Consider the following 113867-nt stretch of genomic DNA (forward strand, 5'->3'; position numbering starts at 1 on the left):
TGCCGCAGTCGCAGCCAGGCCAGACCGAGCTGGCTGTCGCGCGTGACCAGATCGGCCGGCAACCAGTCGTCGCTGCCGGGCAAACGCACGCGGAAATCGCTGGACTTGGCGACCGGCGCCGCGCCCTGCCCGCCGCCGCTGGGCATGAACGCACCGAAATCCATGCTGACCGCGCGATCGGGCACGAGCAGCAGGCCGTTCGCGCCGACCAGCAAGGCCTGCGTGCGATCCTCGATGCGCTCTTCCTTGCCGGAGCTGTTGACCGACATCACGAACTTCACGGTGACCACGGACTGCGCATGGCGCGCGGTGAGGTCCTTGTAGATCTGCCGGTAGTCCTCGACCTCGGCAGCGGAAACGCGCAGCGGCGAAAGCACGGACAACGCGAGCAACACGAACAGCGAAACGGATTTCATCGGGACTCCGGAGCGTCGGCCTTGAGCCAGTAGCGTTCGAGATAGAGGATGCGCGTCTGGCTGCCGCGAATCACCTGCAAGGGAATGAGACCGCCGTCGACGGCCGCGAGCGAATGATCGAGTGCTTTCGACAGTTCATCGGGCGTGCTGACCAGACGGTCGCCGAGCTGGATGATGACATCGCCGCGCTTGAGATGCGCCAGACCCGCGGCGCCACCGCTTTCGACGCCATCGATGATCACGCCACTGCGATCCATCGGCAGCTTGAGCGCGACGCGATCGTAGAAACCCAGTTCGCGCAGCTGCGCGCGCAAGCCGGCAACCGCGAGCGTGCGCAGGCCGGAGGTATCGACCGGCGACGGCAACAACCCGACGTCGAATTCGATCGTCTTGCCGTCGCGCAGCGCCGAGAAACGCGAGCGACTGTCGAGCGACAGATCGTGCACGCGCTGGTCGAAGCCTTCCGACGAAGTTTCGTTGTTGGGCTTGAGCGGCTCGCCGTCGACCGACACCAGCAGGTCGCCGACTTTCGCGCCGGCCTTCGCCAGCGGACTGCCCGGATACAAGCGGGAAATGCGGTAGCCCGGCCCGGGCAGGCCGATTTCGCGCGCCAGGGAGGTGGTGAACGGCTGCACTTCCACGCCGACCCAGGCTTTCGGCAACTCGGGCAATGGCGTGCGCGCCTGGTCGCCGAACACGGGCGTGAGCAGACTCAGACGCTGCGCGCCGTCACGCTCGCTTTGCACGATGAGCGGTTTGACTTCGGCGCCGGGGCGCAGCGCGCTGGAGAGATCGGCCAGCGAATTGACCGGTTTGCCATCGATGCGCCGGATCACGTCGCCAGCCGCCAATTCCGGGCGCGCCACGGCGGCCGGTCCGCCTGGACGCACGCCGGTGACGAGCAGGCCGGCAGCATCGTCGAGATTACGTCGGCGGCCCATCGCTGCCGTGAGTTCGGACGCGGAAATGCCCAACGGCGGCACCGCGTTTTCGTCGCCGCGTTCGCGCGTCTGCGCGGTGGCCTTGAGTTCGATGTCGCGGCGCTTGCCGTCGCGTTCGACTTCGATGCGCACGGCCGAATTCACCGGCAGTTCGGCGATGTGCTTTTGCAGGGCCGGCAAGTCGATCGGCTGCGGTGCGTCGATCGCTTCGCCGTTGAGCTTGAGAATGCGGTCGCCGGCACGAAGGCCGGCTTTCTCCGGCGGCGAATCGCGTTCGACCGCATTGACCAGCACGCCATGGCTGAAGCCGGTGCCCTTGAGCGAACGCAGGCGAAACCCGAGCGAAACGCGGCTGACGCTGCCTTTGTCGATGAGCGCGCGAACCACACTGCCCGCCTCCGGACCAGGAATCGCGAACGCGAGGTCGCCGCCGACGATCATGCCGCGCGTATTGACGCCGACTATGCGGCCGCTCAGATCCACCAGCGGGCCGCCGGAATTGCCCGGCGCGATCGCCGCGTCGTGCTGGATCCAGGCGTAATAGCGACCGGTCGGCTCGTCTTCACCCAGGCTGTCTTCGTACTCGGCCTCATCGTCGAACAGGGAAACCAGCAGGCGGCGCGGATTGTTGACGACGCCGGCACTCATCGAATTGGACAGGCCCCAGGGCGCGCCCATCGCCAGCACGGTATCGCCGGGCTTGATGTCGAGCGAGGTCGCGAATTCGGCGTAGGCGAAGGTCTCCGGACGCGGCGACTGCACCTGCAACACGGCCAGATCCGACAATGTGTCGGTGCCGACGAGTTTCGCCGGCAGCTCGCGACCGTCGGCGAACACGACGCGGAAGGATTTGCCGTTCTGGGTGACGTGCGCATTGGTAGCGATGTGGCCCTGCGCACTGACCACGGTGCCGCTGCCGCTGGACACGCTCAGCGAGGGTTCGCCCTGGCGATAGTCCTGACGCACCGTGAGGATGCTCACGACGACGGGCAGCACCTTGTCGCGCGCAGCGGAAATGCGGTTGCTGTCGGCCGTCGCGGGCAGCGACTGGTCGGCATGGGAAAGGGTCGGGGCGAGAAACAGCAGCCCCAGCAAGATCATCGCCGGGCGCAGGAAGAATCGGATGTCGTGCATGGGAACCCCGGGAGACTTGCCGCAAGCTTAGGCGCAAGCCGCGTGAAAAATCCATGCGCCTTGCGGGCAGTTACCGGGAAGCAGGTGGTCCAACCGCGACCGCGATCGCGCCGGGCGGGCGCGATTGCGGGTCACGAACGGGAGGCGCAGGTCAGACGGCGTCGCCGGCCTGGGTCTCGTCGACGACGGCATCCGGGGCGGCATCGTCGACATCGACGATGAGGTCCAGACTCTCCACCGCGATCAGCTTTTCGCCCTCGGCCACACGCATCAGGGTGACGCCCTGGGTGTTGCGGCCGACCTGCGAGACTTCCGACGCGCGCGTACGCACCAGGGTTCCCTGGTCGGAGATCAGCAGGATTTCGTTCTGCTCGGTCAGCTGGATCGCGCCGACCAGGGAACCGTTGCGCTCGCTGGTCGCGATCGCGATGACGCCCTGGGTGCCGCGGCCCTTGCGTGGGTACTCGGACACCGGGGTGCGCTTGCCAAAGCCGTTCTGCGAGGCGGTGAGGATGTCGCCCTCGCCGTCGACGACGATCAGGCTGACGACCTTCGGTACCGGCACGCCCTCGGTTTCGACCAGGCGCATGCCGCGCACGCCGGTGGCGGTGCGACCCATCGAGCGCACTTCGGTTTCATCGAAGCGCACGGCCTTGCCGTTCGAGGCGAACAGCATGATGTCGCGTTCGCCATTGGTCAGCTGCACATCGACCAGACCATCGCCGTCGTCGAGATTGATCGCCCAGATACCGCTCGCGCGCGGACGCGAGTATTCCGACAGGGGCGTCTTCTTGACCGTGCCGTCGCGCGTGGCGAAGAACACGAACTGATCGGCGCTGAATTCGCGTACCGGCAGCACCGCCTGCACCTTCTCGCCTTCCTGCAGCGGAATCCAGTTGATGATCGGACGGCCGCGCGAGTTCGGACCCGCATCCGGCAACTGGTAGACCTTGAGCCAGAACACGCGACCGGCGCTGGTGAAGGTCAGCAGCGTGTCATGCGTATTGACCACCCACAGGCGGTCGATGAAATCCTCTTCCTTCATCGCCGTCGCCGAACGACCCTTGCCGCCGCGCTTCTGCGCGCGATAGGCCGAGGTCGGCTGACGCTTGGCATAGCCCGAATGCGAGAGCGTCACCACGACGTCTTCCGAAGCGATCAGGTCGAGGATGTCCAGATCCTCTTCGCCCGGACGGATCTCGGTGCGGCGATCGTCGCCGAATTCTTCCTTGAGGCTGCGCAGCTCGGTGCGGATCACGTCGAGCAACACGTCGGGATTCTCGAGGATGCGGATCAGGCCGGCGATCGTCTCCAGCAGCTGCTTGTATTCGTCGGTGAGCTTTTCCTGTTCCAGCCCGGTGAGGCGGTTCAGGCGCATTTCCAGGATTTCCTTGGCCTGCACTTCCGAGAGACGGTAGCCGTCGCTCTGCAGACCGAAGTCGCGCAGCAGGTCTTCTGGACGCGAGGCGTCGGCACCGGCGGCGCCGAGCAATGCGCGCACCAGACCGGGTTCCCAGTTCTTGGCGAGCATGCGGTCCTTGGCGACCTGCGGGCTCTCGGACGTCTTGATCAGCTCGATCATTTCGTCGATGTTGGCCAGCGCGACCGTCAGGCCTTCGAGGATATGCGCGCGCGCACGGGCCTTGCGCAGCTCGAAGATAGTGCGGCGGGTGACCACTTCACGGCGGTGGCGGATGAAGGCTTCGAGGATCTGCTTGAGGTTGAGCACCTGCGGGCGACCGTCGACCAGCGCGACCATATTGATGCCGAACACCGATTCCATCGGCGTCTGCAGGTACAGGTTGTTGAGCACGACCTCGGCCGACTCGTTGCGCTTGACCTCGATGTAGATGCGCATGCCGTCCTTGTCGGACTCGTCGCGCAGCTCGGTGATGCCCTCGATCTTCTTTTCCTTGACCAGCTCGGCGATCTTCTCGATCAGACGTGCCTTGTTCACCTGGTACGGCAGCTCGGTAACGATGATCGACTCGCGGCCGTTGTCCTCGTTGACCTCGATGTCGGCGCGCGCCTTCATGCGCACGCGGCCGCGGCCGGTGTGATACGCCGCATGGATGCCGGCGGAGCCGTTGATGATGCCCGCGGTCGGGAAATCCGGACCCGGGATATGCAGCATCAGGTCGCCGATGGTGGCGTCCGGATCGTCGATGAGCGCGATGGTCGCGCTGATGACTTCGCTGAGATTGTGCGGCGGGATGTTGGTCGCCATGCCGACCGCGATGCCGGCGGAACCGTTGATGAGCAGGTTCGGCACGCGCGTCGGCATGACCGTCGGCTCGAGTTCCTTCTCGTCGTAGTTGGGCTGGAAATCGACGGTCTCCTTGTCGATGTCGGCCATCAGCTGGTGCGTGAGGCGCGCCATACGCGCTTCGGTGTAACGCATCGCGGCGGCGGAGTCGCCGTCGACGGAACCGAAGTTGCCCTGTCCGTCGACGAGCATGTAGCGCAGCGAGAACGGCTGCGCCATGCGCACCAGGGTGTCGTACACTGACTGGTCGCCGTGCGGGTGGTACTTACCGATGACGTCGCCGACGATACGCGCGGACTTGTAATACGGTTTGTTGGAGTGCGCGCCGAGTTCGTGCATCGCGAAAAGCACGCGACGATGGACCGGCTTGAGGCCGTCGCGGACATCCGGGAGGGCGCGGCCGACGATCACGCTCATGGCGTAATCGAGGTAACTCCTGCGCATCTCATCTTCGAGGTTTACCGGGATGATTTCCTTCGCGAGCTCTGCCATTCGACCTTCCGTATTCGACGATTTCCAGGCCCGTTCCGGGGTTCGGAACGGGGTACTTCATGCGACAGGAAATCATAGCAGAATCCGGCCTCGGGAAGGGTCGGATTGGCCCGAAAAATCAGGGCTTTAGGCGCTTGACATGGGCATCGGAAACCCGGTCTTTTCCGGGTCGGAAAAACAGGAGCGCCGGCGTGCTCAGCCGGTGCCGAAAACGGCGGCCATCCGGGCCGCGTCCGGGGCCAGGATCACGCCCCGCTCGGTGACGATGGCATCGATCAGGCCGGCCGGCGTCACGTCGAAAACCGGATTGAACGCGGTGATGCCTTCGGCGACCGTGCGCGTTCCGGCAACGGCCAGCAGCTCGGCGCCGTCGCGCTCCTCGATGTGGATGTCCGCGCCGGTCGCGGTGGCCATGTCGACCGTGGACGAGGGCGCGACCACCATGACCTTGACGCCATGGTGGCGTGCGGCGATGGCGTGATGGTAGGTACCGATCTTGTTGGCGGTATCGCCATTGGCGCAGATGCGATCGGCGCCGACGACGAGCCACTGCACAGCGCCGGTTTTCATGAGATGGGCGCCGGCGGCGTCGGCGATCAGGGTCGCAGGAATCCCGTCCTGCAGCAGCTCCCAGACGGTCAGGCGCGCCCCTTGCAGCCAGGGACGGGTCTCGCTCGCGTAGACCCGGTCGATGCGTTCAAGTGCCACCCCGGCGCGGATCACGCCCAGTGCCGTGCCGAATCCCGCCGTCGCCAGCGAACCGGTATTGCAATGGGTCAGCACGCCGGAACCTGGCGCGATCAGTTCGGCGCCGAGGCGACCCATGTGCCGATTCGCGGCGAGGTCTTCGCGCTCGATCGCCAGCGCCTCGCGCTCGATCACCTCCCGCCAGTCGCCGCCGGCGGCAGCGAGCGCCGCACGCATGCGCGCGATCGCCCACATCAGGTTGACGGCGGTCGGACGCGAGGCGTTGAGTTCGGCGATCGCCGGATCCATCGCCACCAGTGCCTGCGCCCCGTTGGCGGCCGCGATGCCCTCGCCAGCCAGGACCACGCCGAACGCGGCGGAAATGCCGATCGCCGGTGCGCCGCGAACCACCAGATCGCGGATCGCCTGCGCGACCGCATGGCTGTCGGCGCAGTCGAGATATTCGACGACGAACGGCAGCTTGCGCTGATCGAGCAAGGACAGGCGTCGGTCCTGCCAGCGGATCGGACGAATGCGGTCGTAACGGTCGAAGTCCATGCGGGTTCCTTGTCTGCTGCCTCCAGTTTATCAAGCACGCGGGTTATGCTCGGCTCATGGCCACACGAAAAGCCGCAAGCCCGCGCCGAGCGCGCGTCAAAGCCGATCTGCCGGACACCGGTATCGAAACCGCGCTGCACACCGCCTGCGTCAAGGCCGGTGCGGCGGCGGCGCTGCAGGTCTCGCTCGAGCGCCTGCCCCTGCTCAAGCCCTTCCTGCCCCGCCCGGTCACCAATGCCGCCCGCGGCGATGCACCCGAACGCCTGCAACGCCTGCTGATCAAGGAAATCTACAGCCGCTATCGCCTCAAGCCGGCCGGCTGGGAGATCGAGGGCATCCTGGCCGTCGCGCAGACGCAAAGCGTGCTGACGCCGCTGGCGACGCAGGAAGGTCTGCGTTCGGTGCTGCGGACCTGGCTGCCCGACCGTCTGAGCAGTCCGCTGGTGCGCTATACGCCGCTGGAACCACTGGTCACCGCCACGGCCAAGGCGGTCGCGGCGACCTGGGCAGCGGGACGCTACGCCGACAGCGTCTGTCGTCTGCGCAAGGCCGGCGCCGACTGGCTGCCGGCACCGCTGGCCGAGGCCCTGAGCCTGGCGCCGGCAAAACTTCGCCGCTGGAGCGCCGAGGCCCTCGCGCTCGCCCTGCCCCCGCTGCGTTTCGCGACCGCCTGGAGTCCGGTGGCAGTGGCGAAAACCACGACCGTGCGCAAAGCCCGCGCCAAGCGCAGCGCAAAATGAAAAATCCGCCGGCGCAGCACGCCGACGGATTTTCCTGAGCGACGGATTGCCGGCAAATCAGTACACGACGAATTCCGCGCGGCAGCCGCGATCCACCCAGACGCCGTCGTTGCGATAGCCCCAGCTCTCGTTGACCGTGCAGGCACCGCGGCTCAGTTGCCGGGAAATCTGCGCCTGCCGCAGATAGCCGCCGGCGCGACAAAAGACATAGCGACCATCGCGCGACTCACAGGTCAGGCGGCGGGCATTGCCATAGCCGTTTCCATAGCCGTTACCGCCGTAGCCACCGTTGTTGCCATAGCCATTGCCGTAACCGTTTCCATAACCGCTATAGCCCGAACGGCTGCCAATCACGAACTCGGCGCGACAGCCTTGCGAAACCCAGATGCCGCGACGATCCCAACCCCAGGTACGGCCCTCAAGGCATTGGCCGCGCGAGAGCTGGTTGGCCAATCGCACGCCGTAACGCGTGTCGACATCGCAGTAGACGGTGCGTGCATTCGACGACTCGCAGCGCACCACCTGACCGCGATTGCGGCCATTGCCGTAGCCGTTGCCGTAGCCGTTGCCGTAGCCGTTGTCGTTGTCGTTCCAGCCGCGATCGTCGTCGCCGCGACCATAGCCGTAGCCGTAGCGGCTACTCAATTCGAACTCCGCCCGGCAGCCGCCGCTGACCCAGAGACCGCGACCATCCCAGCCCCAGGTCTGTCCCTGGATGCAGGCGGCGCGCGAGGTCTGGCGCAGAAACCGTACGTCGTAGCCGTTGTCGACACGGCAGTAGACCGTGCGCTGATCCTGCGACTCGCAGCGCAGGGTCTGTGTCCCACGGTCCGCGCGGGAATACTGGTCGTCGTGACGCGAATTCCAGTCGTCGGCCGAGGCGGTTTGCGCGAGGCCGAGCACGAGCAGGACTAGCAGGGAAAGCGGGGTGTTCATGGTGGCTCCAGGCTGGCTCCGAGGTGGACCAGGCTCGGTTCGAAACATAGGCACGTCTTTGTGAACCGTCATCCAACCTTCACGGCGAACCCGCGTGAGGCTTAGCGCCGATTCACTTTTCCAGGACGCACATCCCGGCTTGTGACGGACATCATTGTCAGCAGCGGCCCTAGCCCCTAAGGTTGGCGCCATGAACGCCCCTCCGCCGCGTCCCCCTCTGCAGTGGCCGTTCCTCGCCTGCGGTCTGGGCGTGGTCGGCCTGCTGGTGTGGTTCGGCTCGGTGCAGATGAGCGTGCTGCATTCGTGGCTGGGGCTGCTGGCCGGCGTCGGCCTGCTGATCCTGATGCTTCGTCAGTTCCGGGGTCTGCACCGTCAGGCCACGCAGGACGCACAGGCGATCCAGGTCGTGCGTCGCGAACTGGCGATCGAACAGGCGCGACAGGAAAGCCATTCCGCCGATCTCGGCCTGCTCAGCCGCTTCGGCAATCTGCTGCTGGCCTGTACCGACGAAGCCGAAGCCTTGCAGACCAGCCAGCAGATGCTGTCCCTGTTGCTGCCCGGCAGCGCGGGCTCGATCTACCCGCTCATCGATGGCGAAGGTCTCGCCGAAGCGACGCACCTGTGGGGCATCCATGTCTGTGGCACCCGCCCCCAGGCTAGTGCGCAGGATTGCTGGGCCATGCATCGCAAGCGCCAGCATGTCGCCAGCAACCAGTCGCCGGAGAGCCTGTGTCCGCACGTGCAGCCGAACGGATCGGCGGCGTTTTTCACCTCGTGCATTCCACTGGTCGCGCAGAACGAATCCCTGGGCTGGATCTATCTCAGCTCTCCGGGCGCGGAGGCCTATCCGAAACTGCAGATGGCGGTCGCCGCCGCCGAACAGCTCGCCCTGGCCCTGGCGAACCTGAAACTGCGCGAAAGCCTGCGCGACCAGTCGGTCCGCGATCCGCTGACCACGCTGTTTAACCGCCGCTACCTCACCGAGTCGCTGGGTCGCGAAATGGCGCGCAGTGGTCGGCGCAAGCAAACGCTGGCGGTGATGACTTTCGACATCGACCACTTCAAGGCCTTCAACGACACCTACGGCCACGCTGCCGGTGATGCCGTGCTGGTCGCGTTCGCACGACTGCTGCAGACCTCGTCGCGCAGCGAAGACATCGCCTGCCGCATGGGCGGCGAAGAGTTCGTGCTGATCATGCCGGAAATGGAACTGACGGTCGCCGAACGCCGCGCCCACGAATTGCTCGCCGGCATCACCCAGCTGCAGATCATGCACGAGGGTCAACTGCTGCCCGCGGTCACCACGTCGATCGGGCTCGCGTTGTTCCCCGACCACGGCCGCCAGCCGGATCGCCTGCTGGCCGCCTCCGATCAGGCGGTGTATCGCGCAAAGAGCGCCGGCCGCAACCAGCTCGTCGTCGCCGACGCCGTCGACATCACGTCGAGCTAGGCCACCGTCAGGCGCGATCGAACGGAAACGCGATCACGTCGGCGATGCGCTCGGTGCCAAGCATCGCCATCAGCAAGCGATCCACGCCCAGCGCCACGCCCGCGCTCGAGGGCAGTTTCGGCAGCGCCGCCAGCAGGCGTTCGTCGACCGGCGGCTGCACCGCTGCCCGCTTCTGCCGCGTCGCCAGATCGCGCCCGAAGCGCTCGCGCTGTTCGGTGGGGTCAGTGAGTTCGTGATAGCCGTTGGCGACTTCCAGCGGGCCGACATAAACCTCGAACCGCTCCGCCACCGGCACGTCGCCGGGACGGATCTTCGCGAGTGCGCATTGGCTCGCCGGATAATCGAAGATCAGCAGGATGCGGTTGGCCGGAATCGACGGCTGGATCAGGTGCGTCATCAGCAGATCTAGCCAATCGTCGCGACCCAGCCCATCGGGATCGATATCGAAAACGGCCAGCGGGCCGCGCAGTTCCGCTTCGGTCGCGGTGAGCGCGTCGAATCCGAAGCTATCCTGATAGAGCTGGCGGAAACTGACATCGCGCACGGTCGCGCGCCGGCCGGCGAGGTGCAACGCGTCCTTCACCAGCTCGGCGCATTCGTCCATGAGCTTGTGATGGGTCCAGCCCGCGCGATACCACTCGAGCATGCTGAATTCGGGATTGTGGCGCTTGCCGGCTTCGCCGTTGCGGAACACGCGCCCGAGTTCGTAACAATCGCCGATACCGGACGCGAGCAGACGCTTGAGAGGAAATTCCGGCGAGGTGCGCAGCCAGCGCTGACCGACGCCCGCGCTCTTGGGGCCGATGAATTGCAACTGGAAACTCTCGATGTTGGCATCGGTATTGCCGGCCATCGAGAGGATCGGCGTCTCGACTTCGAGCACGCCGCGATCGGCGAAGAACTTCCGGATCAAGGCGTACAACTGCGCGCGCAGCCGCAGTGCCTTGATATTGGCGGTGGGCTTCCAGTCCTTCATGTCGCGTTCCTCCCTGCGGTCGCCGGAATTACTGTACTCGGGTGCAGGAAAATCGGAAGCCCGCGGACTTATTCCGGCGCGTGCCGATTCAGGAAGTCGATCAGGGCGGCTTCGTCCCAGACCTCCACGCCGAGCTCGCGGGCCTTGTCGAGCTTGGAGCCGGCGGCCTCACCCGCGACGACGAAACTGGTCTTCTTCGATACGCTGCCCGACACCTTGGCGCCCAGTGCTTCCAGCCGATCGCCGGCCTGGTCGCGGCTCATCGACGCCAGACCGCCGGTCAACACGACGGTCTTGCCAGCGAGCGGACCTTCCGCACTCGCGGTCATTGGGGTGATCGCGAGCAGGCGAGCCAGCGCTTCGCCGCTGCGCTGCAACAGAACCGCATGCGCGGCCTCCGCGCGCCAGGCGAGCAAGGCCGACAAGGTTTCGGGCGGCAGACCGCTCTGCGCCAATGCCGCTTCGGACGCCGCGACGATCTGCGCGGCATCGGCGAACGACTTCGCCAGCTGTTCGGCGCGTGTGCGCGTGATCTTCGGAATTTCCGTGTCGGTCAGCAACGTGGCCAGATCGAGGCTTTCGCGCAGCTTCGGCGACGGCGGATGCGTATCGGCAATCACGACGCCGCGCGCGAGCAGTGCACTGATCGCGTCCTGGTTGCCGGGCTGGTCGAGAAAATGCCCGATGGCGCGCGCCACTTCGCCGCCGACATCGGGCACGCGCTTGAACAAGGGCCAGGGCAGGTACCGGATCAGCTCGAGATCGCCGAACCAGGCCGCCAGCGCTTTTGCCGTGCTTTCGCCGACATGCTCGATGCCCAGTGCAAACAGGAAACGCTCGAGCGTCGTGCGCCGGCTGCGATCGATCGCCTCGATGAGGTTCTCTGCCCACTTGCTCGCGACCTTGCCGGCCTTCACCGTCTCCGGCGTCGTGCCGTCGCGCTCATCGACGCGACGCTTCATCTCCAGCAGATCGTCCAGCGTGAGCTTGTACAGATCGGCGACCGATTCGAGATAGCCCAGATCGGACAGGTCTTCGATGTAGCGGTCGCCCAGGCCTTCGATATCCATCGCGCGACGCGAAGCGAAATGCCGGATCGCTTCCTTGCGCTGCGCCGGGCAGGACAGTTCGCCCGAGCAGCGCCAGGCGGCTTCGCCTTCCTCGCGCACGATTTCCGCGCCGCAGACAGGGCACGTCAGTGGCATCGTCCAGGGCACGGTTCCCGCGGGACGCCGCTCCGGCACCACGCGCGCGATTTCCGGGATGACATCGCCGGCGCGGCGCACGATCACCGTGTCGCCGACGCGCACGTCGAGGCGCGCGATCTGGTCGGCATTGTGCAAGGTCGCGTTGGTGACCACGACGCCCGCGACCTGCACCGGGCGCAGGCGCGCGACCGGGGTCGCCGCGCCGGTGCGGCCGATCTGGATTTCGATCGCCTCGAGCACCGTCGTCTGCTCCTGCGCCGGAAACTTGTGTGCGATCGCCCAGCGCGGCGCGCGCGAGACGAAGCCCATTTCGCGCTGACCGGCGTAGTCGTCGAGTTTGTAGACGACGCCGTCGATGTCGAACGGCAGACCCTCGCGCTTCTCGCCCATGCGCCGGTAATAACCGAGCACGCCGTCGGCGCCCGCGACCACATCGCTTTCGGCGCTGACCGGGAATCCCCAGTCGCGCAGGCGTCGCAAGGTTTCCGAATGCGTGTTCGCCAGCTCGCCGCCGTCGACCGCTCCCACGGCATAGGCGTAGAACGCCAGCGGCCGCTGCGCGGTGATGCGCGGATCGAGCTGACGCAGGGACCCGGCCGCGCCATTGCGCGGATTGGCTAGCACCTTTCCGCCTTCCTTCAGGGCACGCTGGTTGTAGCGATTGAATTCGGCCAGCGGCATGTAGACCTCGCCGCGCACCTCCAGCGTCTTCGGCCAGTCCTTGCCGCGCAAACGCAGCGGGATTGCCTTGATCGTGCGCAGATTCGCCGTCACGTCCTCGCCAGTGGCACCGTCGCCGCGCGTCGCGCCCTGCACGAAGCGGCCCTGCTCGTAGCGCAGACTGATCGCCAGGCCGTCGAGCTTGGGTTCGACGGAAAACGAGGGCGAGGTCCGCTCCAGCCGCTCTTCGATCCGGCGGACGAAGTCGACGACTTCCTCGTCGCTGAAGGCGTTGCCCAGCGACAGCATCGGAATCGCATGGGTGACTTCGGCGAAGCCGCCGGCCGGCGCGAGGCCTACGCGCTGCGTCGGCGAATCGGCATCGGCAAGTTCAGGGTGTTCGGTTTCCAGCGCTTCGAGCTCGCGCAGCAACTGGTCGTATTCCGCGTCCGACAAGGTCGGATCGTCGAGCACGTAGTAGCGGTGGTTCGCGTCCTCGAGCAGGCGACGCAGATCGCGGACACGGTCACGTGCCTGGACCATGACTCAACGCCCCGGCTTGATGTTCAACTTTTCGCGCGCGCGGTCGTAGGCGCGCACGTCGTCGCGGATATTGGCGATGCGCTGGCGGCCGAGGGCATTGCGCTCTTCGTCGAGCAGGACGGCGTCGAGCAATTCGGCCATGCGCTGCGCGGTCGGCAGCAGGGTGTCCCAGGCATCGAGCGCCGACAGCGGGCCCGGCAAGGTCATGAAGAAACTGATGCCCGGCGTCTTCAAGTCCTTGATGGTGCGCAGATCGAAGGACCCGGGTTTGATCAGGTTGGCGACGCTGAAGATCGGCCCCTGCTCCGGATGCTTGTCGACCATGCGATGGAAAATGCTCATGTGCCCGTAGATCAGTCCGGCTTTTTCGGCGGCCACGACCAGATCCGGACCGGTCAGGGCATGACCGGCGCGCGCGGCGACATACAGGCTGACGATCTTGTCGAAATCGGCACTGGGCCGCGCGCCGATCTGCATGCCGCGGTTCTGCGTGGCAGGATCCGGCGTCGCCGGCGTGCGCGTCGCGCCGCCGTCGGCAAGCGAGGCTTCCAGCAGGTCGAATTCGGCCTGCGCGACTTCGCCGTCGCCCAGATGGATGTCGGCATCGGATTCGAGAATTTCGCGCAGCGTGGGTTCCTGGCGTCGATCCGGATCGGAAGGCTTGCCGCCGGGAACGCGCTTGCCCTGCTCGGGCTTCTTGCGACTGCTGAAGAAGATGACGGCCATCAGAATCAGCGCCGCGATGGCAATGCCGATGCGCAGCAGGGCGGTATCGCTGATTCCTTCGAACATCCTCAATCTCCCGATTCGCGATGGAGCAAGTCTAACCGCGCCGCCGTGCCGCCGTGACCGGCGCGGAGGTCATCAGCGCCGATCGGTCCGCCGGCGATTATGCCGCACCGACCAGGCGTGCTGCCTCGGCCAGATCCACCGAGACCAGACGACTGCAGCCCGGCTCGCGCATGGTTACGCCGGAGAGCTGCTTGGCCGCTTCCATCGTCGCCTTGTTGTGGGTGACGAACAGGAACTGCACCTTCTCGCTCATCTCGGTCACCATCGACGAGAAACGGCCGACGTTGGCTTCGTCCAGCGGCGCATCGACTTCGTCGAGCAGGCAGAACGGCGCCGGATTCAGGCGGAAGATCGCGAACACCAGGGCGACCGCGGTCAGCGCTTTTTCACCGCCGGAAAGCAGCGAAATATTCGACACGCGCTTGCCCGGCGGGCGCGCCATGATCGACACGCCGGTGTCGAGCAGGTCTTCGCCGGTCAACTCCAGATACGCATGACCGCCGCCGAACAGGCGCGGGTACAGCTCCTGGATGCCGGTGTTGACGCGGTCGAAGGTTTCCTTGAAGCGGCCGCGGGTTTCGCGGTCGATCTTCTTGATGGCGCCTTCGAGGGTTTCCAGTGCCGAGGTGAGATCGGCGTTTTGCGCATCCAGATAGGTCTTGCGCTCGCTCTGTTCGCCGTACTCCTGGATCGCAGCGAGATTCACCGGCTCGAGGCGGCGCATCTTGGCGTCGATGTCGCCGAGCGTCTTGGTCCAGCCGTCGAAGTCGGCCTTCTCGGGCAAGGCAGCGATGACCGCCTCAAGCTCGAGACCGGCGCCGACGATGGCTTCGGAAAGCTGCTCGGACTTCAACGTGAGCGCCTGTGCTTCCAGGCGGCGCGTGGAAATCGCTTCGCGCTGCGCCAGCGACTGCTGATCGCGCTGCTGGCGGGTCTGTTCGTATTTGCGCAGCTCGTTCTCGATGCCGTCGAGCGTGGAGCGCGCGGCTGCCAGATCCTTCTCGACCACGATGCGCTGATCGAGCACGGCCTGCCGGTCGGACTGCAGTTTCACGATCGGCGCATCGCCTTCGGCGAGCTGCGCGACGAGCTCGTTCAAGCGCAATTCTAGTTGCGCCCGTTGGCTGCCCATGCGCGCCAGCGACTGCGTGAGCGCCAACACGCGGGCGCGCTGCGACTCGAGCGCCAGTGCGAGCTGATGCGCGGACTCGCGCGCCTCGCGCGCCGAATTGCGGGCCAGGTCGCGCTGCTCGCTGAGCGTGCGGCGCTGGCTGTCGAGCTGCTGGCGTTCGGTTTCGAGGTCGCCCATTTTCGCAACGGCCTGCTCCAGCCGCGCGCGCGCCTCGCGGATCTGCGTCTGCGATTCGTCCAGTGTCTGGGCCAGCGTCGCCAGCTCGGTGTCGATGTGGGTGATGCGCGACTGCGCCGATTCCAGGCGGCTCTTGTGCCCCTGCATCTGGCCAGCCAGCTCGGACACGCCGCGATGCGTCAGATACATCGTGCGCTGCGCGTCCTCGCGGTGCTGCTCGGCTTCGAGCAGCTTGTCGCGCATCAGGGTCAGCGATTCGTTGATCGACTGTTCCTTCTTGCCGAGCGCTTCGATTTCGGCACGCAAGGCCTTGATCTCGTTCTCGCGTGCGAGCGAACCCTGCTGCGCCTCGCCGCTGCGCACCACGCGCAACCAGCCGGCACCGAGCCATTCGCCGCGACGGGTGATGACTGCCTCGCCTTCGCCCAGGCGATCGGCGAGCGCGCGCGCGGAACCCGCGTCATCGGCGACACGGATTTTCGCGAGCAGCTGGCGCACGGCCGTCGGGCCCTGCACTTTCGCAGCCAGCGAATCGGTCGGCACCGACGCGTTGTCGCGTGCGGAAGACACCAGCGCGACGCGGCCCTGGCCGAGACTGGTCAGCGCGTCCAGCCACTCGCCGGGTGCGTCCACGGTGACGGCTTCGAGCAGGCTGCCGAGCACGGTTTCGACGGCGGTTTCCCAGCCGGCTTCCACATCCAGCGACTCGCCCAGACGGGTATTGCCGTCAATGCCCTGGCTCTTGAGCCAGTCGAGCGCGACGTTCTTTTCCTGGCCAAGCGCCGCGTGCTGCAGCGCTTCGAGCGACGCGAGACGACCCCGTGCCGCCTGGATCTGTTTGCGCGCTTCGGACAATTCGTTCTGCTGCTGGCGCTGTTGTTCCTGCAAGGCGGTGAGATTGGCCTTGCGCTGCTCCAGATCGCCGGCCAGCGCGTCGAGGCCGGCTTTTTTCTGGTCGTGGTCCTCAGTCATCGCCGCGAGGGCGGTCAGCAAGGCGCCCGTGTCGAGTCCGCCACGCTCGCCCGAGAGGGTTTCGCGACGGCGACCGGCATCGAGCGACTGCTTTTCGAGGTATTCGATCTTGGTGCGTTCGACTTCGGCCCAGCGCGCGGCTTCGGCCTGCGCCTTGGCGTAGGTGTCCCAGCGCTGCTGCCAGTCGTTCAGGGCCGTTTCGGCGGCACGCAGGGCTTCCTGACGCGACGTATCGTCGCCGCTGAGCGCAGCGAGCTTGGGCTCGGCATCGGCGATCGTGCTGCGCAGGTCGCCCAACTGTTTTTCGTCGCCGGTAATGTGTTCGCCGATCTGCGCGAACGCCGCATCCGCTTCGGCGCGTGCCGTTTCCAGACGCTGCTTGAGCTCGCGCTGGTGGCTGATCTGCTGCTCGATGCGCGCCAGCTCACCGCTGATGCGATAGCCCTCGGCCTGCACCTTGCCCAGGGCTTCGCTGGCTTCGGTGTGCTGCACGCGGCAGGTCTCGATCTGCGCCTCGGCCGAACGCTGCTCGGCCTGGAACTGCTGCAGCTTGAGTTCGTCCTGGGTCATCGCCTCGCGCATGCCGCTCAATTCGCCATCGAGCTTGCGGTATTCGAGACCCTTGAGCTGGGCATCCTTCTCGCGACGTTCGGCCTGCAGTGCCTGGTACTGCTCGGCGGCGCGCGCCTGGCGCTTGAGGTGGTCGATCTGCTTGTCGACTTCTTCGCGCAGGTCGTTGAGGCGATCGAGATTCTCGCGCGTGTGCTTGATGCGCGTTTCGGTTTCCTTGCGGCGTTCCTTGTACTTGGAGATGCCGGCGGCCTCTTCGAGGTAGACGCGCAGATCCTCGGGCTTGGCCTCGATGATCTGGCTGATCATGCCCTGCTCGATGATCGAGTAGCTGCGCGCGCCCAGACCAGTGCCGAGGAACAGGTCGGTGATGTCGCGACGACGGCAACGCGCACCGTTCAAGTAGTAGTTGGACTGGCCGTCGCGGCTGACGGAACGCTTCACGGAAATTTCCGCGTAACGCGCGTACTCGCCGCCGACCGTGCCTTCGGAGTTGTCGAAGATCAGCTCGACCATCGCCTGACTGACCGGCTTGCGCGTCGAGGAACCCGAGAAGATCACGTCGGTCAACGAATCGCCGCGCAACCGGCTCGCCGAACTCTCGCCCATGACCCAGCGCACGGCGTCGATGATGTTGGACTTGCCGCAACCGTTCGGACCGACGACGCCGGTCATGTTGGTCGGCAGGTGCAGGACCGTGGGGTCAACGAAGGATTTGAAGCCGGACAGCTTGATCGTCGAAAGGCGCATGGGCAGCAATATTTGGTGCGGAACCGGACTCAGGCCGGCTGTCGGGGCGCGAGGCTCCGCCGCGGGGTTTGCAGGGGTCCGAAATCAGGCCGTCTGTCCGTCCAGGTTATTGATTTATATGGAAGACAGACGCGCGAGAAAGACGGTCGAGGGTCAGTATACCGTGCCCCGGGCACCCGGGTAGGCGCCATGTGAAGCCATGTGAACACCGGGACCGCGGGTGGCCGCAGCCACCCCTACAGGCCGGCTTCTGCGGGGGTCCGGGCCTTGATGGACAGGGCGTGGATATCGGTCTGCATGAGGCTGCCGACGGCCGCGAAGACCCGGCGATGGCGCGCCAGCGGCGCCAGACCGGCGAAGACCTCGCTGACGATGTCGACGGCGAAATGCCCGCGACCGTCCCGGGCCCCCTCATGCCCCGCGTGCTTGTGGCTCTCGTCGACGACGTCCAGGGAGACCGGCGCAAGGCCCTGTAGTGCCGCCTGGATCAGCGCAACACGCGGATTCGGGGCGGAGCTCATGGCAAGACGTGGCGGAACGGGCGGACGTCGACCCGGTCGTAGACGCCCGCGGCCATGTACGGATCGGCACCAGCCCAGGCGCGCGCCTCTTCGAGCGAGGGAAACTCGGCGACGATCAGACTGCCGGAAAAGCCGGCCGGGCCCGGATCTTCGGCATCGATGGCCGGAAACGGGCCGGCCAGACGCAGGCGGCCGGCATCGCGCAGCGCTTCAAGCCGGGCCAGATGCGCCGGTCGCGCGGCCTTGCGGGCTGCCAGGGAGTTTTCGGTGTCGCTGCCGATGATCGCGTACCACATGCCGTGTCTGTCCCCGTCGTCGTTTTCCAGGCGCGCATCGTAGCCCGCCGCCCGCATGCCTGCTGCCCTGGCTAACCGCGCTCGCAATCGGCCAGGATCGCCGCCAGCGCTTCCGGCGAACGCCAATGCCAGCCGCAGACATAGCGCGGCAGATGCCAGGGATCCGAGGCGAGCGTGACCGGCTCGCCCTGCACGCCCAGCGCCGCCGACAGTCCCAGGCGAGCCCCCTCGCCCGGCAGATACCGCGTCACCAGGAAAGGATTCGCCTGTCCGTAGGGATAGGCGAAGAATCGGCACCGCGAAGGCGCCAGGCGCGCGTTGAGGTAATCCACAGCCTGGTCGATCTCGAACGCGGCGCGTGCCGGTGAATTCACTTCGGAAAAATCGCCGCGTGGCATCGCTTCCGGACCCGGACCGGGCATCACCGGATGATTGTGGTCCCAGCTATGGCATTCGATCGCCATGAGGCCGCTGCCGACAGCCGACGCCCACCAGTCCTCGCGCATCCAGTCCAGGCCATGCAGGCATTCGCGATCCATGCGCGCGCGCGCCTTGGGATCGGCGATCACGAACACACTCATGTGCAGGTCCGGCTGCTGCGATCCGGCGGCATCCTGCAGGCAACCGAGAAAGCCGCGCTGGCGGCCCTGCCCGGGATAGTCGACGTCGCGAAAATCCAGATCGGTGCCGTCGTCGCAGGTCAGCACCAGGCAACGGGAGAGATCGCGCTTCGCTTGGCCCGCCAGTTGCTCGGTGACCCACGCGAGCGGCACCACGCGCCAGCCGAGGCGCGAAAACATCGCCAGGTCTTCGGCGAGCGCGCGGTGATCGTTGTCGGCGTAACCGGGGCCGGCCACGTTGCCGGCGTGATATGTCAGTATCGGCAGTCGCATCGTCGGGAGTGTCGTGGTCCGTGGGCCGTCACTTTCAACAGCCCGGGACCGGGTGCCAGCAACCGCACGCCATCATAACGACATGAGCCAACGCCTCAGCATTCATCCCGTCACGCCGCAGGAGCGCCTGATCCAGAAAGCCGCCGAGATCCTCAAGGCTGGCGGGCTGGGCCTGTGCCCGACGGATGCGGGCTATGCCCTGGTCTGGGCGCTGAACGGGACCGAGGCCGAAAACCGGGTCCAGCGGCTGCGGCAACTGGACAGCAAGCATCCTTTCACCTTACTCTGTCGACAGATTAGTGAGGCCGGCCGTCTGGCCCGGCTCGACGATCCGGCCTTCCGGCTCCTGCGATCGCTGACCCCCGGTCCCTGTACTTTCATCCTTCCGGCCTCACCGGAATTGCCCAAACGTCTCAAGAACAGCGGCCGCAGCAAACGCCGCGATATCGGCATTCGCCTGCCCGACCACGTGGTCGCGAAGGCCTTGCTGGAGGCGATGGGAGAACCGCTGCTTTCCACCAGCCTGGTGCTGCCGGACGAGGATGAGCTCGCCAGCCACGAGGCCGAATCGGTGGCAGAGCGGTGCATGCGCTGGGTCGATGTCATGCTGGACGCGGAAGACTGCGAACCGGGACCGACCAGCGTGGTGGACTGCACGGGCGATGAGCCCACCGTCGTGCGCCAGGGCTTCCACCCGGTGACGCTGTAACCCGCAGAACAGCAATGACCAGAACCACCCGGCCCGGACGGCCCGCTCTCCAGAGCCCATTCCTGAACCAGTGACTTGATGACCACCGAACCCGCGCCCGTCGCGCCCGAATCCGCTTTCCCGGTCCCGCCGCAGCAGCAGGAAATGCCGCTCGCCGTGTTCAAGGGCCAGCCGGTCCTGCAAATGCCCCAGGACCTGTACATCCCGCCGGATGCGCTGGAAGTGATCCTGGAGGCCTTCGAAGGCCCGCTGGACCTGCTGCTGTACCTGATCCGCCGCCAGAACCTCGACATCCTCGACATCCCGGTCGCGGAAATCACCAAGCAGTACGTCGACTACATCGACGTGATGCAGGACTTGCGCTTCGAACTCGCCGCCGAATACCTGGTCATGGCCGCGATCCTGGCCGAGATCAAATCGCGGATGCTGCTGCCGCGGCCGCCGTCGGAGGAAGGCCTGGAAGCCGACCCGCGCGCCGAACTCGTGCGCCGTCTGCAGGAATACGAGCGCTTCAAGAAAGCCGCCGAGGATATCGACCAGCTCGATCGCCTCGACCGCGACACCAGCATCGCCTCGGCGCACGTGCCCGAGCGCACGGTGCACCGCGACCCGCCGCCGGTGGACCTGCGCGAAATGCTGCTGGCGCTGCGCGACGTGCTCAAGCGCGCCGAGCTGTTCACCCATCACGCGATCAAGCGCGAAGCCCTGTCGGTGCGCCAGCGCATGGGCGAAGTGCTCAACCGCCTCGCCGACGGCAGCTTCCACGGCTTCGAGACGCTGTTCAACGCCGAAGAAGGCAGGCTGGGCGTCGTCGTGACGTTCCTGTCGGTGCTGGAACTGGCCAAGGAACAGCTGCTCGAAATCGTGCAGGAAGCGCCGCTCGCGCCGATCTACGTCAAGTCACTGGCCGCGTCCGATCGCGATGCCGCCAACGATGCCGACTTGCCCGAACCCACTTCAGATGGCGGCTACGCCTGAACCCCCGGAACATCAAAGCACAATGGATCAAGATCCCGATTTCCTAGCTCTCGTCAAACGCGTCGTCGAAGCCGCGCTGCTCGCCGCACCGCAACCGCAGACGCTGACCCAGCTCGCCGCCCTCTTCCCCGAAGACCAGCCGGTCACGCCGGCCGAAATCGGCCAGGCCATCGCCTCGCTGCAGACGGACTGCGAACACCGCGGCGTCGAACTGGTCGAGGTCGCGTCCGGTTATCGCTTCCAGGTGCAGGCCGACGTGCATTCCTACGTCACCCGCATGTGGACCGAGCGCCAGACCAAGTACACGCGCGCCACGCTCGAGACGCTGGCGCTCATCGCGTATCGCCAGCCGATCACCCGCGGCGAGATCGAACAGATCCGCGGCGTCGGCGTGAACGCGAACATGATCAAGATGCTTGAGGAGCGCGAGTGGATCCGCTCGGTCGGCCACCGCGACGTGCCGGGACGGCCGGAGCTGTTTGGCACCACCAAAGCCTTCCTCGACTATTTCGGCCTCAAGAGCCTGGACGAACTGCCGCCGCTGGCCGAGCTCAAAGACATTCCCGAACTCGAGCCGCAGCTGCCGTTCGATCTCTCCCCCGCCGTCGTCGCCAATGCCGCCATGGCCGATGCCGACGACGAACACCCCGAGCAAGACCCCGACGCAGCCGACGAATCCGATGACGATTCCGAGGCTTTCAACGACACCCACCCTACGGATCAGAGCATCGTCGAGACGACGACCGCGGAAACGAACGAACAGGCCGGCGACAACGCCGAGCCGGAGCTAGAGAAATGAGCGACACCAAAATCAAGAAAGTCCTGTCCCTGAAAGCGAAAGGCGACGAGTCCAGCCCGAAGATCGAAGAGCGCCTGCACAAAGTGCTCGCGCAGGCCGGCCTCGGTTCGCGCCGCGCGCTCGAAGAGCGCATCGCCCAGGGGCTGGTCAAGGTCAATGGCGAAGTTGCCCAGACCGGCCAGTCGGTCAGCAGCGGCGACCGCATCGACATCGACGGCAAGACCTTCGTCGCCAGCGCACTGTCGGAACCGGCGAGCGTGCTGATCTACAACAAGCCCGAAGGCGAAGTCACCACCCGCGAAGATCCGGAAGGCCGCCCGACCATTTTCGATTCGCTGCCGCGCCTGAAGGGCGCGCGCTGGATCGCCGTCGGCCGCCTCGATATCAATACCACCGGTCTCCTGCTGCTGACCACCGACGGCGAACTCGCGAACGCGCTGATGCACCCGTCGAACGCGATCGAACGCGAATATGTCTGCCGCATCCACGGCGAAGTGCCCGACAACATCGTCGACCGGCTCGCGCGAGGCGTCGCGCTGGAAGACGGCCCGGCGAAATTCGACAGCATCGAACGCATCGGCTCGAGTGATTCGCACGCCTGGTTCCAGGTCGTTGTCGCCGAAGGCCGCAATCGCGAAGTGCGTCGCCTGTGGGAATCGCAGGGCTACCAGGTCAGCCGCCTCAAGCGCGTGCGCTATGGCGACGTCAGCCTGCCGCGTCTGCTCAAGCGCGGCCACGCGGTCGAGATGGAACAGGAAAAAGTCGAAACCCTGCGCAAGATTTTCGGCCTCGAGAACAACGCGCCGGTACTGACCCTGCAGCCGGTGATCGGCCAGCGCAAATCGCGCCCGACCGAAATCCGCGTCGGCAAGGACCGTGCGCAGGCTGGCTACGTCAATGGCCACGTCAACGATGAAGCGCGCGAACTGCGCCGCTTCGACCACGTGCGCGAAGACAAGCCGCGCGGTCGCGGTCGTCCGGGCGCCGGTCCGGGCCGCGGCAAACCCGGCGGCGGTTACAAGGGCAAGCCCGGTGGCAAGCCGTTCTCCGGTCCGATGGGTTCGGATGCACCGGTGCGTACGCATGGCCCACGCGCTCCCGGCGGCGGCAAGCCGGGTTTCAAACCGAAGAAGCCGTTCGGCGCCGCCGGTCCGCGCGACGACAACTTCGGCAATCGCATCGATGATCGCGGTCCGCGTCCGCCCAAGCCGTTCGGCGATCGTCCGCCGCGTCCGCAGGGCGACCGTCCGTTCAACGATCGTGGTCCGCGTCCGAACGCTGGCCCCGGTGGCTTCAAGGGCAAGCCGCGTGGCCCGAAGCCGGGCATGCCCGGTCAGGATCACAACCACAATCCGGCCGAGTTCAAGAGCTGGTACGTGCCCGATGGCGTGGAGACCGGTTCGAAGGTCGCGCCGCCGCGAGGCGCGCGTCCGCCCAAGCCGTTCGCGACGGAGCGGGGTCCGCGTCCGCAAGGCGATCGCGCGTATGCCGCACGCGGTCCGCGTCCGCAGGGCGACCAGGCGCGCGGCCCCAAAGGCCCGCGTCCGCAGGGTGATGGTCCCTACCAGAACCGTGGCCCGCGTCCGCAGGGCAATGGCCCGAATGCGCGTGGTCCGCGTCCACAGGGCGACAGCCCGTACGGCGCTCCCCGCGGTCCGCGTCCGCAGGGCGACCGCCCGGCCGGCGGCCCGCGCAAACCGGCAGGCCCGCGTCCGCCGTTCCGCAAACGTCCCGAAGGCCTGCCCTCGGACGACTGAGGCATCGCGGCGTTCGACGATGCGACACACGAACAACCCGCCGAAAGGCGGGTTTTTCGTGACTGCGCACGCATGCGATGATCGCCCCTCTCCATCGCGATGCCGCCCATGTCCGATCTTGAAGCCCAGTGCCTGGCCCGGCCGTGGTTCTATCCCTTCGTATTGCCGTCGGGCCAGCGCGTGGCCAGCGATCACGACGGCCTGCTCGACGGCATCCATCACACGCGTTCGTCGATGTTGCGTGCGGCCGTCGCGGCGCAGTTCGGTGCGACGCTACCGCCGGGACTTCAGGCCATCGACCTGGCCAGCCATCAGGGCTGGTTTTCGGCGCAGTTGCTCGATCTCGGCTTCGCCGGCGTGCTCGGCATCGATGCGCGCCAACAACACGTCGACGATGCTCGTCTGATGCTGCACACGCTCGGTCGCACGCAGGCGCGCTTCGAACAAGCGGACGTGCATGCGCTTGCGACGGACGTCATGGGCGAATTCGACCTCGTGCTGTGCCTGGGCCTGATCTATCACCTGGAAAATCCCGTCGGCGCCCTACGCCAGGCACGCCGACTGTGCCGCGGCATGTGCCTGATCGAAACCCAGATCGCGCCCGGACAGAACGGCTGGATGGATTTCGGGCATCACCAGTACGTCCGGCCGATCCAGGGCAGCTTCGCGATCATCGACGAGACCGAAGAAACCCATGGCCCGGAAACTTCGACCCTGGGCATTTGCCTGGTGCCGAGCCTGGATGCGCTGCTGTGGATCCTGCGCAAGGTCGGCTTCGCGCGCGTGGAAGTACTACCAGTGCCGGAAGACGGTTACGAACAGCTCGTGCATCACAAGCGGGTCATGGTCGCGGCCTACGTCTGAGCGCCGCCACGCGAATGTGACGGTGTTCGCGGGATCGCTTGAGCCCTAGCTCTAGGGAAGTTTGTGAAGGTCGTCGTGGACCCACCACGGAGATCTGCCATGCGCCCCACCCCACTGCTGTTCATCGCGATCGCACTGCTCTCCCTGACCGGCTGCGCCCAGCAGACCGCCATCGCCAACCACGACAGCGCCGCTCTGGTGCAAGCCATCCGCGCCGCCAACCAGACCCCGGGCAAAGACGTGATCCGCCTGGCCCATCGCGGCCTGTACGTCATCGGTGGACCCGCCGAACCCGGCTTGCTGCTACCGGCGATCCGCGGTGAACTGCAGATCATCGGCGACGGTGCCGAGATTCGCGGCTACACCGGCGACAAGCTTGCCCTGCTGCAGATCGACAAAGGCAGCACGCTTGCGCTCGACAACCTCAGTCTCGCCGAAGGCAGCGAAGGCGCGGTACGCAATTTCGGCGCACTCAGGATGACCGCCGTACGCATCATCGACAGCACCGGCTCGCGCAGTTCGGCGATCGTACTCAACCATGGCGACATCGACGCCGTCGACAGCGAAATCGCCTACAACACGCTGGCCGGTGCGCATCGTGATGCCGGCACGGTGCTCAACTTCGGGCGCATCGTGCTGGACCGCACGACGATCCACGACAACCGTGCGATCGGCGGCTCGCCCAATCTCGCCGTCGCCGGCGGCGTGCTGAACTACGGCAGCCTGCGCGTCGACGGCTTGGTCATGCAGGACAACGATGCCGAACAAGGCGCGGCCGCGCTGCAGGCCGACGGCATCCTCAATCTGGGCAATGGCGAAGTCGAAGGCGCCACCGCACGCGGTGCGATCCGCAACGGCGGTGGTCTGGCGATCCTCAATCCCTGATTCGCCGGCGGCGGGTCGGTTCGACGCGGAACCTCGCAAAAAGAAAAGCCGGCGCAAGCCGGCTTTTCCATAGACGAAGACGCCGAACGATCAGTCCAGATCGATCGAGCCGCTGGTGCGTTCGCGGCGACGCTGTTCCTGCGCGTCGAACTTCGCCTTGCAGCTGTTCTGCTGGACCATCACGCAGTCCAGGTAGTCGCTGATCAGCACGACAGCGGCGCGGATCGCCTTGCCGGCCGGTTTGTTTTCCTGGTTGGCGAGGTTGCCGCCGACGCCGCCGCGATAGAAGTCGAGCTTCATGCCGCCGCCCTTGGACGTGCCCTCGATCGTGCGCGAATAGGCGATCTCGCCGGTGGTCGTGTCGACCACGCGCAGATCCACAGCGATGTAGGCATTCTGCGAATTGCCGCCGAGCGACACGCCACCGAAGCTCAGGCCGCTGTTGGACTTCTTGGTTTCCTCTTCGTACGAGGTCACGGTACCCATGACCAGGTACTGCGCGCCCGCGAGCTTGCCCATCTGCGCGGCCGTGCTGGCCTTGGCGCGGCCGGAGGCCATCAGGTTCTGCTCTTCGAGCACGGCCTTGAGTTTGGTGCGTTCGACAACGCGGAAGGAACCGGTGTTGGACAGTTCGTTGCTGAGCAGGCCGGCGAGGTCCCAGCCGACGCTGCTGCTCCACCAGCCGGCGCTGGTTTCGTTCTTGAATTCGGCGACGGCCACGACGGGCTTGCCTTCGGGTTCCTTGGCCTGCGCCGCGATCGGCAGCAACAGGGACACGAGGAAGAAACTGGCGAGGATGGAACGGGTCTTCATGGGGGTCTCCAGCAGAATCGTGCTTGATACGGGATAGCTTCGAGAACGCCACGGGAGGCGCAATCAGGCCATTCCGGAGCCGATCATACCCCGATCCCCGGACGGCGGAACCGTGCCGGAAGGCGCGTGAACGCTAGTCCAACAGCTGGAACCGATCGGCGTCGCGCTGCGCCGGAAAGCGCTCGCGGTAGTGCGCCAGGGCGCTGGCCGAAAACGCCGAAGTGACCACTTGCGGGCGGTCGTCGCATTCGACCAAGGGCTCGCCGATGAAATCCAGCAGCACGCTGTCGCCGGCATAGTCGTGCTCGTTGCCGTCGCGTCCCACGCGGTTGACCGCCGCCACGCAGGCCAGGTTTTCCATCGCGCGCGCACGCAACAGGGTGCGCCAGGCGTTGCGCCGCGCGCTCGGCCAGTTGGCGACAAATACCAGCAGGTCGTAGTCGAACCGGCCCGGCGCATCGACGTCGAAACGGTTGCGGATGAACACCGGAAAACGCAGGTCGTAGCAGACCAGCGGGCAGATCCGCCAGCCTTTCCATTCGAAGATCCGGCGCTCACTGCCCGCGGCATAACGCTCGTGTTCGTTGGCCATGCGGAACAGGTGGCGCTTGTCGTAATGCGCCAGCTGCCCGTCGGGCGTCGCCCACAGCAACCGGTTGTAGACGCCGCCGGCGTCGCGGATCTGCACGCTGCCGGTGACCACGGCACCGAGCTTTCCGGCCTGCTCGCGGATCCAGGCGACGGTCGGCCCGTCCATGTCTTCGGCGCGGTGGATCGCCTCGTTGCTGAAGCCGGAGGTGAAGGTTTCCGGCAATACGACCAGGTCGGTCGCCCCAGCGAGCGGCGCGAGCAAGCCCTCGTACATCGCGCGGTTGCCGGCCGGGTCGTGCCAGCGCGTGTCGCCCTGGACCAGGCTGACGCGCAGATCGTGCGCGTTCATGCTTTTTGCAGCCGCTCGATCGCCGCGTCGAGCGTCGCCTGGTTCTTGGCGAAGCACAGACGGGCCAGACGCTGGCCCGGCGGCGGCGTTTCGTAGAACGGCGACAGCGGAATCGCCGCCACGCCCTTCTCCGTAGTCAGCCAGCGGCAGAATTCGGTATCGGGCAAGTCGCTGATCGCGGAGTAGTCGACCAGCTGGAAGTAGCCGCCCGGCACCGGCAGGGTGCGCAGGCGCGTGCTGGCGAGCTGGCGGGCGAAGTGGTCGCGTTTTTCCTGGTAGAACGCGCCGAGCTCGTCGTAGTGCGCCGGCTGCGCGTCAATCATCGCCGCGAACGCCCACTGCGCCGGCGCGAAGCTGCAGAACGTGTTGTATTGATGGACCTTGCGCAATTCGGCGGTCAGGGCTGCCGGCGCGATGCAGTAGCCGATCTTCCAACCCGTGCAGTGGTAGGTCTTGCCGAACGAGGACACCACGAAGCTGCGCTCGGCGAGTTCGGGATAGCGCAACACGCTTTCGTGGCGGCGGCCGTCGAACACGATGTGCTCGTAGACCTCGTCGGCGAGCACGAGAATGCGCGTATCGCGCACGATGTCGGCCAGCGCGGCCAGGTCGGACGCATCGAGCATCGCACCCGACGGGTTGTGCGGCGTGTTGATGAAAATCATGCGCGTGCGCGGGCTGACCGCGTCGCGCACCTTCTGCCAGTCGACCGAGAAATCGACCGGATCGAGCGCGACATGCACCGCGCGCGCGCCGGCGAGGTTGATCGCGGGCTCGTAGCAGTCGTAGCACGGGTCGAGGACGATGACCTCCTCGTCCGCGCGCACCACCGCCAGCACCGCGTCGAAGATCGCCTCGCTGGCACCGCTGGTGACGGTGATCTCGGCATCGGCGTCGACCTTGCGGCCATAGCAGCGCTGCGTTTTCGCCGCGATCGCCTGGCGCAGCGCCGGGATGCCGGTCATCGGGGCGTACTGGTTCTTGCCGTCGCGCATCGCGCGAGAAAGTTCGTCGACGAGAAAATCGGGCACCGGAAAATCCGGAAAGCCCTGCCCCAGGTTGACCGCGCCGTGTTCGACGGCCAGTTGCGACATGACGGTGAAAATCGTGGTGCCGACATTCGGCAACTTGCTGGGCGGATACATTTCGGCAACCTGGGCGGACTGCGCCGATTATGCAATGCGGGTCCGACGAGCACAAAAAAACCGGCCCCACGAGGGGGCCGGTTTCGTCTAGCAGTGACGCGTCGCTTACTGGCAGTTCTTGCGCGAGGTCAGCAGGGCCGTCGGACGGTTCTGCGACCAGGTGCCCGGCACGCCGTTGATGAAGGTCACATTGGTGCTCATGTTGGTCACGTCGTTCGTGGCCAGCGTGCGCGTACCCGTACCGATGACCGTGCTGCTCGGCGCCGCGTAGGTGCAGGTCGGGCAGAAGCCGGTGTACTGCTCCATGTTGAAGGTGTTCACGCCGCTGTTGAACGCCTTCTCACCGTACAGCCAGCGCGGGAAGCCCTGGCCGTCGTAGGTGTAGGCCGCCATCACTTCGACCGTCGGTTCCGTGATCAGGCTGTAGCCGAAGCCGGACAGGTCGGGCGAGTACCACAGGCCCGAGGTGTCGAGCGGCTGCGCGTTGAACACCGGGCAACCACCGCCGCCGAGGCGGTCCATGTGCTCGGAACCAGTATCGCCGTCGATGTTGTAGCTCACCGTCATTGTGCTCACGCCGGTCGGCGTGATCATCACGTCACCGACCTTGGTCTGCGACGGCGCGCTGCCGTTCCAGACCGTGCGCAGCAGGTCCGCGTGCCAGGTGCCGTTCGCGCCGATGACCGGAGCGTCGGTGTAGAGCCAGGTCGGCTTGTTGTCCTGACCGTAGGTGTACCAGACCAAGGTCCACTGGTCGGTCGGACCGGCGACCGGGCCAGCGAAGTCCACGAACATGCCGTGGCCGCTGCGCGAGGTGTTGTAGTAGGCACCCGAGCGGAAGGCCGGCGCCGCGCCGACCGAGTTGACGGTCGCCGTGACGTTCACCACCGCCGTCGTGCCGCCGGTGTTCTGCGGCTTGAGGTACCAGCGTCCCGGGCTCAGCGTGGCGCCGGCCGTGGTCAGCGTGATCGACTGGTTTGCACCGGCCACTGCCGCGCTGGCGTTGTTGGCCACCGGGGCGGCGATGATCGCCGACACGGTTTCATCGAACGTGGTCTGGCGCGAGAGATCCAGACGCACCGAGCCCGACGCACCCGCCGTGGTGAAGGTCACCGACGTCGCCTGGTTCGGAATGTCGATGTAGAGCTTGTTGTGCGTCGCACCGGCCGGCAGCGTGACGCTGCGCGGCACGCCGGAAGCCAGGGCATACGGCGCGAAGCCGGCCGCCGTGCGGATCAGGCGGACCGGAACGGTGCCGATGGTGTTGCCGGCCACGCTCTGCACCATGAGGTAGGCGACGCGAATCTCGCCGTTGATCATGGTGGCGTCATCCCAGCCGACGCGCGTCTTGAACGCTTCCAGCGCGGCGGTGTGGCCCGGGCCGGTGGCGACCAGGCTGCCGTCGGTGGCGGCCGTCAACGGAACCGCGGAGGTTTCGATGTTGATGATCGCATTCGTCGTCGGGCTACTGTCGCCCGCGTAACGATCGACCAGCACCCACAGCGTCTGCGCCGCGGCCGTGGTCTGGATGTCGAACAGGCAGGTTTCGAACGCGCTGCCGGTCGCACCCTGGCAGACCAGTTCCGCAGACTCGGGAACGCCGTCGCCGTCATCGAGACCGATGTAGATGTCAACGTCGTTGGACTGCGCCGAACCCGTGGTCGCCTTGACGCGATACGAGACCGGGCCGCCGACCGGGCTGGCCGGGATCACGATATTGGACTGCACTTTGCAAACGCCGACGCCGCAGGCGTTGAACGGATCCGCATCGTTGTCCTTGCGCAGCAAGGGAGCACTGATGACGGGCTTGACCAGGCCGGTAGCGACGAAGCGCGCATCCGGCAGGGCCACGAGACCGCTCATCGACACGTCAACGAAACCGCGTTCCAGCGGCAGTGCTTCGTCGTCTCCGAGGATCACCGGGTTCGGCAGCGTGCCGGGGGTCGAGAAGATCGCGACCGGCAGGGTGAGGCTCGGGCGGCCGGCACCGGTGGTATCGGTCAGCGTGACGCTGCCGTACACCCAGTTGCTGACCAGGCTCGGCGCACCGGTGAGGTCGATGTTGAAGGTAATCGCCTGGCTCGCCGCATTGCCGACCGTGAAGCTGGCGAGCGACGGGGTGATGGTGACGCCGGCCGGCAGGCTCGAGCTGATCGCCCAGGTACCGCCGCCGACCATGTCGGTGAAGGTGCGGGTCAGCGCGCAGGTCTGGAAGCACTTGTCGTAGCCGAGGCTCGGCAGATTCAGCGTGTGCGCGTTGGTGGCGTTTGCCGCGCGGAACTGCGCGTCGGTCGCGTTGAGGAACAGACCGGCCTTGACCGCACGCGACAGGTCGATGGTGCCGGCGCCGCGATCGTGCGGGGTGGCGGCGGAACCGTCGTAGTCGAGGATCGTGCTGCTGCGCGCGGTGAGCATCAGCGCAGAGATGATCTGGCTCGGCGTCCACGTGGTCTTGACCGACTTGAGCAGTGCCGCCGCACCGGCGACATGCGGCGTCGCCATCGAGGTGCCGCTCATGTACTGGTAGCAGTTGGTCGGGTTCGTGGTGCAGCTCGGATTGACCTTGTTCGCCGCGATGATCGCCACGCCCGGGGCGGTGACGTCGGGCTTGACCACGCCGTACGGAATGACCGGACCGCGACCGCTGAAGTCGGCCATGATGTCGGCCACGCCAGCATTGGCACCGATCGCGGTGCCTTCCAGGCGCGCCACATGACCGCTACCCGCGCTCAGCCAGGCCATCAGCGCCTGGCCGTCGGTGTAGTTGAGGTGCGTGCTCGGAATCGGATGGTTGTCGTTGACCACGCTCGGGCCTTCGGCGGCCGAGTTGATCAGCACCATGCCGCTGCCGCCGGCGAGGCTGACGTTCGTGCTCTTGGCGACGCGCGCATAGGTGCCGCGCAGACAGGTCACGATCTTGCCGCTGAACGTGGAGGCATTCCAGGTCGCGGGCTTGCTCTGGCCGGTCGGCGGATTCGCCGCGTCGACGGGGCCGTCGCCGCAAAGCGGGTAGTCGGTCGCGGCCACGATCGGCAGCAGGCCGGTCGAGGTCGGCGCGCTGGTGTCGCCGGCGCCGATCAGGATGCCGCCCCCCGGGGGTGCCGTGGCACCGCCGGCCATGTCGACGAGACGGTTGGAAATCGCGCGGTCGTGGGTGACGGCGCCAACGCCCAGAACCCACGGCGAGTTCGCCGGGTTGCCGTGCGTGCCCGGCGCCGGGCCGTCATTGCCAGCCGCCGCTGCGACGGTGACGCCGGCGTTGCGCGCCGCGAGGAAAGCCTCGGAGTCGTCGTCGGTGCCGGCGCTGACGTTGAAATTCGCCCACGGGTCGGTCGGACCGCCGCCGATGGAGTAGTTGATGACGTCGACGCCATCGGCCGTGGCCTGCTGGATCGCCGCAAGGATCCAGGAGCCCTGGCAGCTCGCGGTCGCTTCGCAGGCCTTGTACGTGATGATGTTGGCGTGCGGAGCGACGCCGGACATCTGCACGTTGCTGGTCAGCGCGCCGGAGGTGATGGTGATGTTGAGCGTATTGCCCGCCGTGGTGCTGGCCGTGTGCGTGCCGTGGCCGGTACCGGCCGGGTTGTCGAGGCCGTTGTTGGCTTCGCCATCATTGGCGCCGGTGGTGAGATCCCAAACGCCGATGAGCTTGGTGGTGCACAGGCCCGGCGTGGTCGGGCACAGACCGTACGTGGTCGCGCCGCGCGGATTGATGTGGGTGTAGCCGTCGACGGGGCCGACGCTCTTGAACGAGTCATGCGCCGCATGCACGCCGGTGTCGATGACGCCGACGATCATGCCCTCGCCCTTCTTGGAGATGCCGCCGGTGGCGGTGCCGTCCCAGATGGTGGTGGCCTTGATCCAGCGCGGACCGCGATCGGTCAGCGGATGACGGACGAAGTCGAGGCGGACGCGGCGGACGCCGTCGACCGTCTTGAGTTTTTCGGCTTCGGCCGCGGTCAGGTCGATTGCGATGCCGTTGTTGACGACGTCGTAGACGAAGTTCGGCGTCAGCGGACGACCGAGCAGCACGGCCGCGTCACCGAGGCGCTTGTTGCGCAGCTCGGCGAGATAGGAGCGATAGGCGCGGGCTTCGAGGCTCGCGACATTGAGTTTGTGCGCACCGGTGGCTTCCGGGCTGGTCGCGGCGAGGCGACGCGGCGCGGACGTGCCGCGCGTCATGCCACCTTTGAAGGTCGCCAACGGATCTTCGTTGAACATGACCAGGTAGGTCTGACGCTGGTCGGGACTGACGGCGCGGGTACCCGCCGTGGCGGAAGCCGCTTCTGCTACATGGTTCGCCGGCAGGCCGAGGCCCAGGGCGATGGCGATCATCAAGGGTGAAACACGCATTGGGTGAGTTTCCGCAGATGAATAACGCCTTAATTCTCATCCACGGCCGCGGGAAGCACAAGCACCACGTTTCGTCGCGTTCGCTGTAAAGAATATGACACGGCAAAAATGCGCCAAACCCGCGCCGTTGCTGCTTTGCAGCAAGTTGCCGGCACCTGCGCCAGGCATCGCTTTGCGTGGTGTCGACACGATTGTGAGCGGTCGTTCATGGACAGCAATTCACGCAAGTCGGTAGCATGCGGCCGGCATGAACACCCCCTCCTCCGCTTCGTTCCCGCTGCTTGAATGCCGGGGGCTGTGCTTTTCGCGCAACGAGGAGGCGATTTTCGGTCCGTTGGACTTCCGACTCGAGCCCGGACTCGCCCTGCAGGTGCTCGGCGGCAACGGCGCGGGCAAGACCACCCTGCTGCGCGTTCTCGCCGGCCTGCTGTCGGCAAGCCAGGGCGAAGTGTGGTTCGAAGGGCAGGCCGTCGACCAGGCGCATCTGGCGCGCGGCTGTGCTTTCCTCGGTCATCTGCCCGGCCACAAGGCCGATTTGACGGCGTTGGAAAATCTGGCGTTCACGGCGGCGACGCATGCCTCGTCGCTGCGCCCGGAAGCGGCGCTGGCCGAAGTGGGACTCGCGGGCTTCGACGACAGTCTTGCGCGGCGTTTGTCGGCCGGACAGAACAAGCGCCTGGCCCTCGCCCGCCTGCGCCTGTCGGCGGCGCGGCTGTGGCTGCTCGACGAGCCGTACGCCAATCTCGATCTGGATGGCATCGCCCTGGTCAATCGCCTGATCGCGGCGCATGTCGGCGGCGGCGGCGCGGTCCTGCTGACCACGCACGGCGCCTATGCCGCCCCTCCCGTGCCTCTGCAGACGCTGGAGCTGCGCGCGTGACCGGCCCGGGCCTGATCGCGGCGGCGCGCGCGCAAATCACACGCGACCTGCGCCTGGTCTGGCGTCGACGCGGCGATGCGGCGCAGCCGGTGCTGTTCGCGCTGATGGTGCTCGCCCTGTTCCCGCTGGCCCTGGGCGCGAATCCGGCCGCGCTGGCGAAAATCGCGCCCGGCGTGCTCTGGGTCGCTGTGCTTCTGGCGGGACTGCTCACGCTCGATGCGCTGTTTCGCAGCGATGTCGAAGACGGCAGCATCGAACAACTCCTGCTCAGCCCCGTGCCGCTGGCCTGGCTGATCGCGATGCGGGTGCTGGTGCACTGGGTCGTCACCGGGCTGCCGTTGTTGCTGCTGACGCCGTTTTTCGCGGAACTGCTGTTCCTGCCGCGCGCCCTGCTGATGCCGCTGATGTTGTCGCTGGCCCTGGGCACGCCACTGCTGAGCCTGATCGGCGCGACCGTGGCCGCGCTGACCGTCGGGATACGCCGGTCTGGTATGCTTTTGGCGGTGTTGGCGTTGCCGCTTTATGTCCCGGTGCTGGTGTTCGGCGCGGGCGCGGTGATCGCCGCAGCTCAAGGCCTTCCCTGGATCGGCGCGATCTATCTGCTCGCCGCCGGGCTGGTTCTGGCTCTCGTGCTGGCTCCCCTCGCCGCCGCCACCGCCCTTCGCATTGCCCTGAGCTGATCGTCCCCGTGAATCGCCTGCTCCTGTGGTTCCACCAAACCGGCTCGCCGCCGAATTTCGACCGCTATGCCGCGCGCTGGACGCCCGTCGCGTTCGCACTGGCTTTCCTGTCGCTGGCGATCGGCATTTACGGCGCCTTGTTCTCGGTGCCGGCCGACTACGCCCAGGGCGACAACTTCCGCATTCTCTATATCCATGTGCCCAGCGCGTGGATGAGTCTTTTCATCTTCGTGGCGATGGCGATCCAGAGCTTCATCGCCCTGGTGTGGCGCATCAAGATCTGCGAAATCCTCGCGATGGCCTGCGCGCCGATCGGCGCGGCCTTCACGCTGATCACGCTGCTGACCGGTTCGATCTGGGGCAAACCGACCTGGGGCACGTGGTGGACCTGGGATGCACGCCTGACGTCCGAGCTGGTGCTGCTGTTCCTGTACATCGGCGTGATCGGTCTCAACGGCGCGATCGAGGATCGTCGCGCCGCCGCGCGCGCTGCCGGCTTTCTGGCCCTGATCGGCGTCATCAACGTGCCGATCGTGCACTACGCGGTGCATTGGTGGAACACGCTGCACCAGGGCGAGACGATCCGTCTGATCGGCGAATCGAAAATGGATTCGAGCATGCTGTGGCCGTTGATCGCGACGATGATCGGAACCAAGGCCTGGTTCGTCGGCTCGTTGCTGCAACGCGCGCGTGCTCTGAATCTGGAACAGGAAGCCAACAAGGACTGGGCACGCACCGCCTACGGAGCCAAGCCATGAACCGCTTCGACTACGTCAAGGTCGCGTACGCCGTCTTCGCCGTCGTCTTGGCCTGGGACTACGCGGCACCGCGCGTGCGATTCGCGCAGGTGCGCAAGGCGATCGCGCTGCGTCTGCGCCGCGACGCCGCCAAGAAAACCACGCAGGAACCGCAGGCATGAATCCGATCCGCCAACGCCGCATCGCCCTCATCGGCGTGCTGCTCGCCGCCGCGGCCGGCGCCGGTTTCCTGATCGTGAAAGCGCTGCAGGAAAACCTCACCTACCTGCATACGCCGACCGAAGTGAAAACCGGCGCGGCGCCGAAGGACGCGCGTTTCCGTCTCGGCGGCGTCGTCTGCGAAGGCAGCGTGCATCGCAAGGACGGCACGCTGGAAGTCGATTTCGTGATCACCGACCGCGTGCGCCAGGTACGCGTCACCCACGACGGCATCCTTCCCGACATGTTCAAGGAAGGCACCAGCGTGATCGCCACCGGCCGCATGCAGGGCGATGCCTTCGTCGCCAGCGAAGTGCTGGCCAAGCACGACGAGACCTATATGCCCAAGGAAGTGAAGGACGCGATGGCCAAGGGCGCCGCCCTGCACACGCATAGCTGCGGAGCGAACTGAGTGCTGCCCGAACTCGGCCATGTCGCACTGGTTCTTTCCCTGTTGCTGTCCTTGCTCTTGGGTGTCCTGCCGCTGATCGGCGCACATCGGCAGCAGGCCGCCTGGATGGCCACCGCCCGGCCGCTGGCTTACGGGCAACTGCTGTTCGTCGGCCTGGCGTATGCGGCCTTGACCTGGGCTTTCCTGACGCATGATTTTTCGGTCGCGTACGTCGCGACCAATTCCAATTCCCTGCTGCCACAGATCTACCAGATTCCCGCCGTCTGGGGCGCGCACGAAGGGTCGCTGCTGTTGTGGACCTTGATCCTGGCGTTGTGGATCGCGGCCGTCGCAGTGTTCTCCCGCTCCTTGCCGATCACCGTGCTCGCGCGCGTGCTCGCGGTGATGGGCTGGATCAGCTTCGGTTTTCTCGCGTTCCTCATCTTCACCTCCAATCCCTTCGAGCGCTTGCTGCCGGCCGCTGCGGAAGGACGCGATCTCAATCCGCTGCTGCAGGATCCGGGCCTGATCATCCATCCGCCGATGCTGTATGTCGGTTACGTGGGTTTCTCGGTCGCGTTCGCGTTCGCGGTCGCGGCGCTGATCGGTGGCAAGGTCGATGCGCAGTGGGTGCGCTGGTCGCGTCCGTGGACGAATGTCGCCTGGGCTTTCCTGACCATCGGCATCGCGCTCGGCAGCTGGTGGGCTTACTACGAATTGGGTTGGGGCGGCTGGTGGTTCTGGGATCCGGTCGAGAACGCGAGCTTCATGCCCTGGCTGGTCGGTGCGGCGCTGATCCATTCGCAGGCCGTAACGGAAAAACGCGGCAGCTTCCGCGGCTGGACCTTGCTGCTGGCGATCGCGGCGTTTTCGTTGTCCCTGCTCGGCACCTTCCTCGTGCGCTCGGGCGTGCTGACGTCGGTGCATGCCTTCGCTTCCGACCCCGAACGCGGACTGTTCATCCTCGTGTTCCTGGGACTCGTCGTCGGCGGCTCGCTGCTGTTGTATGCCTTGCGCGCACCGCGCGAGGAACACGGCCAGCCCTTCGCCGCGTTCTCGCGCGAAACGCTGTTGCTCGGCAACAACCTCTTGCTGACCGCCGCCGCGGCGATGGTGCTGCTGGGCACGCTGTATCCGCTGCTCGCTGAAGCCCTGGACCTGGGCAAGATTTCGGTCGGCCCGCCGTACTTCGGCCTGCTGTTCGCGCTGTTGATGGCGCCGCTGATCGCCCTCGTGCCTTTCGGTCCGTTGACCCGCTGGCAGCGCGAAGAATGGCGCCTGCCGCTGCGTCTGCTTGCACCCTGGATCGTGCTGGCGCTGGTCGCCGGTGCGCTCGGTTTCTTCCTGCTGCCACACGGCACGATGAAAACCGCCGGCGCAATCATCGCAGGCGTGTGGCTGGCCGCGGGCATCCTGCGTTTCGTGCGTCAGCGTTTCGTACAGGGCAAAGGTCGGTTCACCGCCGAGATGGTCGGCATGTGCTTTGCGCATGCGGGCCTGGCAGTGTTTTTCTTCGGCGTGCTGATGACGGAAAGCCTGAGCCAGGAAAAAGACGTCGCCGCCCAGCCCGGCCAGAGTTTCGAATTGCGCGGCTACGATTTCCGCTTCGATGGCGTCGTGCGCGTGGAAGGCCCGAACTACCAGGCCGATCGCGGCACGCTCGTCGTCTCGCGCGGCGGCCGGCCCGTCGCCACCCTGCAACCGGAACGGCGCGCGTATGTCAGCGGCGGCAACATCCTGACGGAAGCCGCCCTGCAGCCCGGATTCACCCGCGATCTGTATGTCGCCCTCGGTGATTCGCTCGACGATCAAGGCACCTGGGCCCTGCGTCTGCATGTGAAGCCGTTCATCCGCTGGATCTGGCTTGGCGCGCTGATGATGGCGCTGGGCGGCTTCACTGTCGCCTTCGACAAACGTTTCCGGCGTCCGGTCGACGGAGCCTCGGCATGATGCGCCGCCTGCTGCCCCTGATCGCTTTCGCCCTGCTCGCCGGATTGCTGTATGCCGGCGTGCGCATGAATTCGGGCAAGGACACCAGCGCGATTCCTTCGCCGCTGATCGGCAAGCCGGTACCGGCGTTCAACCTGCCCACGCTCGACGATCCGACCCGGAAGATCAGCGACCGCGACCTGCGCGGCACGCCCTACCTGCTCAATGTCTGGGGCAGCTGGTGCCCGAACTGTCGCGTCGAACATCCGGTCATCAGCGATCTGTCGCGCAGCGGCAAGCTGCGCGTAGTCGGTTACAACTACAAGGACGAAGCGGCGGACGCGAAGCAATGGCTGCAACAGTTCGGCAATCCGTATGCGCTGATCATCGTCGACGAAGAAGGCCGCGCGGCGCTGGACTGGGGCATTTACGGCGCACCGGAAAGCTTCCTGGTCGACGCCCGCGGCATCGTGCGCTGGAAGTTCGTCGGCCCGATCGATGAGACGGTCGTGCGCGAACAGATCGAACCTCTGCTGGCGACCATGGCGGGCGAGCAATGAAACGTCTTTTATTTGCTTTCCTGCTGCTGCTCGCGATGGCGCCGGCGTTCGCGGCCGTGGAAGCGCCGCCGCAATTCCGCGACGCCGCCGAAGAACAGCGCTTCCGTCAGCTGACCACCGAGCTTCGCTGCGTGATGTGCCAGAACCAGTCGCTCGCCGACTCCAACGCTCTGATCGCGCACGACCTGCGCAAGGAAGTGCTGCTGCTGATGCGCGAGGGCAAGAGCGATGCGCAGATCAAGCAGTTCCTGGTCGCGCGCTACACCGATTTCGTGCTGTACAAGCCCGAGGTCAAGCCGATGACCTGGCTGCTGTGGTTCGGCCCGGCGGTCCTGCTGCTGATCGGTGCCGGCGTGATCGCAACGATCGTACGCAAGCGCAGCGCTTCGACGCCGGCCTTGCCGCTGCCCGATGACTCCCAGGAGTGGTGATGACGTTCTATCTGCTCGCTGCCCTGCTCGTTGTCGTCGCGATCGCGTTCGCGACGCAGCCGCTGTGGCGGAATGCGCGTCCCTTGGCGATCGTCCTGGTGATCTTGCTGCCGCTTGCCGGTGGCGGCCTGTACGCGCTGAAGGGCAATCGTGACGCGCTCGATCCGGGCAATCTCGCGCAGCCCAAGACGATCGACGAAGCCGTTGCGATGCTGGAAAAACGCATGGCCGCCGATCCGGAGAATGCCGAAGGCTGGCTGCTGCTCGCGCGCACCTACATGGAGCTGCAGAAGTTCGACCTGGCCAACAGCGCTTACGCGCGCGTGTTCGCGCTACAGCCGGAAGATCCGGACGTAGCCGTCGAATACGCCGAAGCCCAGATGCGCGCTGCCGCCGATCATCGCTTCCCGCCGCAGGCCGTCGCCCTGCTCGAAGCCACCCTCGTCAAGCAGCCCGATTCGCAGCGCGCCCTGTTCTTCCTGGGCATGCATCGCATGCAGTCCGGGCAGCCGGCCGAAGCCGCGGCGCTGTGGGAAAAAGTCCTGCCGACCTTGTCGCCGGATACCGCCGTCGTATTGCGCCAGCAGATCGACGCCGCCCGCGCGTCCGCACAGATGCCACCGCTGCCACCACCGGCGGTCGCCGAAGCGGCCACGCTGACGATCACGCTCGACATCGACCCGGCCTTGCGCGCGCAGGCTCAACCCGGCGATACCGTGTTCGTGTTCGCCCGCGGCATCGACGGCGCCGGCCCGCCGCTGGCGGTCAAACGTCTCGTGCTCGATCAACTGCCGGTGACGATCACGCTCAGCGATGCCGACAGCCCGATGCCCGCCGCGAAGCTGTCCGCGCAATCCCGGGTCCGGCTCATGGCGCGCTTGTCGAAGTCGGGCAATGCCCAGGTCGGCAGCGGCGATCTCGAAGCCAGCCCGGTCGAGGTCGCGGTCGGTGATAAAAAGACGGTCTCCCTGACCCTGTCGCGAGCGATTCCATGAGCGAGTTCATTCCGCCCGGCACGAAGTTCGCTGCCCTGCCCTCGCCGTTCGCGATCAAGCGCGGCGGTAGTCTGCGCGGCGCGCGGGTGGCCTACGAAACCTGGGGCGAACTCGACGACGCGCGCGGTAATGCCATCCTCATTCTCACCGGTCTGTCGCCGAACGCGCATGCCGCCAGCAACGCCGACAATCCGGAAGCGGGCTGGTGGGAAGCGATGCTCGGTCCGGGCAAGCCGATCGACACGAACCGCTGGTACGTGATCTGCGTGAATTCGCTGGGTAGCTGCAAGGGTTCGACCGGACCGGCCTCGATCGACCCGGACACGAACGAGATCTATCGCCTGTCCTTCCCCGAACTGTCGATCGAAGACATCGCCAACGCGGCGTTCGAGGTCGTGCGTTCGCTCGGCATCGCGCGCCTGGCCTGTGTGATCGGCAATTCGATGGGCGGCATGAGCGCGCTCGCCTACCTGCTGCAGCATCCCGACAGCGCGCGTTCGCACATCAATGTCTCCGGCAGCGCACGCGCCTTGCCGTTCTCGATCGCGATCCGCTCGCTGCAGCGCGAAGCGATCCGCCTCGACCCGAACTGGGACATGGGCGAATACGACGACACCAACTATCCGGAAAACGGCATGCGCATGGCGCGCAAGCTCGGCGTGGTGACCTATCGCTCGGCGATGGAATGGGACGGCCGTTTCGGCCGCGTGCGCTTCGACAGCGAATGCCGCGAGGACGACCCGTTCGGCCTCGAGTTCGAAGTCGAACGCTATCTCGAGGGCCACGCGCGCCGTTTCGTGCACCAGTTCGATCCCAACAGCTACCTGTACCTGTCGCGGTCGATGGACTGGTTCGACGCCGACGAGTACGGCCAGGGCGACGTGATCGCCGGGCTGGCGCGCATCAAGCTGGAGAAGGCGCTGGCGATCGGCGTGCGCACCGACATCCTGTTTCCCCTGCAGCAGCAGGAACAGGTCGCTGATGGCCTGCGTGCCGGCGGGGCCGAGGCACAGTTCCTGCCGCTGGATTCGCCCCAGGGCCACGACGCCTTCCTGGTTGATTTCGAGCGTTTCGGGCCGGCCATCGCAGGTTTCCTAGCGCAGTTGTAGACTTCGCCCATGAACACTCTCACCTTCACCGGTCGCGACGCCCTGCTCCAGGTCATCGACGAGGCCTACGCCCAGCCCGATCACGAGGGCCTGACCCACGTGCTGCGCGACGGCTTGTGCCGTCTGATCCGCGACAAGGTGGTGTTCCTGCCCGAATGCGTGTTCGAACCCGTCGAGGGCCACTACGCGCGCCGTGAGCTGTACGCCTGCCCCGAACGCGGCACCACGGTCGTGGCGATGACCTGGGCGCCGGGCCAGGGCACGCCGATCCACGACCATTGCGGGCTGTGGTGCGTCGAGGGCGTCTGGCAGGGCCAGCTGGAAATCACCCGCTACGAGCTCGAGGAAGATGCCGGCACCCGCTGCCGCTTCGCGCGCTACGAGACCCTGGTCGCCGGCACCGGCACCGCCGGCAGCCTGCTGCCGCCGCACGAATACCACACGATCCGCAATCCCGATCCGGCCCGCATCGCGATCTCGCTGCACATCTACCAGAAGGAGATGGGCACCTGCGCCACGTTCGAGCCCGAAGGCGGCGACTGGTACCGGCGCGGCTCGCGCGAACTGTGCCTGGACCAGGTGGAATGCGGTCCGGACGAAGCTTGAGCTATAATCGCCCTGGCAATGCCGGTGTGGCGGAATGGTAGACGCGGCGGACTCAAAATCCGCTGGCAGAGATGTCGTGTAGGTTCGAGTCCTATCACCGGTACCAAACAAGAAAAAGCCCGCGAAAGCGGGCTTTTTCGTGTCCGGTCGCCGGGCGCGGGATCAGCCGCGCATGCGCTCTAGCAACAGCATCATGAACACGCTCAACAGGGCCGTTTCCTGCTCGTCTTCGTTCATCGGCGCGGTCGAATCGATCTGGTAGCGGCCTTCCATGAACGCCGACAGCTTGTGCACGCGCAGCACCTGGGTGCCGTCGGCACGCGTCACGCGATAGGCCGGATGGAACAGGTAACCCGAGAACAGACCGACCAGCGGGATGTCGGAGAAAATCGCGTCGGCGACCTTGATCCAGGGATTTTCCTCATTGATGTGCAGCATCTGGCCGCCCGACACGAGGATGTCGTACTTCGCGCTCCACAACGAACGCATGCCCTTGCGGCGCAGGGAACCCAAAGTGCGGCCGTCGCGTGCGGTGAACTTGTACTGCGCGTTGAAATCGAGCACACGGTCGGCGTCGATCGCGTACAGCTCGCGCGTCTGCGCCGTGTCGGCGAATACCTTCACCGATTCCTTGAGTTTGAAGGCTTTCTGCTTGACGTAGAACTTCAGCGCGCCCGCGGCATCGGTGACGGAAATCTGCGGCGCGATGGCGATGATCTTGAACGAGAGTTGCAGCGGGAATTTCATCAGGGGATCCGTGGTTTGGGGCAATTCGCCGCGTAGCTTAGCGGGTTGTGATGGCAGCTTGCAGTCGGGGGCGGTGCGCGTCAGTGGCTGCGGTCGCGGGCAAACCCGCTCCTACGGCTGCGGTGCGCGCGGCCAGGGCCACCAGCCCTGCCCGGTCTGGGCGTAACGATCGGCCGCCTGTTCGAACCGGTTGCGGTGACTGATGCCGCCGCAAGCGAAATACAGCGGCAGGAACAAGGCGCCGAGCGCGAGGTACTGGTAGACATGCGCGCGCTCGTGGTCGCCGATGCGCACGCAGTCGTCGCCGCCATGCGCCTGGCAGTGATAGGTGCGCGCCGGCTGGTCGAGACTGGTGCCGGTGAACAGGATTACATTGCCCAGGGTCAGCGCGCCGCCGCCGGCGCGGCCCCAGGGATAGCGCAGAAACACCAGCGCGGCATCGGAGAAACGCGCGCGCGCGCCGAACGGCAGCGCCACCAAACCGGCGATCGCGCCGGCCAGGCTCATCGGGCTGGCCCAGATCAGTCCCAGGGTCTGCGCGAGCCGAAGCAGAAAGCGTCGCGCCGACATCGTGCTCAGCCGCCGAAGGCCTTGCGCAGCAACGCCTCGGAGTGGCTCGGGCTCAGTTGCGCGGAGGTCGTGATCAGGCTGTTGACGGCCCAGCACGCGTCCTCGGGGCTCGCTGCCGCCGGATTGCTGAAAACACGCATGAGGCGTTCGCCGTATTCGCCGGGGTAGCTCTGCGCCAGATCGATGAACGCGCCCTTGAGCGCCTCTTCATCGACCGGAATCGCCGGCGCATTGTCGATCTCGGCAAGCAGGGCGTCGTAGAAGGTGTCGGTAACGATCCGGTGGTGTCGCGCGGGCAGGCGCTCAATCGCGTCCTGGATGTCCTTGCCCAGCGCCTGGTCGAAGTCGTCCTGGGGCACGGCGAGTTTCGCGCAGCTGGCCTCGGGCAGACGCGGCAGGATCGCGGCCTGGGTCTTGGCCATCTCGATCAGGCGCTCGCGCGGAAACGAGCGCGCGCCGCGGCTGAAGGCCTGGTCCCAGGCGGCGTACAGGCCCTTGCTGGTCAGGTCGCCGGAATAGCGCGCCTTGAGTTTGGCATTGCTGTTGAACTTGTCGACGAAGGCCTGATGGTCGGCATACAGCGGCGAACTCGGCGGATAGGGATTGACCAACTCGACGCCCCCCGAACTGGGCAGGACCGAGCCGCCGTTCTTGAGCATGTTCTTGGCGCCCATGAGGACGGCGATGACGATAAGGACCAGGAAAATCTTTTTCATGACAGGCTCGGCGGGATCTCCGGCCCATGATAGCGAGCCCCCCTGACCGCAGCCAGTGCGGCAGCGCAGCAGTAGTGGCATTCTTCCGTCACCTTCCAAGCCCAAGCCGCGACGATGACCGACCAGGCCACAGACTCCGCTGACAACGTCTTGTCCAAACGTACGACGCCTACCTGGGACATGGAGCTGCTGATCTCCGGCGCTACCACCATCGGTCTGTTGCAATTGCCGGGGCTGATGGACGAAGTTTTCCTCGATGCGATCAACCGCAGTGCCGACGAAATCCTGCGGGTGATCATGCCCTTGTGGACCTACGCGAAGTTCGCGTTGTTCACCTTGATCGCGACCTTTGTCATGCACCTGTGCCTGCGCGGCTACTGGATCGCGCTGGTCGGCATGAACTCGGTGTATCCCGGCGGGGTGCGTTGGAACAACCTGAAGATGGGCCCGCATTCGCGTGCGATCAGCGAAAAGGAATCGCCGGCGATGGCCGAGGTCATCGAAGCCGCCGACAACCGCGCGACGCGCGTGTTCGGGCTGGGATTCGGCATGGCGATGGTCATGCTGATGCCCGTGGCGATAGCGCTGCTGGTCCTGACCTCGGCCTTGCTGGCACGTCATTTCTTTCACATCAACATCGATGCGCTGAAAGTTTTCGCCATCGTCCTGGCGGTCGTGATCCTGCCCTGGGCGCTGCTGAGCTTCGTCGACCGCCAATATGGAGACCGCTTCGCGCCAGACCATTGGCTGTCGCGGGCGATGCGCCGGCTGCTGGCGATGTACAGCCGCGTCGGCATCGGACGGCGCAACAACTTGTTGCTGACGCTGTACACCAGCCACGAAGGCGCGCAGCGCGCCAGCCTGGTCATCGTGCTGGCGATGGTGCCGATCTTCGCCGTGGTCTTCGTGCAGTCGGTGATGGCTTCCGTCGGATTTTCCTACGGCGACTTCGACGGCCTGCCGGACGACACGATGTACGCTGCCAACAGCGCGCAACCGGAGTTCTACGACAGTTCGCGCAATGGCGACGCCGCCCTGGGCCTGCTCGCGCCGTTCATTCCCAATCGCGTGGTGCGCGGGCCGTATCTGGAATTGTTCGTCCCCTACCTGCCGCGCCGGCATACGCCGGCGATGCAGCGCGCCTGCCCGGATGCACTCGCGGAAATGATCGCGGCCAATGAAGACAACACCGATGTCGGTTCGCGTGCGGCGTTCGATTGCCTGGCGCGGCTGCACGACATCCAGTTGGACGGCTTGCCGGTCGCCGTGACTTTCGACGCCAGCGCCGACCCGAAGACCGGCCAGCGCGGCATGCTGGCGATGATCCCGGTGCGCGATCTCGCCGCAGGCCGGCACGAACTGAGCGTTGCCGCGATCACGCGCACGAGTGCGAAGAAAGAACTGCCCGTGCGCCGCTATCGGATCATTTTCTGGAAATGAGGATCTCGCGCCGGAGCTAAGGCATCCGGCCGAGATGATCCGCGCTCAGCGGAGCCAGCACGCCGTTGACGAACGCGCGGGGCGTGGTCGCGATGTCGGCATCGCCCGGCAAGGGTTTTCCTTCGGCGACATGCGCCCACATCGCATCGAGACCGCGGTAGGCATAGGGCAGCATCGGCAGGTAGCGCGCACCGAGCACCGGCAAGCCCAGGAACGCATCGAAATGCTGCGCGTTGTGCACGCGCCAGTAGCGGACATCGCGGCCACGGGCACTCGCCCAACGCGCGTAGGCGGCGCCGCTGAAAGCTTCCGGAATCAATCCGTCGTCGACGCCGTGCATGACCAGCACCGGCAGATTCTTTCGCGGCAAGCGCGCGCGGGTGGCGGCCACCGATGCACGCACGGTGTCGGCCGGCGCCGACTTGTCGGTCCATAGCGCGCGCAGGCACTGCAGGCCAGGCAAGGCATCGCTGGTGTCGCCCGCCTTCGCATCGAGCAAGGTCACGCCGGCACCCGGCGGAATGCCGGAGCTGTCGCTCCACCAGGCGGCGCGTTCCTTGTCGGCGTTGGCAGAACGCAACCCGTCCTTGCCGAGCGCAGTGAAACGATAGCCGCAGGGCATGGTGCCGGCGTCCGCGCGCGCATAAGCGGAGGCGTAGGTGACTGCCACCGTGCGCCACAGATCGAAACTCGTACTGATCGCGCCGGCGGCGAGCGCCTCGTCGGTCCAGCCCTGCGCGTGCAGGATTTGCCGCGCCTGCTCGGCCTGCGCCATCGGCGTGTCGCCGGTCAGCCGTCCCTGTGCCTTCAATGCTGCGCAGCGTGCGATCCCAGCCGGCGCGGGCTGGCCACCGGGCCGGGCCATCGCCACGCCATCGAAGGTCGGCGCGGCGAGCGCGCAGGACATCCAGATCGCCGCCTCCGTCGTGTAGTCAAACAGCGGTCGCCCGCCCTCGCCCGGGAACACGTTCGGCGAGATCGCGACCACGCCGTCGAGCCAGTCGCCATCGAGTTCCGCCGCGCGCAACACCGCGCCGCCGCCATTAGAAACGCCGACCGCGATCACGCGCGTATTCGCGAAGGTGTATGGGCCGCCGTCGGGGAAACCGCTCTGCAGCACGCCCAAGGCGAACTCGGCGGCTTGCTTCACATGCCGGCCCCAATCGGCCTCGGGATTGTCGCCCGAATGGGCATGCTTGACCGCGACCGGCGCGAGACCGGCGCCGGTGTATTTGGCGATGTCGAATTCGACGGCGTCGCCCGGTTCGGCCCGCGTGCCGTCCAGACGTGTTCCCACGCCGTCTGCCGTGTCGACGAACCCGGTGCCAGTACCCTTGTCGGTGTAGGCGACTGCACAGCCATGGCTCAAGCCCCAGGCGCCGGCGAGCGCGATGCCCCCGTAGATGCCGCGCGACCCGGACGAGGCGTTGACGACGATGCAGCGTTTGCCGGCGTCGAACGCATCAGGCAATTGCACCATCACCCGATGCGGTTGCTTCGCGCCGGGCAGGCGCACCAGCGCCTGATACTCGCGACCAGGCACCGGCGCGAGCGATCCGTACAGCTCGCCATAGCCGCCACCGGGCGCGAGATCGGCGATGCCGCGCCAGTTCGACCAGATCGCGCGACGGCGCAGTTCCTGCGGCGTGGGATGCGCAGCGTCGGCGAACGCTGGCGGCAGCGGACTGCGCAATCCCGCCGTGCCCAGTCCGGCAGTAAGAAGGTCGTCGCCCTCGCGGTGCGACTGCAGGGCGATGCCGGCGACGAGTTTCATTTCCTTGGCCTTTGCCGGCGCGGTAGCGACGGAAACCAGTGCGGCGAGGGCCGCGAGCGGGAACAGCAGACGCGAGGCGATCGGGTTCATCGCCGCAAGATAGCAACCGTCGCACGGTCCGGCATCGTACTTTGGTACAGGCGTCGCGCCCGGATGCCCTTGTTAGTGTGCGCAATCGGCTTCATCGGGTCCCGCGCATGTCCGAAAACTTCCTCATCGGCCGAAACGCCCTGGTCACCGGCGGCACGTCGGGCATCGGCCTGGCGATCGCCACGGCCCTGGGACGCGCCGGCGCACGCGTGGCGATCAACGGCCTGGGCGACGGCGCGCAGATCCTCGCCGCCTTGACCGACATCCTCGCCGAGGGCGCGACCGATGCGCGACATTTCCCCGCCGATCTGCGCGACGCCGCGGCGATCGAAGCGATGGTCACCGATTGCACGGCCTGGGGCGCCCCGGACATCGTCGTCAACTGCGCAGGCATTCAGCACACCGCCGCGCTCGCCGACATGCCGGCAGCAACCTGGGACGCGATGATCGCGGTGAACCTGAGCGCGGCCTTCCACACGCTGCGCCTCACCCTGCCCGGCATGGCCGCCCGCGGTTTCGGTCGCGTGGTCAACATCGCTTCGGTGCACGGGCTCGTCGCTTCGCTGAACAAGGCGCCGTATGTCGCCAGCAAGTTCGGACTGATCGGACTGAGCAAGGTCGCGGCGCTGGAATACGCGGCGGCCGGCACGCGCAGCAGCGGCGGCGTGACGATCAACTGCCTGTGCCCGGGCTGGGTGGAGACGCCGCTGATCGAACCGCAGATCGCCGCACGCGCCGCCGCGGTCGGCGGCGGCCGCGACGAGGGCGTGCGCGAACTGCTGCGCGAAAAACAGCCGAGCCAACGCACCTCGCTGCCGGAGGAAATCGCGCAGGCGGTGCTGTGGCTGTGCCGCGCCGAATCGCACAATCTGACCGGTGCGGCGATTCCGATCGACGGCGGCTGGACGGCGCAATAGTCTGCGAACAGCCGTGTTCCGCATGCGCCGATCCGCCTGCCGATGCCGTCCACGCATTAGACTCGGCTCATGACCCGCCTGCTCGTCGCCGACGACCATCCCCTGTATCGCCTCGCGTTGACGCAGGCCGTGCACGGCATCCTGCCCGACGCCGATATTCGTGAGGCCGGCGATCTCGCGGGCGCGCAGGCCGCGCTCGCGGCGCATCCCGATACCGATCTGGTCCTGCTCGACCTGCACATGCCCGGCAGTCATGGCCTCATGGGGCTGGCGACCTTGCGCGCCGAACATCCTGGCGTCGCCGTGGTGATGATTTCCGCGCACGACGATCCGCTCACGATCCGGCGTGCGCTCGCGCACGGCGCGGCCGGCTATCTGACCAAACGCGCGAACCTCGAGGACTTGCAGCAGGGCTTACGCGCCGTGCTCGCCTGCGAGGAATGGCTGCCCCCGGGCGTACGCGAGGCCGTCGCCGCGATCGCGATCGATCCGCAGGACGCCCACATTGCTGCTCGCCTGGCGTCGCTGAGTCCGCAACAGTTCAAGGTGCTCGCACGCGTCGCCGAGGGCCGCCTCAACAAGCAGATCGCCGACGAACTCGGCATCCAGGAACGCACGGTCAAGGCCCATATGAGTGCGATCTTCGAAAAACTCGCGGTGCGCAATCGCACGCAGGCCGGTGTGTTGCTGCGCTCGCTCGAACTCGGCGACCCGAGCAAGTCCGTCGCGCCGGACTGATCGTCCGCAGACTCAGGACGTCACCGCCAGCAGGCGCGCCATCATCGACTTCAACGCGAGCGGCTTGAGCGGCTTGTAGAGCAGTTGCGCGCCCGCCGCCGCCACGGCCAGGCGCACCGCTTCGCTGTGATCGGCGGTGATGACCACGCAGGGACGCGAAGGCATCAGGCCCTGCAGGCGCTCGCGCAATTGCAGGCCGGTGTGGTCGCGGTCGAGGTGATAGTCGAGCAGCAGCAGATCGGGCGTGGCTGCGCGCACGGCGTCCTCGGCCTCGTCGGCGTCGCGTGCGGCGAGCACTTCGCACTGCCAGCCCGACAGCAGGGCCTGCATCGCACGCAGCACATCCAGATCGTTGTCGACGACCAGCACGCGGCTGCGCGGCGCTTCCGGCGGCGCGGCGGACGTGCCGGGAACCGCGACCGGCTGCGCTGCCGCACGCGGCACATCGACGCAGAACATCGCCCCGTGCCCGAGACGCGAACGCAGGCCCAGCCGATGGCCGAGCAGGCGCGCGATGCGTTCGGAAATCGCCAGGCCCAGACCGAGTCCCTGGCCGCCGCGATCGAGCCGGCGGAATTCCTCGAAGATCACCTGCTGGTCGGCCTCGGCGATGCCCGGACCGGTGTCGTGCACTTCGATCGACAACTGCGCGCCGTGACGACGGCAGCCGATCAGGATGCGACCCTGCGCGGTATAGCGCACGGCATTGGCGAGAAAATTCTGCAGCACGCGACGCAGCAACTGCGGATCGCTGCGCACCCAGGCGCGCGTCGGCACGCAGTCCAGACGCAGGCCCTTCTCGTGCGCAAGTACGCCGAATTCGGCCGCGAGGTGCTGCAGGACTTCGTCGAGGCGGAACACCTGGATGCTCGGCGCCATGCCGCCGGCGTCGAGGCGCGAGATGTCGAGCAGCCCCGACAACAGGCTCTCGGCGGACCCGAGCGCGCCGTCGATATTGGCCACGCCAGCGCGGTACTGCGGATGCTCGAGCTGCTGCGCGAGCGCATGGGTGAACAGATGCGCGGCATTCAGCGGCTGTGCGAGGTCATGGCTGACGGCGGCCAGAAAGCGCGTCTTCGCGCGATTGGCACGCTCGGCTTCGGCTTTCGCACCTTCAAGTTCGGCGGTACGCGCGACTACGCGCTGTTCCAGGGTTTCGGCGACGCGCTTGAGTTCGTCCTCGCTGCGCCGGAAATCGGTGACGTCGGTGAAGGTGGCGACGAAGCCGCCGCCGGGCATCGGATTGCCGCGGATCTCGACCATCGCTTCGCCAAAGCGCCGCTCGGTGACATAAGGCGTGCCCGCGCGCATGTGCGCGATGCGCTTGCGTACTTCCCGATCATCGAGGCGATCGTCGAAGCGATCGTCGAGGCGATTGCCCGCCAGCCCACGACGCACGTTGTAGGCGAGCAGATCGACCACCGGCACGCCGACGCGCAGCAACTCGCCCGGATAGCCGAACAGTTCGGCGTAGCGACGGTTCCAGGCGACCAGACGCAGCTCGGCATCGACCACGCTGATGCCCTGGCTCATGTTTTCCAACGCTGCTTCCAGCACGCGCTGGTTGAAGCGCAGCGCCTGCGAGGCCTCGCCGACGATGGTGGCGACGGTATCGAGATCGCGGCCCTGCTCGCGGCGCGCGGCGTCGAGCAGCAGGCGGGCCGACGCGGCACCGAGCACCGCGGCCAGTTCACGTTCGATGCGTTGTTCGACGAGCAGCGGCACCGCACCCTCGCCGGGCGCGTCGTTCAAGGCCAGGCGCACGCGCTCTTCGGGCAGGAAGCGCGCCGCGACCTCGTGCAAGGTCACCCGCGCGAAGCCCGCTTCGGCGATCACTTCCGGCGAGGTGCCGCGCCGGCTCGCATCGAGCCAGGTCACCGCCGCACCGGCGATCAGACTTAGCGTGACGCCGCGACCGAGCCGGCTCCAGGTGTCGAGACCGAGCAAGCCGTCGGGCGCAAGCCAGGTCAACCCCATCGGGCCGGCCCGCAGCCAGTGCGTCGATGCGCCGAAGCCCTCCACGAGCACGGGCACGAGCAACGCCCAAGCCCAGACGAGCACGGCGACGAATACGCCGAGCATGACTGACCTCGGTGGCGTCTGCGGGCGCCACACGGCGAACGCCACCGCCGGCGCCAGCGTCGCGAGACCGGAGAACGACACCGCACCGATGTCAGCCAGCGCGTCGCTGCCGGCAATCGCGCGACTGTAGAGCCAGGCGAGCAGTACGACCGCGAGAATGCCGACGCGACGCTGCATCAGCACCGCGCCGCGCAGATCGCCGCCCTCGCCCACGCCGCGCGAGGTCCAGCGCCCGCGCACGAGCAAGGGCGTCAGCCAGTGGTTGCCGATCATCACACTCAGCGCCAGCGTCGCCAGGATCACCATGCCTGTGGCGGCGCTGAGACCGCCGAGGAAGGCGAGCAAGGCGAGACCCTCGTGGCCCTGCGACAGCGGCAAGGCGAGCACGTACAGATCCGAGGGCACGCCCTGGGGTGCCAGCAAGGCATCGCCGGCGCGCGCGAGCGGCAGGATCGGCAACGCGATCAGCAACATGTACAGCGGGAACAACCAGCGCGCGGTGCGCAAATGGCGATCGTCCCGGCACTCGACCACGCCGACGTGGAATTGGTGCGGCAAGGTGAACATCGCCAGGGCGCCGAGCAGGATCAGTGCGGGAAAGCCGCTCGCATCGTTCGGCGGAAGCTGTGCGGGATCGATCGCCGGCAGCGTCGGCCCGGTCCAGACGAAGAAGCCCAGCGCCAGCATCGCACCGAGTTTGAGCAGCGATTCCACGGCCATCGCCAGCACGAGGCCACGGTTGTGTTCGATCGCCGACGCGCGCCGCGTGCCGAACAGCATCGCGAACAAGGCCATCGCCAACGCGACGTAAAGAGCGCTGTCTTGCCAGGGTGCGGGCGAGATCGCCGCCGTGCGCGTGAGCAGGCCGAAGCTCATCGCCACGGCTTTGAGCTGCAGCGCGATGTAGGGAATGATGCCCATCACTGCGACGAAGGTCACCAGCGCGGCCAGTCCGGAGCTCTTGCCCAGGCGCGTGGCGATGAGGTCGGCAATCGACGTGGAATTCTGTTCGTGCGCGATGCGTTGCAGGCGACGCAGGAAACCGAAGCCGAACAGGTACAACAGGATCGTGCCGATAAAGGTCGGCGGAATCGGCCAGCCGGAACGCTGTGCCTGGGTGACGGTGCCGTAGAAGGTCCACGACGTGCAATAGACGGCGAGCGAGAGGCTGTAGACCACCGGCCAGCGCGAACCGAGCAGGCCGGCGCGGCGTTCGGCCCACAGCGCGGTGCCGAACAACAGGCCCAGCCAGGCCAGGGACGCGAGGACGACGAGGAGATTGCTCAGCATGCGTTTGCTTCAACCGCGCGATGCGTGTTCGATCCCGAGAATAGCGCAACCCGCGGGCAAAAAAGACGGGCCGCCGAAGCGGCCCGGGGGAAAGTGATCGCCCGTTACTGCCCTTAGAACTCGTAACGCGCCGACAAGGTCACCTGGCGTGGGTTGCCATAGAAGCCGGTGCGCACACCGGTCGACGGAATGACGTAGCCCGTGGTCAGGTACTGTTTGTCGCGCAGGTTGCTGCCTTGCAGGGAGAAGCTCCAGGGCGTGGCGGTTTTCCACTGAATGCCGGCGCTCAGCAAGCCGTAGCCGTCCTGATGGATGGGCTTGGTGGTGGCGCCGGTGATCGGATCGCGCACGACTTCGGTCGTCGCGGTGACCTCGCTCTGGTAGCTGTAGCCCACGCGGAAGCTCAGCTTGCCGCCGTCATGCAGCGGCTGGATGTATTCGACGTTCAAGGCGCCGGACAGATCCGGGGCATTGGTGAATTCCTGCTGGTCGGCGATGTTGACGGCCTTGAACATGTATTCGTCGAACTTTGCATTGAGGGTCGCGACATTGCCGCTGATCGACCAGTGCTCGGTCGGACGCACCTGCAGCTCGACCTCGACGCCCGAAACGGTGCCCTTGCCGGCATTGGTGAAGTCGGCGCAGAAGGTCGGCACGCTGCTCACGATGCAGGAAGTGAACACCGACAGCTGGATGTCCTTGTACTTGTTGTGGAAGTAGGCGACGTTGAGGAACATGCGCTGGTCGAGGAAGGCCATCTTGCTGCCGACTTCGAGGCTGTCGACCTGCTCGTCGTCGTAAGGCTCCTGCGAATTGGGCAGCACGCTGGCGCGGATGTTGTAGCCGCCGGATTTGAAGCCGCGCGCGAACAGGCCGTAGAACAGCACGTCGTCGGTCGCCTGATAGTCGAGCGAGATTTTCGGCGACAGATTGATGAAGGTCTTGGACTTGTCGAAACCGACCGTGAGCGTCGGCACGCTGAAGCTGTCGTTGGCATAGCTGCGGTTGAGCACGTGCGCAGATTTTTCTTCCTTCGTCCAGCGCAGGCCACCGCTGATGCTGAACTTGTCGGTGAAGTCGTAGCTCCAGTCGCCGTAGACCGCGATGCTGCGGGTATCGACTTCGCCGCGTGTGTCGCCGAACTGGCCGCCAAAACCCGGTCCCGGCGGCGCCGGGAAGAACGGCGGGATGTCGGCGCCCTTGAGGAAGATGTTCTGCACCAGGCCGCCGGCCGTGCCCTTGAACCAGTAAACGCCGAACACGCCGTGGCTCTTGCCGGCCGCGTCGTAGGACGCCTGCAGTTCCTGGCTGAGCTGGTCGTCGTTATAGAACGCCTTCACATCGGTGAGCTGCGCCTGCAGCGTGTCGAAATCGATGTAGGTCGCGGTGTCGGACTCGCGCCAGGCGGTGATCGACTTGAAGCTCCAGTTGTCGTTCGGGCGCCAGTTCATCGTCAGCGAGGAACCGCTGAGCGTGGTCTCGTTGACATTGGGCATGCCGTTGCGCACGTCGTAGCGGCTGCTCAGCGGCAGATTGTCGGGGTTGGCGGGGTCGCGCACGTTCGTGGTGAGCATCTGCGCGCCGCGCACGCCGGAGTCGTCCTTGGCGTAGTCGTAGCTCAGGCGCGCGTCGAAGCGGCCGCTATCGGAGAAATAGCCGCCGGTGAAGCGCAGCGCCTGGATGTCCTTGTCGCTGACATCTTCGCCAGTGACGATGTTGTGGCCGAAGCCATCGCGATTGAGGCTGGCCACGGCCAGGCGCATGCGCACGTTGTCACCGACCGGTCCGCCGATGGCGCCCTTGAAATCGCGCTCGCTGAAGTTGCCGAGGCCGACTTCTGCGAAGCCCTCGACTTCCTTGGGCAGGTCGCGGGAAATGTATTTGATGGCACCGCCGACGGTGTTCTTGCCGTACAGCGTGCCCTGCGGACCGCGCAGTACCTCGATGCGACCCACGTCGAACACGTCGAGCAGGCCGCCCTGCGGGCGCGCCACGTAGACGTCGTCCAGATAGATGCCCACACCCGGATCGACGCCCCAGAGCGGATCGGACTGGCCGACGCCGCGAATGTAGGCGGTGATCGTGCTGTTGGAACCACGCGCGGCGTACAGCGTCAGGTTCGGCACCTGCGCGTCGAGATCGCCCAGGTCGCGGATATTGAGCTTATCGAGCAGTTCGGGTGTGAAGGCAGTGACCGCGACCGGCACCTCCTGCAGCGTTTCTTCGCGACGACGCGCGGTGACCTTGACGCTTTCGAGCGTGGTCGCGGTGTCGGTCGGCTTGTCGCCCGCCGCGGTCGGCGACGAGGCGCCGTCCTGGGCTTGCACGGTGCCGGACATCGCCAGAACCAGGCCGATCGCGAGGCTGAGGTGGTTGCGCTTCATGGACTCCCCTTTGTTTCTTATGGATAGCTGCGGACGGCCGGTCGGCCGGTTACAGCGCAGCCTAGGTTCGTGCCACCGCGGACGCACTTGTACCTTCGTACAGTGTGCCCGCCCACCGCCAATGCCGACACTCCACGCCATGCATGCAGGGAGCGGATGATGGATTTTGTGATCGTGTTGGCGGCGCTGTGCTTCCTGATGTTCGTCGCCTATCGCGGCTACAGCGTGATCCTGTTCGCTCCCGTCGCTGCGCTAGGCGCGGTGCTGCTCACCGATCCGGGCCTGGTCGCGCCGATGTTCACCGGCCTGTTCATGGACAAGATGGTCGGCTTCCTAAAGCTGTACTTTCCGGTGTTCGTGCTCGGCGCGATATTCGGCAAGCTGATCGAGCTCGCCGGTTTCTCGCAAGCGATCGTCGGCGCCACCATTCGCGTGCTCGGGCGTAGCCGGGCGATGCTGTCTATCGTGGCGGTCTGCGCCCTGCTCACCTACGGCGGTGTTTCGTTGTTCGTGGTGGTGTTCGCGGTCTATCCCTTCGCTGCAGAGATGTTCCGCCAGAGCGATATCCCCAAGCGCCTGATTCCCGCGACGATCGCGCTCGGTGCGTTTACCTTCACGATGGATGCCCTGCCGGGCACACCGCAGATCCAGAACATCATCCCGACCTCGTTCTTCGGCACGACCGCCTGGGCCGCGCCCTGGTTGGGCACGATCGGCGCGTTGTTCATCCTGGCGGTCGGCTTGAGCTATCTGGAATGGCGTCGGCGTTCGGCCCTCGCGGCGGGCGAAGGCTATGGCGGCGATCTGGTCAACGAACCGGCGCCGTTCTCCGGCGAACGCCTGGTCAACCCCTTGATCGCCCTGTTGCCGCTGGTGCTGGTAGGCGTGAGCAACAAGGCGTTCACCACGCTGATTCCGCAGTTCTACGGCGCCAGCCACGAATTTCTTCCCGCCGTCATCGGTGATGCGAAACCGGTCGTGCAGGAGGTCGCGAAGGTCGCGGCGATCTGGGCGGTCGAAGGCGCCTTGCTGATCGGCATCCTCACGGTCCTGGCATTCGCCTGGAAACCGGTCATGAAAAGCTTTGCAGAAGGCTCGAAAGCCGCGATCGGTGGCGCGTTGCTCGCATCGATGAATACCGCTTCCGAATACGGCTTCGGCGCGGTGATCGCGTCCCTGCCCGGCTTCCTGGTCGTTGCGAACGCGTTGAAGGCGATTCCCGATCCACTGGTCAACGAAGCGATCAGCGTGACCGCGCTTGCCGGCATCACCGGTTCGGCCTCGGGCGGCATGAGCATTGCGCTGGCCGCCATGTCCGAAACTTTCATCGCCAACGCCCAGGCGGCGCATATTCCGATGGAGGTGCTGCATCGCGTGGCTGCGATGGCCTCCGGCGGCATGGACACGTTGCCGCACAACGGCGCGGTGATCACCCTGCTCGCCGTCACCGGTTTGACCCACCGGCAGAGCTACAAGGACATCTTCGCGATCACCCTGGTCAAGACGATGGCGGTGTTCGTGGTCATCGTGGCGTTCTACCTGACCGGCCTGGTGTAGACGCCGTCGAATCGGGACAAACAAAAAGCCGCCCGAAGGCGGCTTTTTGATGGCAGCGAAGCAGCGAGGGCTTAGACGACGCCTTCGCCTTCCGCCACGGCCTTCATCGACAGGCGGATGCGGCCCTGCTTGTCGACTTCCAGCACCTTGACCTTGACCACGTCGCCTTCCTTGAGCTTGTCGGAAACCTTCTCGACGCGCTCATCGGAAATCTGCGACACGTGCACCAGACCATCCTTGCCCGGAGCGATCGTGACGAACGCGCCGAAGTCCATGATCTTGGCGACCTTGCCTTCGTAGATGCGGCCCGGCTCGACGTCGGAGGTGATCTGCTCGATGCGCGCCTTCGCAGCCTGGGCGGCGGCGGCGTTGACCGAGGCGATGACGATGGTGCCGTCGTCCTGGATGTCGATCTGGGTGCCGGTTTCCTTGGTGATGCCCTGGATCGTGGCGCCGCCCTTGCCGATCACTTCGCGGATCTTGTCCGGATGGATCTTGATGGTCAGCAGGCGCGGAGCGAACTCGGACAGCTCGGCGCGCGGCGTGGTGATCGCCTTGGCCATTTCACCGAGGATGTGCAGGCGGCCTTCTTTGGCCTGGGCCAGCGCGACCTTCATGATCTCTTCGGTGATGCCGTCGATCTTGATGTCCATCTGCAGCGCGGAAATGCCGTTGCTCGAACCGGCCACCTTGAAGTCCATGTCGCCGAGGTGATCTTCGTCGCCGAGGATGTCCGACAGCACGGCGAAGTCGCTGCCTTCCTTGATCAGGCCCATCGCGATACCCGCGACCGGCGCCTTCACCGGGATGCCGGCGTCCATCAGGGCCAGCGAGGAACCGCAGACCGAGGCCATCGACGAGGAACCGTTCGACTCGGTGATTTCCGACACGATGCGAATCGTGTACGGGAAGCTCTCCATCGACGGCATGATCGCCTGCACGCCGCGGCGCGCAAGACGCCCGTGGCCGATTTCGCGACGCTTCGGACCCATCATGCGGCCCGCTTCACCCACCGAGTACGGGGGGAAGTTGTAGTGGAACAGGAAGTGGTCCTTGGTCTCGCCTTCGATCGCGTCGATGATCTGACCGTCGCGGGCGGTGCCGAGGGTGGCGATGACCAGGGCCTGCGTCTCGCCGCGGGTGAACAGCGCCGAGCCGTGGGTGCGCGGCAGCACGCCGGTCTTGACCGTGATCGGACGGACCGTGGACAGGTCGCGGCCGTCGATGCGGACGCGGGTGTTGAGCACCGACGCGCGCATGGTGTTGTATTCGAGCTCGCCGAATTCCTTCGACATTTCGGCCGACTGCCAGCCGAGCTGCTCGGCCTGGGCCTTGAGCGACTCGAGAGTGGCTTTCTTCAGCGCGGAAATCGCGTCGCGGCGCTGCAGCTTGTCGCGGACCTGGAACGCGGCGGCGAGGTCGTTGCCGACCGCAGCCTTCAGCGCCGAGATCATCGCTTCGTTCTTGGCCGGGGCCTGCCAGTTCCACGAGGCGGCGCTGGCTTCGACGGCGAGTTCGTTGATCGCGCGGATCGCGGTCTGCATCTGCTCATGGCCGAACATCACGGCGCCGAGCATCACGTCTTCCGACAGTTCCTTGGCTTCCGACTCGACCATCAGCACGGCGTTCGCGGTGCCGGCGACGACGAGTTCGAGGTCCGAGGTCTTCAGCTCGGTCGTGCTCGGGTTCAGCACGTACTTGCCGTTGATGTAGCCGACCTTGGCGGCGCCGATCGGGCCCTTGAACGGGATGCCCGAGATGGCGAGCGCGGCGGACGCGCCGAGCAAGGCGGCGATGTCGGCGTGGATTTCCGGATTCATCGACAGCACGGTCGCGATGACCTGCACTTCGTTGCGGAACTCTTCCGGGAACAGCGGGCGGATCGGGCGATCGATCAGGCGCGAGACCAGCGTCTCGCGCTCGGTGGCGCGGCCTTCGCGCTTGAAGAAGCCGCCCGGGATGCGGCCGCCGGCGTAGAAACGCTCCTGGTAGTCGACCGTCAGCGGGAAGAAGTCCATGCCTTCTTTCGCGTTCTTGTTGCCGACCGCCGTCACCAGCACGACGGTGTCCGCCATGCGGACGATGACCGCACCGCTGGCCTGACGCGCGACTTCGCCCGTCTCCAGGGTGACCTGGTGCTGTCCGTACTGGAATGTCTTGGTTACTTTCGCCACGAGTTTTATTCCTTCAGTCGTATCTTCCGCGACGAGCACCCCGCTCGCCGGGTGTGGCGCCCTTGCGGACGCCCAAAATAAACGCGGCGCATTTCTGCGCCGCGTGGTGTTCGTTGCTTAGCGGCGCAGGCCCAAACGCTCGATGAGGGTCTGGTAGCGCGTGACGTCCTTTTTCTTCAGGTACGCCAGCAGGCTGCGGCGCTGGTTGACCATCTTGAGCAGGCCGCGGCGGGAATGGTGATCCTGCTTGTGGGCCTTGAAGTGCTCGCTGAGCTGGTCGATGCGCGCGGACAGCAGGGCAACCTGGACTTCCGGCGAACCGGTGTCATTGGCGACGCGACCGAATTCGGAAATGATCTTGCTGGAATCAACGGACATGATGCTTTCTCTCTGTGATGCGTGGCTGGCAGGAACGCCGTCGGCATGACGGTGCACCGCGTGGCCCGCCGGTTGGTAAATGTGCTGGGATCAGCCCCGTAATTGTAGACCGCAGGGGTCTTTCGGGACAAGGGTTTGCGTGCCCCGAAACCGGGCGACGCGGCCCGTTTCAGACCTGCGCGGCCCAGCGGAACAGCCGTTTGGGACGCAATTGTCCGTCCGCGTCGACTTCCGCCAGGCCCAGGGATCGCCCCTGGGCATCGGTGACGTTCACGTCGCCGGCCGGGACAGGTTCGTGAAGACGCAACAGCTGGCCCTGCCCCAGGCGGCGCGCCTGGTCGGCATCGAGCACCAGACGGCGCCACTGGCTCAATCCCGCCTCGACCGGCAGCAGGCAGCCGTCCAGGACGTCCTCGCCCTGCCCCGCGAGTTCACGCAGGCTTTCGAGGGTATGCATCGGTCGATCGCGAAAGGGATCGACCCAGAGCCGGCGCAGTTCGGTCACGTGCGCGCCACAGCCCAGGGCCTCGCCGAGATCGCGGACCAGGCTGCGCACATAGGTGCCCGACCCGCAGGTGATGCGCAGCCGGAGCGTGGTGTCGGCGAGGTCCATGAGCTCGATCGCATCGACCAAGACCTCGCGCTCGGCGACCTCGATGATTTCGCCGCGGCGCGCCTTGGCATACAGCGGTTCGCCGCCCTGCTTGAGCGCCGAATAAATCGGCGGGCGCTGGCGGATGCGGCCCTGCAGCGGCAACAGCAAACGTTCGACCCCTTCTCTCGACAAGGCGGGAATGGCGCGCTCGCGCAGCACGCTGCCGTCGGCATCGTCGGTATCGGTCGTCGCGCCCAGACGTGCCATGGTTTCGTAGGCCTTGTGATTGCCGAGCAGGTGTCCGGCGATCTTCGTCGCCTCGCCAAAGCACACGGGCAACAGGCCGGTCGCGAGCGGATCCAGACTGCCGGTATGCCCGGCCTTCTCGGCACGAAACAAATGGCGCACGCGCTGCAGCGCCTGGTTCGAGCTGATGCCGGCGGGCTTGTCGAGCAGCAGGATGCCGTCCAGCGAGCGGAAGACGGTGCGCGGAAGTTTGTTCATCACCGATCCGGACCGGAACGACGGATCAGCTTTCTTCGTCGGACGGCGCGTCGGCATCGTCGCTGGGCGGATTCTCGCGCAGCAAGGCATCGATGCGCAGACCCTTGTCGACGGAATCGTCGTAATGGAAATGCAGTTCCGGCGTGTGCCGCATCTTCACCGCCTGCGAGAGGCGGTAGCGGATTTCCGGCGATACGGCTTTCAAGCCCTTGACCGCCTCGAGCGAACGCTCGGGCTGCAGGGCGGTGACGAACACTTTCGCGTGCGCCATGTCGCGCGTGACTTCCACGTCCGAGACGCTCACTGATGGCAGGCCATGCTCGCGCACGGCCTGGTGCACCAGGATGCCCAGCTCGCGACGGAGCTGGGCGGAAACGCGGTCGGTGCGATGGAAGCTCTTGCTCGGCATCAGAGCGTACGCTGCACTTCGATGCGCTCGAAGCACTCGATCTGGTCGCCCGGCTGCACGTCGTTGTAGGCCTTCACCGCGATACCGCACTCGGTACCGGACTTGACCTCTTCGACGATGTCCTTGAAGCGACGCAGCGATTCCAGCTCGCCTTCGAACACGACGACGCTGTTGCGCAGCACGCGGATCGGCTTGTTGCGCTTGACCGTGCCCTCGATGACCAGGGAGCCGGCGACCGCACCAAACTTGGAGCTGCGGAACACGTCGCGGACTTCGGCGATACCGATGATCTCTTCGCGGATCTCCTTGCCCAGCAGACCGGATGCGACCTGCTTCACCTGGTCGATGACGTCATAGATGATCGAGAAGTAGCGCAGATCCAGGCCGTTGCTCTCGATGATGCGGCGGGCGCTGGCGTCGGCACGGACATTGAAGCCGATGATCACGGCCTTGGCACCGGCCGCACGCGTCGCGTCGGACTCGGTGATGCCGCCCACGCCGGATTCGATCACATTGATGTTGATCAGGTTGTTGGACAGCGCGGTCAACGACTCGCGCAACGCCTCCACCGAGCCCTGCACGTCGGCCTTGACCACGATGTTGAGCGTCTGCTGACCGTTCGCCTGGCCCATCTGGGCGATGACGTCTTCCATGCGGCTGCCGGGCTGCTTGACCAGGCGCGATTCGCGGCGCTTGGTGTCGCGCTGCTGGGCGACGTCGCGCGCCAGGCGCTCGTCGGCCACCACCACGAAATCATCGCCGGCATCGGGCACGCCGGACAGGCCGAGCACCTGCACCGGGATCGACGGACCCGCCGATTCGGTCTGCTTGCCGTTCTCGTCGAACAGCGCGCGGACGCGGCCGTAGTGCACGCCGCACACCAGGTAGTCGCCCTTCTTGAGCGTGCCCTGCTGAACGAGCACGGTCGCGACCGGACCACGACCCTTGTCGAGCGAGGATTCGATGACCACGCCGGTGGCGCGGGCGTCGACTACCGCACGCAGCTCCATGACTTCGGCCTGGATCAGGATCGCGTCGAGCAAGGCGTCCACGCCCATGCCGGTCTTCGCGGACACGGGAACGAACTGCACATCGCCGCCCCACTCTTCCGGCACCACTTCCAACTTCACCAGGCCCTGCTTGATGTTGTCGGGATTGGCTTCGGGTTTGTCCATCTTGTTCATCGCGACCAGCAGCGGCACCTTGGCGTCGCGTGCGTGCTTGACCGCTTCGATCGTCTGCGGCATCACGCCGTCATCGGCGGCCACCACGAGCACGACGATGTCGGTGAGCTTGGCGCCGCGTGCGCGCATCGAGGTGAAGGCCGAGTGACCCGGGGTATCGAGGAAGGAAATGACGCCCTTCTCGGTTTCCACGTGGTACGCGCCGATGTGCTGGGTAATGCCGCCGGCTTCGCCGGAGGCGACCTTGGTGCGACGGATGTAGTCGAGCAAGGACGTCTTGCCGTGATCGACGTGGCCCATGATCGTGACGACCGGCGGACGCACGGACTTGGCGCCCTGCACTTCATCGACATGCGCTTCGAGGGCGACCTCGGCATCGTCGTCGTTGGCTTTCGTGGCCTTGTGACCCAGCTCCTCGACGACCAGCACCGCGGTGTCGTGGTCGATGACCTGGTTGATGGTGACCATCATGCCCATCTTGAACAGGGCGCGGACCACTTCGCCGCCCTTCATCGCCAGCTTGTTGGCGAGTTCGGAGACGACGATGTTCTCGCCGATGAACACTTCACGCACGATCGGTGCGGTCGGGCGCGAGAAGCCGTGCTGGCCCGAGCTCGTACGCGAGGGCTCGGCCATGCGCTGCTTGGGACGCTTGCGATTACCGGCGGCGCCACGACGAGCGCGTTCGTCGGCGGTGAGGTGCAACTGGCCGGCGACATACAGCGGCGTCGCGCCTTCTTCGCCTTCGTTGTCGACCATCGCGTGCGAACCGCGCGCCTTGTGCTTGGGCGCAGTCTTGCTGTTGTTGCTGACCGGCGCTTTCGGCGCAGGGGCCTTGTCGCGCGGCATGTCGACCTTGTGCGGACGCGGTGCGTGCTTGTCGTCGCGCGGCTTCGGCGCGACCACTGCAGCAGGAGCGACCTCGTCCTCGACGGTCTCGTCGTCGGCGACCACGGCCACTTCCTCGCGCGCCTTGCGGGCGGCTTCTTCGGCCTCGCGGCGGGCGATTTCCTCTTCGCGACGCTTGCGGTCGACTTCGCTCAGCGCGGCCAGTTCGGCGTCGTTGCGCGTCTTCGAGGCTTCGAGCTTGCGCAGCGCGTCTTCGCGCTCGTCGTTGACCGGCGTCTCGACGGCATCGCGCTTGACGTAGGTGCGCTTCTGTCGCACTTCGACGGCGACGGTCGACTTGGTCTTGCCGGCGCTGACGGTCAGTTCCTCGACCTTGCGACGCTTGAGCGTGATCTGTTTCGGCGCAGCCGTCTCAGCCGGCTTTTCATCCTTGCCATGGGTACGGCGCAGGAAGCCGAGCAGCTTCATCTTCTCGGTGCTGCTGACCACCTGATCCGGCCCGCTGAAGGTCATGCCCGCGCCGGCCAGCTGCTCGAGCAGCTTTTCGGTGGGCATTCCCAGCACTTTGGCCAGCGAACCTACGGTGACTTCAGACATTTGGTTGCGATTCCTTGCGTTCGGCGCTTCGTGCGCCCGTGGTAATTCTTCGTGTCGAACCGGGCGAGGATCAGGTGAACCAGTGCTGGCGCGCAGCCATGATCAGCTTGGCGGCGTGCTCGGCGTCCATGCCTTCGATGTCGAGGATTTCGTCGACCGCCAGCTCGGCGAGATCGTCGCGGCTGACCACGCCGCGCGACGCCAGGATGTAGGCGGTGTGCTCGTCCATGCCCGGCAGCGACAGCAATTCTTCCGACGGCTTGTGGTCTTCGATTTCTTCCTCGACGGCCAGCGCTTCGGTGAGCAAGGCGTCGCGGGCGCGGGCGCGCAGTTCCTCGACGATGTCCTCGTCGAAGCCTTCGACGGCAAGCAGCTCGGCGGCCGGCACGTAGGCGATTTCTTCGACCGTGCTGAACCCCTCGCTGACCAGGATGCCGGCGATTTCTTCGTCGACTTCCAGCTTGTCCATGAACAGCTGGCGGGCGGTGGCCTGCTCGGCCTCGCTCTTGGCGGTGACCTGGTCCTGCGTCATCACGTTGAGCTGCCAGCCGGTCAGGCGGCTGGCGAGGCGCACGTTCTGGCCGCCCTTGCCGATCGCCTGCGCGAGCTTGTCTTCGGCGACCGCGAGGTCCATCGAGTGCTTTTCTTCATCGACGATGATCGACTGCACTTCCGCCGGCGCCATCGCATTGATGACGAACTGGGCGGGATTGTCGGACCACAGCACGATGTCGACGCGTTCGCCGTTGAGCTCGTTCGACACCGCCTGCACGCGCGAACCGCGCATGCCGATGCAGGCGCCGATCGGATCGGTGCGGTGATCGTGCGCGAGCACGGCGATCTTGGCGCGGTCGCCCGGATCGCGCGCGGCGGCCTTGATCTCGACCAAGCCCTGGCCGACTTCCGGCACTTCGAGCTTGAACAGCTCCATCATGAATTCCGGTGCGGTGCGCGAAATGAACAGCTGCGGACCGCGCGCTTCGGCGCGCACGTCCAGCAGGTAGCCGCGCACGCGGTCGCCCGGACGCAGTACGTCGCGCGGGATGGCCTTGTCCTTGGGAATGAAGGCCTCGGCATTGCCGCCCAGGTCGACATAGACGTTGCCGCGCTCGACGCGCTTGACGACGCCGTTGATCAGTTCGCCGACGCGATCCTTCCACGCTTCCAGCACCTGCGCGCGCTCGGCTTCGCGCACGCGCTGCACGATGACCTGCTTGGCGGCCTGGGCGGAAATGCGGCCGAACTCCGGATTCTCGATCTGCTCTTCGACGAATTCGCCGACCTGCGCATCGGGATTGTCGTCGATGACGTCCATGAGGCGGATCTGGTGATCCGGCGACTCCATCACGACGTCGTCGGCAACCACTTCCCAGCGGCGGAACGTCTCGTAGACGCCGTCCTTGGGATTGATGGCGACGCGGACGTTCACGTCCTGGTCGTGATAGCGCTTCTTGGCAGCCGAGGCCAGCGCGGCCTCCATCGCTTCGATGATCACTCCGCGCGGCACGCCCTTTTCATTGGCGACCGCTTCCATGACCAGCAACAGTTCCTTGCTCATGATGCTTACTCCGTGCAGGCGCTCGCGCGCCTCAGCCCTTGTCAGATTCGTTGGTCTTGCGGCGTTTGCCGCGTTGTCCGCCCGGTTTTTCCGTGATCAGCCCGAGGGCGACCAGGTCCGGCACCAGGCGGGCCTTCTCGATATTGTCGTGGGCAACGGCGAACTCGCCCTTGCCCTCTTCCGCGATGATCACGGTCTCGCCTTCGACGCGAACGATGCGTCCCTGCAACCGGCGACGTCCGTCCTGCGGCAGGCGCAGACTGACCTTCGCTTCCTCGCCGACGAAACGCGCGAACTGTGCCGCGGTGAACAGCGGCCGGTCGATGCCCGGCGAAGACACTTCCAGCGTGTACTGCGACGCGATCGGATCGTTCACGTCCAGCACGGCCGAGATTTCGCGACTGACCGCTTCGCAATCCTCGATCGCGACCGGCCGGCCCTCGACGTCGATGTACAGGCGAAGCAGGGAACTGTGGCTCGACGGCGCGAATTCCACGCCGAGCAATTCCAGCCCCAACGCAGCGACCGTGGGCGTGAGCAACTCGACGATTTCTTCCGCTTTTCCTGCCATGTTTCTGCTGTTCTCGATGCCTTGTGTTCGATGCCTGCCGTGGATGCCGGACGCAAATCCGGAAAACAAAAAAGGGCCGTGAGGCCCTTTTCCGGTACATCCTGGTTCCGGTGTCTTCGGGTGCCGAGGCACCTTCCGACAAGACCGGGCGACTCCCGAGGGAGACCGCCTTGAAACTGGTAGCGGGGGCAGGATTTGAACCTGCGACCTTCGGGTTATGAGCCCGACGAGCTGCCAGACTGCTCCACCCCGCAACAGTGAACCGCGATTATAGCCGCCTCCCCGTTTTCGGCGCAAGCCTTGTTTATGCCGGGAACGCGAGGCGGCACCAGTTCACGATCGGTTCGGCGAAGATGCCCAGCACCAGCAAGGCCGAGGCATTGAGCACGAAAACAGCGCGCAAGTGGCTGTCCGCGTTGATCTGCGGGCCGTCGCCCTCGGCTTCTTCGAAGAACATCGCGCGGATCACACGCAGGTAATAGAAGGCGCCGATCACCGCACAGACCACCGAAAGCACCGCCAGCCAGGCCAGGTCGCCGGCCAGGGCCGCACGAATGACCTCCAGCTTGGCCCAGAAGCCCAGGAACGGCGGCACGCCGGCCAGGGACGCCATGATGAACAGAACCATCAGCGCGTACATCGGATTGCGCTGCCACAGGCCGCGGAAGTCGCTGATGCGGTCGGACTCGAAGCCGCGCCGCGACAGCAGGATGATCGCGGCGAAGCCCGCGGCGGCCATGATCGAATACGCGATGGCGTAGAACATCGCCGCCCCGTAGCCCGTGTTGGTCGCATTGGCCAAGCCCATGAACAGGAAGCCGACATGGGAAATGGTCGAGTACGCGAGCAGGCGCTTGAGATTGGTCTGCGCAAGCGCGATCAGGTTGCCGATGATCAGCGACAGCGCCGCCAGCCAGGCCAGCATGAGCCGCCATTCGCCGTCGACCGGGCCCACGCCTGACTCGAGCAGGCGATAAGCCATGCCGAAAGCGGCGAGCTTGGGCACCGAGCCGATGAACAGGGTCACGGCGGTCGGCGCGCCCTGGTAAACGTCGGGCAGCCACATGTGGAACGGCGCCGCGCCGAACTTGAAGCCGATGCCTACCACCACGAATACGACGCCGAACATCAGCATCGTCTGTTCGCTGGAATTGGCGGCCGCCGCGTAGATCTCGTTCAACTGCAGGCTGCCGGTGGCGCCATAGATCATCGACATGCCGTACAGCAGCAGGCCCGAGGCCAGCGAGCCGAGGATGAAGTACTTCATCGCCGCTTCCGACGAAGCGTAGTTGTCGCGGTCCATCGCGACCAGGCCGTACGAGGTCAGCGCCAGCAGCTCCAGGCCCAGATACAGGGTCACCATGCCGCCGGCCGACACCATCAGCATCATGCCGAGCAGCGCGAACAGGATCAGTGCGTAGAACTCGCCCTTGAACAGGTCGCGATCAACCAGATAAGGCTTGGCGTAGATGAAGACCAGCGCGGTGACGCCGTACATGCCCATCTTGAGCACGTCGCTGGCGATGTCGCGCACGAAGAACTGGCTGAATGCGTAGGTCTGCCCCGTCGCCATGTCCCGGGCGGTGAGCACCGCCGCCGCGACCAGGATCAGCAGCGCGAGGAAGTGGGTCAGGCCCCGGCGCTGGGGCGAGATGAACAGGTCCACCATCAGCAGCGCGAAGGCGGCCGCGCAGACGAACAGCTCGGGAATGAGCGTGTGCAGGTCGGCGCTGGTAATGATCGTCGGCAGCATGTGCTAAGTCCCTTACAGCTTGGTCGCGGCGAGCTGGCTGACCAGCTGGCTGACGGAGGCGTCCATCAGATCGGTGAGCGGCTTCGGATAAACGCCGAGCGCCAGCGTGCCGATCGCGAAAATTCCCAGTACCCAGGCCTCGCGGCTGCCGATATCGGTCAACTCGGCGACGTGGTGGTTGGCCACGGGCCCGAAGATCACGCGCTTGACCATCCACAGCGTGTACGCGGCGCCCAGCACCAAGGTGGTGGCCGCGGCGAATGCAACGAGCGGGCTTTGCTGGAACGCAGCGAGGATGACCATGAATTCGCCGACGAAACCCGAGGTGCCCGGCAAGCCGGCATTGGCCATCGCGAAAAACACGAAAAACGCGGCGAACCACGGCATCGTATTCACGACACCGCCGTAGTCCTTGATCATGCGGCTGTGCATGCGGTCGTACAGCACGCCCACGCAAGTGAACATCGCGCCGGACACGAAGCCGTGCGAGATCATCTGCACCATGGCGCCCTGCAGGCCCAGACGGGCCGCATCGAGATTGCTGTACTCACGTACCAGCGCGAAGGCGATGAAGGTGCCGAGCGTGACGAAGCCCATGTGCGCGATCGACGAATACGCGATCAGCTTCTTCATGTCCTGCTGCACCAGGGCCACGAAGCCGATGTACACGACCGCGATCAGCGACAGCGCGATGACGACCCAGGCGTACTCATGGCTGGCATCGGGCGTGATCGGCAGCGAGAAGCGCACGAAGCCGTAACCGCCGATCTTCAGCATGATCGCCGCCAGCACGACCGAGCCGCCGGTCGGCGCCTCGACGTGCGCATCGGGCAACCAGGTGTGCACCGGCACCATCGGGACTTTCACCGCGAACGCCGCAAGGAAGGCGAAGAACAACCAGGCCTGCTCGGTCGCAGTGAGCGGCAACGCGGTCATGTCGCTGAGCTGCCAGCTGCCACCCTTCAGGTACAGATAGACCAGGCCGACCAGCATGAACACCGAGCCGAGGAAGGTGTACAGGAAGAACTTCACGCTCGCGTAAACGCGCTTCGGGCCGCCCCAGACGCCGATGATGATGAACATCGGGATCAGCATGGCTTCGAAGAACACGTAGAACAGCAGCCCATCCAGCGCGCAGAACACGCCGATCATCAGGCCTTCGAGGATCAGGAAGCTGGCGAAGTACTGGTGCACGCGACGATCGATCGAATTCCACGAGCCCAGCAGCACGAGGATCGTGGTCAGCGTGGTCAACCCGATCAGCGCGACCGAGATGCCATCCACGCCGAGGTTGTAGCCGATGTGGAAACTCGGGATCCAGGCGTGGCTTTCGGCGAACTGCATCGTCGGCACCGAGGTGTCGAGGCCGGTGAACAGCGGCAGGCACAGGGCGAAGCTCGCGATGGCGATCAGCAGCGCGAACGACTTCGCCTGCGCGGCCCGTTGGTCGCCGAAAAAGAGCGTCGCCGCGCCGCCGAGTATCGGCAGCCAGATCAGCAGGGTCAGCAGCGGCCAGGACGAAAGCATCAGTGCAATCCTTGAGTCTTGTACTTAGTGGCCGATCATTCGCGGCAGCATCGCGAGCAGCGCGATGAGGCCGAGGATCATGGCGAAGGCATAGTGGTAGAGGTAGCCGGACTGTACGTGGCGGACCAGCGCGGAAACGCGGTCGACCACCCAGGCCGTGCCATTGACGGCGACGCCGTCGATGAGGCCGGCATCGATGTACTTCCACGCTGCCTTGCCCAGCGCGACGCCGCCGGCAGCGAAACCGCCGATCCAGAGGTCGTCCATGCCGTATTTGTTGTCGAGGATGCGCGTGAAGAAGGCGCCGACGGGGCTGGTGCGCATCCGGGCGGGGATGGCGGGCTTCCAGAGGTAGAGGAAGGTCGCGAGAGCGAAGCCGATCGCCGCCAGGATGAAGGGCGGTTGGAGGATGCCGTGCAATGCCATGGCGGTCGCGCCGTGGAACTCTTCCGCAAGCGCCGACATCGCCTTGAGATGGCCTTCTGATTCGTTGACCTGAATCGCGCCGGTGAAGAAGTCGCCATACAACATGGGCTTGATCGTGAAGAAGCCGATCAGCACCGAAGGGATCGCAAGCAAAATAAGTGGGACCGTGACGACCCACGGCGACTCGTGCGGCTCGACCGGGCCATGGTGTGCGTGATCATCGTCTTCCGCATGAGCGTCATGGTGTGCGCTGGGCGCATCCACCGCATGCGCATCGTGCGCAACGACCTCATGGGCATGATCGTCGTGACCATGCGCCTCGACGTCGCGGAAGCGCTCCTTGCCATGGAACGTGAGGTAGAGCAGGCGGAAGCTGTAGAAGCTGGTGACGAACACGCCGATCAGAACCGCCCAGTAACCGTAGGTTGCGATCCAGCCATGCGAGGTGTGCATGTGGTGCTGCGCCGCCTCGATGATCGTGTCTTTCGAGTAGAAGCCCGAAAAGAACGGCATGCCGGTCAGCGCCAACGTGCCGATCCACATCGTGTAGAAGGTGATCGGCATGTACTTGCGCAGACCGCCCATCTTGCGCATGTCCTGCTCGTGGTGCATCGCGATGATGACCGAGCCGGCGCCGAGGAACAGCAGCGCCTTGAAGAACGCATGCGTCATCAGGTGGAACACCGCCGCCGAATACGCCGATACGCCCAGCGCCACGGTCATGTAGCCCAGCTGCGACAGCGTCGAATACGCGACGACGCGCTTGATGTCGTTCTGCACGATACCGATCAGGCCGGTGAACAGGGCCGTGGTGGCGCCGATCACGAGCACGAAGTTCAGCGCCGTCTCGCTCAGCTCGAACAGCGGCGACATGCGCGCGACCATGAAGATGCCGGCGGTGACCATCGTCGCGGCATGGATCAGCGCGGAGATCGGCGTCGGACCTTCCATCGAGTCGGGCAGCCACACGTGCAGCGGCACCTGCGCCGACTTGCCCATGGCGCCGATGAACAGACAGATGCAGATGACGGTCATCGCCGGCCAGACGACCGGGCCCATCGGGTGCCAGACATGGCTGCCCAGGGTGATCGCACCGGACCAGATGAGCTGTGTGCCGCCCGCGGCGGTCGTGGAATCGGCGAACACCGTGCCGTAATCCAGCGTGCCGAACACGTAAAGCACGCCCGCGATGCCTAGCAGGAAGCCGAAGTCACCGACGCGGTTGACCAGGAACGCCTTCATGTTCGCGAAGATCGCGGTCGGCCGCTTGAACCAGAAACCGATCAGCAGGTACGAGACCAGACCCACCGCTTCCCAGCCGAAGAACAGCTGCAGGAAATTGTTGCTCATCACCAGCATCAGCATCGAGAAGGTGAACAGCGAGATGTAGCTGAAGAAGCGCTGGTAACCCGGATCGTCCTTCATGTAGCCGATCGTGTACACATGCACGAGCAGCGAGACGAAGGTCACCACGACCATCATCATTGCGCTGAGCTTGTCGACCATGAAACCGATATGGGCGACGTACTTGCCGATTTCGAAGAAGGTGTAGACGTTCTGGTTGAACGGGTCGACCTCGCCGGTCGACAGGCGGTACAGCACCTGGCAGGACAGCAGGCAGCTGATCGCAACGCCGGCGATGGTGACGGCATGCGCGCCGGTGCGCCCGACCTGCTTGCCGAAGAAGCCTGCCACGACGGCGCCGACGAGCGGCGCGAGCGCGATGATCAGGAGAATGGTCATCGAAAGCATGCGCGGTCAGCCCTTCAGGGTGTCGAGTTCGGCGACGTTGATCGTGCGCCGGTTGCGGTACAGCGTGACCAGGATGGCGAGGCCGATCGCCGCCTCCGCCGCCGCCACGGTCAGAATGAAGAACACGAACACCTGGCCGGATGCGTCGCCGAGGAAGCGCGAGAACGCGATGAAGTTCATGTTCACGGCCAAGAGCATCAGTTCGATGCACATCAGCAGGACGATGAGGTTCTTGCGGTTGATGATGATGCCGGCGACGCTGATCGCGAACAGGATCGCGCCCAGGGCCAGATAGTGATTGAGCGTGATCACGGGTTGCCCTCCGCACGGCCATCGGCCGGCCTGGTTTCGGCATTCATCTTGACCAGGCGCACGCGGTCTTCGCGGCGCACGGCGACCTGGCGGGCCGGGTCCTGCGTCTTGGTGCCGGTGCGGCGACGCAAGGTCAGCATCACGGCGATGACGATGGCGACCGTCAGGATCACCGCGGCAATCTCGAACGGCAGCATGAAGCGCGTAAACAGCGCCTGGCCGATCCACTGGATATTGCTCATGTGCGCGGCCGCAGCCGGATCCGTCGCCGACAGCCCGACCGACTCCTTGCCGCCAAACACGCCGATGAGCCCGAGCATCTCGGCGAGCATGATCGCCGCGACGATGGCCGCAATGGGGAAATACCGGGCGAAACCCTCGCGCACCGGCGTCATGTTGATGTCGAGCATCATCACCACGAACAGGAACAGGATCATCACCGCACCGACGTAGACCAGCACCAGGGTGATACCGAGGAATTCGGCCTGCAGCAGCAGCCACAGACAGGCCGCCGAGAAGAAGGTCAGCACCAGGCTCAACGCGGCATGCACCGGGTTGCGCATCAGGATGACCGAACAGGCTGCCGCCACCAGGACGGCAGCGAAGGCGAAGAAGGCGATCAGTTCGAACGACATGTCTGTGCCCTGCCCTCAGCGGTAGGCCGCGTCGGCGGCGCGACGTTCGGCGATTTCGGCTTCGAAGCGGTCGCCGATCGCGAGCAGCTGCGGCTTGGTGACGATGTTCTCGCCGCGATTTTCGAAGTGGTACTCGTGGATGTGCGTCTCGACGATCGAATCGACCGGGCAGCTTTCCTCGCAGAAACCGCAATAGATGCACTTGAACAAGTCGATGTCGTAACGCGTCGTGCGGCGCGAACCGTCGGCGCGCGGCTCGGCATCGATGGTGATGGCTAGCGCCGGGCACACGGCTTCGCACAGTTTGCAGGCGATGCAGCGCTCTTCGCCGTTCGGATAGCGGCGCAGCGCGTGCAGACCGCGAAAACGCGGCGACTGCGGGAACTTCTCGAACGGATAGTTCACCGTGTACTTGGGCTTGAACATGTACTTCAAGGTCAGCCACATGCCCTGGATGAATTCCAGGAGCATCAGGCTCTTGAGATAGCTGAGGATGCGGGTCATTTCGCCTTAGGCCCCAATGACAAACCAGTTGTTGTACGCGGCCACCGCGGTCACGAAGATCCAGACGATGGTGATCGGAATGAAGACCTTCCAGCCCAGACGCATGATCTGGTCATAGCGGTAGCGCGGAAAGCTGGCGCGGAACCACACGAAGGAGAAAGCGAAGAACAGCGCCTTGGCGAACAGCCACCACCAGCCCGCGACACCGAGCCAGCCCCAGGTCGCCGGGAACGGCGACAGCCAGCCGCCCAGGAACAGCAGCGAGGCGAGGAAGCTCACGAGGATCATGTTGGCGTATTCGGCCAGGAAGAAGATCGCGAACGCCGAGCCGGAGTATTCGACGTGGAACCCAGCCACGATTTCCGACTCGCCTTCGGCCACGTCGAACGGCGCGCGGTTGGTTTCGGCAACGCCCGAGATGAAATAGACCAGGAACAGCGGCAGCAGCGGCCACACGAACCACTCGCCTGCGCCCAGGTCACCGGCCTGCGCCTGCACGATCTCGGTGAGGTTCATGCTGCCTGCCGCCACGAGCACACCGACCAGGGCAAAGCCCATCGCGATTTCGTAGCTCACCACCTGCGCCGCGGAACGCAGCGCACCGAGCATTGCGTACTTGGAGTTAGACGCCCAGCCGCCGAGGATGATGCCGTACACGCCCATCGAGGTCAGTGCGAGCAGGGCCAGCAGACCGGCGTTGACGTTGGCCAGCACCAGGGGGCCCTGGTCGTTGGCATCGAACGGAATCAACGCCCACGCGGCAAAGGCCGGCGCCAGCGCGAGGATCGGCGCCAGACGATAGAGGAACGGGCTGGCGCTGCTGGGAACGATCAGTTCCTTGAACAGCATCTTGAACACGTCGGCGAAGGCCTGGATCACGCCGATGCCGAACACGCCACCGACGTACTGCGGCCCCTGGCGGACATGCATCCAGCCGATGACCTTGCGCTCGAACAGCGTGTAGAACGCCACCGAGATGATCAACGGCAAGGTGATCACCAGGACTTTGAGCAACATCCAGCCGAAAGCGCCGAACAGGCCGAACTGGAGCAGGAATTCGCGAATGGGATCGATCACGCTCAGGCCCTCACTACCGCGAGGCCGGCCGTCGGCGACATCGGCGCCGTGGCTTCATAGCCCGATTCGATCCAGATCGCGCCATGCGGCACGCGCGTGCTGACCACGACCGGCAGCGAAGCGCTGCCCGTGCCGTCGCCGGCCTTGATGATCGCACCATCGGAAACGCCGCGTGCGAGCGCATCTTCCGGATTGAGCACCGCACGGGCACCCGTCGTCAGCGGATGGGCATTCAGCGCGGCGGCACGACGCAATACGGCGTCGGCGCGATAGATCGGCGTGGTGACGATGCGTTCGAGGCCCGGCTGCGAGGCCACGGCCGCCGCCAGACCATCGCCCGAGGCGACCATCTTGGGGGCGAGCTGCGATTGCAGGCCGGCGAGATCGGTGAAGTCGAAGCCGGACAGGGCGAGCTTGTCGGCCAAGGCCTTCAGCACGCGCCAGCCCGGACGGGCCTCGCCCGGCAATTTGGCGCCGGCTCGCGTGGCCTGGTCGACGCCGTCGACATTGGTCAAGGTCGCTTCCATTTCCGGCAGCATCGCGATCGGCAGGATCACGTGCGCGAGTTTCTTCAGTTCGTCCGAAGCAAACGCCGACAGCGCGATGACCTTCGCCGAGGCAAGCGCCTTCAAGGCCTGCGCGCCGTGCGCGAAATCGAACTGCGGTTCGATGCCGTGCAGCACGAACGTTTTGATCGCGCCGTCGAGCATCGTCGCAGCCGTCTTGCCCTGCCCGCCCGGCAACACGCCGTGACGTGCAAGGCCGAGGGCATTCGCGCCCTGCGCAATGCGGTTGAGCTTGGCACCGGTCGCCTGCGCGAGCGCACGCGCGGCGGCATGCAGATGCGAGGCTTGCACGTGGTTCTCAGCCAGTTCGCCGAGCACGATGACGGCATTGCCTTCGGCCTTCTTCAACGCGTCGGCGATCGTGCGCAGGTTGTCGCCAGTACCGACGGCCAGGGCCGCCGGCAGCGAGGCACCGGCCGCCTGGGCCAGACCCGCGAGCGCCGCCGGCAACGCCGACGGCAACACGAGGTGTTTGCCGGCGAGCGCGAAGGTGACTTCGAAGTCGACCGGATTGACGGTGTAGATCTTCGCGCCGCGCTTGGCGGCCTTGTGCAGGCGCTGGTGCAGCAGCGGAATCTCATGGCGGATATGGCTACCCACCAGCACGACCACGGCGGCTTTTTCGAGATCGGCCACCGGCATCTGGAACGGCTCGGCGACTGCCGCATCGGCGAAGTCGAGCTGCTTGAGGCGATGATCAAGATGGTTCGTGCCGAGCGCTTTCGCCATCGCGGCGAGCAGGGTGCCCTCTTCGTTCGAGGTGGCCGGATGCGCGAGGACGCCAAGATCGGCCGCTGCGGTCGCCTTGATGAGATCGGCGGCGGCGTTCAGCGCCTCGTCCCAACTCGCTTCGCGCCAGGCATCGCCATCGCGAAGCAGCGGGCGCTGGACACGGTCCGCGGCCTGCAGGCCCTGATGCGAATAGCGATCGCGGTCCGACAACCAGCATTCGTTGACCGCTTCGTTGTCGCGCGGCACGGTGCGCGCGACATCGCCGCGGTGCACGTGCAGGAACAGGTTGGAGCCCAGGGCGTCGTGATAGCCGATGCTTTCGCGCGCAGTGAGTTCCCAGGCGCGGGCCTTGAAGCGGAACACCTTGTTGGTCAGCGCGCCGACCGGGCAGACGTCGATGACGTTGCCCGACAGTTCGGTCGTCAGCGGCTTGCCGTCGTAGGTACCGATCTGCAGGTTCTCGCCGCGGCTCATGCCGCCGAGTTCATAGGTGCCAGCGATGTCGGCGGTGAAACGGACGCAGCGCGTGCACTGGATGCAGCGCGTCATGTCGGTCGCGACCAGCGGCCCCATGTCCTCGTCCACGACCACGCGCTTGCGGTCGACGTAGCGGCTGACCGAACGGCCATAGCCCATCGACACGTCCTGCAGTTCGCACTCGCCGCCCTGATCGCAGATCGGGCAGTCCAGCGGATGATTGACCAGCAGGAATTCCATGACGTTGCGCTGCGCATCGAGCGCGCGCTTGGTCTGCGTGGTGACCTTCATGCCTTCCATGACCGGCGTGGCGCAGGCCGGCGCGGGCTTGGGCATCTTCTCGACGTCGACCAGGCACATGCGGCAATTCGCCGCGATCGGCAGTTTCTCGTGATAGCAGAAACGCGGGATCGGAATGCCGGCCTTGTCGGACGCGTGGATGATCATCGAACCCTTCGGCGCCTGCATCGGCACGCCGTCGATTTCGATGTTCACCACGTCGGGCGCGGTGTTGGGGGCGACGGGCGCGGCGCTCATGCGGCCTGCTCCACGGTGATCAAACCTTGAGCCAGGTCGTCGACATAGAAACGCTTGTTGACGATGGCGTACTCGAATTCATGCCAGTAGTGGCGAAGCATGCCCTGCACCGGCCACGCGGCGGCTTCGCCGAACGCGCAGATGGTGTGGCCTTCGATCTGACCGGCGGCAGCCTTGAGCATGTGCAGATCGTCCATGGTCGCCTCACCGGCGACGATGCGACCCAGCACGCGATACATCCAGCCCGTGCCTTCGCGGCAGGGCGTGCACTGACCGCAACTCTCGGCGTAGTAGAAACGCGAGATGCGATGGCAGGCCCGCACCATGCAGGTGGTTTCGTCCATGACGATCACCGCGCCCGAGCCCAGGCCGGAACCGGCCTTCTGGATCGAGTCGTAGTCCATGGTGCAGGCCATCATCGTGTCGGCGGGCAACACCGGCATCGACGAGCCGCCCGGAATCACGGCCTTTAGCTTGCGGCCGTCCTTCACGCCGCCGGCAAGCGCCAGCAGGTCGGCAAAGCTCGTACCGAGGCGGATTTCGAAATTGCCCGGATTGTTGACATGCCCGGACACGGAAAAGACCTTCGGGCCGCCGTTGTTGGGCTTGCCCAGATTCAGGAACCACTCCGCGCCGTTGCGGATGATCGCCGGCACCGAGGCATAGGTCTCGGTGTTGTTGATCGTGGTCGGACGGCCGAACAGACCGTAGTTCGCGGGGAACGGTGGCTTGTAGCGCGGCTGGCCTTTTTTGCCCTCGAGCGATTCCATCAGCGCGGTTTCTTCGCCGCAGATGTAGGCGCCCGCGCCGAGCGCGGAATACATGTCGACATCGACGCCGGAACCGAGCAGGTCCTTGCCGAGCCAGCCATTGGCGTACGCTTCCTTCAGCGCCTCTTCGAAATGTTCGAAGGGCTCGTGATGGAATTCGCCGCGCATGTAGTTGTAGGCAACCGTGCAGCCGGTCGCATAGCACGCGATGGCCATGCCTTCGATCACCGAATGCGGGTTGTAGCGCAGGATGTCGCGATCTTTGCAGGTTCCCGGCTCGGATTCGTCGGAATTGCACAGGATGTATTTCTGGCCGGGCGCCGTGCGCGGCATGAAGCTCCACTTCAGGCCGGTCGGGAAGCCCGCGCCGCCGCGGCCGCGCAGGCCGCTTTGCTTGACCATCTCGATGACCTGGGCGGGATCCATCTTTTCGGAGAGGATCTTGCGCCAGGCGGCATAACCGCCGGTCTTGAGGTAATTCTCGTACGACCAGGGCTTGTCGAAATGCAGGGTCGTGAGAACGACGCTGTGTTCCTGCGGAGCCGGGCCGACGGGGCCGTGGGTTTCGGAGTGAGCCATGGTCGCTTCCTTACTCCAGACCGTCGAAGAGTTGGTCGAGCTTCGCCGGTGTCAGGCGCTCGTGATAGTGGCCATCGATGACCATCATCGGCGCACCGGCACAGGCCGCCAGGCATTCTTCTTCGATCTTCAAGGTGATGCGGCCGTCCGGGCTGGTACCGCCGTGCTTGCAGCCGAGTTTCTTCTCGGCATGCTTGACGAGGTCTTCGGCGCCGTTGAGCCAGCAGCTGATGTTGGTGCAGATGGCGACCTTGTGCTTGCCGACGGGCTGCAGGTCGAACATCGAATAGAACGTCGCGACTTCATACGCCCAGACCGGCGGCAGCCCGAGGTATTTGGCGACGGCGGCAATGATCTCGTCGGTGAGCCAGCCGCCGTTCTGCTCCTGCGCGGCCATCAGGCCCTGGATCACGGCCGAGCGCTTGCGATCGGGCGGGAACTTGGCGACCCAGTGATCGATATGCTCGCGGGTGTGCGCCGTCAGCGCGACCATCGGGTCGACGTTCTGGCAGGCTTCGAAATTGCCGGTGGCTTTCATCGGTCTACTTCACCAAAAACGATATCGTACGTGCCGATCATCGCGACCACGTCGGGCAGCATGTGGCCGCGCACGATCGCGTCCATCGAGGACAGATGGGCGAATCCGGGGGCGCGCAGCTTGAGGCGGAACGGCTTGTTGGCACCGTCCGACAGCAGGTACACGCCGAACTCGCCTTTCGGCGCTTCCACCGCCGAATACACTTCGCCCGCGGGCACCGAATAGCCTTCGGTGAACAGCTTGAAGTGATGGATCAGGGCTTCCATGTCGTCCTTCATCTCCTCGCGGGACGGCGGCGACACCTTGAAATTCTTGGTCATGACCGGGCCGGGATTGCGGCGCAGCCATTCGATGCATTGCTTGATGATGCGGTTGGACTGGCGCATCTCTTCGACACGCACCAGATAGCGGTCGTAGCAGTCACCCTGGACGCCGACGGGAATGTCGAAATCGACTTTGTCGTAGGCTGCGTACGGCTGCTTCTTGCGCAGATCCCAGGCGATGCCGGAACCACGCAGCATCGGGCCGCTCATGCCCCAGGCCAACGCCATGTCCGGCGGCACGACGCCGATGCCGACGGTGCGCTGTTTCCAGATGCGGTTGTCGGTGAGCAGGGTTTCGTATTCGTCGACGCGGCGCGGGAAATCGTCGGTGAACGCTTCGAGGAAATCGAGCAGCGAGCCTTCGCGCCATTCGTTCAGGCGCTTGAGCTCGGCACCCTTGCGCCAGGGCGATTCTTTGTACTGCGGCATGCGATCGGGCAGATCGCGGTAGACGCCGCCGGGGCGGTAGTACGTTGCGTGCAGGCGCGCGCCCGACACCGCTTCGTACACGTCCATCAGTTCTTCGCGCTCGCGGAACGCGTACAGGAACACCGCCATCGCACCGAGATCGAGGCCGTTGGAGCCGATCCACATCAGGTGGTTGAGGATGCGCGTGACTTCATCGAGCATCGTGCGGATGTACTGTGCACGCTCGGGCACTTCCAGGCCCATCAGCGTTTCGATGGCGCGCACATAGGCGTGCTCGTTGCACATCATCGACACGTAGTCGAGGCGATCCATGTAGCCGATCGACTGGTTGAACGGCTTGGATTCGGCGAGTTTCTCGGTGCCGCGATGCAGCAGGCCGATATGCGGATCAGCACGCTGCACGACTTCGCCGTCCATCTCCAGCACCAGGCGCAATACGCCGTGCGCGGCCGGATGCTGCGGACCAAAGTTCAGGGTGTAGTTGCGGATCTCTTGCGCGCTCATTTTTTCACCTGCGACGATTCCGCCGCCGATTGCTGCCAGCGCGAGTCTTCGCGCACCACGCGCGGCACGCCGACGCGCGGATCGATCGACACGGGTTCGTAGACCACGCGCTTCTTGTCGGCGTCGTAGCGCACTTCGACGTTGCCGATCAGCGGGAAATCCTTGCGGAACGGATGGCCGACGAAACCGTAGTCGGTCAGGATGCGGCGCAGGTCCGGGTGACCCTCGAAGATGATGCCCATCAGGTCGAACGCTTCGCGCTCGAACCAGTTGGCGACCGGATACACCGGTACCAGCGACGGCACCAACGGCAGGCTATTGTCGAGTGCGAAACAGCGCAGACGCAGGCGGCGGTTGTGCTGCACGGACAACAGGTGCGCGACAGCCGCGAAGCGACGATCCGGACCGCGGCCGCGCGGGCGGCTTTCCCAGGTGAAACGACCCGGGCCCTGCCCTTCCACGCCGCGCGAGAAACCTTCGGACGACACGTCCGAGGTATCCCATTCGTCGTCGCCGAAACTCAGGTAGTCGACACCGCAGACGTCGATGAGCTGCTCGAAACGGAATTCGGCATCGTCCCGCAGAGCCAGCGCGACATCGCGCCAGGCCTCGGCCGGTACTTCCAGGGTGGTTTCACCGCGGGCTTCGACGACGGACACGACCTTGTCGCCGAAGCGGGCCTTGAGTCGGTCGGAAAGTGTCTGGGTCTGTTCGGGCATGGCGTTGGGCTGTGCCTGGTCTGATTAGCGGGCGATGGTGTTGGTGCGGCGAATCTTTTTCATCAACTGCAGGATGCCGTACACCAACGCCTCGGCGGTGGGCGGGCAACCGGGCACGTAGATGTCCACGGGCACGATGCGATCGCAGCCACGCACGACCGAATACGAATAGTGGTAATAGCCGCCGCCGTTGGCACAGCTGCCCATGGAAATTACCCACTTGGGGTCGGGCATCTGGTCGTAGACCTTGCGCAGGGCCGGCGCCATCTTGTTGACCAAGGTGCCGGCGACGATCATCACGTCGGCCTGACGCGGCGACGGACGGAACACCACGCCGTAGCGATCGAGGTCCAGACGCGAGGCGCCCGCATGCATCATCTCGACAGCGCAGCAGGCCAGACCGAAGGTCACCGGCCACATCGAACCGGTGCGTGCCCAGTTGATCAGCGAATCGATGCTCGTGGTCGCGTAACCGCGCTCGATCAGCGGATTGTCGGCGCCCGGACGCAGGATGTCGTCGACCGTTTCGATCGGCAACGGGTTGTGCATCACGTTCGAGAGGGTTTGGATCACTCCCATTCGAGCGCTCCTTTTTTCCAGACGTAGACGAAGCCCAGCACGAGCAGGCCCAGGAAGATGCCCATCTCGTACAGGCCGGCGACGCCGAGCGTGCGGAAGATCACCGCCCACGGAAACACGAAGGCGATTTCCAGGTCGAAGGCGATGAACAGGATGGCGATCAGGTAGTAGCGCACGTCGAACTGCATGCGCGCGTCTTCGAAGGCTTCGAAGCCGCATTCGTACGGAGAAAGTTTTTCCGCTTCCGGACGCTGCGGTCCGAGTAGGTTGCCGAGCACCAGAAGTGCGACGCCAACGGCGGTCGAGACCGCAAGGAACAACAGGATCGGCAGATATTCGCCCAGCATGCGCGACTCCTTTGCCAGCGCCTTTGGGCGCATTACTGCCGTCGCGCCGCATTGCGGGCGACGGCCGATTCTGAAAAGTTGGTGCCCAAAGGGGGACTCGAACCCCCACGACCTAAGTCGCTACCACCTCAAGGTAGTGCGTCTACCAATTCCGCCATCTGGGCATGTGTTCGACCCGTTGCCGGACCGAGCTTGAAGATTGTACCAGCGGATCAACCGCCCTTGCTGCCCTCAACCGGTGCCGGAGCGGGTTTTTCGTCGCTCGTCGCGGGGGCCGGAGCCGCCGTCGGTGCCGGTGCGATGACCGGCGTGACCGGTGCCGTGGACGGCGACAATGCCGGCGCCGTCGTGGACGCCGAAGGCAGTGCCGGAGCCGCGGGAGCGGCCGGCGTCGCGGCCTTGTCGGCGGGAGCCGCCGGCAGGTCGGACATCACGCCGAGGTCGGCCTTCGCCTGCTCCACCTTCACGCCATGGCTGGCCTGCCAAGCCATGAACAGGCTCAGCGCGAAGAACAGACCGGCCAGCACCTTGGTCGAGGTGGAAAGGAAGTTGCCTGAGCCGCGCGAGCCGAACACCGTGGCCGAGGCACCGGCACCGAAGCCGGAACCGGCCTGGGCACCCGCGCCGCGCTGCAGCAGGATGAGCACGATCATGGCGATCGCAATCAGCACGTAAACAACATTGAGCAGGGTATGGATCATGGTTCTAGTCTAGCGAGCCGCCGCGTTGGCGATGGCAAGGAAATCCTGGGCGACCAAGGAGGCTCCCCCGATCAGGCCACCATCGACATCGGGCTGTGCGAACAGCTCGACCGCGTTGGCGGGTTTCACGCTTCCGCCATAAATGATCGGGAGCGAGCCGGCGATTCTAGCATCCTGTGCGCGCAATTCGCCACGCAGGAATGCATGGACCTCCTGGGCCTGGGCCGGACTGGCGGTCCGGCCGGTACCGATGGCCCAGACCGGCTCGTAGGCCAGCACCGCATTTTCGAAGGCCTGCGCGCCGCCCAACTCGAACACCGGCTCCAGCTGGCGCTGGATCGCCCACTCGGTCTGACCGGCTTCGCGCTGGTGCAAGGTCTCGCCCACGCACAGGATCGGCACCAGGCCGGCCTGCTTGGCGGCGAGGAATTTCCGGGCGACCAGCTCGTTCGATTCCTCGTGATATTCGCGGCGCTCGGAGTGTCCGGCCAGTACATAACGGCAGCCGATGTCGCCGAGCATCGCGCCGGCGACCTCGCCGGTGTAGGCGCCCTGCACGTTGACGTCGAGGTCCTGCGCGCCGAAGCGCAGACCGGCCTGGCCGTACTGGCCGATCAGCTCGGCGAGATACGGCAGGGGCGGCAGGATGGCGAGCTCGACACCGTCCGGACGCGCGGCCGCGACCACGGCATCGAGCAGCGTGCGCGCGAACGCGCGGTCGCCATGCAGTTTCCAGTTACCGGCCACGATCCTCTGGCGCATCACCCGCTCCCGTGCTGACAGGGCGACAAGGATACCGCCTGCGGCCAGGCTTTGCCCTGCGGCCCGGGCTCAGACACGCAGGTCGTGCATCGCTGCCGCCGGTGTTCCTGCCGAAAAATCCCGGGCCCAGGCCGAGAGCGCGTCCCCGGCCAGCGGCGGACTGAGGAAATACCCTTGCGCCATGTCGCAACCCAGCCGCGCGAGCAGGGCCAGACTGTCCTCGGTCTCCACGCCCTCCGCGATCACGCGCAGGCCCATGTTATGCCCGAGTTCGATCGTCGAACGCACGATCACGGCGTCATCGCTGTCCTCGGTCATCTGCATGACAAAACTCTTGTCGATCTTGAGTTCATCTACCGGCATGCGCTTGAGCTGGGCGAGAGAGGAATAGCCGGTACCGAAATCGTCGATCGCCAGGCGCATGCCGATCGCGCGCAGGCGATGGAGCATGCGCACGGCGTAGTTGACGTCGCGCATCAGGGCGCTTTCGGTCAACTCCAGAATCAGTCGCTGCGGCGGGACGTCGTGCCGTTGCAGGCAGGCCAGGATGAAATCCGGCAGGTCGGCGTCCATGAGATCGATCGCCGACAAGTTCACCGCGATGCCCAGATCCAGCCCCTGCTCGCCCCATTTTTTCTGCTGCGCCAAAGACCGATCCAGCACATACCGGGTGAGCTCGTGGATGAAGCCGGAACGCTCGGCCAGCGGCACGAATTCGTCGGGACGCACCGGACCGAGCTGCGCATGCGTCCAGCGCACCAGCGCCTCGGCATGCAGTACGCGACGGCTGCCGATCTCGACCTTGGGCTGGAATTGCAGGCTCAATTCGTCGCGTTCGATCGCGTGGCGCAAGTCGCCCATGAGCGCGAGCTGGCGCAGGTGCACCTCGTCGCGGCCGCTCTCGTACAGGGCAACGCCCTGGCGCGTTTCCTTGGCGTCGTACAGCGCGATGTCGGCGCGACGCAGCAGCGTTTCCGCCTCTTCGCCGTGGTCGGGGTACAGCGCCAGGCCGATGCTGGCGTCCAGATTGATGCGGGTGCTGGTGAGGTCGAGCGGCTGACGCAGCGAATGCAGCAGCAAGGTCGCACGCTCCGGCGCCTGCCCGCGCTCGACGTTTTCCATGAGCACCAGAAACTCGTCGCCGCCCAGACGCGCGACGAAATCCCCGGCGCGCACGGCCTGGCGCAAGCGCTTCGCCGCTTCGACCAGCACGCGATCGCCGAAGCCGTGGCCGAGGGTGTCGTTGATTTCCTTGAAGCGGTCCAGATCGATCATCAGCACGGCGCTGCATTCGCGATCATCGCGATGACGGGCGATCGCCGCTTCCAGCTCATCGCGTGCCCGCGCCCGGTTGGGCAGACCGGTGAGGCTGTCGTGGCCGGCCTGGTGCAGGATTTTTTCCTCGCGCCGGGCGATGCCTTCCTGCATTTGCCCGAACGCATTGGCGAGATGGGCGATCTCGTCCTTGCCGGCGATCGCCACGGGCCGTGAATAGTCGCCCTCGGCGATGCGCTGGGCCGCCTCCGCCAGTTCGCCCACCGGCCGGCTGACGCCGCGCGCGATGACCATGGCCACGGCCAGCGCCAGCAGTCCGGCAAGCGCGGACAGCATCAGCACGCGGAACTTGAGCGCGGCATAGGGCGCCATCGCTTCGTCGAGCGAGCCTTGCAGCAGCACGCGCAGATCGCCCTGCGCGGCCTGCCCCAAGGGCTGCGCGGCAGTGAAGTACTGGCGACCGTCCAGGCTCATTTCCCGCACGCCCGCGCCCGATGCCGGCAGGACGGAGGAACGTAGCGCGCGCAGCGGCGCCGGCGCGAGGCTGGACGCGAACACCTGCACGCCGTCCGGCGCGGTCTGCACGAAACTGGCATCGAGGCCGGTCAGCGCGCGAAAGTCGCGCGCATAGTCGTCGGTGAGCACGGAGCCCACCGCCACCCAGGCGATCAAGGACGGTGCCCGGATCGGCACCAGGGCCACTTGGCAAAGCTTGCCATCGAGCATCAGCACCGATTGCGCGTAACCGTCCGCTTCGGCCTGCCGCAGCAGGGGCGCGAGCGCCGCGGCGGTCGCGGCGCCATCGCCCTGCCCGGCCTGCCAACGACCGTCCGGCGACAGCACCACGGCCACATCTGCGCCGATGCGGCTGCCCTGATTCGCGAGTGCCGATGCCACCGTGCCGGGATCGCCGGAAGCGATGGCGGCCTTGAATCCGAAATCGTCGGCCAGCACCACGACCGAATCGAGCAACTGGCTGCTGCGGTTGTCGTTAAAGCGCTGCCAGACGCGCTGGCCCACATGGATCTCTTCACCGAGCTGCGAGCGAACGCTGCGCTCCGTCGCGACCTGCACGACCGCGAACGTCGCCAGCTGTGCCGCCAGCACCACCAGGATCAGCAGCGCGATGATCTTGTCGCGGAAGCGACGGCGGCCCATGGTCGCGGCCTCAGCGCGCCGGGACCGGAGACACGGCGGGGGCCGGTTTCAGACGCCGGTTGCCGCGCCGCGGTGGCGGTGGCGGCGTCAGCTGCAGATGCACGCGGCGCGGGGCCGAGGTGCCTAGGCCCACAACAAGTTCCTCACGCACGGGCTCGCCGGCCAAACGCGGATGCCAGGTTTCCAGGCGATACCGGCCGGGCGGCAGGCTCAGCACGGCCTGGCCCGCAGCGTCGGTCTTGGCGAAATACGGGGTATCGAGCACGACGATGTAGCCGATCATCCAGTCGTGGATGTTGCAACCGACCACGACGACGCCGGGTTTTTCGAAACGCAGGGGCGCGGCCGGCGTTCCGGCATAAAGCGGCAGGTCGAAGGGCTTGGCCGGAGAGAACGAATAGACCTGGTGACGGATGTTGTCGCTGTTGGGGAAGGTCACGATGCTGCCGACGGCGATCGCCAGCACGCCGGGCACGAACTGCGAACTGTGCTGATCCATGATGCCTTTGCCGGCGCTGACGGCCGGATGCGCGTCCAGTGCGATCGCACTGACCACGGCGTCGGCCAGCGGCTTCCGGTGACCGTCGTCGACACCGACCTGCAATTCAGCGGCGCCGGCCAGGCCGCAGAACAGGCCCAGCGCGACCACCATGCCCACGGCGCGCCGCGGCGTCGCGCTCCCTTTTCCCGCCTGTCGGATCGGCATCGCTTTCCCCTTGTCGGGCGGCAGGCGGTCGGGCTGGTGGGCCGCAGGGCCCAGGCCGCACAATCGAGCACCTTCCCGGAATGACTCCATGTCCAGCACGACTCCCCTCGCGAACAACCCCGGCTACGTCCTGATCACCGGCGCCTCTAGCGGCATCGGCGCGGAAATAGCCCGGGAATATTCCCGGCGCGGCAGGTCGCTCATCCTGACGGCCCGACGCACGGATCGATTGGAAGCACTGGCGCGCGAACTCGGCGTGAATGCGCCCTGTGTGGTCATTACGTCCGACCTGTCGCAAGCGGATGCGCCGCGACGCCTGTTCGCCGAAACGCAGGCGCGCGGACTGCATGTCGACACCCTGGTCAACAACGCCGGATACGGTGTGCCGGGTCGCTATCTGTCCAGCGACTGGCGGGTGCACGCCGATTTCCTGCAGGTGATGATCACCGCCGTCGGCGAACTGACCCATTTGTATCTGCCCGCCATGGAGCAGGCCGGGCGCGGTCGCATTCTCAACATCGCCTCGCTGGCCGGACTCGTTCCCGCCTCGGCCGGGCATACGATGTATGGCGCGACCAAGGCCTGGCTGATCCGCTTCTCCGAATGCCTCGCGCTGGAGACCGCCCCGCGCGGCGTGTTGGTCACCGCGTTGTGCCCGGGTTTCACCTATTCCGAATTCCACGACGTCAACGGCATGCGCGAGAAGATCTCGAAAATGCCGAAATTCCTGTGGCTCACCAGCGAACAAGTCGCCCGCATCGGCGTCGACGCGGTCGAAGCGGGCAAGACGCGCGTGATCACCGGCGCGCCCAACAAGCTGGTCGCTTTCCTGTGCAAATATCTGCCCGATGCCCTGGCGCGCGCGCTGGTGGCGAGCAAGACCAAAGACTTCCGGGATGCCGAATAATCCGATGAACATGAACCGGCCCGCGCCACCGCGCATCGCGATGCTGCCCTATCGCAAACCCACCGAGGGTCGCGACTACTGGGTGCTCGACGACGCCCTGCCCAATGCGCTCGCCGTGCGCGAACGCTGCCTGGCCAAGACCGACTGGATCGAGGGCTATCCGCACAAGCCGGAAAGCTGGCCGGGACTGCGCGCGATTCCCGCGCTGGAACCGGAAGAACTCGCACCGCTCGAAGCCTGGGTGCGCAAGGCCACCGGCGCCGACAAGCTCTGGGAAGAAACCACGGCCGACGGTCAGCGCCTGAATCACAACTGCGTGCAGGTCGTGGGCGAAGGCGAATGCGAATCGCGCCCGCATACCGACTCGCGCAAGCTGTGCCGGTACGCGGCCGTGCTGTATCTCAATCCCGACGTCCCCGACGACTGCGGCACGAGTTTCTACCGGCAGCGTCTGCCCAACGGGCAGCTCGGCGGCAATATGGTATCGCCGCCGCACGCCAATCTCGTCGAGGCCCTGGGCACGCGTTTCGTGCCGCCCAACTCCTTCGCCGAGGATGTGCGGATCGCGCACCGGTTCAATCGCCTGCTGGTGTATCGCAGCAATCTCATCCACAGTGCGACCGAGTACTGGGGCCACACGCTGGCGGAGAAACGCATGGCGGCCGTGTTCTTCTGGATGGCCTGAGCAGCGCGCGGCCCTCGCCTTGAAAAGACCCGTGCCCACTGAGCCAGGTCGCGTCCGCAGCTTCGCCCCGATCGCCGACGCCAACGCCCGCCTGCTGATCCTGGGCAGCATGCCGGGCGAGGCCTCGCTGCAGGCGCAGCAGTACTACGCCCATCCGCACAATCTGTTCTGGCCGATTCTCGGCGAAGCGGTCGGCGCCCTGCCCTCGCTGCCCTATGAGGAGCGCACGCAACGTCTGCGTGATTCAGGCATCGCGGTCTGGGACGTACTCGCGCATTGCCGGCGCCCCGGCAGTCTCGACGCGGCGATCGACCTGCGCTCGGCGCAGGCCAACGATTTCGCTGCGTTCTTCGACGGACATCCGCAGCTGCGACGCGTGTTGTTCAACGGCGCCACGGCAGAAGCGATCTTCCGCCGGCAGGTCGCGCCCGCACTGCCGACTCGGGCCCTGGAATGGCGGCGCCTGCCCTCGACCAGCCCAGCGAATGCCTCGATACCGCGTGCGGAAAAATTCGCCGCCTGGCTCGAGGCCCTGCGCTGATCCGGCTCAGACCAGCTTGATCTCGCGCAGCCGCTCCATCAGGTACTCGTGCGAGGTGATCGGCGTCGGGTAGCGGTTGGGATTGTCCGCGCTGATGCAGCCCGGCAGCGTCTCGATGAGGAAATCGGGATTGGGATGCAGGAAGTACGGCGTCGAATAGCGCGGCTTGCGCGCGGCCTCGCCCGGCGGATTGACCACGCGATGCGTGGTCGACGGATACACGTGGTTGCTCAGGCGCTGCAGCATGTCGCCGATGTTGACGACGATCGTGTCGGCTTCGGAAGTGAACGGCACCCAGTCGCCTTTCTGCGATTTGACTTCCAGACCGGCCGCGCTCGCGCCGACCAGCAAGGTGATGAAGTTGATGTCCTCATGCGCGCCGGCGCGCACGTTCGGAATATTGTCGGCGGTGATCGGCGGGTAGTGGATCGGCCGCAGGATCGAATTGCCGTTATTGGTCTTGTCGGCGAAGTAGTCCGCGGACAGACCGATGTGCAAGGCCAGCGCCGAGAGCACGCGCGAACCGAGCGCATCGAGTGCCTCGTAAAGTTCGTAGGCGTAATGCTTGAACGACGGCACTTCCTCCGGCCACAGGTTCGGCGGCATCACGACGGCGTACTTCGAGCCCGCCGGCAGTTCGCGACCGACGTGATAGAACTCCTTGAGATCGGCGTACTTGGAGTCCTTCGCCGTTTCGATGCCGAACGGCGTGTAGCCGCGCGCGCCGCCGCTGCCCGGCACGTGGTATTTGCGTTTGGTCGCTTCGGGCAAGGCGAAGAAAGCCTTGAACGCCTCGTAGGCGCCGTCGATGAGCGCGGGCGAGATGCCATGACCGCTGATGCCGCAGAAACCCCATTCGCGATACGCGGCGCCGAGTTCGGCGACGAAGGCGTCACGGTCGCTGTCGAAGCGGCGGATGTCTAGGGAAGGAATCTGGCTCATGGCGGGTCTCGATGGCAAAAGGAATTCAGTGAAGATCGGGCACGCGTCACACCGACTCGCGCACCACCGCGGAAAGACGGTCGAGCACGTGCTGCATCAGCGTCGCGTCGGCAGCTTCGACCGTGACACGCACGACCGGTTCGGTGCCCGAGGGTCGCAGGACGAGCCGGCCCTTGCCGTCCAGGGCCGACTCGGCTTCGGCACGCGCCGATTGCACCGCCGGCGCGTCCAGCGGCCGGGCGCCGGGCGCGATGCGCACGTTGACCGTTTTCTGCGGCAATGGCTGATAGGCAGCGAGTGCGTCCTTGAGCGAGATCCGGCGACGCTGCAGCACGTCCAGCACCTGCAACGCAGCGACGATCGCGTCGCCGGTGCTTGCGCGGTCCAGGCACAGCAGGTGCCCGGAGGCTTCGCCACCGAGCATGCCGCCGCCCTCGACCAGGGCCTGATGCACGAAACGGTCGCCGACTTTGGCACGCACGAAGGCGATGCCGAGATCACCCAGCGCTTTTTCCATCGCGTAGTTGGTCATCAGCGTGCCGACGACCGGACCGCGCAGGCGACCTTGCTGTTTCCAATCGGTAGCGAGCAGGTAGATCAGCGCGTCGCCGTCGAGCAGACGACCATCACCATCGACCATCAGCACGCGGTCGCCGTCGCCGTCGAACGCGATACCGAGATCGGCACCGGTCTGGCGCACGTGCGCGATCAGGGCTTCCGGGTGCGTGGAGCCGACGCCGCGATTGATGTTGAGGCCGTCGGGCTGCACGCCGATCGCCGAGACCGTTGCGCCCAGTTCCGCGAACACCTTCGGCGCCACCTGGTAGGTCGCGCCATGGGCGCAGTCGAGCGCGATCGTCATGCCACGCAGGGACAGGGACCCGGGCACGCTGGCCTTGCAGAACTCGCCGTAGCGGGTCAGCGCATCGGATACGCGCGCGACCTTGCCCAGGTCTTCGGAAGCGACGGTGGAGAACGGCTGATCGAGCTCGGCCTCGATGGCGAGTTCGACCTCGTCGGCCAGCTTCTCGCCGTGTGCGGAAAAAAACTTGATGCCGTTGTCTTCGTGCGGATTGTGCGAGGCGGAAATCACGATGCCGGCATCGGCACGCAAGGAGCGCGTGAGATAGGCGACGGCCGGCGTCGGCATCGGGCCGAGCATGCGCACGTCCGCGCCAGCGGCGACCAGGCCCGCTTCGAGCGCGGCCTCGAACATGTAGCCGGAGATCCGCGTGTCCTTGCCGATGACGACGGTCGCCTGCTGTTTGTCGCCGGCCAGCACGCGGCCCGCGGCACGACCCAGGCGCAGCATGAAATCGGCGGAGATCACGCCCTCGCCGACACGGCCGCGGATGCCGTCGGTACCGAAATACTTGCGCGCGGCCATGGCTCTCAGCCCTCGGCGACGACCGGAGCGGGCTGCTTCATCATCAGCGCCAGCAGCGCCGCCAGGCGATCGCGCATTTCCCGGCGGTCGACGATCATGTCGACGGTGCCGTGATCACGCAGGAATTCGGAACGCTGGAAACCTTCGGGCAAGGTCTCGCGCACGGTCTGCTCGATCACGCGCGGACCAGCGAAACCGATCAGGGCCTGCGGTTCGGCGATGTTGAGATCGCCCAACATCGCCAGCGACGCGGTGACGCCGCCGGTGGTGGGATGGGTGAGCACGGAAATGAACGGCAGGCCGGCCTGGCGCAGACGACCGATGGCGGCCGAGGTCTTGGCCATCTGCATCAGCGAAAACAGGCTTTCCTGCATGCGCGCGCCGCCCGAGGACGAGAAGCACACCATCGGGCAGCCCACTTCCAGCGCCCGCTCGGCCGCAAGCGCGAAACGCTCGCCGACCACCGAACCCATCGAACCGCCCATGAAACGGAATTCGAAAGCGCTGGCGCAAATGTCGCGGCCATGCAGCTTGCCCTGCACCGAGATCAGCGCGTCTTTCTCGCCGACGGCTTTCTGGGTGGACTTGATGCGGTCGGCGTATTTCTTCTGGTCCTTGAAGTGCAAGGCATCGACCGGACCGAGTTCGTCGCCGATCTCCAGCACCGGACCCTCGTCGAGGAAGGTCGCCAGGCGCTCGCGCGCGCCGATGCTCATGTGATGCGCGCACTTGGGGCAGACGCGCAGGTTCTTTTCCAGCTCCGGACCGTACAGCGCGGTGCCGCAGCTGTCGCATTTTTCCCACAGGCCTTCGGGCACACCGCGCTTGCCGCCACCCTGGGTGCGGATGCGCGCCGGCATCAATTTGGTCAACCAGCTCATCGAGCCACTCGCAATATTCTGTGAAGGGGGAGTTTATAGCCGAAATACGCGTGGGGAATCGGCTGCCCGACCGGAATGCCGGTCCCAGCCGCCCGCACCGCCCCGATTTGCACGAGGATCACTCGCCGGCATCCAGGGCCGCACGCAGGGGCGCGAGGAACTCGCGGGCCCGGGTGGCAGCGTCTTCGGGCGTCGCGGCCGTCGCCAGGCTTTCGACCAGGGCGCTGCCGACCACGATGCCGTCGGCGATCGGCGCCATCGCCGCGGCGGAGGCCGCGTCCTTGATGCCGAAGCCGATCAGAACGGGTACTTTGGCCATCGCACGCAACGCACCGGCCTTGGCGACGACGTCGCCGGCATCGACGATGCTCGCGCCGGTCACGCCGGCGAAACTGACGTAGTAGAGATAGCCCTGCGATTGCGTGGCCAACTGCGCCAGGCGATCGGGCGACGTCGTCGGCGCGGCCAGGGAAATCAGGTCGAGACCGTGCGCGGAAAATGCCGTACGCATCGGCGCGGATTCTTCCGGCGGCAGATCGACCAGCAGCACGCCGTCGACCCCGGCGGCGATCGCGTCCGCGGCGTAACGATCGACGCCACGAATCTCGATCGGGTTCAGATAGCCCATCAGCACAACCGGCGTGTCGGTGTCGCGGCGACGGAATTCGCGCACGCAGTCGAACACGTACGAGGTGTTCACGCCGCGCTCGAGCGCGCGTTCGGAACTGCGCTGGATGACCGGACCGTCGGCCATCGGATCGGAAAACGGCACGCCGAGCTCGACCATGTCCGCACCGGCGTCCACCAGCGCATGCATCACCGCGACCGTCGCTTCCCGCGAGGGATCGCCGGCGGTGATGAACGGCACCAGGGCCTTGCGGCCATCCGTGCGCAGACGCGCGAATGTCGCCTCGAAACGACTCATTCGGCCTGGCTCGGACCCGTTGCGGCGCGTTCGTTGATGAGGTTGCTGAGGTTTTCCTCGAGCGCACGACGATAGAGGTCGGTCATGTACGCGACGAATTCCTCGCGCTCGGTCTGCGGCGAGGCGGCGATGCCCAGGAACGCATGCGAGTTGTAGCGCGCTGCGGCGTAGAGCACGGCGAAGCTCACGCGCTTGTCGCCCTGCTGGCGGGCCTGGCGATTGGTGACTTCGAGATATTCGTTGACGCAGGCGAACAGGGCCGGGTCGAGCTGCTGGCCTTGCGGAGCGGATTCGGGCGTGGTGCTCATTGGGATTCCTTGGTCGAAAGTGAAGGCGGTTTCTGGGAGAGATTAAAGCGTGATGCCTTCGCGCTTGGCGATGGTGTAGATGTCCTTGTCGCCGCGGCCGGACAGATTGGCGAGCACGAGCGCGTCCTTGGGCAGGTTGCGCGCCAGCTTTATCGCCTGCGCGATCGCGTGACTGGACTCCAGCGCCGCGAGGATGCCTTCGGTGCGCGCGAGCAGGTGGAAGGCTTCCATGCATTCGGCGTCGGTGATGCCGGCATACGTCGCGCGGCCGGTGTCCTTGAGGAAGGCATGTTCCGGGCCGACACCCGGGTAGTCCAGACCGGCGGAAATCGAATGCGTCTCGATGATCTGGCCGTCGTCGTCGCAGATGAGATAGGTGCGGTTGCCGTGCAGCACGCCCGGACGTCCGGCCGACAGCGAGGCCGCATGCTTGCCGGTGGCGATGCCCTCGCCCGCCGCCTCGGCGCCGCACAGCGCGACGGCACGATCGTTGAGGAAGGCGTGGAAGATGCCGATCGCGTTGGATCCACCGCCGACGCAGGCGGTGACGGCGTCGGGCAATCGCCCGTAGTCCGCGAGCATCTGGGCCCGCGCTTCGCGGCCGACCACGGCGTTGAAATCGCGGACCATGCGCGGATACGGACTGGGGCCGGCGACGGTGCCGATGATGTAAAACGTGTCGTGCACGTTCGACACCCAGTCGCGCATCGCTTCGTTCAGCGCATCCTTGAGCGTCTTCGAACCCGAATGCACCGGCACGACTTCCGCGCCGAGCAATTTCATGCGGAAGACGTTGATCGCCTGGCGCTCGATGTCGACCGCACCCATGTAGACCACGCATTTCAGGCCCAGGCGCGCAGCGACGGTCGCCGAAGCGACGCCGTGCTGGCCCGCGCCGGTCTCGGCGATGATGCGCGTCTTGCCCATGCGCTTGGCGAGCATCGCCTGGCCGATGGTGTTGTTGATCTTGTGCGCGCCGGTGTGGTTCAGGTCCTCGCGCTTAAGCAGGATGCGCGCGCCGCCGACATGCTTGCTCAGCCGCTCGGCCTCGTAGATCGGGCTGGGACGGCCGACGTAGTGGCGATAGTCGTGCTGGAGTTCGGCGAGGAATTCCGGTTCGTCGCGATAGCGGTCGTAGGCGGCGGCGAGTTCGGCCAACGGCGCGATCAGCGTTTCCGAAACGAAGGTACCGCCGTAGTTGCCGAAATGGCCGTCGGCATCGGGATAGACGCCGTAGTCGGCGATCGATGCGGTATCGGGCGCCTTACCCGACGGGTTGTTGACCTTCGCGTTGCTGGAAATCGGCACGTCTGACCTCGTCCACGAACTGCTGCATTTTCTCGCCGTCCTTCAGGCCCGGCGAACTTTCGATCCCGCTCGACACGTCCACCGCGTAGGGCCGGACCTGGCGGATCGCCAGGCCGACATTGCCGAGGTTCAATCCGCCGGCCAGAAACATCGGCCGGCCGAGGTCCGGCGCGAGGGTCCAGTCGAAGCTTTCGCCACGGCCACCGGACTGTCCCGGACCGTGCCCGTCGAGCAGGAAAGCGGAAGCCGAAGGATAGCGTTTTCTGGCCGCCAAGGGGTCCTCCGAACCCGGCCCCATGGGCAGGGTTTTGAGGTACGGAAGGCCGAAACTGCGACAGAACGCATCGTTTTCGCCGCCGTGAAACTGCAGCAGGGTCGGACGCAGGGTCCGCACCACCTCCAGGACCTCGCTGCCGCCGGCATCCATGAACAGGGCGACCACGTCCACTAGAGGCGGCACCGCCGCGCGCAGACCGGGCAACTGGGCCAGGCTCAGACGTCGCGGGCTGCCGGGCGCAAACACGAAGCCCAGGGCATCGACCCCCAGCTCCACCGCCAGGCGCACGTCACCCGGACGGGTGAGACCACAGAATTTGATGCGGGTGCGCATGGGCGGGGCCCGGAGACGGGGACGCTCCGATTGTAGGCCTGTCGCGGAAGGGGCGCCTCCCTCAGTCCTTTCGCGGGCTCCAGGGGCCTTTCGTCACCGAACCGCGCTTTTTCGGCTTGCGCCGTTCCGCCCAAAGAATCGGAAACAGCGCCCAGGCTTTGCCGCCATCCAGAGCTCGACTGGGTGCGAGGTTGACGAACGCAGTCAGCGCGCTCAGGTAGCCGAGGAAGGCAACCACCGGCCCCATGCCCGGCACATCGCCCAGAGAAATGGTTTGCGCCAGCACGATCAGCGGGATGGCCACAGCGAACTGGGCCAGCACGCCACCCCAGGCGATGATCGCCTCGTCTTTGCGGGTTTCGGGTGCCTGGAAGCAGCACAGACCATGCAGAAAGCCCAGATAGATATCCAGAGACCGGTAGCCGAGCCTTCCTGCGACGAACGCATGTCCACTCTCATGCAACAGGAGGATGCCAAGGTAGGAGCAGATCGTAATCGGTGCGAGCACGGGATGGCGGTACGACATCATCAGGATGCCGCCCATGACGATGAATACCGACCAGTGCACATGAACTCGCGCACCGAAGATCTTGAGAAAGGTAATTCTCTTGTAGCCGGTCATGGCATTCCGTGCGCGTGAACGAGACGACGTCGCACTACAGGGTCACCGATGGCGGAAGCCGCCATTCGGCGGGATATTTCGGGCCCAGGAACACCAGACCTTCGGCCGGCGCAGTCGGACCGGCGACGGTGCGGTCCTTGCCGGCGAGCAGGCGGCCGAGCCAATCCTCCGGCTGTTCGTGCAGGCCCACCAGGATCAGGCTGCCGACGATGTTGCGCACCATGTGATGCAGGAACGCGTTCGCCTGCACCTCGACGATGACCTGGTCGTCGTCGCGACGCACGGCGATGTCGTGGAGATGACGATTGGGATGCTTGGCCTGGCATTGCGCGGTGCGGAACGCACTGAAATCGTGCTCGCCGCACAGCGCCTGCGCGGCGCGATGCATCGCGTCGGCATCGAGCGGGCGGCGTTCCCAGCTGAGGAATTGCCGCTGTATCGCCGGCGGCACCGGCCGGTTGAGGATGCGATAACGATAGCGGCGCGCCCGCGCGCCATAGCGTGCATGGAACGCGTCGTCGACCGGCTGGCACCACAGCACGCGCACGCCGGCGGGCAGCCGCGTATTGGTGCCCAGCACCCAGGCACGCGCATCGCGCTCGGCTTCGCTGTCGAAATGCACGACCTGGCAGGCCGCATGCACGCGCGCGTCGGTACGCCCGGAGCACACCACCTCGACCAGATGATGCGCGACAAAGCCCAGCGCCTCTTCGACCGCCGCCTGCACGGTCGGACCACCGTCGTGGCGCTGCCAGCCGAGAAAATCGCTGCCGTCGTATTCGATGCCGAGAGCCAGGCGCATTCTAGGCCCGGTACATCCATTCCAGCGTTTGCGGCAGCGTGTAGTCGTCGAGCGCGCCGACCGCCGCGAGCAGGCGGACATTGGTGCCCGACAGACGCTGCACCTCGTTCGCGCGCACGAAGGCCGGATTGACCTGGATGTCGATGCGGTAGCCGGCCAGCGATTCCAGCGTGGCGATCGCCTCGCGCAACGAATAGGCGCGACCCGAGCACAGATTGAACGTCGCGCCGACCGGCGCGGTTTCGACCAGCCGGCGATAGGACTGCGCAACCGAACGCACGTCCCAAAAATCGCGGGACACGTCGACATTGCCCAGCTCGATGACCGGCGCGCGGCGGCGGAAGTGATCGACGATCTTGGGCAGCACGAAATTCGGCGACTGGCCCACGCCGGTGTAGTTGAACGGCCGCGTGAACACGATCGGCAGGCGATCCATCCACAGGCGCGCCATGTATTCCATCGCCAGCTTGCTGACGGCGTAGTCGTTGGCCGGGGTCGCCGGCACCGTCTCGTCGATGATCTCGACGTCGGCATTGCCGTAGATGTTGGCGCTACTGGCGAGCACGACCACGCGCGGCCGGTGTTCGGCCTTCGCCAGGGCCTCGAGCAGATTGCGCGTGCCGACGACGTTGACGCGGTAGATCGCGTCGGCATCGCCGTGCGCGACGAAGGAAATCGCGGCCAGATGCACGACAACGTCGGGTCGCGCGGACAGGATCGCCGCTTCGGCCGCGGCGCGATCGGTCAGATCGACGGTGAGCCAGTCGGCTTCGTCGTTGACCTGGTGCGTGAGCCCGATGACGCGATAGCCTGCGGCTTCCAGTTCGCGTGCGACGTAGTGGCCGGTGAAGCCGCAGATGCCGGTGACCAGCGCCCGTGGCTTCCCGTCAGAAGGAGAAACCACGCTCGTTCCTGGCGATATCGGCATCGACCATCATCTTGCACAGTTGCTCGAGCGTGGTCGTCGGTTTCCAGCCCAGCTTGGCCGTGGCCTTGGCCGGGTTGCCGATCAGCAACTCCACTTCCGCCGGGCGATAGAACTTGGGATTGATGCGCACGAGCGTGCGGCCCGTCTCGCGGCAGACGGCGGTCTCGCCCTCGGCCTGGCCCTTGAAGTCGAGCGCGATACCCGCGCCCTGGAAGGCCATCGTGACGAAATCGCGCACGGTTTCGGTGCGATTGGTCGCGAGCACGAAGGTGTCGGGCGCGTCGGCCTGCAACATGCGCCACATGCCGTCGACGTAGTCCTTGGCATAACCCCAGTCGCGCTTGGCGTCGAGGTTGCCCAGCTCGAGTTCGTCGAGCTTGCCCAGTTTGATCTTGGCGACACTGTCGGTGATCTTGCGGGTCACGAATTCGCGGCCACGCAGCGGCGATTCGTGATTGAACAGGATGCCGCTGCTGCCGAAGATGTCGTAGGACTCGCGGTAGTTGACCGTGATCCAGTGCGCGTAGAGCTTGGCCACGCCGTAGGGACTGCGCGGATAGAACGGGGTTTCCTCGACCTGCGGCACGGCCTGCACCTTGCCGAACATTTCCGAGGTCGACGCCTGGTAGAAGCGGATCTTCGGATTGACGATGCGGATCGCCTCGAGCAGGTTCAGCGGTCCGATGCCGGTGATCTGCGCGGTCGCGATCGGCTGGTCGAACGAGACACCGACGAAACTCTGCGCCGCCAGGTTGTACACCTCGGTGGCTTCGCTGGTTTCGAGCAGGCGGATGCTGGACGCGAAATCGAGCAGGTCGTGCTCGATCAGATGCAGGTTGGGATGGTTCTGGATGCCCAGTTCCTCGATGCGCCAGAAATTGACCGAACTGGTGCGTCGATAGGTACCGTAAACGCGGTACCCCTTCTCAAGAAGCAACTGCGCCAGATAGGCGCCGTCCTGACCGGAAATGCCGGTGACTACTGCAGATTTCATTGATTGCCTGATCGTTTTGTTTGGTTGCTGCTGCGGCCGGGCCCGCAGGCTCAGCCGATTTCCTTGAGGATGCGCTGCGCCGCGGCCTTGGCAGTCGGGCCGCCCTCGGCCATGACTTCCTCGAGCATGCTGCGCGCGCCTTCGAGATCGCCGATGTCCAGGTACGCCTTCGCCAGCTCGATGCGCGTGGCGCTGGCTTCGTCCTCGGCCATGAGTTCGGCTTCGTTGCGATGCAAGTCGACCGGACTCTGGGCCGCGCGGTCGAGCTCACCCTGGTCGATGATGTTCACCGCCGTGGTCGAGGCGTAATCGTCTGACGCGCCGCCGTCGTTGTCGGAATGGAAGTTCGTGTCCGCGAACGACAGATCCTCAAGTTCGGGTTCGGGCTCGATCATCGGGGCCGGTGCGGGCGTCGGAGCGACGGCTGCGGGAGCCGGCTCGGGAGCACGAGCAGGCGCAGGCGCCGGTGCGGCTGCCGTGGCATTCCAACCGGCCTGACTGAACAGCGGATGCCCCGGCATCAGCGAGGCGCCCATGATCACGGCCTCGCGCCAACGCGGATCCATCGTGCTCGGCACATGCATGCGCATGGCTTGCGCGGCGGCTTCGTAATCGGCCGAGTTGCCGCGCGAGTGGAACAGGCGCAGCAGGCTCAGGTGCGCTTCGAGATCCTGCGGACGCGAACGAACCGCGGCGGTCAGGGAATCGAGCTGCGTGTCCTTCTTGGCGACCGGCGCCGGTTCCGGCTTCGGTGCGGGCGTCGGCGCCGGGGCAGGCGGCGCGGCATCGGCCGGCACAGCCTTGCCCACACGCGTCTGCGCGAGACTGGCGCGCAGCGCGACGTCGTCGGAAATGCGACGCGGCGCTTCGACGACCTCGTCGCTGGAACGCTTGCGACTGCGCAACGCGAACACCAGGCCACCGAGCAGCAGCAGACCGCCGCCACCCAGGACATACGGGTTCATGTAGATCGGCGTCGCTTCCGGCGCCGGTGCCGGATTCGCGGCGGCCGGATCGGGAGCCGCGGCATCGAGCGGTGCGGGGCCGGCGGTGGGCGCGGCCACCGTCGCGGCGGCGGGTTGCGTCGCCGCAGCCGCCTGCTGGTCTTCCAACTGCTTCAGACGATCCTGCAGGGCCTTCAGATCGCTGTTCTGCACATCGATCATGTGCTGGCGATCGGTGTTCATCTTTTCGAGGTCGGCGACCTGCGACTTCAGCTCGGTGATTTCGGCATTGCGCGCGGCCAGGTCCTCGCGGGCCTGGACCAGCTGCGCACGCAATTCGGTACCGCCGGCACCGGCGGACGCGCCCGACTGGGCACCGCGCGCGCTGGAGCGACCGGCGGGCGGCACGATTTCCAGGCGCGAGGCCGAACGACCGGAGGAAGCCGGACGCGAGGCGACACGCGGCGGCGGTGCGGCGGCGGGCTCAGGACTCGTCGTCGCGTCGGGTTGTTCGGCGACGCTGTCGGCCGGCTGCGGCACCGGCTGGCGCGGTGTGCGCCAGGCGCTCGCCTGTTCGCGCACGAGCACGGCCGCCTGTTCGGGCGACAGGCTGGTGGCTTCCTCGCGACTGGGAATACGCAGGACCGAACCGCTCTTGAGGCGATTGATGTTGTCCTGGTCGAAGGCGTCGGGATTGGCGCGCAGCAAGGCGAGCATCATCTGGTTGACCGACACGCTGTCGTCGGGACGCGCGGCGTTGGCGATCGACCACAGGGTCTGGCCGGCATTGATCGGACCCACTTCACCGGCGGCGGCGACCGGCGCCGGCATCGGCGGCGCGGCCACGGGTTCGGGCTGCGGTTCGGGACGGGCCGGCTCAGGCTGCGGCGGCGGCGCGGCTTCCGCGACCGGCTCGGGTGCAGGCGCCGGTTCGAAGACCGGCGGCGGGGCCGGGGTCGGAGCCACGGCGACAGGTTCGGGTTCGCGTACCGGTTGCGGGCGCGCGGGTTCGGGTTCGCGCACCGGCGGCGAGGACGGCATCGGCGGCGGCGGGGGCGCGGTGGCCACCGCCGGGGCGATCGCCGGCGAGCTCATCGGGCGGATCACGGCGGGCGCGATGTACGGCGGGTCGATCAGGGCGGTGTATTCGCGGGTGACCGCGCCCTTGCCCCAGTCGGCCTCGATGAGGAAGCTCAGGAAAGGCTCCTGGAACTTGCCCGGGGTCGAGACCCGGATGACCGGCTGGCCGCGGGAATTCTTGCCGACGCTGAACTGCAGGTTCGCGGTCAGCTGGGCCGGACGCTCCAGCCCGACGCGGGAAAACGCCTCGGGCGAAGCCAGGCGCACGTCCAGTTGTTCGAGTTCGGCGGGGGTGGCCGACAGGATCGGAATTTCGGCGACCAGGGGCTGGTTCAAGCCGGATTTGACCTGCAATTGGCCCAGGCCCATGGCCTGCAGGGAGGGGGCGGCCAGTGCCAGCGACAGGGCCAGCGGCAGCGTTAGGTGTCGGGTTTTCACGTGCAGCTTCTCCCCAGATGACTGACCCGGGCCGCCGGCGGGGGCCGGCGGCGCGGGAAGAATTCCCATGATGAGAACCGTTTACGCGCGATTTTTCAACACAAGCTCAGCAAGTTGTACCGCATTCAGGGCCGCACCCTTGCGGATATTGTCCGAAACCACCCACATGTCGAGGCCCCGGGGATGGGAAACGTCCTCGCGCAGGCGGCCCACGAAAACCGGGTCCTGGCCCGAGGCATGGGTCACCGGGGTCGGATAGCCGCCCGGCACCCGATCGTCCACGACGACCACGCCCGGCGCCTTTTCCAGCAGCGCCCGCGCCTCGGCGACGCTGATCTTGTTGCGGGTTTCGATGTGCACGGCCTCGGAGTGGCCGAAGAACACCGGCACGCGCACGGCGGTCGGATTCACCTGGATGTTCTCGTCGCCGAGAATCTTCCGCGTTTCCCAGACCAGCTTCATCTCTTCCTTGGTGTAGCCGTTGTCCATGAACTCGTCGATGTGCGGAATCAGGTTGAAGGCGATCTGCACGGGGAAGCGCTGCGGGTCGGGCTCCTGGAAGCCCAGGATCGCCGCGGTCTGCTTGCCCAGTTCCTCCATCCCCGAGCGCCCGCCACCCGAGACCGACTGATAGGTCGCGACATTGATGCGCTCGATGCCGACCGCACGATGGATGGGCGCCAGCGCCACAACCATCTGCATGGTCGAGCAATTGGGATTGGCGACGATGCCGCGCGGGATGTTCTTCAATGCGTCGGGATTGACCTCCGACACGACCAGGGGCACGTCGTCGTCGTAGCGGAAGGCCGAACTGTTGTCGATGACGATGGCGCCGGCCGCGGCGAACTTCGGCCCGTATTCTTTCGAGATCGAGCCACCGGCCGAGAACAGCGCGATGTCGACGCCCTTGGGGTCGAAGGTCGCGAGATCGCGTACGACGATTTTCTGGTTGCCGAAATCGATCTTTTCGCCGGCCGAACGGGCACTGGCGAGCGGGATGAGTTCCTTGATCGGGAAGCCACGTTCGTGAAGGATCGAAAGCATCACTTCGCCGACGGCGCCGGTGGCGCCGACGACAGCTACGGTATAGGTCTGGGTCATGGTATGCGGGAGTCTTTTCGGATGTCTTGAGTCAGGTCGCCGCGCGGGACGCGCGGAAGCGATTCGTGGCTGAGTCCCTTCAGTCGGGGCGCCGGCTGCGATGCATCGTCAGCGGTCCTCGGGTGCGCCCCGACCGGCGTTTTCGCGCCAGGCGTTTCATTCCAAGGAGCAGGCGCGCGTCGCTCATGCGACACCGCCGGGAATACGCGGAAACACTTCGCCGACGTCGCCGCACTGCGCGCGATGGCGCAGTGCCTGGTCCATCAGCACGAGCGCCATCATCGCTTCGCAGATCGGCGTCGCGCGCAGGCCCACGCAGGGATCGTGACGCCCGGTGGTGATCACTTCGACCGCCCTGCCCTCGGTGTCCAGGGTTTCGCCCGGCAGACGCAGGCTCGAGGTCGGTTTGAACGCGACCGAACAGGTGATCGCCTGCCCGCTGGAAATGCCGCCCAGGATGCCGCCGGCATGATTGCTGCGAAAACCGTCGGCGGTCATCAGGTCGCGATGCTCGCTGCCCTTTTGCGCGACGCTGGCGAAACCGGCACCGATCTCCACGCCCTTGACCGCGTTGATCGACATCATCGCGGCGGCGAGTTCGCCGTCGAGCTTGCCGTAGATCGGCTCGCCCCAGCCGGGCGGCACGTTGTCGGCAACCACGGTGAGCCGCGCGCCGACCGAATCGCCGGACTTGCGCAGGGCATCGAGGAATTGTTCCAGTTCGGCGACCTGGCCTGCGTCCGGCCAGAAGAACGGATTGTCTTCGACCGCATCCCAGTCAAATGCGCGCGGCCGCAGGTCGGCGATCTGGGCGACATGCCCGCGCACGACGATGCCGTATTTCTCGCCCAGCCACTTCTTGGCGATCACGCCGGCGGCGACGCGCATCGTCGTCTCGCGCGCGGAACTGCGGCCACCGCCGCGCGGATCGCGGATACCGTACTTCTGCCAGTAGGTGTAGTCCGCGTGCCCGGGCCGGAACTGCTCGACGATCTTGTCGTAGTCCTTGCTGCGCGCATCGGTATTGCGGATCAGCAGGCCGATCGGCGTGCCGGTGGTCTTGCCCTGGTAGACGCCGGAGAGAATCTCGACCTCGTCGGCTTCGTGACGCTGCGAGGTGTGGCGGGACTTGCCGGTGGCGCGGCGCTGCAGGTCGTGGGCGAAGTCTTCGGCGGCGATGACGATGCCGGGCGGGCAGCCGTCGACGACGCAACCGATCGCCGGACCGTGGCTTTCGCCAAAGGTGGTGACGGTGAGGATTTTTCCGAAGGAATTGCTCGACACGAAGGTTCCGTTTCCGCCTGAAGTGATTCCATCGTCCCGGCGCAGGCCGGCACTCGTTTTGTTTACATCGGGCGACTAGCGCCGCGCATCCGCCAAGGCCTTGATCTTCGCATGATGAGCAAGGATGTCGGCGCGCTCGATCGCGAAGATGCCCATCTGTCCGACCTTGAACTCGACCCAGGCGAACGGCACTTCCGGCAGCAGCGCGACCAGATGCCGCTCGCTCTCGCCGACTTCGCAGATCAGCAGCCCTTCTTCGGAAAGATGGGCCGGCGCATCGCGCAGGATCTCCAAGGCCAGGTCCAGACCGTCGTCGCCGGCGCGCAGGCCCAGCTCGGGCTCGTGCGCGTATTCCTTCGGCAGCGCGTCGGTTTCGGCATGCGTGACGTACGGCGGATTGGTGACGATGAGGTCGTAGACCTCGCCGACCAGTCCGCGGAAAAGATCGGAATGCACCAGACGCACATTTGCCGTTTCCAGGCGCGCGACATTTTCTTTCGCCAGCGCCAGCGCGTCCTCGGAAATGTCGACCGCGTCGACCTGCCATTCCGGGTTGTAGTGCGCCGTGGCGATCGCGATGCACCCCGAGCCGGTGCACAGGTCCAGGGCGCGCGTGACCGGGCGGCCACCGAGCCAGGGCTCGAAGCCCGCTTCGATGAGTTCGGCGATCGGCGAGCGCGGCACCAGGGCGCGCGGGTCGGACTTGAAGCTCAGACCGGCAAACCAGGCCTCGCCGGTGAGGTAGCAGGCCGGAATGCGCTCGTCGATGCGACGGTCGAACAGACTCAGGATGCGGACTTTTTCTTCCGCGACCAGACGGGCCTGACCATAGACCGGGCTCAGGTCGTGCGGCAGATGCAGCGCATGCAACACCAACTGTGTCGCTTCATCGAGGGCGTTGTCGTAGCTGTGGCCGAAGGTCAGGCCGGCCGCGCTGAAACGGCTGGCGCCGTAGCGGATGAAATCGATGATGGTGACGAGTTCGGCGCTCATGGGGCCCGGAATGAGGACGCAAGACGCTCAGTATAACGGCCCGATGGCTATAATTCGCGCCATGAACGCTGCCAATGCCGCCGGTTTCGCCAACAGATCCATCCTCTTCGTCCTCGCCGCCGCACTCGCGGCAGGACTGGGACTGATGGCCGCCCAACGCGTCTGGACCCGGCCGCAAGCGCCGGCGCCGATGCCTGCCGAAGCACTCAAGACCGTGCGCCTGTTTCCGGCCGCGCGCGCCCTGCCCGACTATCGCCTGACCTTGTCCGACGGCAGCGCACTCACGCCGGCGACATTGCGCGGTCACTGGACCGTGGTGTTTCTCGGCTTCACGCATTGCCCGGATGTGTGCCCGACGACGCTGACCGAGCTCAAGCAGGCACAGGACACCTGGTCAGACCTGCCGGCGGCGATCCGGCCGCGCGTGCTGTTCGTCTCGGTCGATCCCGAGCGCGATACGCCGAAGATCATCGGCGACTACGCCCACTACTTCCACGCCGACACCCTCGCGGCGACCGTCGCCGAACCGGGTCTGCAGCAGTTCGCGCAGGCGCTGGGCCTGGTCTACATGAAAGTGCCCACCGAAGGCAGCGACTACACCATGGATCATTCCGCGACCCTGATCGTGCTCGATCCGCAGGGCCGGCAAGCCGGCCTGATCCGACCCCCGCTGCAGCCGGCCGACATCGCCGCCGACCTGCGCCTGCTGACGGAGCGCGCCCGATGAGTCCCGCCGTGTTTTTGCAGTACGTCCTGCCACACCGTCTGCTGTCGCGCCTGGCGATGTGGGCCGCGCAGGCCGAATCTCCCGGCTTCAAGAACTGGCTGATCGCGCTGGTGATCCGCAAGTTCGATGTGAACATGGCCGAAGCCGCCGATCCCGATCCGCGTAACTACGCCAGCTTCAATGCCTTCTTCACCCGCGCCCTGAAGCCCGGCGTGCGCCAGCCCGATGCCGACCCGGGCGCCTTGCTGATGCCTGCCGACGGCAAGATCAGTCAGATCGGCCGCATCGAATCGGGACGCATTTTCCAGGCCAAGGGACAGAGCTTCACCGCTGGCGAATTGCTTGGCGACGAAGCGGCAGCGGCACCGTTTGCCGACGGCTGGTTCGCCAACATCTACCTGTCGCCGCGCGACTACCACCGCGTGCACATGCCCTGGACCGGCACCCTGACCGAAACCCTGCATGTGCCGGGCCGCCTGTTCACCGTCGCGCCCTGGGGCGTGCGGGAAATCCCGCGTCTGTTCGCGCGCAACGAGCGCCTGGTCTGCCATTTCGACACCGACCACGGCCCGATGGTCATGGTCATGGTCGGCGCCCTGCTGGTGTCGGGCGTGGAGACGGTCTGGAACGGCGTGAACATTCCCAAATACGCCTCGCGACCGCTACGCCGCGACTTCCGCGGCCAGAACATCCGGCTCGAACGATTCGCGGAAATGGCGCGCTTCAACTACGGCTCCACCGTGATCGTGCTGCTGCCGAAGGACGGCGTGGCCCTGGATCATTTCGAAACCGAGACCCCGACGCGCCTGGGCGAGCGGATGGGGTATGTCCTGGGGTGAATGGACTACCATGCCCCATCGCGACCGCCGTCGCGTACCGGGCGTGGCATGGGCACCCAGCACAACATCCGCGTATTCCAGACCGCCGAACATGGCTGCGGCTATTGGCCGGAGCGGCTCGCGCGCGACCTGGTGCTGGATCCGTCCGACCCGTCCTTGCCGGCCCTGTATCCCAATGCCCTGTCCCTGGGATTTCGCCGCTCCGGCGGCCATGTCTATCGACCGCATTGCAATGCCTGCCGCGCCTGCATCGCCGTGCGCGTGCCGGTCCGCGAGTTCCGGCCCAGCCGTAGCCAGCGTCGTTGCCTGCAGCGCAATGCCGATCTGAGCGTGCGCGTGAGCCCGGCGCGGCGCACCGGCGAAATCTTCGACCTGTATCGCCGTTACGTGGACACCCGTCATGCCGGCGGCGGCATGGATGCGCCGATGCCGGTGGATTTCGACGGTTTCCTCGCCTGTGGCTGGAGTCCGACCGAGTTCGTGGAATTCCGTCTGGGCGAAGAACTGCTCGGCGTCGCCGTCACCGACGTGCTGCCGGACGCGCTCTCGGCCGTGTACACCTTCTACGCGCCGGAAGTCGCCGAACGCAGCCTGGGCACGTACGCGATCCTCATGCAGATCGCACGCGCGCAGCGCGAGGATCGCCAGCATCTGTACCTGGGTTTCTGGCTCGACCAGCATCCAAAGATGCACTACAAGCAGGGTTTCCGCCCGCTCGAATACCTCGACGGCCGCGACTGGAAGCCGCTGGCCGCCCCGCCACCCGCACGCTGAACGCGGGGCCGGCTATCGCGCTTGCGAAACTGCCATGCGGCCGTGCAACACTGACCGCATCCGAGTCGCACGGCCACCTGCATGTCCCGATTCCGCGTTTTCACTGCCCTCGCCGTCCTCGCCCTCGCGCCGGCTTGCGCGCACCGGGCGACGACCATCGCCGACGCGCCGACGATTCGCGTCGCCACCTACAACACCTCGCTCTACGATGCGAAAGACGGCGGCGTGATCGCGCGACTGGAGACACAGGATGCGAAGGCGCGGCAGATCGCTGCGGTCATCCAGCACCAGCGTCCGGACATCCTGCTGCTCAATGAATTCGACTTCGACGCCGACGGGCGCGCCGCGGATATTTTCCGCCGCGACTATCTCGCGGTCGGACAGGCGGGCCAGGCGCCGATCTACTATCACTTCGTCTATCTCGCGCCGGTCAATACCGGCGAACCCTCGGGCATGGATCTCAATCACGACGGCACACCCGGCCGCGGCGGCGACGACGCCTACGGCTTCGGCCTGCACCCGGGGCAATACGGCATGCTGGTGCTGTCGCGATTCCCGATCGATGTGGGCTCGGTGCGCACGTTCCGGAATTTCCTGTGGAAGGACCTGCCGAACGCACGCCAACCGATCGATCCGAAAACCGGCAAGCCCTGGTACACGGCAGAAGAATGGCAGCGCCTGCGTCTGAGCTCGAAATCGCACTGGGACGTACCGATCGACACGCCGCTGGGCCGCCTGCATTTCCTGGTCGATCATCCGACGCCGCCGGTGTTCGACGGCCCGGAAGACCGCAACGGCGCGCGCAATCACGATGAAATCCGTCTGTGGTCCGAATACCTCAGCCCCGGCGCGAAACCCTGGCTCTGCGACGACCGCGGACAGTGCGGCGGCCTGCCCGAAGGCGAACGCTTCGTCATCGCCGGCGATCACAATGCCGATCCGGCCGACGGCGACGGCGTGCGCGGCGCGATCCAGCAATTGCTCGAACACCCACGTGTGCTGCGCTACACCACGCCGGCAAGCGAAGGGGCAGTGATCGCAGCGAACACCGTCGGCGGCGGCAATCTGAGCCAGCACGGCGCACCGCAGCACGACACCGGCGATTTCGGTCCGAAAATCGGCAACCTGCGTCTGGACTATGTGCTGCCGTCGGTGGGATTCACCGTCGAGCGCAGCGGCGTGTTCTGGCCCAAACCGGGCGAGACCGGCGCCGACTGGATCGAGGCGACCGATCACCACATGGTCTGGGTCGATATCCGCTGAGTCGCGGGCGACGCGGCGAGCGGATCAGGCGAAGCCGAAGCCGCCTTCGCCGTCGGTGATCGACACGATGAGACGGATCATCGCCGTCGGCACCATGAGTTCGAGTTCCACGTCCTTGCCGGCGCTGTTCTTGCTCGTGAGTTTCATCTCGCAGAACGCGCCGCCGGTGTCGACGCCCGTGCACTGGATATGCGTGCCGGCCGGTCCGTCCGACAGATAGGGTTTGATCGCCTCGCCCAGCGCTTCGAGCGCGCCGGAATGCAGGAATACCGCGTACGTTTCGTGTTCGCCCATGGCCGGATATCCTTCAGCGCAAGCTGACCTGGAGTGCCGCGGCGGCGCGCCGCGCCTTGGCGCGAGCCTGCTCGATATCCTCACCCAGCGCCAGTGTCACCGCCACGCGACGCTGCCCCTCGACGCGCGGCTTGCCGAACAGGCGCAGCGCGGTGTCGGGCTCAGCCAGCGCCGCGCCGACATCGTCGAACACCGGCACGCCGTGGCCATGCGCGAGCACGGCACAGGACGCCGCGGGGCCGTGCCGGCGGATCGCCGGAATCGGCAAGCCCAGAATGGCGCGCGCATGCAGCGCGAACTGCGAAAGATCCTGGCCGATCAGCGTCACCAGGCCGGTGTCGTGCGGACGCGGAGACACTTCCGAAAACCAGACGTCGTCGCCCTTCACGAACAGCTCGACACCGAAGACGCCCTGGCCGCCGAGATCGCCGGTGACCTTGCGCGCGATGTCGCGCGCGCGCTCGATCGCGCGCTCGGACATCGGCTGCGGCATCCAGCTTTCGCGGTAGTCGCCGTCGATCTGCAGGTGACCGATCGGATCGCAGAAATCGGTACCGCCGGCGTGGCGCACGGTCAGCAAGGTGATTTCGTAGTCGAAATCGATGAAGCCTTCGACGATCGCACGCCCCTGACCGGCGCGACCGCCCTTCTGCGCGTAGTCCCAGGCGGCGTCGATCTGCGCGGCATCGCGCACCGTGCTCTGGCCTTTGCCCGAGGAACTCATGACCGGCTTGACCACGCAGGGAATGCCGATCGCGGCGACCGCGGCGCGATATTCCTCGAGCGTATCGACGAATCGATACGGCGACGTCGGCAAGCCCAGGGTTTCCGCGGCGAGGCGGCGGATGCCTTCGCGATCCATGGTCAGGCGCGCGGCGCGCGCGGTCGGAATCACGCGCTGGCCGGCGTCGCGTTCGAGTTCGACCAGGGTCTGCGTGTGGATCGCCTCGATCTCGGGTACGACCAACTGCGGCTTTTCGTGTGCGATCAGGTCGCGCAACGCGGCCGGGTCGAGCATGTTCAGCGTGTGGCAACGGTGCGCGACCTGCATCGCCGGCGCATCGTCGTAACGGTCGGCGGCGATCACTTCGACGCCGAAGCGTTGCAGCTCGATCGCCACCTCCTTGCCCAGTTCGCCCGAACCCAGCAGCAGAACACGCGTCGCCGCGGCGGAAAGCGGCGTACCCAGTCGCACGGCGGAAGCGTCGGTCATGGCATCGAACTGGGAAGTGGAAAGCGCCGGATTGTAGCGGCTGGCGGTTCAAAGCGCCGCGCTTTTCTGGCATTCTCGGGCCTTCGCTTCCCGTGATGCCGATGCGCGCGACGACTGCCCTACTACTGCTGAGTTTGCTGGCTCCGGCCGCTTACGGCGTGAGCTGGAGCCAGGCCGAATACGCCGGAACGCTCACCGATCCCGATCTGGACGAAGTCAGCGGCCTGGCCGCGTCCCGGGCGCATCCGGGCCTGTACTGGGCCGTCAATGACAGCGGCAATCCCGCGCGCCTGGTCCTGCTCAAACCCGACGGCACGCGTGTCGCCAGCTACAGCACCGTCGGCGCCGAAAACACCGACTGGGAAGACATTGACTCCTTCGAGCTCGACGGCAAGCGTTACCTGCTGGTCGCCGACACCGGCGATAACGGCGGCATCCGCACCGACCTGAGCCTGCTGGTGTTCGAAGAGCCCCGGACGATCAAGGACGGCGGCGAGATGCCGCTGGCCTGGAAGATCGAATTCCGCTGGCCGGACGGCGCGCGCGACTGCGAAGCCAGCGCGGTCGACCCGGTCAACGGCGACGTGCTGCTGATCTCGAAAAAACGCGTGCCGCCGGAGCTCTTCCGCCTGCCGCTGCGACCGTCGACCGGCGTGCAGGTCGCGGAGAAAATCGCGACCCTGCCCGGCATCGCGCAACCATCCGAACAGGAACTGGAGAAAAACCCGGTCTACGGGCGCTACCGATCGCAGATCAGCGGTGCCGACCTGAGCCCGAACGGTCGCGTTCTGGCGGTGATGAATTACCACTCGATTTATTTCTACATCCGCGCTCCCGGCCAGAGCTGGCCTGCCGCGACGCAACGCCCGCCGAGCCAGTTGCGCTTTCCCTGGCTGCCACAGGCCGAGGCGATCGCCTTTTCCACCGACGGCAGCACCCTGCTGATCGGCAGCGAACAACGCCCAACGCCGCTGCTGCGTTTCCGGGTCGTCTCCAAGTAATTGATTTCGTTGGATGTGCGAGCTTCCGCCGGCCGCGGAGGGGTGACTTTCGGCCTCTTGAATTTGTGATATCACATTGATATCGTTCTCCCGCACCTCAGGAGAATACCCATGAAAGAATCCGATATCAGCTCGTTCCCCGGCATCCCGTTCCTGCTTGTCCATCTGGCCGCCTTTCTCGGCGTCGCCTGGCTGGGCATCTCCGGCGTCGCCGACCAGAACGTCGTCCCGGTGGTCGTCGCGCTGATCGCGGGCCTGTGCCTGGTCGTGATGCTGGGTGGCTACTACATGGTCGAGCCCAACCAGGCCGCCGTGCTGAGCCTGTTCGGCAAGTACATCGGCACCAGCAAGGACCAGGGCCTGCGCTGGAACAACCCGTTCTACAACGCGAAGAAGATCTCGCTGCGCACGCGCAATTTCGAAAGCAGCAAGCTCAAGGTCAACGACCTAGAAGGCAGCCCGATTGAAATCGCGTCGGTGGTGGTCTGGCAGGTCGTGGATTCGGCCGAGGCGGTCTACAACGTCGACGACTACGAAAGCTTTGTGCACATCCAGTCGGAAGCGGCGTTGCGCGCGATGGCGATCAACTATCCGTACGACCAGCACGAGGAAGGCAAAATCTCCCTGCGCAGTCACGCCGCGGAAATCTCCAAGCACCTGACCGAGGAAATCCAGGATCGCCTGGCCCAGGCCGGCGTCCGCGTCATGGAAGCGCGCATCAGCCACCTCGCCTACGCGCCGGAAATCGCCCAGGCGATGCTGCAGCGCCAGCAAGCCAGCGCGATCATCGCCGCCCGTACGCGCATCGTCGAAGGCGCGGTGAGCATGGTCGAGATGGCGCTGAGCGAACTGTCCAAGCGCAACGTGGTCGACCTCGACCCCGAGCGCCGCGCGGCGATGGTAAGCAATCTGCTGGTCGTGCTCTGCGGCGAACGCGGCACGCAGCCGATCGTCAACACCGGCTCGATTTACTGATCCGGCGTGGCTGAGAAAAAAGCCTATCCGCTGCGCATCAATGCCCAGGTGCTGGACGCCGTCCAGCGCTGGGCCGACGACGAACTGCGTTCGCTGAACGCGCAGATCGAATACGTGCTGCGCGAAGCCTTGCGCAAGAGCGGGCGTCTCAAGACGCCCGGTACCGACGACAACGAGGACACATTGAAATGAGCGCCCACAGCCGCTGGCAATATCTGGTCCTGGACCTGCGCATGAAGCTGTTCGACAGCCAGGCTACGCAGCTACAGCGCGTGCAGGACGAACTCAACCGTCTCGGCCTGCAGGGCTGGGAGCTGGTATCACTGATTCCGATGCCCGGTGCGTTCGTGCAGCGCGCGACGTTCAAACGGGCGGGTTGAGTCCGGACATGGACACCGTCGTTCGCGAGCCTGTCTCGGTTGCCTTGCGCGAGGATTTGAAACTCGCGGGCGTGTTCGCGGTGGCGGCCGCGCTCGCGACGATGGCGGTACTGCCTTACGCCCTTGCGCTGATGCCGGAGGTCCGCGCGAAACTGCCGGTGTCAATGCCGGTACTGATGCTGCTGCAAGGATTGCAGGGCGGTCTGTTGCTCGGTCTGATGGCGATCGCCGGTCTGTGCATGGGTCACCGCGTCGGACTCGATGCGCCTTGGCTGCGCGCGCTGGTGATGCGGCGCGAACTTCCGCAGGTCGCCTGGATAACGGCCGTCATGGCGGGCATCGCTAGCGCGCTTGCGATCCTGGGCTTGCTCGCCGTGATCGATCCCTGGTTGCCGACGGCGCTCGCCGCTCATGGCGCGCCGCCCGCGCCGGGTGCTGGACTCGGTCTCCTGGCTTCGTTCTATGGAGCGATCGGCGAGGAACTGCAATTGCGGCTGTTCCTGATGACGTTCCTCGTGTGGATCGTCGCCAAATGGCGTGCCGCTGCGCCGAGTGCGCTGGCCTACTGGATCGCGATCGTTGTTGCCGCCCTGCTCTTCGGCGCCGGCCATCTACCGGCGGCCAGTCACGTCTGGCCGCTGACCGGACTGGTGATCGCACGCGTGATCCTCGCCAATGCGCTCGCCGGGGTCGTGTTCGGCTGGCTGTACTGGCGCAAAGGCCTGGAAGCCGCGATGCTGGCGCACTTTTCCGCCGATATCGTGCTGCATGTCGCCGCCCCGTTGTGGCTCGGAGCCCTCGCATGAGCGCGCAGGATTTCGAGATGGTGCCGCCCAGAAAATTCGCGAGCCTCTTCCCGGTGTTCATCGGTCTCGTGTTGCCGATGATGGTGTTCGTGCCGATGCTGTTGGCGACGCAAGGCAAGCCGGAAATATGGACGATCGCCCCCTTCCTGCTGGTTTTCCCCGTGGTCTCCGGCGTGCTGGCCTGGTCGATGCATCGCCGGACACTGCAGCTCGAGGAAGGCAAGTTGCTCGTGCGCCGCTTCCCCTGGCCGCGACGCATCGCGACCGCCGAGATGGACCTCGAACAGGCCGCGATTCTCAATCTCGACGAACATCGCGAGCTGCAGCCTGTCTTCAAGATCGCCGGCACCCGCCTGCCCGGCTATCACTCGGGCCTGTTCCGCCTGCGCGACCGCCGCCGCGCCACCGTGCTGCTGACCGACTGGCAGCGCGTGCTGGTGCTGCCGCTGCGCAACGGCCGCGTGCTCCTGCTCAGTCCGCAGCGCCCGGATGCCCTGCTCGCCGCCCTGCGCCGCACGAACGGGTGACATCGGCGGACGCGGAAGCTAGTCTGCGGCCATGCATCCCGACGACTGGCGACTGATCAACGGCGACTTCCTGGAAGCGATTCCCGCGACGCTCGCACGTGCGCGCGGCAACGCGACGGCGCGTGCGCTGGCGCAGAACCCGTGGCTGATCCGGCGCAAGAGCGACGGCCGCTATCTCGCAGTGCGCCGCGGCGACGTGCTGCGGGAGCTGCAACGCGGCGCACTGACGCCCGAATTGCGCGACGACGTCGCACAGTTGCCAGGCATCGACCTCGCCGGCGAAGCACCGCGCCCGCTGACAGGCCTGCTCGATCGCCTCCATGCCCTCGGACTCGACGAAGAGGCCTACGGCGAACGCACGGGCCTGCCTCTGGTCGCCGAGCCCGGCACGCTCGCGCATGCCGGTCGCGACCGCTACCGGCGACCGCTGTGGTTGCGACACGCGGTGGCGCAGGCCTGGCGAGCGATGCGCGTCGCCGCCTTGCGCGACGGCGTGGTGCTGGAGGCGATCTCGGGCTACCGCAGCCACGACTACCAACTGGGCATTTTCCGTCGCAAGCTTGCGCGCGGACAAACGGTCGACGACATCCTGGCCGTCAATGCGGCGCCCGGCTTTTCCGAACACCACAGCGGCTGCGCACTCGACATCGGCACCCCCGGCGAACCGCCCGCCGAAGAATCCTTCGAACGCACACCCGCCTTCGCTTGGCTGCAAACGCACGCCGCCGACTTCGGCTTCGCGATGAGCTATCCCCGCGGCAACCCGCACGGCATCGTGTACGAACCCTGGCACTGGTTTCACGCGCTGTCTTAATGCACTTGCCGCACATCGGAGACCGTCGCGAAGGGAGCCCTTGCGCCCGCCATTCAAGTCGCCGCACGTTACCGGCTTGGTTGAATGGCGGACGCAAGGGCTCCAGACAATCCGCAGCAAATCAGCAAAGGATCAACGCAAGCGAGCCGAGTGGGATGATAGGCTCGTATCCATGTATCCCTTTTCTCCAAAATCTGCAAAAGAATTGCTGCCGGGACAGTTCTGGGCGATTCCGCTGGCGGATGGATCTTTCGCCTGTGGTCGAGTCTTGCAGCTCAACGCATCGGAAATTCCGGTAAAGACGCGCGCCTTTTTTGGCGGACTTCACCAATGGCGCGGAACATCACCGCCCACATCCCTTGATATCGCCGAGAGCCCACTGACGGATTTTGGCGTCATGCATATCAAGTCCATCGTGGACGTCGGCGGCAGAGTCCTCGGAGAAGCTTCTTTAAGCAGCGTGCTTCCACTGAATCTTTCCGCAAAAGGCGGCCACGGGACAATGCTCCTAAACGGAGCGGACGCCATTCGTATTGCTCTGCCCTCCGAATGGGGGCAGCACCCCGTGCTGAGCTTCTGGAGTAGTGACTTCATCAAGCAATTGGCCGAGCTCAAGCAGCCCGCCGTTTGACCAGTCGCTCCAGAGGACCGTCAGGAACACGCAGCACTCCTCGTTGATTTTCTGGGGCAGATCGAGCGGCCTTGCCTTCGCAATTCGACCAAGCCGGTAACGTGCGGCGACTCGAATTGTGAAGGCAAGGCCGCCACTCGCGACGGTCATGTCCATGCGGGCTTTCCGAGCAGTGATCAACACTCTCCGGAAAGCGTCCACAACGAACAGAAAGCGATCAACCTTGCGAGCGCTTGACCTTGGCTTTCGGTTTGCCGGCGGGCTTCGCGGCGGCTTTCGCATCGGCAGCGCTGTCGGCGATGCGCCAGAGGTACAGGCCGGCCAGCGTGCGGTACGGGCCCCATTTTTCGCCGCGCAGGGCCAATTCTTTCGGCGTCGGCATTTCTTCCAGACGATCGAGAATTTGCGCGCCCTTGCGCACGCCCAGATCGTCCACCGGCAGGATGTCCGGACGACCAAGCCGGAACATCAGCATCATTTCCACCGTCCAGCGACCGATGCCGCGCACCGCCGTGAGTCGTTCGATGATTTCGTCCTCGTGCAAGGACAACAACTCCCGCGCCGTCGGCACCTCTCCGCGTTCGGCGCGCGCCGCCAAATCGCGCAGCGCCAGCGTCTTGTTGCCGGACACCCCGCAGGCACGCAGCGTCGGATCGTCGACCTTCGCCAGCGCCACGTGCGAGAGCTTGCGCGCGCCGACTGCCGTTTCCACCCGCCCCACGATCGTCGCCGCCGCCTTGCCCGACAGCTGCTGATACAGAATCGAGCGCGCCAGCGAATCCACGGTTTCGAACGGCTTGCTCCAGCCATCCTGCGGCAAGGGCCCGATCCGGTCGATCCAGCGCGCGAACTTGCGATCGCGTTTGCCCAAGTGCGCGGCAGCGACGTCCAGGTCGAAACCACGGGGATGCTTGGCCATGCTCAATCCTTGCCGATCAGATCGGCCGCCACGATAACCCAGGCCAGGATCAGCAGACTGCCGCCGGCCGGCGCGAACGTCGTCGGCGTGCCGAACAATGCCGCCGACGCGAGCGAACCACTGAACAAGCCGATACCCGAGACCCACATCCCTTTCGCCACCGTCGCCAGACGCGAGGTTCGCGGCATCAGCACGATCAAGGCCAAGCCGTGCGCGAACGCGAACAACGCGGCCAGCGCGAGACGTTCTTTCGCCGGCCCCTGCGCGGCATGGCTGGCATAGGCACCGAGCGCGACGGACGCGCCGCAGCACAAGGCGCCGACCGCGGCGAAAACACGCGAGCCGCGCATCAGGGTGCCGGCGCGAGCAACTGCTCGCGCCCCAGCATCAGCACCGACGCCGTGGGCGCCGGCAGCAGAAAGACGTAGCCGGACCAACGCGCCTGCCAGGCCGCCACCCGCTGGCGCAACTGTTCCGCCGTTTCGCCGACCGCACCGGCTTGCGTCGACCAAGCCGCTGCGCGCGTCTCGTCGACATCGGCCCGCAGACGGATCCAGACGCGTCCCTGCCTACGCCAGGCCTGCACCGTCACGTCGACACCATCGATACCGACATACCGCAGTTCGCGATCCAGGGTGCCGCCAGCATCGTCGCGCGCGACGTCGTCGAGCTGCAGCTGATCGAGCAGACTGGCCAAGGCATCGGCCTGATGCACATCGCCCGTCGCGGGAGGTCCGCCTTCGACGACGAAGCGGTCGAAATCATGCACCAGGCGAAAACGCCTGCCGCCCACCGGCGCGATCTCCACCGCGGCGATGCGCGCCAGCGGTCGATCCACGATCAGGTGATCCAGCCAGTCGCGCGGATCGCGCGCGGCTCCCAGCAGGCGATCGGTCTGCCAGCTGCGCGCTTGATCGGAAAAGCGTACATACGTGCCGACGGGCGCAGCGCGGTCACGACCGATGATCAGACGCGGTATCGACAGGCTCGGCCCCGCGAGGTGCAGCTCCACGCCCTGCGCATCGGCCGACGCGATCGGGTCTACGCCCAGACGTGCATACAGCGCCGGATTGTCGGTTTTTTCTTCGACCCGGCGCGCCTGCGTCAACGCGAACAGATAGCGATCGACTTTGCCGGCATCCGCCGGCCAGCCAGCGCGCTCGGCGACGCGCCAGACGGCATCTTTCTTTTCCAGCGTGACCCGCGGAACCGTGCCGGCGCCATAGACCTGCAAACGATCGACAGTTTTTTCCTGTCGCGCGAAATCCGGCAGCAGCCGATCCGAATCCGGGGTGGCAGAACTGCCGCAGGCACTCAGTCCG

104 protein-coding genes, 3 tRNA genes and 1 pseudogene (2 of these 108 running past the window's edge) are annotated in these 113867 nt (G+C 65.9%); 39 read left to right on the forward strand and 69 right to left on the reverse strand.

Translation table 11 applies throughout. The features are described from left to right. The 4 genes from G467_RS0106070 to mtnA all read right to left on the reverse strand — a co-directional run. Positions 1-416, reverse strand: the 5' portion of a protein-coding gene (locus G467_RS0106070) for a hypothetical protein (RefSeq protein WP_022968843.1). Its footprint begins 382 nt before the window's first position; 416 of the gene's 798 nt are visible here — the first part of the coding sequence; it begins with the start codon at positions 414-416; the stop codon falls past the left edge of the window. After that, on the reverse strand, positions 413-2491 hold the full coding sequence (locus G467_RS15645) for a PDZ domain-containing protein (protein WP_022968844.1): 2079 nt from the start codon (positions 2489-2491) through the stop codon (positions 413-415). The genes G467_RS0106070 and G467_RS15645 overlap by 4 nt, the downstream gene beginning before the upstream one ends. Before the next feature lie 151 nt (positions 2492-2642). Beyond that, on the reverse strand, positions 2643-5249 hold the full coding sequence (gene gyrA, locus G467_RS0106080; protein WP_022968845.1) for a DNA gyrase subunit A: 2607 nt from the start codon (positions 5247-5249) through the stop codon (positions 2643-2645). Between the two features lie 195 nt (positions 5250-5444). Next, a complete protein-coding gene (gene mtnA / locus G467_RS0106085) occupies positions 5445-6494 on the reverse strand; it encodes an S-methyl-5-thioribose-1-phosphate isomerase (protein WP_022968846.1) in 1050 nt (349 codons plus the stop codon). Between the two features lie 56 nt (positions 6495-6550). Here mtnA and G467_RS0106090 point away from each other — a divergent pair, with 56 nt between their 5' ends. Then, a complete protein-coding gene (locus G467_RS0106090) occupies positions 6551-7234 on the forward strand; it encodes a hypothetical protein (RefSeq protein ID WP_022968847.1) in 684 nt (227 codons plus the stop codon). Positions 7235-7291: 57 nt separating this feature from the next. On the opposite strand, the gene G467_RS17395 is transcribed toward G467_RS0106090, so the two are convergent. Then, positions 7292-8170 (reverse strand): DUF3011 domain-containing protein, encoded by an 879-nt coding sequence (locus G467_RS17395; protein ID WP_022968848.1) that lies wholly within the window; start codon positions 8168-8170, stop codon positions 7292-7294. Positions 8171-8360: 190 nt separating this feature from the next. Here G467_RS17395 and G467_RS15655 point away from each other — a divergent pair, with 190 nt between their 5' ends. Continuing rightward, on the forward strand, positions 8361-9620 hold the full coding sequence (locus G467_RS15655) for a sensor domain-containing diguanylate cyclase (protein WP_022968849.1): 1260 nt from the start codon (positions 8361-8363) through the stop codon (positions 9618-9620). Positions 9621-9627: 7 nt separating this feature from the next. Here the strand turns inward: G467_RS15655 and epmA are convergent, their stop codons facing one another. The 7 genes from epmA to G467_RS0106135 form a co-directional block, all read right to left on the reverse strand. Next, positions 9628-10596, reverse strand: a complete 969-nt coding sequence (epmA, locus tag G467_RS0106105) for an EF-P lysine aminoacylase EpmA (protein ID WP_022968850.1) — start codon at positions 10594-10596, stop codon at positions 9628-9630. Between the two features lie 68 nt (positions 10597-10664). Next, positions 10665-13007 (reverse strand): NAD-dependent DNA ligase LigA, encoded by a 2343-nt coding sequence (gene ligA / locus G467_RS0106110; protein WP_022968851.1) that lies wholly within the window; start codon positions 13005-13007, stop codon positions 10665-10667. 3 nt (positions 13008-13010) lie between these two features. After that, positions 13011-13787, reverse strand: coding sequence for a cell division protein ZipA (gene zipA / locus G467_RS0106115; RefSeq protein ID WP_026802419.1), 777 nt, complete (start codon positions 13785-13787; stop codon positions 13011-13013). Between the two features lie 109 nt (positions 13788-13896). Next, positions 13897-17400, reverse strand: a complete 3504-nt coding sequence (smc, locus tag G467_RS0106120) for a chromosome segregation protein SMC (protein WP_022968853.1) — start codon at positions 17398-17400, stop codon at positions 13897-13899. A 236-nt stretch (positions 17401-17636) separates the two neighbouring features. Beyond that, on the reverse strand, positions 17637-17921 hold the full coding sequence (locus G467_RS0106125; protein ID WP_022968854.1) for a BolA family protein: 285 nt from the start codon (positions 17919-17921) through the stop codon (positions 17637-17639). Next, a complete protein-coding gene (locus G467_RS0106130; RefSeq protein ID WP_026802420.1) occupies positions 17918-18217 on the reverse strand; it encodes a YciI family protein in 300 nt (99 codons plus the stop codon). Before G467_RS0106130 ends, G467_RS0106125 begins: the two co-directional genes overlap by 4 nt. A gap of 71 nt (positions 18218-18288) precedes the next feature. Next, on the reverse strand, positions 18289-19110 hold the full coding sequence (locus tag G467_RS0106135; RefSeq protein WP_022968856.1) for a polysaccharide deacetylase family protein: 822 nt from the start codon (positions 19108-19110) through the stop codon (positions 18289-18291). Positions 19111-19192: 82 nt separating this feature from the next. On the opposite strand from G467_RS0106135, the gene G467_RS0106140 reads away from it, so the two are divergent. The 6 genes and pseudogenes from G467_RS0106140 (at position 19193) to G467_RS0106165 (ending at position 25102) form a co-directional block, all read left to right on the forward strand. Then, positions 19193-19819 carry an L-threonylcarbamoyladenylate synthase gene (locus G467_RS0106140; RefSeq protein WP_022968857.1) on the forward strand — a complete coding sequence of 209 codons (627 nt, stop codon included), beginning with the start codon at positions 19193-19195 and terminating at the stop codon, positions 19817-19819. A 78-nt stretch (positions 19820-19897) separates the two neighbouring features. Further along, entirely contained in the window at positions 19898-20797 is a 900-nt protein-coding gene (locus G467_RS15660; RefSeq protein WP_022968858.1) for a segregation and condensation protein A, read from the forward strand. Positions 20798-20819: 22 nt separating this feature from the next. After that, positions 20820-21566, forward strand: a pseudogene (gene scpB / locus G467_RS15665) (SMC-Scp complex subunit ScpB); the annotation flags it as partial. A gap of 26 nt (positions 21567-21592) precedes the next feature. After that, the gene (gene rluB / locus G467_RS15670; RefSeq protein WP_022968860.1) at positions 21593-23353 is read left to right on the forward strand and encodes a 23S rRNA pseudouridine(2605) synthase RluB; all 1761 of its coding nucleotides are present in this window, start codon (positions 21593-21595) and stop codon (positions 23351-23353) included. 108 nt (positions 23354-23461) lie between these two features. Further along, positions 23462-24217, forward strand: coding sequence for a class I SAM-dependent methyltransferase (locus G467_RS15680; protein WP_022968861.1), 756 nt, complete (start codon positions 23462-23464; stop codon positions 24215-24217). Between the two features lie 99 nt (positions 24218-24316). Continuing rightward, on the forward strand, positions 24317-25102 hold the full coding sequence (locus G467_RS0106165) for a hypothetical protein (protein WP_022968862.1): 786 nt from the start codon (positions 24317-24319) through the stop codon (positions 25100-25102). A 90-nt stretch (positions 25103-25192) separates the two neighbouring features. Here G467_RS0106165 and G467_RS0106170 read toward each other — a convergent pair whose 3' ends face one another. The 4 genes from G467_RS0106170 to G467_RS18410 form a co-directional block, all read right to left on the reverse strand. Further along, on the reverse strand, positions 25193-25915 hold the full coding sequence (locus G467_RS0106170; RefSeq protein ID WP_022968863.1) for a CsgG/HfaB family protein: 723 nt from the start codon (positions 25913-25915) through the stop codon (positions 25193-25195). Between the two features lie 133 nt (positions 25916-26048). Further along, positions 26049-26855: an amidohydrolase gene (locus tag G467_RS0106175; protein WP_022968864.1), complete on the reverse strand. Its 807-nt coding sequence runs from the start codon at positions 26853-26855 to the stop codon at positions 26049-26051. Next, positions 26852-28000: a pyridoxal phosphate-dependent aminotransferase gene (locus tag G467_RS0106180; protein ID WP_022968865.1), complete on the reverse strand. Its 1149-nt coding sequence runs from the start codon at positions 27998-28000 to the stop codon at positions 26852-26854. Before G467_RS0106180 ends, G467_RS0106175 begins: the two co-directional genes overlap by 4 nt. Positions 28001-28105: 105 nt before the next feature. After that, complete coding sequence (locus tag G467_RS18410) at positions 28106-32353, reverse strand: S8 family serine peptidase (protein WP_081644588.1); 4248 nt, start codon at positions 32351-32353, stop codon at positions 28106-28108. Between the two features lie 247 nt (positions 32354-32600). On the opposite strand from G467_RS18410, the gene ccmA reads away from it, so the two are divergent. The 12 genes from ccmA (at position 32601) to G467_RS0106245 (ending at position 40996) form a co-directional block, all read left to right on the forward strand. Beyond that, complete coding sequence (gene ccmA, locus G467_RS0106190; RefSeq protein WP_022968867.1) at positions 32601-33233, forward strand: heme ABC exporter ATP-binding protein CcmA; 633 nt, start codon at positions 32601-32603, stop codon at positions 33231-33233. Continuing rightward, entirely contained in the window at positions 33230-33913 is a 684-nt protein-coding gene (gene ccmB, locus G467_RS0106195; protein WP_022968868.1) for a heme exporter protein CcmB, read from the forward strand. The genes ccmA and ccmB overlap by 4 nt, the downstream gene beginning before the upstream one ends. Before the next feature lie 8 nt (positions 33914-33921). Next, positions 33922-34671: a heme ABC transporter permease CcmC gene (gene ccmC, locus G467_RS0106200; RefSeq protein ID WP_022968869.1), complete on the forward strand. Its 750-nt coding sequence runs from the start codon at positions 33922-33924 to the stop codon at positions 34669-34671. After that, on the forward strand, positions 34668-34832 hold the full coding sequence (locus G467_RS18020) for a hypothetical protein (protein WP_022968870.1): 165 nt from the start codon (positions 34668-34670) through the stop codon (positions 34830-34832). The genes ccmC and G467_RS18020 overlap by 4 nt, the downstream gene beginning before the upstream one ends. Continuing rightward, entirely contained in the window at positions 34829-35281 is a 453-nt protein-coding gene (gene ccmE / locus G467_RS0106210; RefSeq protein WP_022968871.1) for a cytochrome c maturation protein CcmE, read from the forward strand. Before G467_RS18020 ends, ccmE begins: the two co-directional genes overlap by 4 nt. Further along, entirely contained in the window at positions 35282-37210 is a 1929-nt protein-coding gene (locus G467_RS0106215; RefSeq protein ID WP_022968872.1) for a heme lyase CcmF/NrfE family subunit, read from the forward strand. It begins immediately after the preceding gene. Continuing rightward, a complete protein-coding gene (locus G467_RS0106220; RefSeq protein WP_022968873.1) occupies positions 37207-37749 on the forward strand; it encodes a DsbE family thiol:disulfide interchange protein in 543 nt (180 codons plus the stop codon). The genes G467_RS0106215 and G467_RS0106220 overlap by 4 nt, the downstream gene beginning before the upstream one ends. Then, the gene (locus G467_RS0106225; protein ID WP_022968874.1) at positions 37746-38180 is read left to right on the forward strand and encodes a cytochrome c-type biogenesis protein; all 435 of its coding nucleotides are present in this window, start codon (positions 37746-37748) and stop codon (positions 38178-38180) included. Before G467_RS0106220 ends, G467_RS0106225 begins: the two co-directional genes overlap by 4 nt. After that, on the forward strand, positions 38180-39175 hold the full coding sequence (locus tag G467_RS15685; RefSeq protein ID WP_022968875.1) for a tetratricopeptide repeat protein: 996 nt from the start codon (positions 38180-38182) through the stop codon (positions 39173-39175). The genes G467_RS0106225 and G467_RS15685 overlap by 1 nt, the downstream gene beginning before the upstream one ends. Continuing rightward, on the forward strand, positions 39172-40284 hold the full coding sequence (gene metX / locus G467_RS0106235) for a homoserine O-acetyltransferase MetX (protein ID WP_022968876.1): 1113 nt from the start codon (positions 39172-39174) through the stop codon (positions 40282-40284). Before G467_RS15685 ends, metX begins: the two co-directional genes overlap by 4 nt. Before the next feature lie 9 nt (positions 40285-40293). Beyond that, complete coding sequence (locus G467_RS0106240) at positions 40294-40890, forward strand: cysteine dioxygenase family protein (protein WP_022968877.1); 597 nt, start codon at positions 40294-40296, stop codon at positions 40888-40890. 20 nt (positions 40891-40910) lie between these two features. After that, a tRNA-Leu gene (locus tag G467_RS0106245) sits at positions 40911-40996 on the forward strand. A 56-nt stretch (positions 40997-41052) separates the two neighbouring features. On the opposite strand, the gene G467_RS0106250 is transcribed toward G467_RS0106245, so the two are convergent. The 3 genes from G467_RS0106250 to G467_RS17400 form a co-directional block, all read right to left on the reverse strand. Beyond that, positions 41053-41637 carry an LURP-one-related family protein gene (locus G467_RS0106250; RefSeq protein ID WP_022968878.1) on the reverse strand — a complete coding sequence of 195 codons (585 nt, stop codon included), beginning with the start codon at positions 41635-41637 and terminating at the stop codon, positions 41053-41055. A gap of 111 nt (positions 41638-41748) precedes the next feature. Continuing rightward, on the reverse strand, positions 41749-42207 hold the full coding sequence (locus tag G467_RS0106255; protein ID WP_022968879.1) for a hypothetical protein: 459 nt from the start codon (positions 42205-42207) through the stop codon (positions 41749-41751). Positions 42208-42212: 5 nt separating this feature from the next. Then, positions 42213-42923 (reverse strand): hypothetical protein, encoded by a 711-nt coding sequence (locus G467_RS17400; protein ID WP_022968880.1) that lies wholly within the window; start codon positions 42921-42923, stop codon positions 42213-42215. Between the two features lie 150 nt (positions 42924-43073). Here G467_RS17400 and G467_RS0106265 point away from each other — a divergent pair, with 150 nt between their 5' ends. Further along, a complete protein-coding gene (locus G467_RS0106265; RefSeq protein WP_155844841.1) occupies positions 43074-44363 on the forward strand; it encodes a hypothetical protein in 1290 nt (429 codons plus the stop codon). Positions 44364-44379: 16 nt separating this feature from the next. Here G467_RS0106265 and G467_RS0106270 read toward each other — a convergent pair whose 3' ends face one another. After that, a complete protein-coding gene (locus G467_RS0106270; protein ID WP_022968882.1) occupies positions 44380-46227 on the reverse strand; it encodes a 3-hydroxybutyrate oligomer hydrolase family protein in 1848 nt (615 codons plus the stop codon). A gap of 107 nt (positions 46228-46334) precedes the next feature. Here G467_RS0106270 and G467_RS0106275 point away from each other — a divergent pair, with 107 nt between their 5' ends. Further along, positions 46335-47144 carry a 3-hydroxybutyrate dehydrogenase gene (locus tag G467_RS0106275; protein ID WP_022968883.1) on the forward strand — a complete coding sequence of 270 codons (810 nt, stop codon included), beginning with the start codon at positions 46335-46337 and terminating at the stop codon, positions 47142-47144. A gap of 69 nt (positions 47145-47213) precedes the next feature. Further along, a complete protein-coding gene (locus G467_RS0106280) occupies positions 47214-47882 on the forward strand; it encodes a response regulator transcription factor (protein ID WP_022968884.1) in 669 nt (222 codons plus the stop codon). A 12-nt stretch (positions 47883-47894) separates the two neighbouring features. On the opposite strand, the gene G467_RS0106285 is transcribed toward G467_RS0106280, so the two are convergent. Both G467_RS0106285 and G467_RS0106290 read right to left on the reverse strand, forming a co-directional pair. Next, positions 47895-51254, reverse strand: a complete 3360-nt coding sequence (locus G467_RS0106285; protein WP_022968885.1) for a hybrid sensor histidine kinase/response regulator — start codon at positions 51252-51254, stop codon at positions 47895-47897. Positions 51255-51367: 113 nt separating this feature from the next. After that, entirely contained in the window at positions 51368-53638 is a 2271-nt protein-coding gene (locus tag G467_RS0106290; protein WP_022968886.1) for a TonB-dependent receptor, read from the reverse strand. A 159-nt stretch (positions 53639-53797) separates the two neighbouring features. Here G467_RS0106290 and G467_RS0106295 point away from each other — a divergent pair, with 159 nt between their 5' ends. Then, the gene (locus G467_RS0106295; RefSeq protein ID WP_026802425.1) at positions 53798-55195 is read left to right on the forward strand and encodes a GntP family permease; all 1398 of its coding nucleotides are present in this window, start codon (positions 53798-53800) and stop codon (positions 55193-55195) included. A gap of 71 nt (positions 55196-55266) precedes the next feature. On the opposite strand, the gene pnp is transcribed toward G467_RS0106295, so the two are convergent. The 27 genes from pnp to G467_RS15705 all read right to left on the reverse strand — a co-directional run bounded on the left by pnp (position 55267) and on the right by G467_RS15705 (position 83702). Next, a complete protein-coding gene (pnp, locus tag G467_RS0106300) occupies positions 55267-57369 on the reverse strand; it encodes a polyribonucleotide nucleotidyltransferase (RefSeq protein ID WP_022968888.1) in 2103 nt (700 codons plus the stop codon). Between the two features lie 117 nt (positions 57370-57486). Beyond that, a complete protein-coding gene (gene rpsO / locus G467_RS0106305; protein ID WP_022968889.1) occupies positions 57487-57747 on the reverse strand; it encodes a 30S ribosomal protein S15 in 261 nt (86 codons plus the stop codon). Positions 57748-57916: 169 nt separating this feature from the next. After that, positions 57917-58846, reverse strand: coding sequence for a tRNA pseudouridine(55) synthase TruB (gene truB / locus G467_RS0106310; protein WP_022968890.1), 930 nt, complete (start codon positions 58844-58846; stop codon positions 57917-57919). Positions 58847-58871: 25 nt separating this feature from the next. Continuing rightward, entirely contained in the window at positions 58872-59255 is a 384-nt protein-coding gene (rbfA, locus tag G467_RS0106315; RefSeq protein ID WP_022968891.1) for a 30S ribosome-binding factor RbfA, read from the reverse strand. Next, on the reverse strand, positions 59255-61885 hold the full coding sequence (gene infB, locus G467_RS0106320) for a translation initiation factor IF-2 (protein WP_022968892.1): 2631 nt from the start codon (positions 61883-61885) through the stop codon (positions 59255-59257). Before infB ends, rbfA begins: the two co-directional genes overlap by 1 nt. A 70-nt stretch (positions 61886-61955) precedes the next feature. Next, positions 61956-63443 (reverse strand): transcription termination factor NusA, encoded by a 1488-nt coding sequence (gene nusA, locus G467_RS0106325; RefSeq protein WP_022968893.1) that lies wholly within the window; start codon positions 63441-63443, stop codon positions 61956-61958. A 31-nt stretch (positions 63444-63474) separates the two neighbouring features. Further along, positions 63475-64014, reverse strand: a complete 540-nt coding sequence (gene rimP / locus G467_RS0106330) for a ribosome maturation factor RimP (protein WP_022968894.1) — start codon at positions 64012-64014, stop codon at positions 63475-63477. 177 nt (positions 64015-64191) lie between these two features. Next, positions 64192-64268 (reverse strand) — tRNA-Met (locus G467_RS0106335). A 50-nt stretch (positions 64269-64318) separates the two neighbouring features. After that, positions 64319-65767, reverse strand: coding sequence for an NADH-quinone oxidoreductase subunit NuoN (nuoN, locus tag G467_RS0106340; RefSeq protein WP_022968895.1), 1449 nt, complete (start codon positions 65765-65767; stop codon positions 64319-64321). Positions 65768-65779: 12 nt separating this feature from the next. Further along, positions 65780-67294, reverse strand: a complete 1515-nt coding sequence (locus G467_RS0106345) for an NADH-quinone oxidoreductase subunit M (protein WP_022968896.1) — start codon at positions 67292-67294, stop codon at positions 65780-65782. A 24-nt stretch (positions 67295-67318) separates the two neighbouring features. After that, positions 67319-69472 carry an NADH-quinone oxidoreductase subunit L gene (gene nuoL, locus G467_RS0106350; protein WP_022968897.1) on the reverse strand — a complete coding sequence of 718 codons (2154 nt, stop codon included), beginning with the start codon at positions 69470-69472 and terminating at the stop codon, positions 67319-67321. 6 nt (positions 69473-69478) lie between these two features. Beyond that, complete coding sequence (gene nuoK / locus G467_RS0106355; protein ID WP_022968898.1) at positions 69479-69784, reverse strand: NADH-quinone oxidoreductase subunit NuoK; 306 nt, start codon at positions 69782-69784, stop codon at positions 69479-69481. Beyond that, positions 69781-70419: an NADH-quinone oxidoreductase subunit J gene (locus tag G467_RS0106360; RefSeq protein WP_022968899.1), complete on the reverse strand. Its 639-nt coding sequence runs from the start codon at positions 70417-70419 to the stop codon at positions 69781-69783. Before G467_RS0106360 ends, nuoK begins: the two co-directional genes overlap by 4 nt. 15 nt (positions 70420-70434) lie before the next feature. Then, positions 70435-70923: an NADH-quinone oxidoreductase subunit NuoI gene (gene nuoI, locus G467_RS0106365; protein ID WP_022968900.1), complete on the reverse strand. Its 489-nt coding sequence runs from the start codon at positions 70921-70923 to the stop codon at positions 70435-70437. 6 nt (positions 70924-70929) lie between these two features. Next, positions 70930-72000: an NADH-quinone oxidoreductase subunit NuoH gene (gene nuoH / locus G467_RS15695; RefSeq protein ID WP_022968901.1), complete on the reverse strand. Its 1071-nt coding sequence runs from the start codon at positions 71998-72000 to the stop codon at positions 70930-70932. Positions 72001-72002: 2 nt separating this feature from the next. Then, on the reverse strand, positions 72003-74312 hold the full coding sequence (gene nuoG, locus G467_RS0106375) for an NADH-quinone oxidoreductase subunit NuoG (protein ID WP_022968902.1): 2310 nt from the start codon (positions 74310-74312) through the stop codon (positions 72003-72005). After that, positions 74309-75661 carry an NADH-quinone oxidoreductase subunit NuoF gene (gene nuoF, locus G467_RS0106380; protein ID WP_022968903.1) on the reverse strand — a complete coding sequence of 451 codons (1353 nt, stop codon included), beginning with the start codon at positions 75659-75661 and terminating at the stop codon, positions 74309-74311. Before nuoF ends, nuoG begins: the two co-directional genes overlap by 4 nt. A gap of 10 nt (positions 75662-75671) precedes the next feature. Next, positions 75672-76199 (reverse strand): NADH-quinone oxidoreductase subunit NuoE, encoded by a 528-nt coding sequence (gene nuoE, locus G467_RS0106385; protein ID WP_022968904.1) that lies wholly within the window; start codon positions 76197-76199, stop codon positions 75672-75674. Further along, the gene (locus G467_RS0106390; protein ID WP_051130409.1) at positions 76196-77455 is read right to left on the reverse strand and encodes an NADH-quinone oxidoreductase subunit D; all 1260 of its coding nucleotides are present in this window, start codon (positions 77453-77455) and stop codon (positions 76196-76198) included. The genes nuoE and G467_RS0106390 overlap by 4 nt, the downstream gene beginning before the upstream one ends. Continuing rightward, positions 77452-78174 carry an NADH-quinone oxidoreductase subunit C gene (locus G467_RS0106395; RefSeq protein ID WP_026802428.1) on the reverse strand — a complete coding sequence of 241 codons (723 nt, stop codon included), beginning with the start codon at positions 78172-78174 and terminating at the stop codon, positions 77452-77454. The genes G467_RS0106390 and G467_RS0106395 overlap by 4 nt, the downstream gene beginning before the upstream one ends. Before the next feature lie 24 nt (positions 78175-78198). Further along, entirely contained in the window at positions 78199-78753 is a 555-nt protein-coding gene (locus tag G467_RS0106400; protein ID WP_022968905.1) for a NuoB/complex I 20 kDa subunit family protein, read from the reverse strand. Then, positions 78744-79100 carry an NADH-quinone oxidoreductase subunit A gene (locus G467_RS0106405; protein ID WP_026802430.1) on the reverse strand — a complete coding sequence of 119 codons (357 nt, stop codon included), beginning with the start codon at positions 79098-79100 and terminating at the stop codon, positions 78744-78746. Before G467_RS0106405 ends, G467_RS0106400 begins: the two co-directional genes overlap by 10 nt. A 79-nt stretch (positions 79101-79179) precedes the next feature. Continuing rightward, positions 79180-79264 (reverse strand) — tRNA-Leu (locus G467_RS0106410). Between the two features lie 48 nt (positions 79265-79312). Next, on the reverse strand, positions 79313-79801 hold the full coding sequence (secG, locus tag G467_RS0106415) for a preprotein translocase subunit SecG (RefSeq protein WP_022968907.1): 489 nt from the start codon (positions 79799-79801) through the stop codon (positions 79313-79315). Between the two features lie 9 nt (positions 79802-79810). After that, a complete protein-coding gene (gene tpiA, locus G467_RS0106420) occupies positions 79811-80563 on the reverse strand; it encodes a triose-phosphate isomerase (RefSeq protein ID WP_022968908.1) in 753 nt (250 codons plus the stop codon). A gap of 69 nt (positions 80564-80632) precedes the next feature. Then, entirely contained in the window at positions 80633-82996 is a 2364-nt protein-coding gene (locus G467_RS15700) for a putative bifunctional diguanylate cyclase/phosphodiesterase (protein WP_022968909.1), read from the reverse strand. 10 nt (positions 82997-83006) lie between these two features. Beyond that, positions 83007-83702, reverse strand: a complete 696-nt coding sequence (locus G467_RS15705; protein ID WP_022968910.1) for a methylamine utilization protein — start codon at positions 83700-83702, stop codon at positions 83007-83009. Between the two features lie 88 nt (positions 83703-83790). Here G467_RS15705 and G467_RS0106435 point away from each other — a divergent pair, with 88 nt between their 5' ends. From G467_RS0106435 to G467_RS0106445, 3 genes are read left to right on the forward strand one after another with little or no spacing between them, the layout of a single operon-like run. Continuing rightward, positions 83791-84609 (forward strand): SDR family NAD(P)-dependent oxidoreductase, encoded by an 819-nt coding sequence (locus tag G467_RS0106435; protein ID WP_022968911.1) that lies wholly within the window; start codon positions 83791-83793, stop codon positions 84607-84609. A gap of 4 nt (positions 84610-84613) precedes the next feature. Beyond that, positions 84614-85294, forward strand: coding sequence for a DUF6445 family protein (locus G467_RS0106440; protein ID WP_022968912.1), 681 nt, complete (start codon positions 84614-84616; stop codon positions 85292-85294). A 31-nt stretch (positions 85295-85325) separates the two neighbouring features. Then, the gene (locus G467_RS0106445; RefSeq protein ID WP_022968913.1) at positions 85326-85835 is read left to right on the forward strand and encodes a DNA-deoxyinosine glycosylase; all 510 of its coding nucleotides are present in this window, start codon (positions 85326-85328) and stop codon (positions 85833-85835) included. A gap of 6 nt (positions 85836-85841) precedes the next feature. On the opposite strand, the gene G467_RS0106450 is transcribed toward G467_RS0106445, so the two are convergent. The 15 genes from G467_RS0106450 to prmB all read right to left on the reverse strand — a co-directional run bounded on the left by G467_RS0106450 (position 85842) and on the right by prmB (position 101382). Further along, positions 85842-86777, reverse strand: a complete 936-nt coding sequence (locus G467_RS0106450) for an isopenicillin N synthase family dioxygenase (protein WP_022968914.1) — start codon at positions 86775-86777, stop codon at positions 85842-85844. Positions 86778-86823: 46 nt separating this feature from the next. Continuing rightward, positions 86824-88164, reverse strand: a complete 1341-nt coding sequence (glmM, locus tag G467_RS0106455; RefSeq protein ID WP_022968915.1) for a phosphoglucosamine mutase — start codon at positions 88162-88164, stop codon at positions 86824-86826. A 5-nt stretch (positions 88165-88169) separates the two neighbouring features. Next, a complete protein-coding gene (accD, locus tag G467_RS0106460) occupies positions 88170-89045 on the reverse strand; it encodes an acetyl-CoA carboxylase, carboxyltransferase subunit beta (protein WP_022968916.1) in 876 nt (291 codons plus the stop codon). A gap of 118 nt (positions 89046-89163) precedes the next feature. Beyond that, positions 89164-89970 (reverse strand): tryptophan synthase subunit alpha, encoded by an 807-nt coding sequence (gene trpA, locus G467_RS0106465; protein WP_022968917.1) that lies wholly within the window; start codon positions 89968-89970, stop codon positions 89164-89166. After that, the gene (locus G467_RS0106470) at positions 89967-90278 is read right to left on the reverse strand and encodes a DUF3144 domain-containing protein (protein WP_022968918.1); all 312 of its coding nucleotides are present in this window, start codon (positions 90276-90278) and stop codon (positions 89967-89969) included. Before G467_RS0106470 ends, trpA begins: the two co-directional genes overlap by 4 nt. Before the next feature lie 42 nt (positions 90279-90320). Further along, complete coding sequence (gene trpB / locus G467_RS0106475) at positions 90321-91523, reverse strand: tryptophan synthase subunit beta (protein WP_026802433.1); 1203 nt, start codon at positions 91521-91523, stop codon at positions 90321-90323. Between the two features lie 19 nt (positions 91524-91542). Further along, positions 91543-92196 carry a phosphoribosylanthranilate isomerase gene (locus G467_RS0106480; RefSeq protein WP_022968920.1) on the reverse strand — a complete coding sequence of 218 codons (654 nt, stop codon included), beginning with the start codon at positions 92194-92196 and terminating at the stop codon, positions 91543-91545. Between the two features lie 61 nt (positions 92197-92257). Further along, the gene (locus tag G467_RS0106485; protein ID WP_022968921.1) at positions 92258-92818 is read right to left on the reverse strand and encodes a zinc metalloprotease; all 561 of its coding nucleotides are present in this window, start codon (positions 92816-92818) and stop codon (positions 92258-92260) included. A 34-nt stretch (positions 92819-92852) separates the two neighbouring features. Further along, a complete protein-coding gene (gene truA / locus G467_RS0106490) occupies positions 92853-93620 on the reverse strand; it encodes a tRNA pseudouridine(38-40) synthase TruA (protein ID WP_022968922.1) in 768 nt (255 codons plus the stop codon). 1 nt (position 93621) lies between these two features. Then, entirely contained in the window at positions 93622-94524 is a 903-nt protein-coding gene (locus tag G467_RS0106495; RefSeq protein ID WP_022968923.1) for an NAD-dependent epimerase/dehydratase family protein, read from the reverse strand. Further along, positions 94508-95542 (reverse strand): GDP-mannose 4,6-dehydratase, encoded by a 1035-nt coding sequence (gene gmd, locus G467_RS0106500; RefSeq protein ID WP_022968924.1) that lies wholly within the window; start codon positions 95540-95542, stop codon positions 94508-94510. The genes G467_RS0106495 and gmd overlap by 17 nt, the downstream gene beginning before the upstream one ends. Before the next feature lie 50 nt (positions 95543-95592). Beyond that, positions 95593-98004, reverse strand: coding sequence for a motility hub landmark protein FimV (locus tag G467_RS15710; protein ID WP_022968925.1), 2412 nt, complete (start codon positions 98002-98004; stop codon positions 95593-95595). Between the two features lie 81 nt (positions 98005-98085). After that, on the reverse strand, positions 98086-99105 hold the full coding sequence (locus G467_RS0106510) for an aspartate-semialdehyde dehydrogenase (protein ID WP_022968926.1): 1020 nt from the start codon (positions 99103-99105) through the stop codon (positions 98086-98088). Between the two features lie 183 nt (positions 99106-99288). Then, entirely contained in the window at positions 99289-100389 is a 1101-nt protein-coding gene (gene aroC, locus G467_RS0106515) for a chorismate synthase (protein WP_022968927.1), read from the reverse strand. 75 nt (positions 100390-100464) lie between these two features. Continuing rightward, entirely contained in the window at positions 100465-101382 is a 918-nt protein-coding gene (gene prmB, locus G467_RS0106520; protein WP_022968928.1) for a 50S ribosomal protein L3 N(5)-glutamine methyltransferase, read from the reverse strand. A gap of 61 nt (positions 101383-101443) precedes the next feature. Between prmB and G467_RS0106525 the strand changes: the two genes are divergently transcribed. The 4 genes from G467_RS0106525 (at position 101444) to G467_RS0106540 (ending at position 104985) form a co-directional block, all read left to right on the forward strand. Further along, complete coding sequence (locus tag G467_RS0106525) at positions 101444-102109, forward strand: SCO family protein (protein WP_022968929.1); 666 nt, start codon at positions 101444-101446, stop codon at positions 102107-102109. Further along, positions 102106-102948 carry an archaetidylserine decarboxylase gene (gene asd, locus G467_RS0106530; RefSeq protein WP_022968930.1) on the forward strand — a complete coding sequence of 281 codons (843 nt, stop codon included), beginning with the start codon at positions 102106-102108 and terminating at the stop codon, positions 102946-102948. Before G467_RS0106525 ends, asd begins: the two co-directional genes overlap by 4 nt. Continuing rightward, positions 102949-103722 (forward strand): arginyltransferase, encoded by a 774-nt coding sequence (locus G467_RS0106535; protein ID WP_081644589.1) that lies wholly within the window; start codon positions 102949-102951, stop codon positions 103720-103722. Positions 103723-103803: 81 nt separating this feature from the next. Continuing rightward, positions 103804-104985 (forward strand): endonuclease/exonuclease/phosphatase family protein, encoded by a 1182-nt coding sequence (locus tag G467_RS0106540; RefSeq protein ID WP_022968932.1) that lies wholly within the window; start codon positions 103804-103806, stop codon positions 104983-104985. Between the two features lie 24 nt (positions 104986-105009). Here G467_RS0106540 and G467_RS0106545 read toward each other — a convergent pair whose 3' ends face one another. Beyond that, on the reverse strand, positions 105010-105279 hold the full coding sequence (locus tag G467_RS0106545) for a hypothetical protein (protein ID WP_022968933.1): 270 nt from the start codon (positions 105277-105279) through the stop codon (positions 105010-105012). A gap of 13 nt (positions 105280-105292) precedes the next feature. Then, complete coding sequence (gene purT / locus G467_RS0106550; protein WP_022968934.1) at positions 105293-106492, reverse strand: formate-dependent phosphoribosylglycinamide formyltransferase; 1200 nt, start codon at positions 106490-106492, stop codon at positions 105293-105295. Between the two features lie 101 nt (positions 106493-106593). Here purT and G467_RS0106555 point away from each other — a divergent pair, with 101 nt between their 5' ends. The 8 genes from G467_RS0106555 (at position 106594) to G467_RS17785 (ending at position 111626) form a co-directional block, all read left to right on the forward strand. Next, positions 106594-107493, forward strand: coding sequence for a hypothetical protein (locus G467_RS0106555; RefSeq protein WP_155844842.1), 900 nt, complete (start codon positions 106594-106596; stop codon positions 107491-107493). 111 nt (positions 107494-107604) lie between these two features. After that, the gene (locus G467_RS0106560; RefSeq protein ID WP_022968936.1) at positions 107605-108468 is read left to right on the forward strand and encodes an SPFH domain-containing protein; all 864 of its coding nucleotides are present in this window, start codon (positions 107605-107607) and stop codon (positions 108466-108468) included. Between the two features lie 6 nt (positions 108469-108474). After that, positions 108475-108660, forward strand: a complete 186-nt coding sequence (locus tag G467_RS0106565; protein WP_022968937.1) for a type II toxin-antitoxin system antitoxin — start codon at positions 108475-108477, stop codon at positions 108658-108660. Further along, positions 108657-108848: a DUF4177 domain-containing protein gene (locus tag G467_RS15720; protein ID WP_022968938.1), complete on the forward strand. Its 192-nt coding sequence runs from the start codon at positions 108657-108659 to the stop codon at positions 108846-108848. The genes G467_RS0106565 and G467_RS15720 overlap by 4 nt, the downstream gene beginning before the upstream one ends. 8 nt (positions 108849-108856) lie before the next feature. Continuing rightward, positions 108857-109654 carry a CPBP family intramembrane glutamic endopeptidase gene (locus G467_RS0106575; RefSeq protein WP_022968939.1) on the forward strand — a complete coding sequence of 266 codons (798 nt, stop codon included), beginning with the start codon at positions 108857-108859 and terminating at the stop codon, positions 109652-109654. Then, a complete protein-coding gene (locus G467_RS15725) occupies positions 109651-110181 on the forward strand; it encodes a PH domain-containing protein (protein ID WP_022968940.1) in 531 nt (176 codons plus the stop codon). Before G467_RS0106575 ends, G467_RS15725 begins: the two co-directional genes overlap by 4 nt. A 31-nt stretch (positions 110182-110212) precedes the next feature. Then, positions 110213-110995 carry a M15 family metallopeptidase gene (locus G467_RS0106585; RefSeq protein WP_022968941.1) on the forward strand — a complete coding sequence of 261 codons (783 nt, stop codon included), beginning with the start codon at positions 110213-110215 and terminating at the stop codon, positions 110993-110995. A gap of 40 nt (positions 110996-111035) precedes the next feature. Further along, positions 111036-111626, forward strand: a complete 591-nt coding sequence (locus tag G467_RS17785) for a hypothetical protein (RefSeq protein WP_155844843.1) — start codon at positions 111036-111038, stop codon at positions 111624-111626. 217 nt (positions 111627-111843) lie between these two features. Here the strand turns inward: G467_RS17785 and G467_RS0106595 are convergent, their stop codons facing one another. The 3 genes in view from G467_RS0106595 to G467_RS15730 are tightly spaced (at most 2 nt apart) and all read right to left on the reverse strand, a layout consistent with a single transcriptional unit that may run on beyond the window. Beyond that, a complete protein-coding gene (locus G467_RS0106595; protein ID WP_022968943.1) occupies positions 111844-112545 on the reverse strand; it encodes a DNA-3-methyladenine glycosylase family protein in 702 nt (233 codons plus the stop codon). Positions 112546-112547: 2 nt separating this feature from the next. Then, positions 112548-112895 (reverse strand): DUF423 domain-containing protein, encoded by a 348-nt coding sequence (locus tag G467_RS0106600; RefSeq protein WP_022968944.1) that lies wholly within the window; start codon positions 112893-112895, stop codon positions 112548-112550. Continuing rightward, a protein-coding gene (locus G467_RS15730) for a DUF4340 domain-containing protein (protein WP_162140743.1) crosses the window boundary here: on the reverse strand, positions 112895-113867 show its 3' portion. The gene runs 32 nt beyond the window's last position; 973 of the gene's 1005 nt are visible here — the last part of the coding sequence; its start codon lies beyond the right edge, outside the window — the gene reads right to left on this strand; its stop codon occupies positions 112895-112897. The genes G467_RS0106600 and G467_RS15730 overlap by 1 nt, the downstream gene beginning before the upstream one ends.

This window comes from Arenimonas oryziterrae DSM 21050 = YC6267, from assembly GCF_000420545.1.
Lineage (GTDB): Bacteria > Pseudomonadota > Gammaproteobacteria > Xanthomonadales > Xanthomonadaceae > Arenimonas > Arenimonas oryziterrae.

What these genes read in the sequence shown, in the direction of transcription:
- G467_RS0106280 (WP_022968884.1), top strand. Translation starts at nt 47,214, where the DNA reads ATGACCCGCCTGCTCGTCGCCGACGACCATCCCCTGTATCGCCTCGCG.
- accD (WP_022968916.1), bottom strand. Translation starts at nt 89,045, where the DNA reads ATGAGCTGGTTGACCAAATTGATGCCGGCGCGCATCCGCACCCAGGGT.
- nuoE (WP_022968904.1), bottom strand. Translation starts at nt 76,199, where the DNA reads ATGAAAGCCACCGGCAATTTCGAAGCCTGCCAGAACGTCGACCCGATG.
- secG (WP_022968907.1), bottom strand. Translation starts at nt 79,801, where the DNA reads ATGATCCATACCCTGCTCAATGTTGTTTACGTGCTGATTGCGATCGCC.
- G467_RS15660 (WP_022968858.1), top strand. Translation starts at nt 19,898, where the DNA reads ATGACCACCGAACCCGCGCCCGTCGCGCCCGAATCCGCTTTCCCGGTC.
- nusA (WP_022968893.1), bottom strand. Translation starts at nt 63,443, where the DNA reads ATGAGCAAGGAACTGTTGCTGGTCATGGAAGCGGTCGCCAATGAAAAG.
- nuoF (WP_022968903.1), bottom strand. Translation starts at nt 75,661, where the DNA reads ATGGCTCACTCCGAAACCCACGGCCCCGTCGGCCCGGCTCCGCAGGAA.
- G467_RS0106165 (WP_022968862.1), top strand. Translation starts at nt 24,317, where the DNA reads ATGCGCCCCACCCCACTGCTGTTCATCGCGATCGCACTGCTCTCCCTG.
- truB (WP_022968890.1), bottom strand. Translation starts at nt 58,846, where the DNA reads ATGAACAAACTTCCGCGCACCGTCTTCCGCTCGCTGGACGGCATCCTG.
- purT (WP_022968934.1), bottom strand. Translation starts at nt 106,492, where the DNA reads ATGACCGACGCTTCCGCCGTGCGACTGGGTACGCCGCTTTCCGCCGCG.
- G467_RS0106400 (WP_022968905.1), bottom strand. Translation starts at nt 78,753, where the DNA reads ATGGGAGTGATCCAAACCCTCTCGAACGTGATGCACAACCCGTTGCCG.
- G467_RS0106485 (WP_022968921.1), bottom strand. Translation starts at nt 92,818, where the DNA reads ATGACCGGCTACAAGAGAATTACCTTTCTCAAGATCTTCGGTGCGCGA.
- G467_RS0106575 (WP_022968939.1), top strand. Translation starts at nt 108,857, where the DNA reads ATGGACACCGTCGTTCGCGAGCCTGTCTCGGTTGCCTTGCGCGAGGAT.
- G467_RS0106275 (WP_022968883.1), top strand. Translation starts at nt 46,335, where the DNA reads ATGTCCGAAAACTTCCTCATCGGCCGAAACGCCCTGGTCACCGGCGGC.
- G467_RS15680 (WP_022968861.1), top strand. Translation starts at nt 23,462, where the DNA reads ATGTCCGATCTTGAAGCCCAGTGCCTGGCCCGGCCGTGGTTCTATCCC.
- G467_RS0106240 (WP_022968877.1), top strand. Translation starts at nt 40,294, where the DNA reads ATGAACACTCTCACCTTCACCGGTCGCGACGCCCTGCTCCAGGTCATC.
- truA (WP_022968922.1), bottom strand. Translation starts at nt 93,620, where the DNA reads ATGCGCCTGGCTCTCGGCATCGAATACGACGGCAGCGATTTTCTCGGC.
- G467_RS0106175 (WP_022968864.1), bottom strand. Translation starts at nt 26,855, where the DNA reads ATGAACGCGCACGATCTGCGCGTCAGCCTGGTCCAGGGCGACACGCGC.
- prmB (WP_022968928.1), bottom strand. Translation starts at nt 101,382, where the DNA reads ATGAGCGCCGAACTCGTCACCATCATCGATTTCATCCGCTACGGCGCC.
- G467_RS15700 (WP_022968909.1), bottom strand. Translation starts at nt 82,996, where the DNA reads ATGGGCCGCCGTCGCTTCCGCGACAAGATCATCGCGCTGCTGATCCTG.
- G467_RS17400 (WP_022968880.1), bottom strand. Translation starts at nt 42,923, where the DNA reads ATGAAAAAGATTTTCCTGGTCCTTATCGTCATCGCCGTCCTCATGGGC.
- G467_RS0106290 (WP_022968886.1), bottom strand. Translation starts at nt 53,638, where the DNA reads ATGAAGCGCAACCACCTCAGCCTCGCGATCGGCCTGGTTCTGGCGATG.
- G467_RS18020 (WP_022968870.1), top strand. Translation starts at nt 34,668, where the DNA reads ATGAACCGCTTCGACTACGTCAAGGTCGCGTACGCCGTCTTCGCCGTC.
- G467_RS0106390 (WP_051130409.1), bottom strand. Translation starts at nt 77,455, where the DNA reads ATGAGCGCGCAAGAGATCCGCAACTACACCCTGAACTTTGGTCCGCAG.
- ccmA (WP_022968867.1), top strand. Translation starts at nt 32,601, where the DNA reads ATGAACACCCCCTCCTCCGCTTCGTTCCCGCTGCTTGAATGCCGGGGG.
- nuoG (WP_022968902.1), bottom strand. Translation starts at nt 74,312, where the DNA reads ATGAGCGCCGCGCCCGTCGCCCCCAACACCGCGCCCGACGTGGTGAAC.
- G467_RS0106270 (WP_022968882.1), bottom strand. Translation starts at nt 46,227, where the DNA reads ATGAACCCGATCGCCTCGCGTCTGCTGTTCCCGCTCGCGGCCCTCGCC.
- G467_RS15705 (WP_022968910.1), bottom strand. Translation starts at nt 83,702, where the DNA reads ATGCCGATCCGACAGGCGGGAAAAGGGAGCGCGACGCCGCGGCGCGCC.
- G467_RS0106435 (WP_022968911.1), top strand. Translation starts at nt 83,791, where the DNA reads ATGTCCAGCACGACTCCCCTCGCGAACAACCCCGGCTACGTCCTGATC.
- nuoN (WP_022968895.1), bottom strand. Translation starts at nt 65,767, where the DNA reads ATGCTGCCGACGATCATTACCAGCGCCGACCTGCACACGCTCATTCCC.
- G467_RS0106595 (WP_022968943.1), bottom strand. Translation starts at nt 112,545, where the DNA reads ATGGCCAAGCATCCCCGTGGTTTCGACCTGGACGTCGCTGCCGCGCAC.
- G467_RS15725 (WP_022968940.1), top strand. Translation starts at nt 109,651, where the DNA reads ATGAGCGCGCAGGATTTCGAGATGGTGCCGCCCAGAAAATTCGCGAGC.
- G467_RS0106180 (WP_022968865.1), bottom strand. Translation starts at nt 28,000, where the DNA reads ATGTATCCGCCCAGCAAGTTGCCGAATGTCGGCACCACGATTTTCACC.
- rpsO (WP_022968889.1), bottom strand. Translation starts at nt 57,747, where the DNA reads ATGTCCGTTGATTCCAGCAAGATCATTTCCGAATTCGGTCGCGTCGCC.
- G467_RS15655 (WP_022968849.1), top strand. Translation starts at nt 8,361, where the DNA reads ATGAACGCCCCTCCGCCGCGTCCCCCTCTGCAGTGGCCGTTCCTCGCC.
- G467_RS0106510 (WP_022968926.1), bottom strand. Translation starts at nt 99,105, where the DNA reads ATGACCCAGACCTATACCGTAGCTGTCGTCGGCGCCACCGGCGCCGTC.
- G467_RS0106345 (WP_022968896.1), bottom strand. Translation starts at nt 67,294, where the DNA reads ATGCTTTCGTCCTGGCCGCTGCTGACCCTGCTGATCTGGCTGCCGATA.
- G467_RS0106285 (WP_022968885.1), bottom strand. Translation starts at nt 51,254, where the DNA reads ATGCTGAGCAATCTCCTCGTCGTCCTCGCGTCCCTGGCCTGGCTGGGC.
- G467_RS0106525 (WP_022968929.1), top strand. Translation starts at nt 101,444, where the DNA reads ATGAACGCTGCCAATGCCGCCGGTTTCGCCAACAGATCCATCCTCTTC.
- tpiA (WP_022968908.1), bottom strand. Translation starts at nt 80,563, where the DNA reads ATGCGCCAGAGGATCGTGGCCGGTAACTGGAAACTGCATGGCGACCGC.
- G467_RS0106470 (WP_022968918.1), bottom strand. Translation starts at nt 90,278, where the DNA reads ATGAGCACCACGCCCGAATCCGCTCCGCAAGGCCAGCAGCTCGACCCG.
- G467_RS0106555 (WP_155844842.1), top strand. Translation starts at nt 106,594, where the DNA reads ATGCGCGCGACGACTGCCCTACTACTGCTGAGTTTGCTGGCTCCGGCC.
- ccmE (WP_022968871.1), top strand. Translation starts at nt 34,829, where the DNA reads ATGAATCCGATCCGCCAACGCCGCATCGCCCTCATCGGCGTGCTGCTC.
- trpA (WP_022968917.1), bottom strand. Translation starts at nt 89,970, where the DNA reads ATGAGTCGTTTCGAGGCGACATTCGCGCGTCTGCGCACGGATGGCCGC.
- asd (WP_022968930.1), top strand. Translation starts at nt 102,106, where the DNA reads ATGAGTCCCGCCGTGTTTTTGCAGTACGTCCTGCCACACCGTCTGCTG.
- G467_RS0106125 (WP_022968854.1), bottom strand. Translation starts at nt 17,921, where the DNA reads ATGAGCTCCGCCCCGAATCCGCGTGTTGCGCTGATCCAGGCGGCACTA.
- metX (WP_022968876.1), top strand. Translation starts at nt 39,172, where the DNA reads ATGAGCGAGTTCATTCCGCCCGGCACGAAGTTCGCTGCCCTGCCCTCG.
- G467_RS0106250 (WP_022968878.1), bottom strand. Translation starts at nt 41,637, where the DNA reads ATGAAATTCCCGCTGCAACTCTCGTTCAAGATCATCGCCATCGCGCCG.
- nuoI (WP_022968900.1), bottom strand. Translation starts at nt 70,923, where the DNA reads ATGACCCGCATCCTCAGCTATCTCAAGAGCCTGATGCTCCTGGAATTC.
- G467_RS0106135 (WP_022968856.1), bottom strand. Translation starts at nt 19,110, where the DNA reads ATGCGACTGCCGATACTGACATATCACGCCGGCAACGTGGCCGGCCCC.
- G467_RS0106540 (WP_022968932.1), top strand. Translation starts at nt 103,804, where the DNA reads ATGTCCCGATTCCGCGTTTTCACTGCCCTCGCCGTCCTCGCCCTCGCG.
- gmd (WP_022968924.1), bottom strand. Translation starts at nt 95,542, where the DNA reads ATGAAATCTGCAGTAGTCACCGGCATTTCCGGTCAGGACGGCGCCTAT.
- G467_RS0106585 (WP_022968941.1), top strand. Translation starts at nt 110,213, where the DNA reads ATGCATCCCGACGACTGGCGACTGATCAACGGCGACTTCCTGGAAGCG.
- G467_RS0106450 (WP_022968914.1), bottom strand. Translation starts at nt 86,777, where the DNA reads ATGAGCCAGATTCCTTCCCTAGACATCCGCCGCTTCGACAGCGACCGT.
- nuoL (WP_022968897.1), bottom strand. Translation starts at nt 69,472, where the DNA reads ATGCTTTCGATGACCATTCTCCTGATCATCGCGCTCGCGCCGCTCGTC.
- G467_RS0106360 (WP_022968899.1), bottom strand. Translation starts at nt 70,419, where the DNA reads ATGTCGTTCGAACTGATCGCCTTCTTCGCCTTCGCTGCCGTCCTGGTG.
- G467_RS0106560 (WP_022968936.1), top strand. Translation starts at nt 107,605, where the DNA reads ATGAAAGAATCCGATATCAGCTCGTTCCCCGGCATCCCGTTCCTGCTT.
- smc (WP_022968853.1), bottom strand. Translation starts at nt 17,400, where the DNA reads ATGCGCCTTTCGACGATCAAGCTGTCCGGCTTCAAATCCTTCGTTGAC.
- G467_RS0106090 (WP_022968847.1), top strand. Translation starts at nt 6,551, where the DNA reads ATGGCCACACGAAAAGCCGCAAGCCCGCGCCGAGCGCGCGTCAAAGCC.
- rluB (WP_022968860.1), top strand. Translation starts at nt 21,593, where the DNA reads ATGAGCGACACCAAAATCAAGAAAGTCCTGTCCCTGAAAGCGAAAGGC.
- G467_RS15645 (WP_022968844.1), bottom strand. Translation starts at nt 2,491, where the DNA reads ATGCACGACATCCGATTCTTCCTGCGCCCGGCGATGATCTTGCTGGGG.
- G467_RS0106130 (WP_026802420.1), bottom strand. Translation starts at nt 18,217, where the DNA reads ATGTGGTACGCGATCATCGGCAGCGACACCGAAAACTCCCTGGCAGCC.
- epmA (WP_022968850.1), bottom strand. Translation starts at nt 10,596, where the DNA reads ATGAAGGACTGGAAGCCCACCGCCAATATCAAGGCACTGCGGCTGCGC.
- G467_RS15720 (WP_022968938.1), top strand. Translation starts at nt 108,657, where the DNA reads ATGAGCGCCCACAGCCGCTGGCAATATCTGGTCCTGGACCTGCGCATG.
- G467_RS0106405 (WP_026802430.1), bottom strand. Translation starts at nt 79,100, where the DNA reads ATGCTGGGCGAATATCTGCCGATCCTGTTGTTCCTTGCGGTCTCGACC.
- glmM (WP_022968915.1), bottom strand. Translation starts at nt 88,164, where the DNA reads ATGGCCGCGCGCAAGTATTTCGGTACCGACGGCATCCGCGGCCGTGTC.
- G467_RS17395 (WP_022968848.1), bottom strand. Translation starts at nt 8,170, where the DNA reads ATGAACACCCCGCTTTCCCTGCTAGTCCTGCTCGTGCTCGGCCTCGCG.
- G467_RS0106395 (WP_026802428.1), bottom strand. Translation starts at nt 78,174, where the DNA reads ATGCCCGAACAGACCCAGACACTTTCCGACCGACTCAAGGCCCGCTTC.
- G467_RS0106535 (WP_081644589.1), top strand. Translation starts at nt 102,949, where the DNA reads ATGGACTACCATGCCCCATCGCGACCGCCGTCGCGTACCGGGCGTGGC.
- ligA (WP_022968851.1), bottom strand. Translation starts at nt 13,007, where the DNA reads ATGGTCCAGGCACGTGACCGTGTCCGCGATCTGCGTCGCCTGCTCGAG.
- G467_RS0106255 (WP_022968879.1), bottom strand. Translation starts at nt 42,207, where the DNA reads ATGTCGGCGCGACGCTTTCTGCTTCGGCTCGCGCAGACCCTGGGACTG.
- G467_RS0106440 (WP_022968912.1), top strand. Translation starts at nt 84,614, where the DNA reads ATGAACATGAACCGGCCCGCGCCACCGCGCATCGCGATGCTGCCCTAT.
- G467_RS0106545 (WP_022968933.1), bottom strand. Translation starts at nt 105,279, where the DNA reads ATGGGCGAACACGAAACGTACGCGGTATTCCTGCATTCCGGCGCGCTC.
- gyrA (WP_022968845.1), bottom strand. Translation starts at nt 5,249, where the DNA reads ATGGCAGAGCTCGCGAAGGAAATCATCCCGGTAAACCTCGAAGATGAG.
- rbfA (WP_022968891.1), bottom strand. Translation starts at nt 59,255, where the DNA reads ATGCCGAGCAAGAGCTTCCATCGCACCGACCGCGTTTCCGCCCAGCTC.
- G467_RS0106600 (WP_022968944.1), bottom strand. Translation starts at nt 112,895, where the DNA reads ATGCGCGGCTCGCGTGTTTTCGCCGCGGTCGGCGCCTTGTGCTGCGGC.
- G467_RS0106295 (WP_026802425.1), top strand. Translation starts at nt 53,798, where the DNA reads ATGGATTTTGTGATCGTGTTGGCGGCGCTGTGCTTCCTGATGTTCGTC.
- G467_RS0106225 (WP_022968874.1), top strand. Translation starts at nt 37,746, where the DNA reads ATGAAACGTCTTTTATTTGCTTTCCTGCTGCTGCTCGCGATGGCGCCG.
- G467_RS0106480 (WP_022968920.1), bottom strand. Translation starts at nt 92,196, where the DNA reads ATGCGCACCCGCATCAAATTCTGTGGTCTCACCCGTCCGGGTGACGTG.
- infB (WP_022968892.1), bottom strand. Translation starts at nt 61,885, where the DNA reads ATGTCTGAAGTCACCGTAGGTTCGCTGGCCAAAGTGCTGGGAATGCCC.
- mtnA (WP_022968846.1), bottom strand. Translation starts at nt 6,494, where the DNA reads ATGGACTTCGACCGTTACGACCGCATTCGTCCGATCCGCTGGCAGGAC.
- G467_RS0106140 (WP_022968857.1), top strand. Translation starts at nt 19,193, where the DNA reads ATGAGCCAACGCCTCAGCATTCATCCCGTCACGCCGCAGGAGCGCCTG.
- G467_RS15685 (WP_022968875.1), top strand. Translation starts at nt 38,180, where the DNA reads ATGACGTTCTATCTGCTCGCTGCCCTGCTCGTTGTCGTCGCGATCGCG.
- G467_RS18410 (WP_081644588.1), bottom strand. Translation starts at nt 32,353, where the DNA reads ATGCGTGTTTCACCCTTGATGATCGCCATCGCCCTGGGCCTCGGCCTG.
- G467_RS0106170 (WP_022968863.1), bottom strand. Translation starts at nt 25,915, where the DNA reads ATGAAGACCCGTTCCATCCTCGCCAGTTTCTTCCTCGTGTCCCTGTTG.
- rimP (WP_022968894.1), bottom strand. Translation starts at nt 64,014, where the DNA reads ATGGCAGGAAAAGCGGAAGAAATCGTCGAGTTGCTCACGCCCACGGTC.
- G467_RS0106220 (WP_022968873.1), top strand. Translation starts at nt 37,207, where the DNA reads ATGATGCGCCGCCTGCTGCCCCTGATCGCTTTCGCCCTGCTCGCCGGA.